A 115,343-nucleotide genomic window follows, 5' to 3' on the forward strand; every position below is an offset into this window, starting at 1 on the left:
AGGAATTCTCTGGATATATTACACAAATAGAGTATGCTTTAGAACGTATAGAAGATGCACTAAAAAAAGTTTATCTACTTGCTCAAGGAGGAACAGCAGTCGGTACAGGTATTAACTCAAAAATAGGCTTTGATATAAAATTTGCCGAGAAAGTGGCAGAGTTTACTAAACAACCTTTTAAGACGGCTCCTAATAAATTTGAAAGCCTAGCTGCCCACGACGCCTTAGTAGAATTTTCAGGAACTCTTAATACTATAGCAGTTAGCTTAATGAAAATAGCAAATGATATAAGACTGCTCGGCTCCGGTCCAAGATGCGGTCTTGGTGAGCTGTATTTACCTGAGAATGAACCTGGTTCTTCGATTATGCCCGGTAAAGTAAACCCTACACAAGTCGAAGCTTTAACAATGGTGTGCAGTCAGGTGATGGGAAATCATGTTACAGTTACTATTGCCGGCTCAAACGGGCATCTTGAACTTAACGTATTTAAACCCGTAATAATATACAATATCCTACAATCTATAGAGCTGTTATCCGATAGCGTAAATAGCTTTGTTACTCACTGTGTTAAAGGATTAGAACCTAATATAGCACGCATTAATGATTTACGTGATAAATCTCTAATGTTAGTTACAGCCCTTAATCCACATATCGGCTATGATAATGCCGCAAAAATTGCTAAAGAAGCATATAAGCACGGGATCACTTTAAAAGAAGCCGCAAAAAAACTCAATCTTTTATCAGAAGAAGAGTTTGATAAAATAGTAGTACCTGAAAAAATGGTTAGTCAATCCTAGATTTTGTATAAAGATATTAGTTTAAATTATTAATATTATTGTACAAAATCTTATAAATAGGATAATATTAAATTAGTCTATTTATTATATGTACCTATGTGAAACAAAATTTATCTAATCAAATTAACCTACCCGAAGCAAAAACTCATTTTTCCGATCTAATACAGTGTATACAAGACGGCGAACAAATTACTATCTGTAAGCATAATACGCCGGTTGCAAAAATTATACCTATAACTCAAAAGCCTAAAATGGATAATATAGTAGAGCAAATAAGAGAATTCAGCCAAGGTAAAACATTAGCTCCTTATACTATTAAAGAGCTTAGAGATGAAGGTAGAAAATGGTGAATTCTAAACCGTTTATAGCCGATTGCTCCATAACTGTCTCATAGTTCTTTTATGATGAACATGGGGGTTGCTAACTAAATATAGATATCGTCATGAGCTACGCAGTCTTCGACTGCGTAGCAATCCAGAAAATAATAAAAAAAAATTCTGTAAATTAGAATTTTTTTTTGGATTGCTTTGTCAAAATTTTCAATTTTTCCTCGCAATGACGTTAAATTATTAACTAATCTGCAATACCAGATAGATTAATTAAATTTTTCTTCACACAGTCTAAATCTTTTATTATACTTAGACACAAATTATATAAATAAAAGATTATCATGGTTTTAAATATAAAAGCTCCTGAAAATATAGTATTAAAGCCGACCATTACGGTTTTCGGCGTCGGGGGTGCAGGTAGTAATGCAGTAAATAATATGATTAGTGCTAATCTGCAAGGTACTAATTTTGTAGTAGCTAATACTGATGCACAATCGCTTGAACATTCTTTATGCACCAACAAAATACAACTCGGTGTTTCTACGACTAGAGGTCTTGGGGCAGGAGCTTCTCCTGAGGTTGGAGCACTTGCTGCTCAAGAATCAGAAAGCGAAATTCGTAGTTACCTAGAAAATAGCAATATGGTATTTATTACGGCAGGTATGGGTGGTGGTACAGGTACCGGTTCTGCACCGGTTATTGCATGCATTGCTAAAGAATTAGGCATCCTTACGGTTGGAGTAGTAACTAAACCTTTCCATTTTGAAGGCGGTCATCGTATGAAAACTGCCGATAAAGGACTTATTGAATTACAGCAATTCGTTGATACTTTAATTGTAATACCGAACCAAAATCTATTCCGTATTGCTAATGAACAAACGACATTTGCCGATGCTTTCAAAATGGCAGATGACGTATTACATGCAGGCGTTAGAGGAGTAACGGATTTAATGATTATGCCAGGACTTATTAATCTTGATTTTGCCGATATTAAAGCAGTAATGAGCGAAATGGGTAAAGCAATGATGGGTACGGGTGAAGCTAGTGGCGAAGATAGAGCCATTAAAGCGGCAGAATCTGCAATTTCAAATCCGCTGCTAGATCATAGCTCAATGTGCGGTGCAAGAGGGGTATTAATTAATATTACCGGTGGTTCCGACATGACCTTATTTGAAGTTGACAACGCTGCTAATAGAATTAGAGAAGAAGTAGATAACCTTGATGCTAATATTATTTTCGGTTCAACATTTAATCCGGAACTAAAAGGAATTATCAGAGTATCGGTTGTTGCTACCGGTATTGATGCCGATAAAGTACCGACATATAAACCCGCAATAGCTGAAACTACCAATACAGTTCCTGCAGAAACTTATAATGAAGCTATAGCACAACCTATACAAATAGAAGAAATTCCTGATTTTAACAGCTACAGTACCGAAAATATTGAAATTACTGACTCTCCAATGAATCAAAATTTTATCGGAAATGAAAAAGAGCTGGGGTTACATGTAAATACTTTCAACCAATCTGAAGATGACTCACCAAAACCATCATTTTTAGGAAAAATATGGGGTTCTCTACGTGCTTCAAATAATCAAACTTTAGAACGCAAAAACGTTGTTATTAATACTCTAGATCAAGATAATAAAGAGTCTGATATTCATGACATACCGGCTTTTTTAAGAAAGAAACGGGATTAGATTAGAATATGAATATAATTTCAGAACAGCATAAAAAAGAATTATTAGAAATAACTGAAAATTTTCCTGCAGATATTGCATCACTAATAAATTATGTAGATAAAACATTTAAATGTCACATTCATGATTTATCTTTATCGGATCAAAAAGATTTAAAGTTTTTTATAGCAAAAAGCTTTGCAAATCAAATTGATACTTGTAAAACTAAAGAACATGCTCAAAATTTTTTACAAGAGTTACAAGAGCTATGGGAAGATTTATTTGAAGAGATATTGGAAGATAAGCTTGTATATAGTTTAGACATTGACGGAGCAACACACTATGCTGAATTAGATTTTACCGAATTAAATCAAAATAATTTTGCAAATTATATATTTGGAAAAACAGCAATATCACTCTCAAAGTATTCTTATTTCAAATATACAAAATAATCACAATAATTACATATTATTTCCTAAAATTATAAACCTTGAAGAACAAGTGACCATAGATGTATTAAATAATTTATTATTATTAGGTGCTTATAATAATATGTAATTTTTTTGAATCCAATAACGGATCAGAAATATATTTTAGATTACCTAATAATGAAAGGCTTGCCATGAAAGTTTTTAGTTTAAATAATCAGCCTATATTAAAAGAAAATAAATTTGAAAATGCTATATTATTTTTAAGTAAAAAAATAAATGAAAATGGTGATGTTGACTATAGTGAAGGTTTTAGTGCTGATATAGCCGATGGCAAAATAAATTCTTCTTATAAACTCCTTTAGGCGAGATAATGGATTTTAATTAAAAAAATAATCATATGCCAAATAAAATTATAATATTTCTTATATCATGTTTTTTAAATACTTATTTATTAGCTAATACCGATAAGCCGTTAAAAGATATTGCACCCTACGCTACTTGAAAATCAAAAGCGTTATGTAATTCATTTACCTACAGAGTCCAATGAAGAAAAGCTAAAAGTAGAATTACAAGCAACAAAAAATGCAATGAAAGATTGTAATCGTGTTTGGTTTGGCGGTAAGCTGGAAACAAAAACTTTAGAAGGATGGGGATATAATTATTATGTAATCGATCAAGTTAGCGATCACCCTGCTAGTACAATGATGGCATGCCCAAACGTAAAAGCAACCATACAACCGGTTAGTGTATTTTTAGGCGATGAAACATTTTTAAGATATAATAGCAAACTACCTATCGTAGTATATGCTCCAAAAGATGTTGAACTGCATTACGTTATTTGGCATCAAAATGATATAATCAATTCTGCAAAGGAAGAATAGCACCATACTATTCTTCAAAAAAATTTAATATCTTATATGACATTTAACGTCATTGCGAGTAGTCGTAGACTGCGTGGCAATCCAGAAAAAATAATAAAAAAATTCTGTAAATCAGAATTTTTTACTAGATTGCTTCGTCGAAACTTGCAGTTTCTTCTCGCAATGACGAAGACTAACCTACACAACAAGGTCCTTAGTCGCTTGCAGTTAGCATACTAAATTATTCAAAATCTTCCTCTACAGCTTCAACTTCTTGCACTTCCGGTACAAAATGTTTAAGCATGGACTCAATGCCGTTTTTTAAGGTAATAATGGAACTAGGACATCCAAGGCATGCACCACGAAGTGCTAATTTAACTATACCGTTTTCAAAGCCTTTATATATTATATCACCGCCGTCTTGTGCAACAGATGGACGCACCCTAGTTTCAATAATCTCTACGATTTGCTTCTCTATTTCCGAAAGCCCGTCAAAACTATGATTTACATTATCTTCTTTGGTGTTTTCTTCAAATACAGGAAATCCTGAAACAAAATGATCCATAATAACCATTAAAATTTCAGGCTTTATAACTTGCCAATTACCTTCAGCTTGTTTAGTTACTGTTATAAAATCACTACCGAAAAATACTGATTTCACATTATTAATATGAAATAGTGATTCTGCAAGTTTGCTTCTTCCTTTTACTTCAGCAAGCTCACTAAAAAATACCGGCTGATCACTACTTATTTTCTGCCCTGGGAAAAATTTTATTGCATCAGGGTTGGGAGTATCTTCAGTTTGAATAAACATAATTAAAGCACATTAATAAATTTTTTAACTATTATAAATTGATAGAGCCATTTTTACAATATATTTGTATTTATCTTGGATGTTATTGCATAGATCCATGTCATTTCACTGATCGCAGGAATCTAGAAAAAAGAGAAATAATTTAATTGTCCGTACGCAACAGCCTAAAAGCTAATAACATTTATGCCTTTTGCTCAATGGATTCCTGCTTTCGCAGGAATGACATAAGGCGGTAAATATCTAATTAATATATAAGCCGGTATAAAACAAAACCCTGCTACAATAAAAAAATAAGTCCAACCTAAATAAGTAGCTGCATAGCCTGAAATACTACCAAACAATATGGTACTAATATAAGCAATAGAAGTAATTAAAGCAATTTGGGTTATACAATATTTAGAACTACAGCATCTTAATTGGTAAGAAAAAAACGGCGACATAGTTAAGCCCTTGGTAAATTCTTGAAAAAAGACCGCTATATATAGACTTGTAATATCTCGATTATAAAAATAGAGAAATAAAAAAGATAGGCTAGATAAAGCATGATATATTAATGCTTTTTTAAGCAAATAAGAATATTCATATTTTCGGCACAAAAACCCGCCTATAAAACCTCCAAGGATTGCAGCACACATACCGAAAGCTTTATATCCAAGAGCTAAATCTTTCTTCGTATACCCGATATCGAGATAAAACATATTCGGCATAATTGAAAGAAAATTATCTTGAAGACGATATAGAAGCATGAAACTAACAATTATTAGCCATTTAGGTTTCTTGATAAAGTCATAAAAAGCATGCCAAAATCTATCAAAATCATTAATAATTATCTTATCTTTAAATTTAAGCGGATAGATTATAATTAATAGTAATGATGGTATACATAAAATTGCCATAGCACGATAAACATCTCGCCAAAATATGATAGTTGATAAATATAACGCTCCTGAACCTGCTATAAGTATACCAATTCTAAAACCTGTAGTACAAGCTGCCTCACTTATGCCCCAATTTTTATTTGTAATCAGTAACATCTGTGATGATTGAAGTAACATATCATAAATGGAAGAAAAAAATGCCACAGCTACTAAGCATAAAGCAAATGGTATAAAATGAGTATTAGGGTTAAAATTTGTTAGAACATATATACAAAAAATACAACTAACCAAAGCAAGGATTAAACAATATTTATATCCTCGCTTACTTAAAGGAGTAAAACTTACTTTTTCAAGTAAAGGACCCCATAAAAATTTAAATATATGAATAAAATTAACTAAACTAAAAAGCCCGATAGTGATTTTATCAAAACCAGATTCTCGAAGCCAAAAAGAAAGCGTTGAACCGGTAAGTAAATAAATTAAACCTCCGGGAAAAGAAATTATTAATATAAAGAAAATATTAGATATATATTGAAATCGTGAAAAATTTAAACTTATGAGCTTATTCTCCTTTTTTATATTTGTTATCCTAGCTAACTTGATCGTCATTGCGAGCGATCTTTGATCGCGTGGCAATCCAGAAAAATAATAAAAAAATTCTGATTTACAGAATTTTTTACTGGATTGCTTCGTCAATTACTTATGTAATTTCCTCGCAATGACGTAAATCTAAACTACGAGACTTTCTTTCTTTTATTACTGTAACTGTTACCGTCAAAAGTTTTTTTGTGATTATTATCAAAAGAATTAAACTTTTTACCGTCACCGCCGGCTCTTTTACCGAATGATCTTTTACGGTTATTTTTATCACTTCTAAACTCACTGCGTGGCGTAGATTCTCCTTTATTTATTAGACGATCAATTGCACGCCATCTAATAACATCATCAGGAGAAATAAAAGACAACGCATGTCCGGTAGCCCCTGCTCTACCCGTTCTACCTATTCTATGTAAATAATCTTCAGGACACATAGGTAAATCATAATTAATAACATGCTGTGTATGAGGAATATCAAGCCCACGAGCCGCTACATCAGTTGCTACCATTATTCTATGGTTTGACTTATGAAATGATAAAATTACTCTTTCACGTTGACGCTGACTTAAATCACCGTGTATAGCTTCTGCTTTATGATTTTCATATTTTAACATTTTAGCTAATTGATCGGCAGAGCGTTTAGTCTTCACAAAAATAATTACCGATCCTTCCCTATTACCAAGTTGTTTAGTTAATTCACTAAATTTTTCTTTATCAGAAATATGTAGGGATTCCTGTTTTATTTCTGCAGCTGCTTTATTAGTAGCACCTACCGTAATACGTACCGGATTGTTTAGATATTTTTGAGAAAGAGCAATAATATGTTTTGGCATAGTAGCGGAAAACATTAAAACTTGTCTTTTTTCCGGTAAAAATTTATTGATTTCGTCTAACTGTTCTTTCATCCCCATATCAAGCATTCTATCCATTTCGTCAAGTACGGTTATGCCTATGCGATCAATTGTTAGACTTCCCCTATTTAAGTGATCGATAATACGCCCCGGCGTACCGATAATCACTTTCGGATTCTTTTTTAATTGCATAAATTGTTTAGGCATCGGTTCACCGCCTATCAAAACTGCACTATTAATTTTATAGGATGTAGTTACTTTATTTAAAGTACTGTGTATTTGCATTGCTAGTTCTCTAGTCGGAACAAGAATTAAAGCAGTAGTTTTATTTTTAATAAATGAATCAATTAACGGCAATAAATAAGCAAGAGTTTTTCCTGAACCTGTTTGGCTAGAAGCGAGTATGTCCGACCCCGCCATTGCAACCGGAATCGATTGCTTTTGTATTTCAGTCGGCTCAGTTATATTCATTGTCTCAAGAGCAATAATTAATTCTTCAGATAAATTAAAATTTTTCATTATATAATCCAATATAGTTTTAAATCAAAATATGCACATTATTGATTAGACCTCTTACATAACCCATTTCTAAAGATAATTAAGACATCGACTCTATCCTCTCATCCCCACGCACTTAACTATAGTACGCTTGCTTAGAGTAGAAGTTCTTATTCCCTTTATAAGGTCAAGTTATGCAAGAGGTCTATTGTTAAAAAATAAGTTATAGTAAATTAAAATAACAACTTATATAATTATCCTGAATCAAAAAATATGCTTAACTAGATTACAAAAAACCAACTAAATATATAAGACGATAATGAATAATGAAACTATTTTAGAATCTTATTCAAGCCAGAATAATATTATTATATTTAGGGCATTTTCATGCCCTTTAGTAAAAATAATTTATTATACTTAAAATTATATAGGTTATTATAAGACAAAAACAAAGCATTTACTATTTTGATAAAGATGACTAGGCTACCCTAAATTATAAACAATTTTGGATAGCTGCTTTTGGTATTATAAATATACTTATTTAATTCTGAGGTTAACAGCATAGGCTTTTCCTTGCTTTTCTTCAAGATCAAAAATTACATCTTGTCCTTCTTCAAGGCTATGTAAACCTGCAGCGTCTACGGCTGATTTGTGTACAAACACATCTTTGCCGCCATTTTCCTGTTCAATAAATCCAAAATTCTTCGTAGAATTATACCACTTAACTTTACCTACTATATTTGTAGCCATAAAAACCTTTATTAGATAGAAATTACTTATTTGAACTTAACACACGCTTATAATAACTAAAACTTAAATTTTACTTTAAGCCTCACTTAAATATAAGAGCTGATAAAAATTCATTATGCAAAACTACCTTACCTTGCGGCATTTGTCAATAAACATGTCAATAACATGCAAGAGAAAGTATTACTTTCTGAAACTAATCTATCATATTATTACTATTTTGTCACTATTTAAGTTAATTATCTAATAAATTAATGAGTAAACTAACTATTTTAAAGGGGTTTAATAACTTTTTCATATCAGACTAATATATTAACGATAAAAGTGCTTGCTTTTTTATATTTTTTTTATTAATCTTTCACCGCGAATTAAATAGTATATAATATACTGTACACTGATCTTGCCCGCGTGATGGAATGGTAGACATAACGGACTTAAAATCCGTGGAGCGTAAGCTCTTGCCGGTTCAAGTCCGGCCGCGGGTACCATTCGCCATTTTTGGGCAAATTCACGAGTGTATCAAACGGCGGATGCAGCATAAAGTCAAGCTTTTCAGGTTTCAATATTAAGTGATATTAATTGCCTGGTTCAGCTCTATCATATATTGATTCAAATCTTTTCTATTCATCAAATCCATATTTTTCAGCAAAAATCGTAGCTTTAGCTATAAAATCATGCTCTTCATTATTTAAATGCCCTAGTACTATGCCGTTTTTTATCACCGAATAAGTACTAATTTTAATAAACTCGGATGCTTCAAATACACCAAGTACTGCCAATAATATTTTGTTAATAGCTTACACCGTGATAAGATATTTGGTGATGTTCACAAATTTACAAAGCCATTCCACACATCTTTAATAATAGCAGAAATTGGTAGGATAGAAGATAAAGAACAAACATTAAAGTAGAGTTTGCTGATAAATATAAACATAGCTCTGCTGTTTATAGCAAAGCTCACTTTGCAAGTATTCAAGAAGAAGGAGGCACAAAAAGACCTTATTCTATTTACAGAGAGTTTTAACCATGCATTAGACACGGCTAAATAACATAAAAGGTACTTGCTAGCCTTTTAACAGCGGGTAACGCCTACCCCATACCTCCCCTAGCGATAGGAATTTTTAATGCATTTCTCTTCGTTTTGAGAATTGAAAGCATAAAAAGCTTATAAATATAGGAGTTTTGAGTTGATCAATAAGAGCAGAAAGCGAAATATGACATCTTGCCATTTCATAAATCATTAGTTACTTTTTACTATAGATATTTTTATTTCTAATATTAGTTGTAAAATTTATTTAGAATATATATAATTCATAAAAATTAATATAAGACCGTAATTATAATGAATAATAGCCACGAACTAAATAAGCTAGTAACTTTTAAAAATAAAGATATCAGAAGAATTTTTCATAATAACGAATGGTGGTTTTCAGTAGTTGATGTAGTAGGAGCGTTAACTGATAGTACTACCCCACGTCGATATTGGTCGGATTTAAAGAGATAATTGTCAGAAAATGAAGGATTTATTGAGTTGTACGAAAAAATCGTACAGCTGAAACTTCTAAGTAGCGATGGCAAGCGTTATCAAACAGACTGTGCAAATACGGAATCCTTACTGCGTATTATTCAGTCTGTCCCTTCCCTGAAAGCAGAACCGTTTAAATAATGGCTTGCTAAAGTCGGTTATGAGAGAATCAAGGAAGTTTCTGACCCGGAAAAATCCATTGATAGAGCATGAGAAAACTGGAAACGACACGGTCGTAGCGAGAAATGGATTCAACAACGTATTATGGGACAAGAAACACGAAATAAGCTAACTGACTATTGGAAAAATCATGAAGTAACAAAAGAAATGACTTTACCATATTAACTAATATTATTCATCAAGAGTGGGCAGGGGGGTTAAGCATTAAAGAGCATAAAAATATAAAAGGTTTGAAAAATCAAAATTTACGTGATCACATGAACGAAGCAGAATTGATATTCACTGCTCTTGCTGAATTATCTACTCGTCAAGTAGTAGAAACTAATAATGCAACAGGAATAGAAGAAAATAAAATTGCCGGTAAAATAGGAGGAGGAATAGCTAAAAAAGCTAGAGTAGCGTTGGAAAGCGAAATCGGTAAAAAAGTCATTTCTACCGAAAACTACTTATTACCTAAAAACAAAAAAGTTAAAAAATTACTAAAATAGTGAACATTACCAATCACAAACTATCCAACATAGCTAAAGCATTAGGATTAACTACTCGTAGGATTCAGCAATTAGTAAAAAACGATATATTACCAAAACCGATAGCCGGCAATTATGATTTAGCGGGATATATTAGAGCTTATGAGAAGTATTTACAACAGCAGAATCTAGGCAAAAACAATAATCTACATACTCAAAAGCTTCATCTATTAAAAGCTCAAGCAGATAAGGCAGAGCTTGAAGTAGAGAGCTACAATAAAAATACAACGGACTTTTGGATAGGTACAAGGGACTTCTTGCTAAACATAACGAACTTGGTGCTAAACACAATGGGTTTGCTGATCAATACGACGGACTCGTCGATAAATACAATGCACTCGACACTAAACACGAAGAGCTATCAATAAATATAACAGCCTCGTCGGTGAACATCACAAACTTATCGCTACACACAATAAGCTTGGCGATAAATACACCGATCTTGGTGCTAAATACAGCGACCTCGGCGATAAGCTTACTCAATCTCTAGAAAAAAATAAAATGTTAGAGGATGCTACACAAAAAATTGAGGTACGCCAATTAGAAAATGTTCAACTTAAGAAAGATCTTGCAGAGGCACAAAAGCTAAAAGAACCATCTTTTGATGAATTTCTAGCTTAATTCTCCAAATTTAGCCTAGAACGGCAAGCAGCGGCGATTGAGTTTATTAAAAAACAGCAAGAAGCCACTAATCTTTAAAAAGCTTCTGAACAACCATCTTCTGATCTTGGTAATCAACATCTCACTCGTACCGAAAAAGAAAACATCACACATTTTGTGCCTCAAGAAGAGCTAAACGAAAAGGGAAAATACAATTTAAATGATCATCTTGCTGCTGTAAACGATAACCAAGAGCTGCTCAGCAAGCTTGATAGAGAAGCAGCGATTACAGCAAATATAGATATCAAAGCAATCGATGCTAAAAAATCTGTAGAAGCTGAAAAAATCGGTACTGTAAAGGTTAGAGCAGAGCACGATCATTCAACAGAACATGGAAGCAATAATCAGACTTTGATTACAGAAATTCAAGCAGGAAAGATTGACAAAAATACAGTAATAGCTATTGAGTGTAAGCAGTATGGTGAAAATCAGGGGATGAAAGATATAATTAAGATAGCAAATATATTAGAGCATAACGAGAAAAATCCTAATAATCCTTTAAAACTTCCTGAAAAGCTAGAAAATACCCTGACATTTCAAGATGCACTTTTATATAAAGCCGCCAAAGAAAATGGAATTAAAGTGATTAGTTTAGAAGGTAGGAATTTAGAGCATACAAAAGATTCTGCTTTATATAATGAAAATCGTGAACAATACATGACTGACGTGATTAATGAAGTTCGCAGTAAAAGGATATAATGTAATTGCAACCGTTGGCTCTAGCCACAAGGTTAACTTAGAGAAAGCTTTAGAAAACCAGCAGAAACACGAGGCAGGATTTAGCCATATACCTGAGTGATACAGCAAAAACTTTCAAAAAACAATCAAAAAGAAAATACTGGCTTTAGCAACCTACTCAAAGAAACATTACAAAAAGCTTCAGCTACTGCAAAAACAATTCCAGTAGGAATGGTAAGTACTAGATTAACAAATAAAAAGGATATTTTACAATAACAATCCTTGAAAAATACACAGCTTAAAAAATTAGGACAAAGCAGAGTTTAAGGTTCTCTGTATTATATATTCAATGCTATTCAAAACAATTAGCTAATTCTGATAAATTTTATTGCATAATAAAAGTATTGCTTATTTGTGTTCTATGGCTTGTTGCGGTTAGCAAATCGTACATTAACCTTTCAAGGTTTTAAATTATAATTTGCTAAGCAGATAATAATAACACGCATTTTATAATTTTGTCTAAAATCATCTGCTAGGGAGTACCATTAAAATTAAAACGCATAAGTCTCGACTTTCAACTGCAGCCCTAGAGTATTTAATAAAGAACCGATATTGTCGAAACTTGGATTACCTTTACTAGATAGCATTTTATATATATGTTGTCTGTTTATATGGGCTTCTTTAGATATTTTGGCTACCCCTCCTCTTGCTATCACACCATCCCTAGCTATATAGGGATTTGAAGTTAACCAGTAGCAACAAAAAGCGAAATATAATAGTTTCACATTTCGTATTAGTAGTTCCATAATACTTTCTTTTTAATAATTAGTTTATATAGTATAATTAACATTTTAATAAATTGTAAATGTTAATATGTATTATAAGCTACTGATTAGTTTGCTTATTCTTATTGTTCTAGTTATATGCTTTCGTAATTATTTACCTAAAATATCATTTTTTAATAATAAACCTCAAACTCTTGAGAGTAATATCAATAATTACGAAAAAGAGCTTGCAAAATATGATGAAGCAATAAAATTAAACCCTAACGATGCATTAGCATATTTTGCTCGAGGTATAATATTATATCAGTTAGGAAAATATGAGTTATCACTCCTTTCTTACGAGAAAGCTATAGAATTAGATCCAAAAAATTTTGAATTTTATATTAATCAAGGGACGTCATTTTAGGCACTTAACAAATATGAATCAGCACTTGAAGCATATAATATAGCTATAAAACTTAACCCTGATTATTATAATGCATATTAGAATAAAGGTCTTACCTTGCATCAACTAGGAAAATATGAGCTAGCAGTTGAAGCGTATAATAAAGCCATAGAACTAAAGCCTGATTATTTTACTGCGTATTTTTATAAGGGAGTTATTTTTTATGTACTAGGCTACCATACGTTAGCGGTTGAATTATTTAATAAAGTACTTGACGGAGATATTGACGATTCCGAAATTTATAATAATTACGGTACTATACTAATATCTTTAGAAGAATATGAACTTGCTCTTAAAGCATTTAATAAGGAAATTGAATTAAATCCAAATGAATTTGGAGGTTATATTAACCAAGGAGCAATGTTAAAAAAGCTTGGGAAATATGAGTTAACACTGAAAGCATACGATAAAGCAATAGAGTCAAACTCTAATTATTTGGAGCTTTTTATGATAAAAAGGTAATCTTCTATTAGAATTAGGAGAATATAATTTAGCTTTAGAAGCTTTTTCGAAAGCTATAAAATTGAATCCTACATACCCTAATATATATTTTAATTACGCTACTATATTAGAAAAATTAGGTAAATTCGATTTAGCATTGAGTTCATACAATAAGGTATTAGAATTAAATCCTGATGACTTAGAAGCAAAAGAAAAAAAGCAAGAAATATTAGATATGCAAAAATCTAATTCAAAGTGAACTATATCTGCCATAAAATAACAGACGTAAGGCTTAACTACTCACAAGATTCAGCAATTAGTTAAGAGTGATATATTACCCTCACCTGTTAATGGTAGTTATGATTTAGTCGGTTGTACTCGGACTTATGAACAATATTTACAATTATAATGATAGCCAAATTTTATTTGAACTATCTTATACATATTTATTTTTTCTTTATTATCTTTATAATATTTGGTAGATCATTCCATGCATAGCTTACTTGATTTGGGGGTTTTATATTGATTTCTTTTAATTTCTCTGTAGCTGCTTATATACTATTTGTGAATCCATAATCTAATTATTTCTTCAATGGTTTGATTGGTTTACAATAAATTTTTGCAGCATCTACAGAGACTAATTCTTTTTCCGGATAACGAAGTGCAGTAAGTTTACCTCCAAATACACATCCTGTATCAATATTTATAGTATTATTAAGCCACTGTGCTTCACAAACAGGGGTATGCCCATAAACAATCAGCGTATTTCCTTGATATTCTTGGTCCCACGGATAACGAAGCGGTAAACTAAACTCATCAATTTCACCGTTGGTTGCACCATACATACAAAATTTACTTATTCGCTCAGAACTACGCCCTAGATCTTTTTCTTTAATGCCGGCATGTGCTACTGCTAATTTTTTATCGTCTAATATGTAATAGCTACCTCAACTTTCTAAAAATTCAAGAACAGATGCTTTAAATTCTGCCGGCTCGTTTTCTAATTGCTCAAGTGTTTCCTGAAGTCCATGAGCAATAACAACATTTCATCCCTGAAGTTTTCATTTTAGTTTGTCATCATGGTTACCGTTAACGCAAAAGGCAATAGATGAGGAAACACTATCCATTACTAAGCATAATACCTCCGGTGAGTTTGGACCTCGATCTACTAAATCCCCTACGAAAATAATTTGTCTTCCTTGAGGATGAGTAATAATATATTTATTACCTTTTTTAATTCTATAACCGAGCTTTTCTAATAAGTTTTTTAACTCATCAAAACAACCATGTACATCACCAATAATATCAAATGGTCCCTTTTCTTGCTGCTTATTTATTTGTATTAATGGATGTTCAACTTCTTTATTTTCCTATATTTTAATATATTTTTAAGCAAAAATTAATAAGATTTTGAAAATTTATTTTTTAATAACTTTCTTGTCATAGATATGAAAATCGATTAGTTGAGTTGAAAGTTAATTTATATAAATCTCATGTTCTATTAGTGGCATAATAAATATGTGATAAATAAACTAATTGAAAGAAAAAAATAAGTAATATACAACAATGGTTCATTTTTAGATTGAAAAGCAAAAAATACTATACTATCGTTGGTAGTTATAATTAAATATATTAAAAATATGCTTTTTCAATCACTAAATTTATACTCTATCTTAGTTGCAGGCCTTACAGCTACTGTTATCGTTTTTATACGCCAGTTATCTTATTACAAACAGCAAATTATTAATAAGGATTTAAAAATAATACCTGCATATTTTAATAAAAAAATGTTATATAAAATTCTTAATAATAACTGCGATAGATATTCTGCTCTTGAAATGATTAAATCATATTTTAAGTTGAAAACCGCAAGATCGTTATCACATGAAGAACTTGAAAATGATGAGCAATTAAGCAAATTATTTAGAGATTCTTTAAACTATTTTATTGATGATTTTATGTCAAAATCCGATAAATCAGTTGTAGTAAATAAAGCGTTTAGTATACAAGATGAACATAACAATACTCATAAATTATATGCGTTTTTAGAGAAAAATAAAATATCGGACAAAACACATCAAATGCTTATATGTACCTTATATAATGACCAAAGACGATGAAGAAAGCTTAAACACTTTCATACACTTGGCTAAGATAATGTAGATTTCCCAAAAACAAAATCAGAAACTCAAGAAAGAAGAATAACTAATTTCAGAATTTATAAATAATATCTTAGTTAAAAATTTTGAATTTTAAAACTGTCTATTAGAAAATTATTTTAAAAAGCACTAGTCATTTATATTAAATCACAACTAATGATTAAAAATTGTTGACTTATTTTAAGTATCTTTTCATAATTTACTTAAATGATATTTAAACTCTATCATTAATTTTTAATAAATTTAAGATATGGTAACGCATGGAAAATAAAGAAGAAGCATCAAATATATTACCTGAGTTTATAATTGATGAAGAGGAGGAAAAGCGATTCAAAGCTGAAAACTCTAAAAAAGAACTTAAGTTAATATTAATAACGTTTGCAATCATTTTAACTAGCTTTTTGACATTTTGTTATTTCTTTTTTAACTATATAGAAGAAAAAGCAACAGAATATAAACTACAGCACGAAGCAGAAGCAAAAAAGTTAGATAAAGCTGCATGATGCAAGCTTATAATATTTCAGCAATTCTCAAATAATCTTGAGGAGTAAGATTTTCAGCACGATAATTATCATTGATTTTCAACTGAGTCAATACTTCATGTAGATTAGGTACAAGGTTTTTCAGTGATGATGTGATCATTTTCCGTCGTCCTGCAAAAGCAAGCTTTGTTATTTGCTCAACTTTATTTATCAGAGTAATAGATGGCGGATTTTCTAAAGGTATTAGTTTAACTATCGCAGAATATACTTTAGGAGGTGGATAGAAAGCAGTCGGTGCTACATCAAAGCATTTTTCCACTTTAGCTATTAACTGACATATTACTGATAACCTGCCATATGCTTTAGTTGACGGCATAGCACAAATACGTTCTACTACTTCCTTTTGTAACATTAGCGTCATATTAGTAATTAGTCGTGCTTCTTTCAGCCATCTAATCACTAACTCAGTACCTATGTGATACGGTAAATTAGAAATTATAGTTACTTTGTAGTCAATTGATTTGGACTCGCCTATATCGTTACTCGTCGCTCTCCTATTAGGTATAGGCTTCGCTCCTCGCTTCTTGTATGCAAATCCAACTGAAGTGACTATATCATAGCTTAAATCGGTTAAATTTATTTTAAGAGCATCTTGTTTAATAATATTTAGATTAGGATAATATTCTTTAATATCATTAAGTAATGGAATACATCTCTCATCTGTTTCTATAACAGTTAAGGATTCAGGTTTTTTTTGCAATATTGACCTAGTTAACCCTCCTGTGCCGGGTCCTATTTCTAATACTCGGCTATTTTCTGCAAGATTACTCGCACGCACAATTTTATCACATAAACTACTGTCAAAAATAAAATTTTGTCCGTGCTTTTTAAGAGGATTAATTTGATGAGATGCTGCATGTTTTGCAATTGAAGGGAGCATGAGAATATGGGGTTTTAAGCTTTGATATTGGTAAAAGCCGATTTTGTCATCCCGCGACTTGATCGCGGGATCCAGTCTTTTTTAATTTTTTGCTGGATACCGTGGTCAAGCCACGGTATGACAGACCTTATAATTAAGATGGCAACATTATCTTTATAGCTGCCTTTTTACGCATATTTTCAAACATTTTTTGTGCTTTTTGCGAAATCTTTTTATTAGTTAGGAAGTTTACTACATAATTATTTTCATCTTCATTAACATTTAAGATTTTTTTGCTGCACACTAATATTATTTCAAATTTGTTATTTACTTCAAATACATTACTTGCTTTATCAGGAGTTAAGTCCTTTACAATAGTTTGTTTTACACCTTCTATCTTGCTAAGCTTATCGGTAATAATTTGCATAGTAGCAAAATTACCATAAAGCGATTTTTTGACGTCGGTGCATTTTTTTAATCGATTTTTCAAATTATTCATCTGCGTAAACGCTTTATTGCCACTATCTTTAGATGTAAATACTTGCATTGAAATTTCTACGTCTTTTTGATCGCTAGATAAAATTGCGACATCTATTTCTTTATTACTTACTTGTACCGATCTTGATAGACTTGATAAAATATTCATTTTAATCAACTCGGATTTAATTTGGGAAATAAAACTATCAGGATTAACTGATCTGCTTTTCAGATACTGAAGAAGAGAACCGTGAGGCATTTTATTACGATCTTCAATAGATTTAATGGCGTTATCTATCTCTTCTTGCGGAATTTCTCTATCTCCGGCATATTGAAAAAGCAAAGATTCGTCAATTAAGCTCTTGATTGCTAAGTCACTTAGCTGCTTATCTTGAGCAGGCGTTAGACTTTCAAAATTATTTAGTGCCATAATCATTTTTTTTCTAGCACGGAACTCATTAAGAGTAATAGGTTCATCATTTACGGATGCTACTATATTCGGTAATGATGCTTGTGCTACATTAAAAGTAAAAAAAACGGTAATGATTAATAATAATTTTCTCATATGATACTCTGAATAAGTGAACAGTAAGTAGATGAAGTTTAATTTGGAAAAGAGTAATCGGTCTATAAGGCGAGGAGCGAAGCGTACATTTAGTACGTGAGCACCACAGATCTTATAAGACGACGTAGCCAATTTTTCAAATTAAACGAGTATACTCACATGTTTAAAACTTTTAAACCAATAGAAATAGTCGGTGAAGAAGTAGTTTTTTTGATTCCTCTACTTCCGTCGGCTAGATAATCGGAATAAATCTTTGCAGTAATTCTAACACAATCTTTAGCATATGTCACCCTAATAGTTCGAGTAAGTAAATTTGGAGATCGTCTAGAGAGATCAATGCGTGCACCAAAACCTATAGTCCAATTTTCCGCTAGCTGATAATTTATGTCTCCATAAAATTGTCGCACTCTATTATTTGAAACCTTTATACTTTCTACGGAATAATATTTTTTAAGATTGGTAAGCTGAATAAAACTACCTAAAAAGTTAATTTTATCATAGTTAAGATTTCCTCCTACTTCATCTCTAATAGGTCTGAAATATCTATCTTTTCGAAAGCTATAAAACACTTCTAAATTATTAGAAAGATTACCTAGGATCTGCCCTACATTTTCCGTATCATCAGCCGGCAAATCTATACTATATCTTGTATTACGCGACTGTCCTAAAAATAATTTTAAATAATTTGCTTCTTTAGCAATACTAGTATTTAAGCCGTAACTTAATCTATTACCGAAATCATGGCAATCAATACCGCTATAACGATTTGATAAAAAGATATTTTTTTCGGATAATTCATATTTAGCAGGATCAATTATAACAAATTTTTTATCTTTCTTAGATAGTTTACGTCCCATAGTAAAAGAAACTACCGGCTCAATAAGTAAATTTATCGTTTTTGTTATATTACCTACTAACGGATAACGCCATAAAGTTTGCAATTCCGGTATATTCCTTTGAAATGATTTACTTTCTTTCGGCTTATCTAAATAAGCCCGTCTAGCAAGATAAAAATCGCCTCTATCTTTTGCTACAAAATCAAAAATTTGCCCTGAAGAAGTCAGCACATTATGCATAAAGGATAATTGCAAAGAGGTTCTAGCAAGTTGTTTTCCTATTCTTTCTTTGTACATTAACGTATTATTTTCAACAACGATATGGCTGTTGTCGTTATCATTCAAATTTATCACATTTTTTGTATTGATTTTCGGTAATACTAACGGATCGGTATACTTACTATCATTACTACCTAAGCCTTGAAAACTTAATCCTTCCGCCGAAAAATAATCAGCCTCATGAATTTTATTTAAGAATATTTTAGAAGTTAAATATGAAGCGTAGTTATTATAATAATTTTTTAAATAAGCTTTATCCGATGTACGTTCCACCCTGAAACCGTAATCATAAACTTTATTGGTACTAATAAAATTACCGCTTGCTATATAATGATAAGAAGAAACTTTTTTATTTTTCACTACACTTCCGTCTTTTTCTAGAAAATACGGTAATTTACCGTCACTACCTTGAAAATTCATATTATCGGTATCATTAGGGCGATAACGTGCTTCTAGCTTATAAGTTTGATATTTACTAAAAATTCTTGGAGTGAGAGTAAAATCCATATTAGGTTTTGCACGTAAATATAGAGGTATACCAAACCCTTTGTTTTTTACGTCTGGCACTAATAATCCGGAAGTTGCAGGAGCCGTAGGAGTCGGATGGAAAAAATACGGTAAGTAAAAAATCGGTACGCCATATACTTCAAAAAACACGTTTTTATAAACTACTCTATGCTCTTCGGAATGAATATAAGTATCCTTAGCAGCAATTTGCCAAATAGGGTTTCTATTACAAGCAACATCGCAAGGGGTAAATTCGGCATGGTGCAGCTTAAGATTATTTTCATCTATTCTTTCGGCAAGTTTAGCAATTAAAAGATTATTATCACCGGAAAGTAAAATGAATTCCGATATGATCCCTTTCTTAAATTCGTCTTTTAAAACTGCTTTATCACCCTCTATTATTCTGTTTTGTTTATCCTTAATTCGGATATTACCTTCTGCCCATAAAATATCGTTTTCTATATCATAAAGTAAATTATCTGCCGTTAATAAATACTCATCCGTGATAATTTTTATATTGCCTTTAGCATATATCAAATCCTGACTTTCGTTATACTCTACAAAATCAGCAATTAGATTATTTATTTTAATGCTTTGATTTTGTTTAAACGGTTGAGTAAAACTAGCTAGAGGAAATACTACGATAATAATTAGGTATATTAGTCGCATTTATTATGTTATCTAAAATTCAATAGTAAAAAATAATAGCAAGCTATTAATAATATATCAAATAATAAAAAATTTTGCTTGCTCTTTTGCAGTGCAAGGTTATTCTCTATGGAGATGATAATCGTCATTGCGAGGAGATGCATAGCATCGACGTGGCAATCTCATGAAGTAGGATAAACTCCTGAGATTGCTTCATCGAAACTTATAGTTTCTCCTCGCAATGACAAATAATGTGCTACTCTCAGCTTAAAAAACCAAGTACTAATAAAATGCTAGACAATTTCATTGTGAATCAAGCAATCAAAGAGTTTTCAGTTAGCGAGATTTCTAATAAAATTAAAGAATTATTAGAAAATAATTTTGGCTATATTAAGGTAAAAGGAGAAATTTCAGGTTTAAAAATAGCAAGCTCAGGTCATGCTTATTTTAACTTAAAAGAAAATACTGCTATTTTAGCTTGTACTTGCTGGCGTTCTATTCTTGCTAAAATCAAATTTCCTTTAAATGAAGGCATGGAAGTAGTAATTAGCGGTAAACTCTCAAGTTATGCAGGTAATTCACGTTATCAATTATCAGTAGATAATTTACAGCCCGCAGGGCTTGGAGCTATGCTGCAAATTCTAAACGAGCGTAAAGCTCGTTTAGAAAAAGAAGGTTTATTTAATAAAATACGTATTCCTATACCTTTTTTACCTGATAAAATAGGCGTTATCACTTCAATAACCGGTGCTGTTATTAAAGATATTATTCATCGTATTCGCGAACGTTTTCCGACTCGGATAATAATATGGCCGGTTAGCGTACAAGGCGAAAATTCCGGCAATGAAATTGCTGAAGCAATTGAAGGATTTAATAATTTAGAAGAGGCAAATAAACCAAATGTCATAATTGTTGCTAGAGGCGGCGGTTCTATAGAAGATCTTTGGTCATTTAACGATGAGATATTAGTACATGCCGCTTATAACTCAAAAATTCCTATTATTTCCGCAGTAGGTCATGAAGTGGATTATACTTTAATAGATTTAGCAGCCGATAAAAGGGCTCCAACACCTACTGCTGCCGCAGAATTTGCCGTACCGGTACGATCTATTTTAAATAATACTCTACAATCTTATGAAAAAGTATTATTGAATAATACTAGCCGGTTAATTAAGTATCATGAACAAAATATAGTAAATTACGATAAAATACACAGATATCTCTCTCACTATATAAATAATAGGCAGCAATTACTGGACGAAACCGGTTTTAATTTATTAGATGCTTTACCGTGCTTTATTGAACTACAAGAAACAAAGCTTAAATCTTTTTCTAAAGAAAGAGTTAACCCTGCTAAAATAATCAATTACAAAACATTAGAATTAACACATCAAACAGCTTATCTATCAAAATCGGCAAATAATACTTTGAAAAACTTTGAGTATAAATTAGAATTAAATAGCACGTTACTTGCAAGCCTTGATTATCATAACGTATTAAAACGAGGTTTTGCTATAGTTAAAGGAGAAACGGGTAATTTTTTATCTTCTAAAATTGCTGCTGCAAATGAAAAAATTTTTAATATTAAATTTTCTGATGGCGAAATTAAAGTAGTTCGTGATTAGGGGCTTTGTTGCGTGGATCGGTTTTTTCGTCATTGCGAGGAAATTACATAGCAATTGACAAAGCAATCTCAGGAGTTTGTTATTATTTCATGAGATTGCCACGCAGTCTACGACTGCTCGCAATGACGGGGTGGTATCCACGTAACAACGTCTTCTTGCAATGACGATAAAATATTGCCACGGAATGACATTTTAATTCTAAAAAAATACAGACCATGAAAATTTTAAAACTTTTTATTTTTATACTCCTCATTTTTAAAAATTTTTATGCTTTAAGCATAGATACAAACAAGCAACAAACAACTTTAGAATGTGAAGGAGTAGCTGATAAAAAGACTTTAACAAATGCATGGTATACAAATGAGCCTTATCAATATTTAGTTACTACTTCAAATAATCATACTAACGTTTCCGGTATGGATATAGAATTCATTAATGCTATTGCTAAAAAAATAGGTATCAATATTGAGTACAATCAAGATAGTTGGTATCACGATCAATTAGATATTCAAAACGGTGCTGCCGATATGGCAGCAGGAGCTACTTATACCGCTGAGAGAAGTAACTATGCTCACTTTTCAAAACCGTATCGTCTAGAAGAACTATCATTATTTATTATTGAGCCGCTTGCTAAGAAATTAAATTTTCAAAATGTTAACGAACTAATGGCACAAATACGTCTATTGAATCTTCAATTAGGGATAGTGAAAGGTACCGTATACGGAGATCCTAAATTTACGGCGTTTTTATATAATGAGAAAAATGAGGATATAATTAAAATATATCAAAATGATATGGAATTAGTAAACGGAATAGTCAAGAAAGAAATTGACGGTTTTATTAGTAATAGAATAGTCGGTTCCGTTAATATACTCGGAAGAGCAATAGACAGAAGAATAGTAGAAGTTCCTTTAAATATCAAAACTTCTATATATTTGATGTTCAGCAAAAAAACCGTATCTTTAAACATAGTTGAACAATTCAATTTTGCGATAGATGATTTTCTTGCAAGTAACGAATATAAAAAAATTATTAAGACATATATATATCATATTCTATTACCTAAATCTATAGATTCTCGTTGGTGTCATATTATAGGCTTACTTGGTTGCCTTGCTTTTGCTTTTTCGGGAATTATTTTGAGTAGCAGAAAAAACAGTACTTTATTCGGTACATTTTTATTTGCGATATTACCGTCCGTCAGTAGCTGTATAATACTCGACTTAATAGTAAACCATGATACCGGACATTTAAACTTTAATTTTACTCCTTCTTATTTCTATTACGTATTTATAGTAGTTTTGCTTAGTTTTACCGTTATTAAATTATTCAGCTATTATAATAAACAGATTGCCGAAGATAATTATTTAGAACAATCATTAAATAATATAGTAGCAATTTGTGATTCATTCGGACAGGCAACTTTTATAATCATAGGAGTTGCAATGGTTATTATTCATAAAATTGAACCTCTAGGTTTTTGGGGCCCGTTTTTTGCTTTTATTACGGCTAACGGCGGAGCAATAGTTAGAGATTTTATTGTGAAAGAAAATTCAATTAAAAGAATACCGAGAGGGCTTAGTATAGAAATAACTATATTATGGGGCGTAGCCTTTAGCGTATTATTAGATATGTACGGTGCTAATCCGGATTATAACACAATAAAATATTCGATGATTATAGTAATTTCCGGAGCATTCATCACTAATCTCTTGGTTTATCATTTTGGTTTTCTTGAATGGCGATTCCGTAATGAAAACACAAACATAGAACAACAAACATGAAGATAGCTACTTGGAACATTAATTCCATAAAAACAAGACTTAATTTATTGCGTAATTTTTTATCTAATGCAAATCCGGATATTTTATTATTGCAAGAAATAAAATGCGAAATCGATAAATTTCCTTTTGATGAATTATCCGATCTACCTTATAATTTTTATGTCCACGGACAAAAATCATATAACGGCGTGGCTATAATTTCAAAATTTCCCGTTGATGAAATAATTAAGGATTTTCCGAATAATTACTGTAGCGATCAAGCGAGATTCTTAGAAATAAAATTATCGTTACCTATCGGGTTTTGTAATATAATCTCGCTCTATGCTCCTAATGGTTCATTTGTCGGTAGCGATAAATTTGCTACAAAACTAGCATTTTATGATAGCTTTATCAATTATCTATCAACTAAAAAATCTTTTGACGAAAAAACTATTATCGGCGGTGATTTCAATATTGCACCGTTTGATATCGACGTATATTCGCCTAAAGCATTAGCTGAGACTACTTGTTTTACTGAGGTTGAACAAAAAAAATTACGAACTATCTTAAATTCCGGATTTGAGGATTTATACAGATTGATGCATCCGAGTAAACAAGAATTTTCATGGTGGGATTATAGAGCCGGATGTTTTGAACAAAATAAAGGTATGAGGATTGATATGATCCTTGGTTGTAATAATACTATTGACTATTTAGAAAATTGCTATATGGATTATAATTTAAGGACTCGAGAAAAACCTTCGGATCATATACCGGTAATTGCTAACCTCTGTCACCCCGTGACTTGATCACGGGGTCCAGTAAAAATACTAAAATTATTAGTGTTTTAAGTTGTTTTTCTGGATACCGTGGTCAAGCCACGGTATGACACCGAACGCGTTTTTTGATCCATGTGAACAATACCTACGAGAATGACCTAAACCGCTTTTTAAGAACAAAAATAAATATATGTCTCCAAAATTCATGAAATTTTACGAAAAATATATGACGATTGTCGGTACAATCGGCAACTTTATGTTTTATGTACAGGCTCATAAGATGTTCACCTGCAAATCTTCGGCTTCCGTTTCTATGCCCGCCTTTACTATAAGTGCTATTGCTCTTTGTAGTTGGCTTATATACGGCATATTAATAAAAAATACACCTATTATAATAGCAAATATAGTAGGTTTTATCGGGGCATTATTAGTTCTCTTAACCATAATAATATATTAATAATGACTAAGAAAATCATTACTTTAGTTGGTCGTCCGAATGTAGGTAAATCAACGCTTTTCAATAGATTAAGCATACGTAAAAAAGCTATCGTTCACGATTTGCCAGGCGTCACTAGGGATAGAAAATATACAGATGGCAAAATCAGCTCTTTTGAATTTTTGTTAATTGATACCCCAGGACTTGAAGAGAATCCTGATAGTATGGGAGAGAGGTTAATGGAACAGACTACTAAAGCAATTTTAGAGGCAGATTTAATTTGCTTTATGGTTGACGGTAGAAGCGGAATATTACCTGATGATAAGCTACTTGGTAGCTTTGTTAGAAAATATAATAAGCCTGCTATATTGGTAGTTAATAAATGCGAGAAAGCTTTTGATTTTGATAAAGAGTACTACAAATTAGGGTTTGATAGTATGGTGGCTATCTCTGCCGAGCATGGCACAGGCTTAATTGATTTATATGACGAGATTATTGCCAAGTTACCTGAAGAAGAATCAATCGAGACAAATATAGCCGATCCAATTAAAGGAGATTGTTTGCAGATAGTAGTTAGCGGCAGACCTAATGCCGGAAAATCTACTTTTATAAACGCTCTTATTAATGATGAAAGATTATTAACCGGTCCTGAAGCAGGTATTACTCGTGAATCAATTGAAATTGATTGGCAATATAAAAATAATCATATTAAATTAATCGATACAGCAGGACTCCGTAAAAAATCTACTATTACAGAGTCTTTAGAAAAATTATCGGCATCAGATGCTATTAACAGTATTAAATTTGCTAATACCGTAATCTTAATGATTGATGCTTTAGCCCCTTTAAAACAGCAAGATTTAAATATTGCAAGCCATGTGGTAAATGAGGGAAGAAGTATAGTTATAGTAGTGAATAAATGGGATTTAGTTAAAGAATCCGAAAAAGAAGCATTTCAGGAAGAATTTTATTATCAGATAAATACTCATCTGCCTCAGGTTAAAGGTGTCCCCGTTCTATTCATTTCAGCGATAAATAAACAAAATATTGAACAAGTGCTAGATGCTTGCCTAAAAATTTATAAAATTTGGAATAAGAAAATAACTACTAGCAAATTAAATAAATGGCTTAATTTTACTACGGAAGCACATCCCTTGCCTCTACAAAAAGGCGGTAGACGAGTGCGTGTAAAATATATGACTCAAACCAAAACTCGCCCGCCTACTTTCAAATTATTCTCTAATAATCCGGAAAAAATTACCGATAGCTATACTCGCTATCTAGTAAATAATATGCGTGAGGCGTTTGACATGCCGGGCGTTCCTATTAGATTCACTTACGTGAAAACTAAAAATCCTTATGTGTAGTTTAAAATTAAATTTCACTTGCTCCCCTTTTGGGATCATGGTATGATTATTTTTCATGAGAATTATTTCAATTAAAAAACTTAAAGATTTTTGGGAACAGGGATATGCTAATTCCGAACAACCTTTAAAAGTTTGGTATCAAATTTTTAAAAAAGAAAATTTTACAACTCCAAACGAAATAAAATTATTGTTTCCAAGCTGTAGCATAATTAATAACAATAGAATTATATTTAATATATCAGGAAATAAATATAGGCTTATTACACATATAAGATACGACCTTCAAATTGTATATATAAGGTTTGTGGGAACTCATGCAGAGTATGATAAAATTAATGTTAAGGAGATTTAAGTGGAATTACATATAATAAAAACAGCAGAAGAATATAATGATGTTTTGAAAGAAATTGATAAGCTATTATATGTACCTATAAATTCAGCAGAAGCAGAGAAACTAGAAATATTATCTTTATTAGTAGAAGATTATGAAAATAAGCATTATAAAATAGATATTCCTGATCCTATTGAAGCTATAAACTTTAGATTAGAGCAATTAGGGCTTTCTCGTAAGGATTTAGAAAAAAGCATAGGATCTCGAAGTAGAGTATCAGAAATTCTTAATAAAAAAAGAACTTTAACTTTATCTATGATTAGAAAGTTACACAAAGAATTACATATACCGGCTGATATTTTAATCCAAGAATTTGGAAAAAAACGGGTTTAAATAACTTGTAAACTAGATTCTCTATGCCCCTTACAGTTATTTTCTTGTTTTTTTATATGTATTATTCCCGGCATTATGGTGCTTCATCCTTGTAATTTCATAATGATACTTTGAATTTACAATATAATTTTAATCAAATAATAGCAAGATTTTTCTATGCTCCTCTAATGGATTTTCCTATCTCTCTTTGTCTTTCTTCTAATACCTTACTTGTATGCGGTCCTACCGCTTCTTTATCTTTACTAAATTTACTTTTTCCTAAATTAACTATAGTTTCTGCTACTACTCCTAGAACTTTTGGATCTGATAATAATTTTAACGCCGGCACTATAATTTTACCGTATTCATGTTTGCTAAATTTATCGGCAATTTTAATTAATTCAGGTGCATGTTTACCGGCTATCTTTACTAATTTTTCACCGTCTAATTTTAATTTTTGACCCTTAGGGTGTTTTGTTTAAAAACTCATCTACAACAGGTCCTAAACTACTTGCATGTTTTGTTAATAGTTCAGGAAGATCTTTTTCAATTATTTTGCTTATTTCCGGATTATGGTTTTTAATTTGTATCAAAGTACTAATCAATTCCTTTACCTCTTTTACCTTTTCTTCTTTTGATTGCTCTTCCTTTGGAAGTGACTTAATTAACTGAAATTTTTGTATTATATCGGCAACTTTATCGCTATCGGAAAGAGCATGGCTAGCAAGTTTAGTAATTGACGGCAGAGCATCTTTTAAAAAAGGCGTAGATGCATCTAGTACCTTATTGTATAAACTCCGGATCTTTCCTTTTGATTCTATTCTTTCCGTTACTTTAGGATGTTTTAAAACATCTAATATACCCTGTTTATTACCATCTAAATATTGTGGTAATTCTTTTTCTAAAACAGGAGATAAATTATCAATAATTTTTTTAGCATTTTCAACTAACTCTACTATTTGAGGTTTTTTGCCTTTTAATAACTCTTTTTTAGTTTCAATATCTAATCTTTCCATATTTAGGTTAATTTTAGCCCAACGCTGATTTTCTTTAAGCTGACTATAAGCTTTTATAGCTGAAGGAGTACTTTCAATTAATTTTTCGCTAGAATTTGCAAGTAGTGCTACTGTATTTGCAATTAATTCAGGTTTAGCGATTTTTTGTGCTTTATTATTTATTATATTTTCTGTAATCTGAACTAATCCCTTTTGATTATCAGGATTTTTTAAAAATTGTACTAAACGTGATTAAGAAGGGGTTTTACTTTGTCTGAAGTAATAATGTCATGTATATTTTTTAATATAACACCTTGAGATGACTCGTTTTTTTGTTTAATATTCTTATATATTTCTTGTACTTTTGGGTTTAAATCGCTTTCTAGTGCTTTAGATATTAAATCTACTCCTAGTGTAGATAATTCTCTGATACATTTAGGACTTATTTTATCTAATACATTTATTTTTTCTGTTTCGGAAGTTTGAAAGTTTTTTGTTATTTTGCTAAGCCTCTTATTTAAAATAGGCGTGAGAAGATATGGGATAACTTTAGATTGTAAAAGTGTTTCTTTTAAGCTATTGGATATAGTTTCGGAATGTAAAACAGAAGCACATTTTTTTATAAGCGATTCTGCATCTGCTATCATCTTGCAACCGGCTTCAATAGAACCTACACTTAGTGGTAGCACTTCTCGCTTTTCTGAGGTTATTAAGCTCCAGTGCAAGATCAGGTAAAACTTGAGAAGCCTCCCATGTAAATTGCAATGCACTAGGAGCATTCCCGACTGCTTGTATAACACTTTGTATTATACCTAAATTATCTTTATTAAGATCCAGATATCGTTTATTTAACTCATCATATTTTTTGTTACCTGTTTCAGCCCCAAGAGCTAAATATCCAACTTGAACCCACAAAAGGTTTTTATATTCTTCATCAAGTTGTTGCCTTATTATTATCAATGGATTCCTGCTATTGCTATTGCTCTTGGCTTTTAGACATTTTAAATACCTTTATATAATTTAATATTATTTTACTATAATTATTTAAAGGTTTATAAAATTTTACTTTTTAGTGTTTGTTAATTTTTAAAGTCATGGTTATCTTGCAATATTAAATTATCATATAATTCTTCCAAGTAATGCTTTACCAGTCGTAACAACTTCGCTTCAGGGCTTAGATTTTTCGCTGCCCATTTTTTAATCCAAGGTTCGGCGAGCTGCCACATATTAACATTATCGTCTAACTGTCTGCCTATCCCTTCCACCATTATTAAAGTCTTTTGCAATAGCAATAACTCCGGTTGTACTTCCATGCCGAAATCTTCCGTGATTTTAAATAAATGTGCAAGCAGCTTACCTATGGAAATATTTTTTGTGGGCGTCCCTACTATAGGCTCGGTAACTGCTCTACAACTTTGAGCGAATAAATCTAAATCGGTATTTGATGGGATGTAGCTAGCTCTTAAATGTACTTTAGCAACTAATTTATAATCACGTTTTAAAAAGCCAAATAAACTTTCGGCAACAGCTAAACGATCTTTTTCTTTAAGTCTGCCCATAATACCGAAATCGAGTAAAATTATCTTACCTTGCTTGTTTACCAAAATATTTCCTGCATGTAAATCAGCATGAAAAAATCCGTCTCTATAGGCTTGATTGAAAAACATTACGGCAAAATCCTTAGATATTTTTGCAGGCTCTAACCCCATTTCCTTTAGTAGCGAAGTATCATATATAGAAGTTCCGTCTAACCACTCGGTAGTTAGTATATTTTCTGATGTTAAATCCCAATATATTTTAGGGATTATCACGTTAATATCATTTCGCATATTATCTGTAAGCTCAGAAGCTGCTGCTGCCTCTAAACGTAAATCAAGCTCAAATTTCATAGTTTCATGAAATTTATCGACTACTTTAATCGGTTTGAGCCTTTTTGCTTTAGAAAATTTTGAGATAATTTTTGCAAGAAAATATAGTAGCTTAATATCTCTGTTATATTTTGTATGAATATCCGGACGCAAAATTTTTACCGCAACATATTCACCGGTTACTAGCCGTGCTTTATATACTTGCGAGATTGAAGCAGCAGCGATGGGGGTGTCGTCGAAGTATGAGAAAAGGAGGGCGTCATTGCGAGCAGTCGTAGACTGCGTGGCAATCTTTTGTTTGCTTGCTGAGATTGCTTCGTCGACATAAATGTCTCCTCGCAATGACGCTATCAACTTTCTAGCCACTCTACTCTCAAACGGAGGTAGCTTATCTTGCAGTAACCTTAAATAATCTGCTATCTCTGCTCCCACTAAATCGGCTCTTGTCGAAAGTGTTTGTCCGAATTTTATATAAACAGGTCCAAGATTGCTTAAACAATCTATTAAACGTTTGCCGTAATCTTCCCGTGATTTTTTTATTAACGAGACCGGAGCAAAAAATAAAGCTAATATATAACCGATAAACCTGAAATATTTAGGGCTTCTTGAATCAATTAGGATTTGTTTTTTACTGATGATACGAAAAATACGTATTAAATTAAAAAAATTACTTATCATATTTTATATGCACTGTGAATAGCAACTATTCCGCCGCTCAAATTTTCATAACCGACTTCCTCAAAACCGGCTTCTTTAATCATTATTCTAAACTCGTCTTGTGAGGGGAACAAGTCGATACTTTCGACCAAATATTCATATGCCTCTTTATTACCCACTATCATTTGACCAATACTCGGTATAATATTAAATGAGTAGAATTTATAGAAATCTTTTAAGTACCCTTCCTTTACTTTTGAAAACTCTAGGCATATAAACTTACCCATCGGTTTTAGAATTCTATAAGCTTCTTTTAAAGCTTTATTAATGTCAGGTACGTTTCTAATGCCGAATGCTATAGTATAATAATCGAAACTATTATCCGAGAACGGTAATTCTTCGGCACTGGCTACAGTAAATTTAAGGTTCTGAAATAAATTAAGATCGATTGCTTTTTTCTTAGCATTCTTTAGCATCTCTTCATTTATGTCACTTAAAGTTAGAGAAATATTATTGCCTCTATCTCTTGCTTTTTTAGCAAGTTTTAAAGCAATATCACCGCTACCGCTAGCAACGTCTAATATATGAGAGTTAAGATTTGGAATTTGCCTAATAAATTCATCTTTCCATAAGCGATGTAATCCAAAACTCATTAAGTCATTCATTAAATCATACTTATCAGCAACATTAGAAAAAACGTTATTTACTAACCCTTGTTTTTTAGTGTAATCTACTTTTTTAAAGCCAAAATTTGTTTGGTTCATAGTTTTTTATTATAAATATTAGTATCAAATGCCGGAACTTCCTGAAGTAGAAACTCTTAAAAACTCCCTAAAAGATAAGCTAATCAGGCTTATTATAGAAAATGTAGAGTTAAAAAGAGATAATTTACGTTATAAGCTATCCCCACTTTTAGCTACAGAAATCTCAAATACTAATATACGGGATGTTAGGCGTCGTGCAAAATATTTAATTATAGATTTTAATAATGATTATTCTTTAATAGTCCATCTAGGCATGAGCGGTAGATTTACTCTGCAATCTGCTAATTATAAAACTCAAAAACACGATCATGTGATTTTTGATTTAAATAACTGCGAAAAGTTAATTTTCAATGATACTAGACGATTCGGAATGGTTTATAGCTTTAAAACTAATTTCTTAGAAAAAGAATTTTTTAATGATTTAGGAATAGAACCCCTTTCTGATTTATTAACACTCGGATATTTAAAAAGCAAATTAATTACTCGAAAAATACCGATAAAAAACTTGATTATGGATAATAGAGTTATAGTTGGAGTCGGTAATATTTATGCTTCTGAAAGTCTTCATTTAGCTAGAATTCATCCGGATAAATTAGGTAGCGATTTAAGGGACGATGAAATAGAAAATTTAATTAAATCGATTAGAGAGGTGTTAACTAAAGCTATAACTGCCGGCGGTACTACTCTTAAAGATTTTGTAAACGGCGATAACAAACCTGGCTATTTTACCCAGCAACTTACGGTGTACGGTAGAGAGGGACAAAGTTGTTTAAGCTGCTCTAGCACTATTATCAAGACAAAACATTCAGGCAGAAGTACTTTTTATTGTAAAACTTGTCAATATAGTGAATTCACTTGACATATTTTTAAAACTATTTATAAAGCTCTCTATTGCTTATTCAATTAATAGTTGTAAAATATATGAGAATAAAGCCGGTGATTATGGCAGGAGGCAACGGTAAAAGACTATGGCCTTTGTCATCTAAGGATAAACCGAAACAATTTAAAAAAATATTGAGTAATCTAACTTTACTTCAGCAAACATTAAACCGAAATAAATTTTTAGGACAACCTACTATTATTACTTCCAAAAAATATGAATCAATCACTAAAGAACAAGCAGCAGAAATAGATGTAGAAATAGAATTAATTACTGAGCCTTTACAAAAAAATACTGCCGTTTGTGCCATTATTACGGTATTATCGGCTAAAGCACAAGGGTTTGATATTTTAGTGTTACTACCTTCAGACCATCATATAGCAGATAATATAAATTACCTTAATACTATAAATAAAGCTTTACATTATGTTAATGAATTCGGTATTTGCACTATAGGTATTCCTATAAATGTTATAAGTGCCGAGTATGGCTATATAAACACAGGATTATCAATTGCAGAAAATGTTTATCTAGTTGATCATTTCATTAAAAAACCTATATTAGAGCAAACACAAAAACATTTTCAAAGTAATGAATATTTTTGGAATTCAGGAATTTTTGTATACGATATTAACTTCTTCTTAAACTTAGCAATGAACCTTCAGCCTGATTTATTTTGTATTGCAGAAAAAGCATTTAATACTGCCGTAAAAAATGAGAATAGTTTAGCAATAGATGATGAGGCTTATAATGAAATCAAAGAATTAGTAATGAAAATAGAGCAAAATTACAATGAATCAATATGATAATAATTCTAAGAAGAATAATATAGATAGGACTTTAATTCTGGCAAAAACTCTCATGAAAGCAGAAGATTTAAAGCACTTATAGAAGAACTGGGAAGATAATAAAAAGATCTTTTTACCACTACCTCTTTCTATAGCAGGAGTAAGCAAAATAATTGAAAGCTTTAAATCAGATATTATACAACAAAGAGACGGTGAAGCGTGCCGCGTTCTTGCTGAAAGATACAAAAAACTGGTTACTCAAAGGTTATTGGTTCATACATTAAAAAAGATGAATATACTGCAAATTTATTAACATTAATTGGAAAGAATCTAGGAAATGAAAATTGTATAAAAATTTTTAATTTATCTCCTACAAAATACGAAATTCTTGAGTCCACCGCTAATAATTTTATTCAAAATTATATAGGACGATCTGATATCACTTTTGATGATGCTATATTGTCAGCTGCTTGCCCCGATCCTTTAAATACTTCAATATTAGGAGACCTAAATTATAATAATTATATTATAACCTTGGTTGAACACATATTATTACATAATTTACCGCTAATATTCAAGGCTATTGACATAGCATTATTGCTTATATATCCTATTTTTATGAGGTTTAAACCTCATCATTAAAATATAGCTAATCTTATAAACTTCAAAAATCTGTAAGTTATAGGAACAACTTAGTAATCAAGAGGTTCATTTTAGTTGAGTTACAACATGGAAAATACTACAGAAGAACAAATAATAATATCTGAGTTCAAAAATGATGAAGACACAGATGAAGAGGAGAAAAGATTAAAAGCAGAAGATTCACGGACGCAACTTAAAGCAATACTAATAATATTTGGCATTATTTTGACTGGTTTTTTAACTTTTACTTATTTCTTTTTTAATTACATAGAAGAAAAAGCGGAAGAATACAAACAACAGCAACAACAAGAAACTCAAAGCACTAATAAGAGTTGAATATTAGATTACCACACTTCTCCTTTAATTATGGTCTTATTGCATGGCTGCTATATCATTCCAGCAACGGCGGGAATGACATTAAGGGCATTTTCCGAGCCATGCAACAATACTGATCAAATTAGCTAGGATGACAGACTGATCCGCACAACAAGGTCCGCTCGCAATGACTATTTTTATACTGCCTTAAGTTTAGATTGCTTGAAATTAGTTTTATCAAAATCATAGATAAAATCTTTGATAATAGGCACTATAAACTGTTTAAATTTACTTCCGCTAAATACCCCGTAATGCCCTGCCCCTTTTTATAAATGGTATCTTTTCATTGATTCAGGTATATTTGAACAAAGTTTTAAAGCAGCTTTTGTTTGCCCTACCGCTGCAATATCATCTAATTCCCCTTCAATACCAAGTAAAGCACATTTAGTAATATGTTTTAAATCAATCGGATGCTTCTCAGAAACTAATTTACCTCTTGCTAACGAAAATTGTTGGAATACTTCATCTATAGTTTGTAAGTAAAACTCTACCGGCATATCCATATCTGCTAAATACTCATCATAAAATTTAATAGTATGATCGGCTTTTTTATAATCAGAATTTAATAAACTTTGCCATAATTCTAAATGTGAATCTATATGACGGAATAAGTTTAAACTCATAAAGCCGGCAAGTTGGAGGAATCCAGGATATACTTTTCTTCCATGTCCGGGATAGTTTGGCGGCACTTGCATTGTAACCATTTTGCAGAACCATTCTAAACTTTTACTTTGAGCGAATTCATTAACTGCCGTGGGATTTTTTCTAGCATCTATAGGACCGCTCATCAAAATCATCGAACTCAGCACATTTGGACTATTACTCTCCGACATTAAGCTAATGGTGGCAAGCAGTGGAACGGTAGGTTGGCAAACTGCCATAGTGTGAACATTTGATCCTATAAAATTGATAAACTCCATTACGTAATCAATATAATCATCCATATCAAAATGCCCTGCTTCAAGCGACACATAACTAGCTTCCGTCCAATCTGTAATATATAAATATCGGTATACGGTAATAATGCTTGTACGGTTGATCGAAGTAGTGTAGCGTGATGTCCCACCATGGGTGCTACTATTAATAATTTAGGTAGTTCTTTTTTAAAACCTATTTTCTGAAAATGCCTTAGTTCACAAAAAGGCTTTTTTAGTATAACTTTTTCATTAATGTTATAGGTTTTATCATCAATAATTGTTTCAAGAATATTAAATTCAGGTTTTTCATATGCTTCTTCTTCAGTTATATCATTTTCTTTGCTTACTTTATTTTTAAGGTTTGTTACTTGTTCATTATTAATTTGATAATCAGGATTTTGATTATAGTACAACCTTACTTGAGGTTCTGACTCTATTCTAATATTAGGCTTTGATTTCCACTCATTAAACCTACCTCTACTAATTTCACCTGCATAAGCCTTTATAACTTCCTTAATTTTTTCTTCTTGAGTTCTTGCTGCTATTATCCTCTTATTTCTACTTGCCGCCGCTTTACATCTGGCTTCTTCAGGATAATTTTCGACAAGCCATTCTGCTATTTTGTAGGGAGTAAATTTCTGATCTTCATGTTCTTTTAAAAAACCAATGATGGCATTTTTGCGATTAAATTCCATATCAAATATACTAATAATTGAAATACTATAAAATATACATATTATTTTAAAAATTTCAACTTTAAATTATCAAACTTGATGTTTTTATAAAGTATTATTTATATATTTTTCAAATTTAGAAAATAACGTGTTAAAGTTATGAGTAGTCACATTTGCTACTTCTTTAGAGGTAATATTTTTGAGTTCGGCAACTTTTTCGGCGACATACCTAACAAATGCCGGTTCGTTTTGTTTGCCTCGCATAGGAGTAGGAGCTAAGTAAGGAGTGTCGGTTTCTATTAATAACCTATCAAGCGGTATATATTTAACTATTTCCTGCAAATCGGTTGCATTCTTGAAAGTAATAATACCGGAAATTGAAATATATAAGCCGATATCTAGCATTTTTGCCGCTAGATTTTTTGAAGAGGTAAAGCAATGTATTAAACCTAGAAATTTGCTGTTACGCATTTCTGAGGTTAAAATGTCAATAGTATCTTCGTCTGCTTCTCTTGTATGAACAATAACAGGCAGGCATGTACTAGACGCTGCATGTATATGTGCTACTAGTGAATCTTTTTGTAATTTTTTATCGTAAGGCTGATGATAATAATCAAGCCCCGTTTCACCGATTCCGATAATTTTCGGATGCTGGGTTAGCATAATAATTGCCTCAGCGTCATTGCGAGGAAAAACGTAGTCTTGACGTGGCAATCTTGTCCAAGCTTCCTGAGATTGCCACAGCACTTGCAGTGCTTCGCAATGACTAATAGAAGAATTCACTTCACAAGGATGCACCCCAACACTCGCAAAAACATTTTCATATTTTTCGGCTATTTCTAAAACAATCGGGACATCTTCAAGCTTAGTGCAGATAGTTTGCATATACTGCACATTATTTTCTAACGCTCTTTGAATGATAGAATCTAAAAGCACTGTGTCATACCATGGCTTGACCACGGTATCCAGAAAACAACTAATATTAGTTGTTTTAATATTTTTACTGGATCCCACGATCGAGTCGCGAGATGACAAGTTACTAAGTAAATTAAGATGACAATGTGAATCTATCAAAATATTATTATTCATATTTTTAGTATTTGTGCCTAAGTTAAGCGTATTCTATGTCATTCCCGCGAAAGGCTTGCTTGCGTGGATCGGTAAAACCTACTCTGTCATCCCGCGACTTGATCGCGGGATGACAGAACACTAAGCATCTTCTGCTCTTGGAAATATTATGGTAGGTTCTAAAATATTGCTACCCGCCGTTAAAGTATAATCACGTATTAAATGCTTAAATAGACGTTCTTCTTTATTTACCCCTAACTGATCTAGCATTTTGTTTGCTGAACTCGGCACAAAAGGTTGAAGCATTATAGCAATATAGCGTAAAACCTCTAGTAAAGCGTATAACACCTCTAACATCTTATCAGGATCGGTTTTTTTCAAATTCCAAGGTGCTTCGCTATCAATATAGATATTTGCCTCTTCGGCCAAATTAATAATATTTTCAAGAATTTTATTAATCTCTATTTTTTCCATCAACAAAATATTCTGCTCGGTAAATTTAATTGCGGTTTTTAAAATCGGTAGCTCATATATTTTATCTATGATATCTTGCATAAGTAGCGGCACTTTGCCGTCATTATTTTTATAAATAAAAGATGTAGTACGCTGTAATAAATTACCTATCTTGTTTGATAGCTCGCTATTAATACGAGTAATTAAATTACTACGAGCAAAATTACCGTCCGCACCAAAAGTTACTTCACGCATCAGAAAATACCTAACTTGATCAACGCCGAATTCATTAATTAACTTAATCGGATCAATGGTATTACCAAGAGATTTAGAGATTTTCTGCCCCTCATTCGTCCACCAACCATGAGCCATAATTGTCTTCGGCAATGGAATTTCAGCAGCCATTAAGAAAGCAGGCCAATAAACGGCATGAAAACGTAAGATATCTTTACCTACTACATGTAAATCAGCTGGCCAAAACTTACCGTAATTACTTTGTTCATCATGATAACCGAGTGCCGAAATATAATTAGCCAGTGCATCAAGCCAAACATAAATCACATGTTTTGCATCATTTGGAACTTTTATTCCCCAGTTAAAAGTAGTACGCGATACCGATAAATCTTTTAGACCTGATTTAACAAAGCTAATTACTTCGTTACGCCTTGATATAGGTCTAATAAAATCAGGGTTTGCTTCATAAAACTCAAGTAATTTATCTTGCCATTTTGAAAGATTAAAGAAATAGCTTGGTTCTTTAACCCATTCAACAGGTGCTCCCGTCGGTGCTAAACCGTCACTCGTAAGTTCCGACTCATCAAAAAAAGCCTCATCTCGCACTGCATACCATCCTTCATAAAAACCCTCATAAATAGTGCCGTTATCTAGTAATTTCTGCCAAAAAACAGCTACAGCTTCTTTATGCCTGTTCTCCGTTGTTCTGATAAAATCATCATTGGAAATATGTATAGCAGTCATCAGATGACGAAAACTTTCCGATGTCTGATCGGTAAATTTTTGTGGGTCAATATTTTTATTCATAGCTGCTTTTTCTACTTTCTGCCCATGTTCGTCAGTACCTGTTAAAAACATTACATCGAAACCGCTAAGACGCATGAAACGGGCGATTACGTCACTTGCAACGCTAGTATAAGCATGACCGATATGAGGAACATCGTTAACGTAATATATAGGGGTTGTGATATAGTAAGTATTCTTCATAAATGCTTTTTTATTAACTCATGTACTTCAAGCGGATTTAAATCTGAAGCTTTAATTGTTTTTATTCTCTCAGGAAATCTATTACTTAATTCTTTAAAGCAATCATAGATTTTTATAAAAAAATCTATACCTCTTATGTCAAATTTATTGCTCATATTTCGTAAATTTACTCTCTTAATAGCAGTATTCAGCCCTACGTCAATAAAGAACGTAATATCCGGCATAAGAGGAGGCATTAAAGTTTTGTGCAGATTATAAACTAAATCTATGCCGTTTTCTAGCTCTAATCCTTGATAACATGCCGTTGAGTCAATAAACCTATCACATATTACAATATGTCCCTCTTGCAGAGCCGGTATAATTTTCCGTGCCATATGATCATAACGTGCTGCCATAGCTTGTAAAAGCTCGGACATGGGTAGTAATTCTTCATGTACTAGAATTTCACGCATTTTTTCGGCGACTAAGGTACCGCCGACTTCACGAGTTAAAATAACGGGAGTATTTTGAGATTTTAAATATTCATAGAGCATTTGAGATTGGGTAGATTTGCCGATTCCCTCTCCTCCCTCAAATGTAATAAACTTTCCTTGTTTCAAATTATTCATTAATTATAATTACTTTAAGCTATAACTTTATAATCATATCTCTTAAAAAAATATTTACAAGGAAGATTACATACTTATAATCCATTATAAATTTTAAATTATTAATATATGAATAATTCGTTAAGCAAAAGGGATATTTCTATCCTAATTGGTAATGCGATGGATCATTTTGATACCGCACTTTATGGGTTTCTAGCCCCTCTACTTGCAAGCATATTCTTTCCAAATCATGATAAAGTCGTCGCCTTAATACTTACTTATAGTGTTCTTGCTACCTCTTTATTTACACGTCCAATCGGTTCTTATTTTTTCGGTGTTATTGCTAAAAGATACGGCGGGGTTTTTGCTTTATCTCACTCTTTGATTGGAGTTGCTTTAACAACTAGCCTAATCGGTCTAATACCTTCTCATACCCAAATAGGTTGGCTTGCACCGCTATTATTAGTTGTGCTTAGAACATTGCAAGGAGTATATTCCGAGGGTGAATGTGCTATTGCTAAATTATATATTCTAGAGAATAAAACCGAAACAAAAGCATTTAAAGTTTCTTACCTTTATCAAACTTCTACTATGGTCGGTATTATTCTTGCTTCATTTATCAGCACTATAATTTTAAATGTAGAGTATAATGAATATTGGCGGTTATGTTTTATATTCAGCGGTTTTACGTCTCTTGTAGGTTATTTTTTAAGGAAGAGCGAGGATATTATATGCCATGCCTCCACTCCTCTATGTCATTCCCACTTTCGCGGGAATCCAGTAATTAAAAAAATGACATTTTTACATGATCTCGTTACAATTTGGAACAGTAAACTAAGTATCTTACGTATTAGTTTTGCCGTAGGTTTCTCATATATGACCTACATTGTACCTTTTGTATTTATGAACAGCTTTATTCCGCTTATCACTGATATATCACTCGAAACAATGATGAAATTTAATACCGAGTTTCTGATTTTTGATATGGTGATAATTCCGATAATTGGCCATCTAACAAAAAAATTCCATTACCTTAAAATATTAAAGGGTACTCTTATTATAATGAGCTTAAGCATAATTCCTTTATGGCTGTTCTTGAATAATTCGTCTATATGGTATGTTAATTTTATGCGTATTTGGATTATAATACTTGGTGTCGGCTTCTTAGCACCTTTAAATTGCTGGTTAAATGATCTATTCAAAACTGCCGATAAATATATGTTAGTAGGTATCGGCAGTAGTATAGGCTCTTCATTAATCGGACGTCTTACCCCGTCAATCTGCCTAATACTATGGCATGTAACAGGTAACTCTTTATCAATTGCAGTTTATATAACTGCAATCTCGATGGTAACACTATGGGCTGTGAGAGTAAAAACTTAACAAAATGCTAAGCCTAAAAGTACCCCGACATAATTATTTGCTCTGAACCTTGTCATGCAATCAACAGGGTTCTCAATATCAAGAGTTGCTACTTGCAATACCAACAGAATTAAAGCAGTTACAATAGGTAGGTAGTCGATATTATGATTAGCTATCTTTATTGATAAAATAAATAACAATATAAAACCTATATAACATATATAAAGCCAAAACTTAGGATGCTTGTTCTCTAAATATATGCTTAAAGATTTCACTCCTATTTTCTTATCATCTTTTATATCCATATATCCGTAAATCGTATCATAGCCGGTTGCCCAAAAGCAGCATGCTAAATACATAATAATCGCTGCCATATCAAGTTTATCCTGAACTGCCGCATATGCTATTAATGCCCCTAGCTTAAAAGTAAATCCCATCAATATTTGCGGGAAATAAGTAATACGTTTCATTAACGGGTATAGGCTAATCATTATTACAGTAAAAAAACCCGTATATATGGCTGTTTTACTTAAAAGTAGCAAAATATAAAGTGAGATAACGCTAAGAATAAAGAGTATAAAAATAGCATAAAAGACAGGTAAAGCACCGCTTGCTAAAGGTCGATCTTTAGTTCTTACGACATGCTTATCAAATTTCCGATCAAATATATCGTTAATAATACATCCGCTACTCCTTGTCGTTATGCTACCTAAAATAAATAACGGTAATAAATGAGCTAATTCCGTGTTAGAAGGATTTGCAAGCAATAATCCAAATGAAGCAGGGAAAAAAACCAGCAAATAAGCTACCGGCTTATCTGCACGCATTAATTTTAAAGTAAGTAACAGTTTGTTTAGCATTTCTATTTTCTTATTAATTCTTTAGCGAGTTCTGCTTCTAATTCCTCAATGGTTGGGAGTTCATTTTTTATCTCTTTAGGTAAATTTTCAGTTATTTTGTACTCTGCAAGTCCAATAGGTTTACTTATATCACGTAATGCATATTCAGCAAGTACATTATTCTTTGATTTGCATAAAATTAACCCTATAGAAGGATTATCGTTTGGATGCTTTAAAGATCATCTACAACCGATAAATAAAAATTCATTTTACCGGCATATTCCGGTTTAAAATCCTTATCTTTAAGCTCAATTACTACAAAACAACGAAGTTTTAAATGATAGAATTAATACATCAATATAGAAGTCTTGCTCTCCCACTTCTAAATGATATTGTCTGCCAACAAAAGCAAAACCTGCTCTAAGTTCAATTAAAAATTTTTCTATATGTTCAGTTAATCCTTTTTCTACTTCCCTTTCCTGTGCTTCATTCCCTACACTTAAAAAATCAAAAATATAAGGGTCTTTAAGTGTATAATGAGCTAAATCAGATTAAGGAGAAGCTAGTTTACTTTGAAAGTTTGTTATTGCTTGTCCTTGCCTTTTATGTAACTCAAGTTCGATTTGCATAGTTTAAGTACACTACGTGACCAACCATGTTCAACAGTTTTTTTCATATAAAAGATTTGGTGTTTTCTATCTTTTACTTTATCTAGTAACAGAACTATATGAAACCATGGCAATTGTGCAGCAACCTGCTGCACAATTTCTAAATCCCTATACTCTTCAGCAAAACGTCTCATATATTTAAGATTTCTGTTGCTAAATCCTTTCATTTTAGGAAATGCAAAATGTAGATCACGGCTTAAATTATCTATTACTTTAGCACCCCAGCCATATTTTTCTTGTCGTTTAAGAATTTCATTACCTATATGATGATAGAGCTTTATTAGCTCGTTATTTACTGACCTTGCAGCTTTATAACGACTTTCAGATACTCGAATTTTTAATTGCTCTACAAATTCTAAATATTCAGAGGTAATAATATGTGTATTCATAGAATTTTTATTAAATAAGATTTAATTATAGGACTGTTAATAAAGTTAATTTTTAATTAATGGTTAAAATTTTTTCTAATAGATACTATATAATTTATAAAATACGCTACGAGATAAAGCTACTAAATATTTTATGGTCAAAAAATTAAAACATGATTCATTAGTAAAAATAATAATGACTGATCTGGTAGCAGCTGAGGAGTTTTTAGAATATTATTTGCCTAGCGATTTTAAGAAGCTAGTAGATTTATCAAAAATAACGGTAGAACAAGAAAGCTACATAGAAGAATCTTTAAACAAGAAATATAGTGATTATAGTATATAAAATTAGCACCAAGAGTAAAGAAGTGGCATTTGTTTATATATTAATAGAGGCCCAATCAACAATTGATTATTGGATGGCTTTGCGGCTATGGAAATATACGCTATTATTATGTGAAAGACATAAGAAAGAAATAAATTGCCGCTAGTTTATAATTTAGTTATTTACAACTGTAAAGAAATTTATAATGCTCCAAGAAATCTGTGGAGTTTATTTACTGATAGTGTGATGGCAAAGAAATTAATGACGGAAGATTATCAGTTAGTAGATTTGCAAGCTATGTCAAATGATGAAATCGTCAAGAAAAAGGTTATATTTACCTTAGGTCATTCTTGTGGTACACTGACGCAAAATTATCAGAACAAAAACAACCGGAATTAGTACAAGTATTTACTAAGCATTTATCATCTAAAGATAAGGATAATATTATGAGAACAGTAGCTGAAAAATATATAGATGAAGGAATGGAAAAAGGCATCGCAATAGGCAAAGCTAAAGGTGAACATAATAAGGCAGTAATTATAGCAAAAGAAATGTTCACTCAGGACTTTAAAATTCCTGTTATTGCCAAAATTACAGGTCTTCAAGAAACTTTTGTTCGCTCAATTGTAAAAAGTAATTAATCGTGCAAGCACCACTTGCACAAATCCTAAATATCCATATCCTCCTAAAGAAAAGCATATATTGTCATAATCACATATAACCTTTATAATAACATTCTTGAATCAACTACAAAATCTATGAAAGAATTTCCAAAAAATTATAATTTTACCGAAAATGAAAAAAAATGGCAGCAAATTTGGCAAGAGCAGCAAATTTATGCGTATGATCCAAATATTTCAAAAGAAGAAACATTTATAGTAGATACACCGCCTCCGACTGTTTCAGGACAACTACATATCGGGCATGTTTACAGCTATACACAAACAGATTTTATTGTACGCTTCCAGCGTATGATCGGTAAAAATATCTTTTACCCTATGGGTTTTGACGATAACGGGCTACCGACCGAGAGACTTGTTGAAAAGCAGAAACAGATCAAAGCTTATAATACGGGAAGAGACGAGTTTATAAAAATTTGCGAAGAGGTAGTAGCAAGTGAAGAAGAAAAATTTAGAAGTCTATTTAACCAAATAGCTTTATCGGTTGATTGGAGTTTAGAGTACCAAACTATCAGTCCGTTATCACGAAAAATATCGCAAATGTCTTTTCTTGATTTAGTACAAAAAGAGGAAGTTTATCGTGCTAATCAACCGATTTTATGGGATCCAGTAGATGGTACAGCTCTTGCCCAAGCCGATATTGAGGATAAGGAAAAAACCTCTTTCATGAATTATATTACGTTTAAAACCAAGCAAGGAGAACCGCTTACTATAGCAACTACAAGACCTGAATTATTACCGGCTTGCGTAGCCGTATTTTATCACCCTGACGATAGACGTTATAAGCATCTAGCAGGTAAATCAGCTATAATCCCGCTTTTTAATGAGAAAGTTCCAATGCTTGCTGATCCTTTAGTACAACAAGATAAAGGTACGGGGCTGGTAATGTGCTGTACGTTTGGCGATCAAACGGATATTACTTGGTGGAAGACACATAATCTACCTTTAAAAACAATTATCACTAAAAAAGGTACAATAGACTTCCAACATGCAACTTCTATAGACGGATTGAAAATTAAAGAAGCTCGAACAAAAATAATAGATATTTTAAAAGAACAAGAGTTGCTTATTAAACAAGAAGAAATAACTCATACCGTTAAATGTGCCGAGAGGTCAGGTTCACCGCTTGAAATTTTAACCGTCCCGCAATGGTTCGTTAAAACGATATCACATAAAGAAGCATTACTTAACAGAGCAAACGAGTTAAACTGGCGTCCTAACAATATGAAAATTCGCTTAGAGAATTGGATTAATGCCATTAGCTGGGATTGGTGCATAAGTAGGCAACGTTATTTCGGTGTACCATTTCCTGTTTGGTACTCTAAAAGAGTCGGTGAGGAAGGTAAGATTTTATATGCCGATATTTCGCAGCTACCTGTCGATCCGTTAAAAGATTTACCTATAGGTTATAGTAAGGAAGAAGTAGAACCTGATTTGGACGTTATGGATACTTGGGCAACAAGTTCCGTTTCACCTCAACTTTCTACTCATGGCATTTCTGATGATTTCGCTGTGAATAAAGATAGACACGATAAATTATTTCCGATGGATTTAAGACCTCAAGCACACGAAATTATCAGAACTTGGGCATTTTATACTATCTTAAAAGCTCATTTACACCAAAATACTCTACCGTGGAAAAACATCATGGTAAGCGGTTGGTGTTTAGCTGAAGATCGAAGTAAAATGTCAAAATCTAAGGACAATGTTTTAGTTCCTGAAACACTGCTAGAACAATACGGTTCCGACGTAATACGTTATTGGTCAGCAAATTCAAAGCTAGGTGCTGATACCGCCTATTCTGAAGACGTTATGAAAAACGGCAAAAGGCTTGTTAACAAGCTATGGAATGCTGCTAAATTTGTTTCTATACATTTTGATAAACTGAAAGGTGAAGATAAAAAAACAAAGCTTTTAGATATTAAAGAAAAAATCACTAACGAATTTGATCAGTGGATGATTAATAAACTAGTGGAATTAGTTAATACGGCAAAAAATGAGTTACAAAACTATGAATATGCAAATGCTATGCATCTGACGGAAAAGTTTTTTTGGGCGGTATTTTGTGATAATTATTTAGAAATAAGCAAAACAAGAAGCTATGACGAGAAAAACAAAAATCCACAAGGACAATATAGTAGCATATTAACTTTATATCATGTTATGCAAACGTTACTAAAACTATTTGCACCTTTCATGCCGCATATTACCGAAGAATTATACCAAATATTATATAGTGAAAATTCTATTCACGTTAAAGGTAACTGGATTAATTATGGTGACTTAAACTATGAAATCGATGCAAAAGGAGCAGAAGGGCTGCTTGAAATACTAGATATCGTCAGAAAATTCAAAGCTGAGAAGAATCTATCTATAAAAGCTCCAATAAAATTGCTTGAAGTTAGCGGCATAGTATTATCTGCAGAATTAGCAGAAGATTTAAAAAACGTCACATCGGCAGAAGCAATACAATTTGAGATGAAAGATGATAAAATTAAAGTCAATGTTATTCTTTAAAAATATTACAGGTTTAATATTACTTATATTTGCCGGTATATTTTTTTATGCTTATATATTAGAACATGACTGGCGATATGTAACCTTAAGTGATGAACAAGTAAAAAAATACAGGATTAGCGAGAAAAAAGCTATGGCCCTTTATCAGCTAATGAAAGACACTCATGAGCTACTTGGTAAGAATAATATTAATTATTGGATAGAAGGCGGCACTCTGCTTGGAGCCGTTAGACATCAAGGCATAATTCCTTTTGACGATGATTTAGATATTGGTATTATGCATGAAGACGAAATCTTTCTGCAGCAAATATTACCACAATTTGAACAACTAGGTTATACTGTTTCCTACGAGAGAGCTTATAATATATGCAAAAAAGCTTGTTTAGATATTTTCATTTTTCATAAAGAACAAAACAAATTTATATATACTAATTTAGCGGCTCGCGATAAGTATCCAAAGAGTTCATTTTATGATAATGAATTATATCCTTTAAAAAAATATAAATTCGGTAGTATAGAGGTTTACGGTCCCGCTGATCCTATAGGAAATCTAAATAGGCAATATCCGGAATGGGATAAGTATGCAGTGATAGAGCATTCCCATAGCTTACATTTACCTTTTTTATCGAATATCGAGAAAAAAACCAAATTTATATTAACGCCGGAATTGTTAAAACCGGCTCAGCCTTTTAGTCCTTTAGAGGATAGAATAAGTTTTTAAACAAATTGAGATAAAGAAGTAATAGCCGGTTGTTTTAAACAAATTAAAAAAAATATTATATCAGCAGGGAAAATGTAATTTAAGGTTCAAGGTGATAAAATTAAAGTCGATATTATCCTTTAAAAATATTTTACGCTTAATTCTTACTATTTTCGTCGGTATATTGTGTTATGCTTATCTACTAGAACATAATTGGCGATATGTATTCTTAAGCGATGAACAAGTAAAGAGATATAGAATTAGTGAGAAAACAGCACTTAGCCTTTATCAGCTAATGAAAGATACTCATGAGCTACTTGGTAAGAATAATATTAATTATTGGATAGAAGGCGGCACTCTGCTTGGAGCCGTTAGACATCAAGGCATAATTCCTTTTGACGATGATTTAGATATTGGTATTATGCATGAAGACGAAATACGCCTACAGCAAATATTGCCGCAATTTGAACAATTAGGATATTGTGTTAAACATAATAAAATTTATGTAATTTGTGGAGGAAGATGCTTAGATATTTTCGTATTTCATAAAGAAAATGATAAATTTGTTCATTTTAATCACAGTATGCGTAATAAATATCCAAATGATTTTTTTTATGATTATGAGCTATACCCTTTAAAAAAATATAAATTTGGTAGTATAGAAGTATATGGCCCATCTGAATATAAAGAGCATTTGAATAGACAATATCTAGAATGGGATAAATATGCAATAATATACAGCCCTCATAGCTTACATTTACCTTTTTTATCGAATATCGAGAAAAAAACCAAATTTATATTAACGCCGGAATTGTTAAAACCGGCTCAGCCACTCGGACCGCTAGAAGATAAAGTGAATATAATCAATTCAGCTACATTTATTGGTATGTGCGAGGATACAGCTTATAATTAAATGTCGAATTGGTAATGACTCTTTCGATATAAGCAACGAAATAGTCATATGATTTACATATGTAAACAAAGACAATTTCTTTATACGTTTAACCAGATTACCTTTTTTACAAAAATTCGTATTAAATAAGTTGAGATCAGAAAGTAATAGCCGGTACTATCCATAAACCCGATTTATCAAAGCAAGAGGTAGAAATAGCTTGTTTATTTTGAATTACTTGAAAACTAAACTCAGGTTTAAGTAATTCATGGAAATATTTTAAGTTTGAAGAAACGGCTGAGTCACTTACTTGTGCTTCCACTAAAATCCAAGGTTGGTTATCTTTTGTTATTACTAAATCGACTTCACGTTTTTGTTTATCACGAAGATAGTATAAACCAAAATCACCAAGCCCTGTTTCGTTCCAAAAATATACGGCTTTTAAAAGGTGAGAAGCTATAAGATTTTCAAACCTCGCTCCTATATCTTTTATTTGCGACCAATCCCAAAGGTAATATTTAGGCTCTTTTATTAAGCTTTTTACAACATTTTTAGACCAAGGTTTGATCGCAAAACAATAATAATGTTTTTCTAGCAAAGAGAGCCATCTTCTTATTGTTTGGTCTGAAACCCTAACTTTGTTAGCAAGATTTGTATAGCTTATTAATGAACCGGCTTGTTCGTTTATAATGCTAGCAAGCAATTCTAATGCATAAATATTATTGATATCTTCAGTATTTCTTATATCTTCTCTAAATAATTGCTCGAATCTTTGATTACTCCATATTCTATGAAATTGAGCAGTTGCTTTTAAATAGCTTTCTGCAAATCCTCCAAAATTTATTAGAGCTTCAAATTCATCTATAGTGATATTTTTTGGGCTTTTTATATAATCAATGTTATTATCAAAATTTTTAGCTATTTCAGATACCGATAACGGATGCACGGTTAAATTTATATAACGCCCCATTAGGCTATCGCCGCCTTTTTTGTATATATTTAATTTGGCACTACCTGTTATAATAAATTCAATATTTTCTCCGAATTTATCATAAAATCCTTTTACAAGATTTTTCCAATCTTTATATTTATGAATTTCATCTAATATTAAGCACGGTTTCTTATCGGGTATAGTAGAAAGTAGATTTTCAAAAAGTTCTGTGTGTTTATTTAAGATTTTATTTCTATCTTCTAGATAATCCCAATTTAGGTAAATTGAATTAGGATTAGGCTTAATTACTTGTTTTGATATTGTAGTTTTTCCTACTTGTCTTGCTCCGCTTATAAATACAAGCCTTACCGTAATTTGTTAGATATTCTTCAACTTGCTTTTTATATAACCTATCCATTATAATATCTCTATAAATTTATAAAAATATTATAAGCAAATATTGAAATGGTCTTATTGGTAGCATTGAAATTGAACAGCTATACTTTATTATGACTGATCACCTATTAGATGAATTGCATTTATATACTCATTAATATCTGGACATAAAATATTACTACTCTCCTGATGAGGCTCAATACTAACATCAAACGGCGATTGTAAATGCTTAGATATTATTTCAATAACCTCAAGCTCACCTGTGCTATTTGCTATTTCCATATACTCGCTTTTTTTAGGCATATATGGAGTAAGCTTTTCAATATATTTTAAATAGCCTTGTTCAAGAGCCTTACTAAAAAGACTTTCCTTTGCTTCCTTAACAGAGGAACGCATAAATACTTTATCAATAGTCTCTGAATCCCCATTGTCAAGCACCATTCTTAAATAAAATTCGTTTTCTACATTTTTAGGATGACTAAGTACTTTATTGAGAATATCCTTGTTCCATTTTTTCCATGGCTCATAAAAACTAAATCCAAAATGATCCCTCATGCTTATCTTGTCTAGTCTCTCAAGACACATATCAACAATCTCTGGGTCTCCTATATTACAAATAGGACCTAAAGAATTAGCACTAATCTTCAATGTTGAATCATTAAGTATTACCTTAATCAATTCCTTATCGTTAGCTTTTAGAGCATGAGAGAAAGCGTTAGTACCTAACATAATTGAAGGATATTTAAAAATCATTTCATTAAGTTTATGGCTTTGGATAGAAGATAACTTCTTATCTCCATTTGCAAAATTACTAATACTTATTTCTGCTATATTTTCATTGAATAATTCATCAAGGATAGCTAATTTATTATCATCCATAGCTATAGCTGTTTTAAAAAGAATATCAGTTTTTAATAAATCTTTCATAGAAGGTTGCTTAAAAAGCATTCTTAGAGTTTCTAACTTCTTACCTTCATATATTTCAGGATAGTAACTTTTTTTTAGTTTAGACAAGAGTTCTTCAAACTCAATTTCAGAGGTAGAATTTTTCCACCTAAACCAACCTTCGGAATAACTATTTCTATGTTCTTCATATTCTTTTCCACCCTTAATTTGGTAGTCTTCAAAACGCCAATTTGCTACCTCTTTGCTTTCTTCTAAGATATCTTGATAATTTTCTGAAGTGTTTATTTGTTTCAATATTTCCTTTATAGCTTCTGGCTTGGATTGCATAAATTCTACAATTAGTTTTCGTGTATTATGAGTAGTAAGAAATTCAGCTTTTTCCGTATTATCGGCATATTCATCTGCATTTTCATATTTTCTATACTCCATACTTTGTACTTCAGTATTTACAGCATTTCCTAACTCAAATAAAATGCTATGAAAAACTTTGGTTACATCACTCATGTCTGCATCAATAATTTTTTTTGCTAGCAATCTACAACAAGCACCAAATTGTTTAGTACTAAGATATTGCGGCTCATCACCTACATCACCTGCAAATTCTATAGTATTAATTCCTGCTTTTGCCGCATCCGTAATAAGCTGGAGTATAGGAGTAAAATCTCCAATCACATTTTCTATACAATCTATAATTTCTTTTAACTCTTCTTTTCTTTCTTTAGCAACTTTAGTAAAAACAAAATTGTAATTTTTAGATAGCATATTATCCCCTTTATTTATTAAAAAATTTACTAAGATTTTGTTAATTTTCTTGAAGTTGTTATAATACAGTATTATTAACAAAATGTCAATTAATTATTAATATTTTAATGTATTTAAAATAATTAGTGCAAATTATGAGGTACTTTAGTATTATTTAACATTAGTCCTCTTGCATAACGCAGCTAATAAAGAGGAATTTGAAGGAAACACGGAACGCAGAACCGCAGCGTACATTTTAGTACGTGAGGATTCGAGCACCGGATTGACGTATAAATTACCTTTAGAAGCAAGTTATGCAAGAGGACTATTTTAAAAAACTCAAACTTATTTTATGCCTTATCTATTATCAGTTACCGCAGCTACGCTACTTATTTTATTAGCTTTAATAATTTGGTTTTATGTAAAAACTAAAACCTTAAAAATGCAGCTACAATTCTTATCAGAGCAGAATCTAGAAATTAGCAATAATAATCAATTATTGAACCAAGAAAAAATAGAATATTTACAGAAAATTGAGCAATTGAAGTGTAAAGTAGAATATCAAGAGCAGACTATTAAGGATTCGGAAAAAATAAGAGAAGAGTCGTTTTCATCAGCGAAAACTGCTTTATTTGATCTTGGAAAAGATTTGTCCAAGCAATTAATAGAGATACATAAAATAGAAAATACGGCGGCAAGAGAGCTAGCTGAGAAAAATATTGCTACTGCTTCAGGAAAATTTAATAGTGAGTTTGAGCGGTTGATTACTATGGTAGGGGCATTAAATAAAGATATAGAACAATCAAAAGGCACGGTTGATTTGATAAAACAGTCGCTGCTTTCTCCGATCGGGGCGGGGCTGCTTGCCGAAATTACGCTTGAGAATATCCTAAAATCTTCGGGCTTACGTCCTAATTTAGATTTTATCATGCAATACGGTCTAACTACGCTAGATAGCGGAAAGCTAAGACCCGATGCCCTTATTTTTCTTCCTTCCGGTAATTTAATGGTTATTGATTCCAAAGCTTCAAAGTTTCTAGTTGATGAGCAGGATAATAGCGGGAATCTTAGCAAAACTATGAATTACCATTTAAAATCTCTAGCTAATAAAGACTATGCCGAAAATATTTTAACTAATCTAAACAAAAAGGATCAGAGCTTTAACAATGTTATTACTTTGATGTTTTTGCCGACTGAACAAGCCGTTGAGAAAGTTATTGCTGCTGATTCTGAATTTTTACAAAAAGCTTGGAGTTGTAATATTTTTCCAGTAGGTCCTAGCGGACTTATGAATATGCTATCATTTGCAAGATTTCAAATTACTGATCATCGCCGTTCGGAAAATTATAAGGTAATTATTGAAGAAGTGAGAAAGCTGTTAAGTTCTATCGGTACTATGACTGATTATTCTCAAAAGATCGGTAATAACCTGCAAAATATGGTTACTAATTATGATAAATTTGCTGCCTCGTTTAATCGTAATTTTATGTCAAGAGTGAAGAATATTCAAAAACTCGGTATTGATTCAGGAAATAAAGCCATGCTGGCTACCTTAGAGCGTTATCAAATCGTTTCCTCTAAATCTGAAATTATTGAAGTGGAGGCAGAAAATCCGCCACAAATAGAAGAAAAATTATAAATAAATTTTTCTCGTAATAGGTAATTTAAATGTTAAAAAAACTTTCCATAATTTGTATAGCCATATTGTTACTATATGTGTAAGCATATATAAGATTAAAGCTCCTGGCAAAAAAAATGAAATATTATAAGAGTGAGCTTTATTAATATGTGGCCGGGCTTTACAATAGATGAGCTACCAATGATAAAAGAAATCATTGAAGAAAGCAGACAAACAATTGTTATAGATCATAACAATTATGACCTTATTATTGATAGTGTTTTTGGTCAAAGAAATATTAGTACTAAAGATAGTATAAAGATATTTTTTACCGGTGAATCCGTTAGACCAAAGCTAGAAAATTATAATATATCTATAGGTTTTGATTATATAGATCATCCAAATTATATAAGAATACCTTTATATTATATGTATTTTACTAATGAAGTCAGTACGAATATAAACGATCAAAATGCAATCCAAACAAACCGTATTTCGCTTGTTTCTTAGTCTCTAACGGTATAGAAGATCCTGAACACGACAGCTGCATAGCAAGAAATCGATTTTTTCATAAATTGTCGCTGTATAAAAAAGTAGTAAGCAGCGGTAAATATTTAAATACTGAATCTACAATTATACCAAAAGAAAAAACTCGTGAATGGTTATCTAAATGTAAATTTGTTATTGCTTTTGAAAATAAAACATATGTGGGGTATGTTACTGAAAAACCTTTTCAAGCTTATTTAGCAAGGAGCAGTACCTATATATTATGCAGATAAAAGTTATATCAAAGATATAAACCCTAATGCAGTAATATTTGCTAAAGATTATTCAGAAGAAGATTTATATAATTATATTATTTCTGTTGATAAAGATGATGAAAAATATTGTAAGATATATAACAATCAGATTGTACCGACTTCAGAAAATAATTACATCGCAGTAAAAGAAAAATTAAGAAAAAATTATTACCTTTATTAAATAATCTATAATGTGACAAATTAAAAAATATTTTTTTATAATATCAATTATAATTATTTATTTATCATTGATTTTCATATTTTTAAAAACTTATCAAATAGGCTCTGCTCCACTTGAAGAAAAAGATATTAAAATTTTTATAGTAAACCTAGATCACAGCACTGATAGATATAACAATATTAGTAAACAATTTGATAATAATAATTTACCCTATGAAAGGTTTAATACAAGACGGTTATAATTTATCTATAACAGATGCAGCGGGAAAAAGGTTTACCGGCTTAGATGTAAAAAATAACCCTCTCTTTTATCCCTTGATAACGGTTATACTGTACTTTGTCCTTCAGAAAATATAAATTATTGTTCCGATAGCAAAATATTAAATCATACTTTAACGGCAGAAGAACTAGGTTGTTATTGTAGCCATAGAGAAATTTGGCTTAAAATGGTTAAAGAAAATATACCTTATGCCCTAATAATAGAAGATGATGCTATACTCAATGACGATTTCCGTAACAAATTTTTAACAATGCTGAAGCATTTACCTACCGACTGGGATTTAATTTATTTGTCCTTGTCACATTCTAAAAACAAAATATTTTATAATATTTACAATAATCCGTATTTAAAGAAGATAGGTCATAATGGTTACTTAATACAACTACAGGTTATTTGATACACTTAAAAGCTGCTCAAAAACTTCTTGAATATAGCAAAAACTTTACTTTAGAGATTGATAATGTAATGCACCAAGCTTTTATGCATAACGAAGTGCAAGCCTATGTCACTTCGCCTTTTTTAATACATGCAACATTTAATTCTGAAGATTCAATTTATATTTAAAATGGGAAGAGCACATTAAATAACGTAAACTTTATAACCTTAACCTAAGCATGGTACTTCTTCTATAGGATCAATATCAATAACTGTATCATCGGTTGTGCCTGAGGCAACCTTATTAAGCCAAGTAAGGGTAGTAGCGGTTTTCTCGGCAATATTCTTGCCTACACTACTAATTGCCTTGCCAACATTTAAATCCGATATAGCAGTTGTTAAAACATCTATTAAAGTTGCAAGACTTAAGAATTTTAAATCTTTAATAGACTCAAAAATTATTAAAGGTACTATCACTACAGTCAGTCTTGCCGCATCATTATAGTAAAACTTTTGAAAAAACACATCATTAGTTATATTTGTCGCCGGTGATATTTTCTATAACTTTATTGCCACAATATGTTGATACTAATAAAGATGCATTAATTTAATAGATGTTGATGCATAAAACATTGGATCTTCATAAAATTCTAATTCTGGATTACGAAAGTAAAAACAGATATAATCCAAAATCAGTGTGGCTATTGCCGAACACATAGCAGTACTCTTCCATCCATGATAGGTACTAATGTCTGATTCAATATTGTTAAAATCTATATCTTGATTGGTAAGTTTATTATATATTGCCTAAAGTGTTATTTGCGTATTCTTATCTTTTGTGGAATGTTTATATAGTAACTGAAAATATGGTTTAATTTCTTCAGCTGTAAATTTCTTATTCTCAATTAAAGCCGGTATAATTTTATCATGCAAAAATTTAATTAATTTATTTTGCATAAAATTTGTAACTTTACTTTGTTCTTCTACTACTCCTGCAGCTGCAGTAAAGCCGTATATACAATTATATGATTAATAATATCATTATTTAATAAATCAATAGGCTGCAACCCTAAATTAGCAGCATATCTAAAACAAAGCGCAGTTGTATTTACGGCATCATTAGCAAAGCTTGGAGTGTGATCAAATAAAAATTTAATATCTTTAGCATTCGAGTTCTTCCCAAACTCTACTTCTAGAGGTAATTTGTACGTTGATCCTCGCATCCTCACGTACGTTTATGTACGCTGCGGTGCTGCGATTCCGTGTCTCCTTCAAATTCCTTTCTATAAGCGTCTTTGGGAAGAACTCGATTTCTAGTGTTATTTTCTAATACTTGAAACATATTATTATTAATCTCTTTAGTTTGTCTATTTGATAAGACCATACCGGGAAAAGATAATAAAATTTGTAGCATCGCAAGGCTAGTGGTCGGTAAAGCACATAATTCATACCAAGGATCCTTTTCGTCAATTACATATGAACATAAAGCAATTACACCCACTATAAGAGAAGCATAAGTAATTGCTATTTTACCTGAATGATTACTAACTAAATCTGATTTTTTGGTTAACCAAGAAGCAATTTTGTGATCTTCATTATACTTATCAGTAGCTTTTTCTATTCTAGTAAGACTTTGCTCTAATGAATTAAGATAATTTGCAAAATTTAAATGAGCTTTTTTTACCATATTAAACTCGATTTCATAAGAGGAAGATACACTTAAAGTATTTGAAGTAATATTGCTTTAGCTATATAGCGATATAAAAAATACTCGCTCGTCAGAGGGTATGCTATAGCATCGATTTTTTTGGCTGCTTTAATCAATTTTTCAGATTGATCTAAATTATTTTTTAAAATACTTGGGCTTTAGTAACCAGGGTACTAAACTCTAGTGAATTTATATCCCCTATTCATCTAGCATAGAATCAATAATATTCTTGTTTTCTATTCCTATTAGCTCCTGTAGCTTTATACATAAAAAATGATCTTGATTATTTATCTCTTCAAAACAATTGCTCCATTGAGAATGATCAATATTCTTATCTTGATACTTTCCTGTAGTAGCTACTTTACTTAGCATTGTTTCTAAATATTGAGTATAAATAAAACTTTGATCTAGTGTCGTTAAATCTTTAAAATTTTTATCACAGAATCATATTTTCAATACCTCACCTAAATTAAAACTAGCAAGTGCTTTAGTAGTTTTCCATAATCTTACGCCTAAATTTGATATATCATTATAATATTTTATTATTACTTCTAGTTTATTACTCATAATTTTAATTAAATAAATATTAAAGTTAAAATAAAAAATATAGAAACCTCTTAATATTTATTTAAATCTTTTATTACGTAATCATTGATAATCTTTAATTATTTTATTATGAGATAACATTAAAACCACACACGGTCAACGCCAGTTTATGATAAGAGAGAAGAGTGCTGGGTTACAAAAGTTTTTAACCAAAAAAACAATAGTTGTGGACATAACATACCCTTTTTTATCTTCTATTTGCAACAGGACCTGATTAATGATATAAAAAATGTCAGTACCTGAATCGTTTATATTATAATGAGAATACTAGTAACAGGAGCTAACGGCTTTATTGGATCATATATTACAGCTGAATTATTAAAGAATAATTATGAAGTAATATGCTGTGTTAGAGATGTTGAATCTACCAGGAAAAAATTCCCTACTGCAGAAGTTATACACTGTGATTTTAATATAGACCTAAAACCACAAAGCTGGATAAATAGACTAAATAAAATAGATATAGTTATTAATGTATCAGGTGTATTAACGTCTAGTCATGCTATAATAATATTGAAAATGTTCATGTCAATGGTCCAAAGGCTCTATTTAAGGCTTGCACCCTTACTAACGTAAAAAGAATTATTCATATTTCAGCTCTTGGAATAGATGATGAAAAAAACACTGCTTATGCTTTAACTAAAAAAGCAACTGAAGAATATTTAAAAAAATTAGAAAATATAGATTGGGTAATTTTACAGCCATCTCTTGTTTACGCAAGCGGTTGTTACAGTGGTACCTCGCTATTTAGGGCTCTTGCAACATTACCGTATTTTATTCCTTTAATAGGTGATGGTTTACAATAATTTCAACCTATTCATATTGATGATTTAACGAAAGTAATTATTCACTGTATAGAAAGGGAAGGAAAAATCCACAAATTATTAAAAATAGTTGGACTAGACATAGTTACCATGAAGGATATCTTGCTTGGATTTAGAAGATGGCTTGGAGTTAATCCTGGAAGACTAATAAAAGTTCCTCTAATATTCATTAAAATAGCAGCTAAATTAGGGGATTTTCTAAAAATAGGACCCATTAATTCTACTGCGTATAATATGTTGCTTCAACCTAATATTGCTGATAAAAAAGATTTTATCGATTTTACTTCTATAATCCCTAGAAACTTGCAACAAGGTTTTGCAATCGAACCTTTAACCGTACAATCCATATGGCACGCTAGGCTTTATTTTTTAAAACCTATAATAAAAATTGTCTTAGGGCTATTTTGGATAATGACAGGAATTATTTCAAGCATTTTTGCTTATGATGCTAGTATGCAAATTATAATACCACTAGGATTTGATAAACAAATAGCACCTTACATATTATATGGAAGCTGCTTTACAGATATTATTCTTGGAATTCTACTAATTATCAAAAATAAAATAAGTAGGATATGTAGTTTACAAATTTTATTAATACTAGCTTATACTCTACTATTAACATATCCTAAGCCAATATTGTGGCTAGATCCGCTTGGTCCGATATTTAAAAATATTCCAATAATATTACTTACTTTAGTATTAATGGCTATAGAACGAGATAAATAATGGATTATCTTTTTATAAAAACTATTCATATTATTAGTTCTACCATTTTATTTGGTACTGGAATTGGTACTGCTTTTTTTATGTGGTGGGCAAATAAAACTGGTGATTTGAAGGCAAAGGCCTATGCAGCTCGCACTACAGTTATACTGATCTTCTTTTTACTACTCCAACTGTGATAATTCAACCGGTTAGCGGCATAATATTAGTAAATATGCTTGGCTATAATTATTCTGATTTATGGCTTACCTTAACTTATATCGGATACATAACCGCCGGTAGTTGTTGGCTTCCAGTGGTATGGATTCAAATTCAACTACGAAATATGGCACTTGAAGCATTAAAACAGTGAACTCCCCTACCGGAAAAATATTATAAATTATTTAAATTATGGTTCTACCTAGGCTGGCCAGCATTTATCAGTTTGATTATCATTTTTTTCTTAATGGTATTTAAACCATTATAACACTAGTTTAGGATAAATTTTATTCTAAATTAGTGTTGTCCCGTGGTCAAGCCGGCGTTGTTGCGTGGATACTACCCCGTCATTGCGAGCAGTCGTAGACTGCGTGGCAATCTCATGAAATAATAACAAACTCCTGAGATTGCTTAGTCAATTGCTATGCAATTTCCTCGCAATGACGAAAAAACCGATCCACGCAACAAAGCCTCGCGGGAATGACATAGAGAAGAAATAATATTTACGCCGGTATATCTTCAATAACCGGTTGTTTTTTGTTTGATCTTGTAGAAATGAGAGAGGTCATTATCGGTTCTACTAAGCCGTTAACTACCTCTTTTGCAATAGTAACACGCTGTTTTTTTAGCTCGGCAACTTTATACATACTATCAAGCAAAAGATGCTCAAGTATTGAACGAAGTCCCCTTGCTCCCGTCTTTTTAGCTAGAGCTTTTTCGGCAATAGCTTCTAGGGCTGAATCATCAATTACAAGCTCAGCATCATCAAGCTCGAATTGTTTCTGATATTGCTTTACTATAGCATTCTTAGGCTTAGTTAGAATTGTAATTAAAGCTTCTTTGTCTAGCTCATCTAAAGTAGTAATGATGGGTAACCTACCGATAAATTCAGGAATTAAACCGAATTTAGTTAAATCTTCAATCTCTAGGGATTTAAGAATCTCACTATTATTTTTCTCTTTATCTATATTTACGTTAGCTGCAAAGCCTATAGAACTATGATTAGTTCTTGAGGTTATAATGCTATCAATCCCCATAAAAGCACCACCGCAAATAAATAAGATATTTGAAGTATCTAACTGTAAGAAATCTTGTTGTGGGTGTTTCCTACCGCCTTGAGGAGGCACGGAAGCAACTGTTCCTTCCATAATTTTAAGTAATGCCTGCTGTACTCCTTCACCCGATACATCCCGTGTAATAGAAGGATTCTCCGATTTACGGGCAATTTTATCAACCTCGTCAATATAAATTATACCTTTTTGTGCTTTTGCTATATTAAACTCAGCTGCTATCAATAAGCGTAGTAATATATTCTCAACATCTTCACCGACATAACCGGCTTCCGTTAAAGAAGTAGCATCCGCCATAGTAAAAGGCACGTCTAAAATTTTAGCAAGCGTTTGAGCAAGTAAAGTTTTTCCTGAACCGGTAGGACCGATCAATAAAATATTCGACTTATTAAGCTCAACGTCATTATTGCCGGATTGTACATATTCAAGTCTCTTATAATGGTTATAAACCGCTACTGCTAAAATCTTTTTAGCTTGATCTTGCCCAATTACGTAATCGTTTAGAATTGCACATATTTTTTGCGGGGTTGGAATTGAAGAAGTAATTTGCTTTAAGGCAATTTTACTTTCTTCTTTCATAATATCCGCGCATAAATCTATACATTCATCACAAATAAATACTGCAGGCCCTGCTATCAGTTTTTTCACTTCATGCTGTTTTTTACCGCAAAACGAGCAAACTAATTCTTTTTTATTAACTTCTACTACCATTAATTTTCTTTATTTATGTTTATACTTGTTGTCATCCCGCGACTTGATCGCGGGATCTTGTGTTATAAGATTGCATCCTGAGATCCCGCGATCAAGTCGCGGGATGACAATATAATTCATAATACTCTTGCGTACATATAATAATCTTTATGCTCATTTGCAACTATTTCGTATTTTTTAAGGATTCCCTCCTTAGCGAAACCGCATCTCTCAAGAAGATTAATCGAACGCAAATTATCTGTAATAACTGTTGCTTGGACTCTTACAATGCCTATATAATCAGCAAATTTCAATATATTTTTTATAGATTTTGACATTATACCTTGACCCCAAAAATTAGGATCTAGATCATAACTTATTTCTGCTCTATGATGCTCTAGATTTATTATATTAAAACCGGCAGTACCTATTAATTTATTATCGTCTTTAAGGGCAATTCCCCAATAAAAGCTTCTATGATTTTTATATAAACTAGACCAATAACGTATTTCTTCTCTAGCTTCTTCTAAGTCTTTAGGTCTATTACTATCAGTTATATAAATAGCCACTTCCGACTTACTCATATAATTAAAATAATCTTGTGCATCATCTTCGACTAACGCACGTAAAACTATATCGTTTAAATCAAGTACGGGAAAAGGAACATATAAATATTCTCTATTTATCATACATATTCTTCTTTTCTTTGAAAAGTAGTATTTTTAAAGAAGAGTTAAAATAATGAGTAATACGAAGAGCAACTTCAAAAAGAGCAAGGAATCCACAAGATGAGGAACGAAAGCCGTTACTTAATACGTGAGTACCGCAGACTTGTAGGATGACATAGCCAATTTTTGAAGTTCTATCTAAGTATTAACATATTTAATCGGGTCTTGTATATTATTCTTTTTAAAAGCATCAAGCCTTATCATACAAGCAAGGCAATTACCGCAAGATAAATCATCTTCAGTAGGTTCATAACATGATATAGTATTTTTGTAATCTACACCAAGCTTAAGACCAGTTCTAATTATTTGCTCTTTAGTCATATCAATTAAAGGCGTATGAATAGTAATTTTTTTACCTTGTATTCCCATACTGGTTGCTAAATTCGCCATTTCTTCAAAAGATTTAATATATTCAGGACGACAATCAGGATAATTTGCCGAATCGCTTGTATGCACACCTATAAAAATGTCTTTTGCTCCTATTACTTCTGCAAAACCGAGTGCATAACTTAGAAACATCGTATTACGGGCAGGCACGTAAGTAACCGGCACATCTTCAGGTAGTTCGTTTACACCGTGATAATGCGGAACATCTATATTATCATCGGTTAAAGCAGAACCACCGAAAACTCGTAAATCTATATCAACAATCTTATGCTCCTTGACGTTATATTCTTTTATAAGCTCCTTAACTTTCCGAAGTTCTGCATTATTACGTTGTCCGTAATTAAAACTCATAGCATGAATTTCATAACCCATTTCCCTAGCTATTGCAAGAACCGTAGCAGAGTCCGCCCCGCCGCTAACCAAATTAACTGATTTTTTCATTGTTTACCGATAAAGTTAATTTTTGGGATACTAAAGCATTTAAACTAATTTTTGCTCTAAGTGCTTCAAGTGCTAAAGCTCGATGCACACGTTTAGCTACTCTAACATTAAACTGCCCACTATACTCTTTCCTAGACGGTGCTAAGGGAATAGATTGATTATGACTTATATAACTTTCTTTCATTAAAGTCCAAGCTTGTTGTAATTCTTGCAGTGCTTCCCCCGGTGATCTTCCAAAAGCCGATACATTTGGTAGCTCTTCAAATCTTGCTATCCAATCTCCATCCGTATCTTTAAAAAGCTCTATAGTAAAACCGTCAAATTCATCATTTGTTTTCATCTTCATTTCCTTTTTCAAAGTTTAAAAATTGTCGAGCTTGATATTCTTTTGCCATATTTCCAAAAGTTTGAATAGACAACCTATCTCCTTTTGGTGAGTACCAAATCTGATGACTACCTTTTTGCCTATCTTTAACCCAACCGCACTTGGTCATTAAAGTATGAAATTCAGAGAAACTTAATCCTTTAGGATTTTGTTTAGCTTTATTTATAAGTTTTATATACTGATTCATATTGTAACTATATATAGTTATAATATATAAGTCAAATATATATGTTAATACAATAAATATTCTTGACTAAATCTTTCTGATAATCTAAATTTACGTTGTTAATTTATGGCGGGTGTAGCTCAGTTGGTTAGAGCATCAGGTTGTGGTTCTGAGGGTCGCGGGTTCGAATCCCGTCACTCGCCCCATATTTTAGGGTTCCATACAACAAACTCCTCATTTTTTTCTTATGGATATCAAACTTTTATATAGACTGGCTAAATATTTAAGGTTCTATAAAAAAGACTTGATCATCGTTATGATCTCTTTACTTAGCGTATCAGCTTCATTATTACTAATCGGTAGTGTGTTTAGAAATTTAGTTGATAAAGGCTTGAGCAAAGACCATATTTTATCGGTTGATAAATCTATATTATATATTTGTTTATTAATTATCATCTTAAGTATTGCCAGCTTTTTCCGTTCATATTTTATCAATAATATTGCTGAAAAGGCAGTTAATCAAATAAGAAAAGAAGCTTATAGTAATTTAATTAATTATGAAATTGAAGAGTTTGAAGAATTAAAAATCGGCGATATAATTTCACGTTTAACAAATGATATAGATCAAATATCTACCCTAATTATTAATTTCTTATCTTTTTTTATTCGCAATTCAGTGATGCTAATCGGCGGTATTACATTAATGTTTTTTGAAAGCTTTAAACTCGCTTCCATAGTAATTATTACCATTCCTATCTTATTAATTCCTTTAATTAAATTCGGCAAGCATGTTAAGTCTTTATCTAAAAAAGCCTTGGAATCTAAGTCACTTTTAGCATCGGATATTGATGAAACTTTCAATAATATTAGAGCTATTTATGCTTTTAACCATCAAATAAACAAAATTGCCGATTTTGATACTAAATTACAAAACTATTTAATATACTGCAAAACCCGTTTAAAAATTCGTGCTTTATTCTTTGCGATTTCAATAGCCGTTATATTTCTTGCAATTACTTTAGTTGTGTGGATCGGAGCTTCGGATATAGTTAAAGGGAATTTATCCGCAGGTCAAATTATCTCGTTTATTTATTATGCAATCATTGCCGGAGTTAGCTGCGGCGGTATTTTTGAGCTGCTAAGCGAAATGCATTTACCTGTTACAGCCCTTGAGAGAATAATTACAATTATAGATAAGACACCTATAGCACATAATAATTATTTAGAATTAAATAATTCCGATCCGATCTCGATAGAATTTAAAAATGTCGATTTTACCTATCATTCAAGACCTAATTTAAGAATTATCAATAATATGTCTTTAAAGATAAATGCCAATAAGTTTATTGGTATTATAGGTAGATCAGGTGCAGGAAAAAGTACTTTGATGCAGTTACTGCTGCGTTTTTACCGGCAAGAAAGCGGCACTATCCTTATTAACAATCAAGATATAACTCTTTTAAATCCTGCCGAAATTCGTAAATTAATTGCCTATGTTCCTCAAGAGGCTAGCATTTTTTCCGGAACTATAAGATCAAATATTGTATTCGGTAATAATGAAGCAAGTGACGACGAGATAAATGAGATAATAAAAATTACGGGAATAGAAGAATTTGCTGCTAAACTTCATGACGGGATAAATGCTAAAATCGGTGAAAGAGGGGTTAGATTATCAGGAGGACAGAAACAAAGAATAGCTATTGCTAGAGCATTACTACGCATGCCGCAAATTTTGCTTCTTGATGAGGCAATGAGTGCTTTAGATACGATGAGCGAACAGAAATTATTAAATGCTATAAAAAAAATAATGAAAGGGGAAATTATTATATCAATTGCCCATCGAATTAGTAGTATAGAATCAGCTGATTGTATTTTAGTAATAGATAAAGGAGGAGTAGTCGCTGAAGGATCACATAATGATTTATCTAAAAACTCAGAAATCTATCGCAATATTTGCAGAGAGCAGTTAACAATATAAAATATATAGATATATGAAGATCAATTTCAAAAAAGAGCAAGGAGTCCACAAGACGAGGAACGGAGCGTATACTTGATACGTGAGTACCGGAGTACTTGTAGGACGGACGTAGCCAATTTTTGAAATTGATCGAGTAGATAATTGATATATTTGTTACAATAAAAGTTCCTTAGTATAAAAAAATTTAAAGGTTTAATATAATTTAGCTTGAAAGCTGCCGTGGCTTTGTTATAATTGTAATTACAAAACAAAAAAGGTTTACAAAATGAAAAATTTATTAAAGATTTTATTAATTCTAGCTTTCGCAAGCCCAGTATTTGCTTCATCAATGCAAATGCCTGACCCAGCTTCAGTTACAACAACCCAAATACAAGCTATGAGTACTGACGATCAACAAGCTTGGGTTGCTAGTTTAACAGCAGAGCAGTATAATATGTTAAGTCCTGATGTTCAAAAGTGGGTAATGGAGAATACTACCGATGCTCAAAAACAAGCTTTAGGAATTAATCAGTAATATTTTAATTAATTTTTAAATTGATATGACACTGTTAGTAAAATAGCTTTAATTGATAATTAAAGAGATTTTTTAGCGAAAATTAATAAGATTTTTGCAGGAATAGTGTTCCTATTTCAAAAAAATCTTGTAATTTTGCAGCAAAAAAGAATTTAATTAGCTTTAAAATTATTTTGTTAACAGTGTCATATGTTAGGAATAATTATTCTTAATATATCGCTAGAAGTTTCTGCTTCACTTCCTTTCAGTCTTCCTGTTATCGTGTCATGTATATACTCCTGATAAATAAAAATTGCTAGACGAGTATAAATATTCATTTATTCTTTCTTTAGTAAAACAATATACTAATTATTGTAAGCTATAAGAATATAGAAAGCTAATTTGTTGTGTGGCTTTGCTGTCATTCCCGCGTCCTTATTTATGTCATTCCTGTAAAGGTGTTGTTGCGTGGATCAGTTTTTTCGTCATTGCGAGGAAATTTACAATAATAAATTGACGAAGCAATCTTGAGAAGAATTCCTGAGATTGCCACGTTCACTAATGTTCGCTTGCAATGACGACTTGGTATCCATGCAATAATGCCTAGCAGGGATGACATCGAGCAGGCTTTCGGATTCAACAATACTTTGCTAAAACAACCTAAAACTAACAATTACTTATGAAATTACTTATTACCGTAATCATCATGGAAATACTCGCTGGAGCGGAAATAGATTTATTTGTTCCAAGTTTCCCTGAAATACAAGATACATTTAACCTTTCAACTTTTATGACGGAACTACTACTTGGTGTAAATCTAACCGCTTATTGTATTACTTCGCTTATAGTCGGTAATTTAGGAGATAGGTACGGACGCAGACCGATTATTATACTCGGTTTACTGATTTTTAATCTTGGTAGTTTATTTTGTGTATTTGCAAATAATTATGAAGCTATATTATTTGGAAGATTTTTGCAAGGATGTGGGATATCATCGGTTGCAGTGCTAGTATATGTTGTTCTTGCCGATATTTATTCAGTACAAGAACAGCAAAGATTAATGGGCATTTTAAACGGCACTATTGCCCTTTCTATGGCAATAGCACCGGTTATAGGTAGCTACGTCAATTTATTTTGGGGCTGGCGTGGCAATTTTGTTTTGTTGCTTATAGTAGGCTTGATCAGTCTAATTCTTGGTATATTATTTATTCCAAAAAGAAAAGTTAATAAAAAAATACGTATTTCTTTAAAAGAATATATACCTATCTTCAAATCGCCAAAAGCTATATATTATATACTTACAATGATATTTCTTGCACAAGGATATTGGATATTTATCGGGATTGCTCCTATTTTATATATGCAAGATTTAGGTGTAACTTTAGAATATTTCGGATTTTATCAAGGAGCAATGGCAGCTCTATTCTCAATTATGAGCTTTTCAAGCGGTTATTGCTTTAAAAAATTCGGTATTAGAAATTGCTTCTATTTTGGAGTTATGTTTATAATACTATTCTTACTAGGAAATAGCATATTAGTTGTATATAATATTAATAATCCTTTAACCATAACAATAGTTACTTTATTATTATCTCTTGGTGTGATATATCCGATTAACATATTATGGCCGTTGCTTTTAGAAGCTATTCCGGACGGTAAAGCTCGTATGACGGCTATTTTCACTGCGGCTAGATTGATTTTAACAGCATTTGGGCTGCAATTAGTAGGATTTTTATATAACGGTACTTTTACCCCTCTTGGCATTACTATATCCATTGTTACGCTATTTGGGTTAGTAACATTACCTAAATTATTTAAGTACGATAAAGTCTTTGAGATTTCTAGTAACGTGTAGATGTCTTTATGTCATTCCTGCGAAAGCATTGTTGGGTGGATACCAAATCGTCATTGCGAGCAGCCATAGGCTGCGTGGCAATCTCATAAAATAATAACAAACTCCTGAGATTGCTTCGTCAATTACTTTGTAATTTCCTCGCAATGACGAAAAAACTGATCCACGCGGGAATAATATAGAAACGGATGTAAGAAAAAAATGATCAATAACAATTTTATCTTCAAGATAGCTTTCAGATATTTTAGAGCTAAGAAAAACGAAAAGTTTGTTTCTATTATTTCTGCCTTTTCTTTAGTAGGCGTAATGATTGGCGTTGCAGCACTGATAGTCGTAATGTCCGTTATGAACGGTTTTCATATAGAGCTTACTAAAAATATTATCGGGTTAAATGGGGATATAGTGATAAATCGGCAAGGTGGTAGTATTGATAACTATGAAGAGATTAAAGCCAAACTCCTAAAACAAGATTATGTAAAGCATGTAACATTCATTGCTCACGGTCAAGCTTTAGCTCTTGGTAAAAGTAATAATAGCGGTGTGCTTGTTAAAGGTATGAAATTAAAGGATCTAAGTTTAAGAAATGAAATTTTTAAAAATGTGAATTTCGGTAGTTTTGATAATTTTCATGGCAAAAACGTAATAGCACTCGGAGAACAATTAGCAAGCAATTTAGGCGTAACCGTTGGGGATAAGATTAGATTAATTTCACCGAATTCAGTTTCTACCGCCTTTGGCAGTATGCCAAGATCAAAAGAATTTAAAGTTATCGCAATTTTCAATAGCGGTATGTATGATTATGATTTGACAACGATATTAATGCCGCTTACCGCAGCACAAAATTTCTTATCTCTTGGCGACGATATTAATTTAATCGAAATTAATAGTCTAGATCCCGATAAAGCTCTCGCATATTCATATAAAATACAATCATTATTAGGTCCAAACCTATACGTATTTAATTGGCAAACCTTAAATTCACAATTTTTAAGTGCCCTTGCTGTTGAGCGTACGGCTATGTTTACTATTCTATCTTTAATTATTACAGTTGCCGCATTTAATATTATTTCGAGCTTATTTATGCTTGTTAAAGATAAAACTTCAGATATTGCAATTCTTAGAACTATGGGAGCAAGCACTAAGCAAATAATGCTTATTTTTATCTATAACGGAATGTTTATAGGATTGCTTGGCACAACACTAGGTGTAATCCTTGGTGTTACCTTTTCTTATAATATTCAAACTATCAAGAATTATTTGGAGCGTATAACCGGTACTAAAATTTTCGAGGCAGCTATTTATTTTCTTTATAGTTTACCTTCACAAGTAAGAGCTGAGGATATTATTTTAATTACCTCTTTATCTATAATATTGTGTTTTCTTGCGACAATTTATCCTTCTTATAGAGCCTCAAAATTAAATCCCGTGGATGCCCTAAGATATGAATAATACAGTCCTCATTCTAAAAAATATCTCAAAACATTACAGCCAAGGCAAAACTATTGTTAGAGTACTCGATGATCTTAATTTAACGGTTAATGAAGGTGAATTAATCGCTATAATAGGTTCTTCAGGTAGCGGCAAATCAACTTTACTACATATTGCCGGCTTGCTTGATAAACCTACAAACGGTCAAGTCATCATACCAAATAGCAAGTATCAGAAATATCATCTCATTCGTCTTCATTATTTAGGTTTTATCTATCAACAACATCACTTACTTAAAGATTTTACCGCTCTTGAAAATGTTATTATGCCAAGGCTTATTAGCGGTCTTGATCAAAAAGAAGCAATAGAAGATGCAACAAAGATATTAGATGATCTAGGGCTTGGGACAAAACTCTATAATATGCTCGGAGAATTATCGGGAGGAGAACAACAACGGGTCGCTATAGCTCGAAGCTTAATTAATAAGCCGAAAATTATTTTAGCAGATGAGCCGACAGGTAATTTAGACCCCAAAACTACAAATGAAGTATTTAATTTATTTTTAAAAGTAGCAAGAGAACAAAATACCGCCGTTATTATGGTAACACATAACCATGAGTTAGCACATAAAATGGATAAATTATATAAGCTAAAGCACGGATTATTAAATATAGCTTGATTTTAAGCTCGAAAATTCTAATAATTATATTTAATATTCTTTAATAAAGGTTAGTAATGGCTGAGCCTATTATATTTACTCTTTTACTTGGCAATAAAGATCAGATATTAGAGAGCATAAACAATCAGGAAGCTCAAAATAAACTGCCTATTCCTGCTACAAGTTAATAAAGAATCGTATATATCCGATAAAGAACGTATTTTTTCGGAGATCTTAGAAAAATCTCGCCAAGAGGATAAAACACCGATTTTTAACATTCAACTTAACAATAATAATGTAAAACCAATTTTTCGGGTACAAGATTTAATTAATTTACAAAATTTAAATATCAAAACTACTATTACTTTTGATCAATATAATTCATTAACCCAAAATCCTGAACTAGAAGCTTACTGGAAGCAAATTATGGAAAAAGTTGATCATGGTTTTTTTACAAATGAAGCAGATCAAAATTTAGCTATAGCCGATGGTATAGTACCAAAAGATAAAACCACTACAATTACGGATATAAGTTTAGTAACATCTGTTTTTAATAATCTTGTATATGATCGTGAAATTGACTAGTTGCTCTTCGGTATATGATACCTGACAAAGCAAAATTAGACAAACTAATAAAAACAGCTAAAAATCAAGGTGGTAGAGTAATTATAGAAACTTGGCCTATCTCCACGGATGAAGCAACAAATCTTATAACTGCTAAATTCGGTATTAACTCTGAAGATCAAATTTACGGATTGAAACTCGAAATTCATGAAATCTTAAAAGATCCAAATAATACTGCTGAAAATTTAAAAAAATATGTATCACAAATATCCAGGCAATTTCAAAAAGATTTAGGTAAAGCTGAGGTAAATCCTATTGACTTTAATTTTAATACAAAGAAAGCTATGAAGGATAGACCTGAGGATATACAAAAAGAACAAGCAACGTCATATGAACCTCCAAAAGAAAACTAACCACAACCGCAAGGTTTTTTTAGAAGAGTTTTTAACTATTTTAAAGATATAGTAACTAGTTTTCTTGGCACAAAAGAAGAACCTAAAACTCTAGTAACCCCAACCACGGAAGCAAAGCCGACAATAACAGAAGAATCACTAACTACTGTTGCATCTTCTATAAATCCACCGCAACAGCATGCTTCTAAAAGCTCTCCGGTTATAGGTTCAAGCTCAAGTCAAAAAAAGCAAAGCAAGATAAGCCATTTGGTATGACAGAGCAAGACTATAAAGCGATGAGGGCTGCTAGTACTACTTTGCACCATGATAATCCAAGTAATGATATTAATATTAATGATTTTAAATATGATCTTTCACAAGAAGATCTCAATAACATAAAAAAACCTAAATATTGGTATACTGAGAATGATATTGTAAATATCTTGACAGCAGCGTTAAATGACAAAAAAGTTTCAATACAACCAGCTATAACTTTAGCAAATACAGTAGTTAAGGAAGAAATGTTTAGAGATCTTACCATAAAAGGTGAAGAGAAAGAGAGAGTCTTAACAGAAATTCAAGAGACCAAAGCAATGTTTAAAGATGCCTCCGGAAGTAGAACGAAACAACGTTTTAAAAGACCTTGAGGCTAGAGAAAAAATAATTACTCTACCGGGGGGGGGATGAGGAACGTGAAAAACAGAGTAATGCACTATTAAAAGAAGCAGAATCTAAACAAAAAATTAACACGGATGTTTTAAAAATAGAGCTGCTAAAGATATACAAGAAAATAGGAAAGAATGTGCAGTGATACCGGTAGAGATGGGTACCAGACATTGGTGTAATTTATTTATGACTCATAGTAAAGAAGATAATCAAACTGTTATAACTTTTAATGATTCTTTCGGACATCCTATAGGTAGTAATAATAATATATTACCTGATACAATAAATAAAGCATTTGAAAATAAAAGACCTCCGCTTTTTATTGATAAACAAATCAAGCAGCAAAATAATAATTTTGATTGTGTTCCTTATTCCGTGGAAACTATGATTAGAAAAGCTAACGGTCAGCCAATTCTTACTGAAAGCGATCGGAGTTAAGAGAAAAGCATGCACAGATCGTTATCGATAAACAGCAAGCTAGGGAAGCGGCGAGTCAAGCAAAGGCAAATCCTTTACATAATCGAGTGATAAATTTCAGAATATGGTTAGTCAAAGAAAAAATGATCCATCGATAAGACGCTAATATACTCGTGTGAGAAGAGATAATATACGAAGATCAACTTCAAAAAGAGCAAGGAGTTCAAAGTCCTCGGAACGCAGCGTATACTTAATACGTGAGAACCGAAGCTCTTGTAGAACGACATAGCCAATTTTTGAAGTTCATCGAGTATATTAAAAAAACATTAGGCAAAATCTATAATTACTAATATAATTATTTATAGTTAATTTATATTTTAACAAAGAATGACTACCATACTTGTGATCGTTATTATAATAATGATCGCCTTATCTGCTTTGTTCGCCGCTACTGAAACTGCTATTACCGCTTCTTCCCCAGGGAAGATTCATAAGCTTAAAATCGCCGGTAATAAGCGTGCTAAAACAGTTTTAGAGGTTCTTAAGAAAAAAGAAAAGGTCATAGGAACTTTACTAATAGGTAATAGTTTAATCAATACTGTTTGTACCACTATTGCTACTACTCTCTTTATTAGCTTTCTTGGAGATAATGGGCCCATTGTTGCTTCCGGCGTTATGGCTTTTATAATTATTGTTTTTGCCGAAGTAGTACCGAAAGCAATAGCCGTTGCTAAACCTGAACAATTAGCATTAAAAATGGCTTCAACTATCGTAATATTTTTAAAGCTTTTCAAACCTATTAATATTGCTCTTGATTACATTACAAAAATATTTTGCTTCATATTTCGTATTAATTTAAATCCTCAAATATCAGGAACGGAAGAAGTAAGAGGCGTGATTGAGCATTACCATCAAGAAGGCGGGGTTTATAAATCCGATCGTAATATGCTCGGCGGGATATTAGATATACGTAATATGACGGTATCGGAAATTATGACTCACAGAAGTAGTATTATAGCCCTTAATATCGATCTACCTCATGAAGTAATAATTAAAACTTTATTATCGGGTACTCATACACGTATACCTTTGTGGCAAGATAATAGAGATAATATAATAGGGATTCTCAATCTAAAAGATTTGCTTAAAGCATTATACGAAAATAATAATGATGCAAAAAAAGTTGATATTAATAAACTTCTAACCCCACCTTGGTTTATCCCTGAGAATGCACTTGTAGTAGACCAGTTACATGCATTTAGAGAACGCAATAATCATTTTGCTTGTGTTGTAGATGAGTATGGTACTCTACTAGGTATTATTACTCTTGAAGATGTTATAGAAGAAATCGTAGGACCCATTACTGATGAACATGATAGGCTTAATAATGAAATTATCAAGAAGTCTAATACCGAGTTCATTATAAAAGGAACTACGACTATTAGAGATATTAACCGAGAACTTGATTGGAATTTATCGGATGAGGATGCAAACACTATAGCAGGATTAATAATCCATAAAATTGCTAGAATTCCAAATCAAGGAGAAGTAATTGAAATATTTAATTTAAAGGTAATTATTTTAAAGAAAATTGCCAATAAGATTGATAGCGTAAAAATTACCGTATTACCTACTACCGAGGAAACAATAAGCAGTGAGTGAAATCGGTAATTTTTTACTGCTAACAACGATGTGTTTAAGTGGGATATTGGTTGTTGTTAGTTTATCAAAACGTCATTGCGAGCGACTAAAAGGAGCGTGGCAATCCAGGAAAAATAACTTTACTGGATTGCTTCGTCAAAACTTACAGTTTTTCCTCGCAATGACGGATGCGAATAATCTCTGCTACCCTTTCTACATGGCTGCCTCATGTGCTATACTTGCCTTTTTTACCCTAGTCTATGCTTTTATTATCTCTGACTTTTCACTACAAAATGTTTTCTTAAATTCCAGTACTTTAAAACCTTTAATATATAAAATAGCCGGTAGTTGGTCGAGCCACGAAGGCTCAATGTTATTATGGTTTTGTTTATTACAAATCGTTAGTTGCTGTTATATATTTTTACTTGAAGATAACCGGCTTAAATTTTTATCTATTATTATTCTATCAGCCATACAATTATTTTTTAGTAGTTTTATTTACTTTACCTCCAATCCTTTTAACGTGTTTTCTTTCGTGCCTAAAGAAGGGTTAGGCTTAAACCCGATGCTACAAGATATTGCTTTGAGCATCCACCCTCCTCTGCTTTATTTAGGCTATGTTAGCTATGTAGTACCGTTTACTATTGTTTGTGCCTCTATGTTATTACGTCTCTCTATGTCATTCCGCTTTCCTATATCATTCCCGCGTAGGCGGGAATCCAGCTCTTCTTTTATAAAATTTTTACTGGATTCCCGCCTACGCGGGAATGATATAGGACTTCTCAAAACATTTTCCAATATCGGCATCTTATTTACTACTATCGGAATTAGTCTCGGTTCTTGGTGGGCATATAGAGAACTCGGCTGGGGTGGATTTTGGTTTTTCGATCCGGTAGAGAATATTTCGCTATTTCCTTGGTTATCCGGAATTATGCTTCATCATTCTATAATGGTTACTACCAAAACAAACTGTATAGACTGCTTGCAGAATGAAGCTAATAAAGAGGAATTTGAAGGAGACACGGAACGCAGCACCGCAGCGTACAAAAAAGTATGTGAGGATGCGAGTACCGGATCGACGTACAAATTACCTTTAGAAGCGAGTTATGCAAGGGGGCTAATGCAAAGTTGGATGATAATTTTATCTATCGTTACTTTCCTATTGGTAATATTTAGTACTTTTTTAGTACGATCCGGTTTTATTACCTCAATTCACTCTTTTGCATTCTCACCTGAGAGAGGAATATACTTGCTTGGAATATTTTTGATTATGGGAATTGGTAGTATTGGGCTATATACTACAACGTCATTGCGAGGAAATGCATTAGCATTAACGAAGCAATCTCAGGAAATTAGCCGAGATTGCTACAGCCACTTTCGTGGCTTCGCAATGACGGATTGTGGAAACGGCATACTCCTCGGCAATATATTTTTCCTACTTAGCCTTATTGTGCTAATAGCTGCCACGCTTTATCCGCCAATTTACTCTTTATTCGACGATAAACCTATTATTATTAGTGAAACATTTTTTGTTAATAATTTTATTATATTCGTTATCCCTATTCTTTGTACCATAGGATTATTTACTACCAGAAGCTCTATTAAAAAACATATTATAATTCTAATATTATCTCTAATAATTACTTATTTAATATCATTAAAAGTAATATTTAGTGTTATATCGATTTTAACTATAATCGCATCTATATTTCTTATGCTTCATAATGTTCATTATCTTTTGGTCAAAACTAATTATTTTAGAAATAGACTTAAAGCAAGTAACTCTAGTATGATACTTGGGCATTTCGGTTTTGCACTGATTAGCTTTAGTATCACTATGAATGCATTATTACAAAGCGAAATGGATTTTACCGGCAGAGTAGGAACAAGTAAAACATTTAACGAATTTAAAGTAACATTGCAAAATGTTAAGTTTGCTCAAGGTAAAAATTATTATAGACAAATCGCTGAATTTTGGCTTGAGGATCATAGCCGTAATGTAACTATATTAAAACCGGAAAATAGGCTTTATATAGTTGAAAAGAGTTTATCGCAAGAAAGCGATATATACTCTTACTTATTATATGATCTTTACGCAGTTTTAAGTAATATAGACGGCGATATAATCCATGCTAAAATATATTATAAGCCAATGATGAGCTTTATTTGGCTTGGAATTATTCTTACCGCTTCCGGCTTTTTTATTGCACTAATCAGAAAAAATTCTAGCTAATGTGATATTTTGTTGCATGGATTGGTTTTTCCGTCATTGCGAGGAAATTACATAGTAATTGACAAAGCAATCCAGTAAAAAATTCTGATTTACAGAATTTTTTTATTATTTTTTATGGATTGCCACGCTCCTTACAGTCGCTCGCAATGACGACTTGGGTATCTACACAACAACATTAATAATTCGAGTCATCACATTTAAGGTTTAAAATTTTTATACTATTTGGATGATCAGCTCCGAATTTTTCTATTTGATTATTACGGAATTTTTCATACCAAAATTTCTTAGGTAAAGTGCAACTAGCTTTAGCAGCTGCAAGATACATATTACTTATTTCATATACATTTTTCATATTTTCTTTATAGTTATTCCAATATATATTTTCAGCAGTAGCATAAGCATCTACCGCCTCCTCATTTTGATTAAGTAACACTAGTGCATCCCCGCAACAAACGTTTTTGCTAAATCTATATCCGGTGATATAATAACCTCTTTATTAGGTCTAGTTGGATCATTAAAGAAAATTGCTTTAGCTTTTTTGGCGTATTCTAGAGCTTCGGTAACATCACCTAAACCTAGTTTTGCTCTTGATTTTTGAGTAAAAATGTGTCCAAATACTTGGTTTTCTTCTTTTTTACTTAGTTTATTCATGTCATATACTTGTTCTAATAAGGAAAGAACTTCCTGATATTTCTTAAGATTATTTAATATATCTACTTTAATGAGATATGAACCGGTAAGAAATAAATCTTGAGGTTTCATCCCGTTTTCGATACAAACATTTATAGTATCGTCAATTCTTCTTAATGCTTCATAATTTTTACCTTGGATATTAAATAATTTAGCTTTTGCATAATATATAGTTGCTATGTCAGTTTGATCTACTAGATTTTGATTGAATATATCTTCCATCATTTGGATATTTTTTTCTGCCTCCTCTAGATTTCCTAGCTGAATATTGGATATAGCCGAGCCGAAAACTACATTACATTTTATGGAATCATATCCTTTCACTTCATCAAACACTTGCTTAGCTTTCGTGTCATATTCAATTGCTTTTTTAGGATCTGATCAAGTTCTATAATACCACCCTATGCGTCCTAAATATGCAGCATAAGCAAATTTTTCTTCATTATTCATTATCCATAATTTAAATTTACCTTTTTGATCGTTTTTATCAAACCAATTTACTAATTTTTTTGAGTTATATAAATCGGAAGAATGAGCATATTGTATTAATAAATTTAATTTTAACTCTAAAATTTTATATATCGATATATCGTATTTTTCTGCATTTTTTGTAATTATCTCAATATTATCCGATATAGTTTTAGCATTTCTAAAAATACGCCCCTTTACTAAACTTTTAGGTATAGAATTTAAAAGATTAGTAACACTACGTTCAAGATATTCTTTATTTCCTTTATCTCCATTTATTTGTAATATTTTTTTAGCTATAACATCATGCATTTCAAATATCGGATTAACTTCATTAGGCTCAATATTAGAGATCAAAGCAAATTTAGAAAGCTGATAAATATCATCATCTAGACTATTCTTATCTTCAGTAATAGAATTTAATAATTCTTTTGAAAAACTTTGATTATTAAGCAATGCTATCCCATCTAATAATCTCTTGGCACTAGGCTTTAATTCATTGCTAACAAGTTTTATATTTAGCTCAATTTTATCCTTAGAGGATTTTATCTTTTTCTTGTATTCCTCTAAGTTTAAACCTTGTATTTGATTTAATATTTGCGCTCCTTGAACTACGAGAATCGGATAACCTCCAAATTCTTGAGTCAAAACATTTATTAATTCCGGATTTTTATTGTCCAATATATTTTTTGCAAGTAATGCAGCTTCCGGCTTAGTGAAAGCGTTTGCTTTGATTATGTTAGACAATAATTCAGCGTCCTGGGAGCAAACTATAATATTATCATTATACTCCCAATTAATAAAATCCTCTATTTTCTTATTCTCACCTATTTTTAAATTATCAAACACCAATAACCATTTATCTTTATTTGCTAGATAAACCATTAAATCTTTCCTCATCACTGCTATATCTTCTGAAATCACCGGTGATTTTACCCCGGTATTAATAGCTTTAGATAATTTGAGCAATTGCTGCTCTATATTTAGATTACAATTTACAGAATTTTTTTATTATTTTTTCTAGATTGCCACGCAGTCTAAGACTGCTCGCAATGACGACTCGGTATCCACACAACAATGCCTCGCGGGGATGACATATAAGCCGTCGTCGGAATGTCTACGAAAATAAACAAAAATTGGGATATAGAATAGAAAAAAGCCCTCTTTTTTCAAAGAGGGCTTTTTTCTTGAGGAACTTATAAACTTGCTAATCGGGAGCGATTAGAAGTTTACACGGACTTTTAGAGTACCTTGATATGCAGTATATTTACTTGCAATCTGAGCATCGTAACCGATTCCGTATTCCATCTTAGCATCAGGTCTTATGCTTGCACTTAAACCTAAATTATAAGATGTTTTAGCAGTTCTGTCAGGCTGGCTGATGAACGGAGTAACTTGTCCGTCTAACACAGACTGAGTTTTAGATAATCTACCGTTTACTTTGTGAACCACAAAAGCGTGAGCTTCCGGATATACTGCAAGGTCAGTTATGTTCATAGTACCACCAGCTACTTTAGCACCTACTATTAAATCGGTTCTATCGCTAAACTTGCTGTTAACTTGCTTGTTTGCAACTGTTGTACCGGTTTCTTTGTAGTTTTCGTCAGAAGACTTTAAGTAGCTAAGTCCTGCCATTGGAGTTACTAACACACCTTGCATTGCATTGTAATCATAACCGACCATTAAGTTACCGCCGAATGTCATGTTATCGTAATTACCGGCAGCAATTTGCTTGCTCATATTACCGTTAGCATCGAAGAAGTAACGCTGACTTTTATTCTTCACTTGGTTTAAGCTAAATATTGCACTACCTTGAGCAAAGAAGTTCTTAACAAGCTGCTGGGCACCGTATAGAGAGAATGAGAAACCGTTAACGTCGGTTTTATCACCTTTCTTATAATCTTGGTGTTTTATATCAGTTTTAGTGATACCGATAGCAGCACCGATCATTAAGTTATCGTTAGCTAGCATATCTAAACCGATTACGACACCGGTGGTTTTAGCTTTATAACCAGCTAAACCGCCTTTCTTACTTTGATGTGCATCAGTATAGAAAGGTTTTGCCCATATACCGTAAGCTACATTGTCAACAGCTTCGTCACCTGCAGCAACCGCAGCCGGTACTGCTCCAACTTCAGGCCCAGCCATTTCAGCAGTTTCAGGAGTACCTAAATATCTAAGAGCACTTAATCTGTTACCAAGTTGAGCTTGGATATCTTTAGCTACATCTAATTGTGCATTAGTTACGGCTGCACTTGTATCGGTAGTAATAGCTCCGACAAAGTTAGCGGAATCAGCACTATTTTTAGCTAAAAGAAGATTATTATATGCTGTGGTATTAGTTGCATTTACAAATGTTGTAACGTTCTGACCTACACCCGGTGCACCTCCAAACGGACTATTTGCGATATCATTAGTAACTACGTTTGCTGCATCGTTAGTACGGGTTACCACATAATCTTGATTAGCAGCACGTATTAAACCGTAATTTATGAAACGATTACTTCCGGTTACAGCAAAGTTAGGACCTCTTAAAGTACCGTTGAAACGAGCACCGCCTTCAATTAAGGTATAGTATTTTGTACCGCTGAAATTTGCACTGGCATTATCTTGTACGTTAATGGTTGTGGTTCCTATAGTTGTGACATTAACTTGAGCACCTTCCGCAATAACGATATGACCTATATTACCGTTTGATACTGTTAACGTTGTGCTAAGAGAAGTATTACTTCCCCATGTTGAAGTACCGCTTTCAAATGTTAAGGTATTTGTTACAAGGTTAATATTACCATTAATAGCAGTTGTGTCGCCACCTAAAATTATATTCGACCCAGCAACATTTAAGTTAACATTACCAAAATTGGTGGCTGTAGAATATATATTTCCTTGTAATTTTTCTAATGAACCGGCAGGACCCGTAAATTTTACAGAAGCTACAAGAGCATTAGAGCTACTGATATTACCTACAGCTGCACTACCTAAATAAGTTACAGTACCGTTATTAGCTTTAGCTGTAGCAACCATACTTGTAGCAGTAGAGTTTGTACCGTCAACAAAAATTACATTAGAGTTACCATTAGCACTTCCAAGGGTAATTTTACCGTCGAAATCTTTTCCGGCTATACCGCCTGTAGTAACAGTTAAACCGTCATTAATTGTTGCATTGGTTGCAATAATACTACCTAAGTTGTTATAGTTTGTAGTAAACGTTACTTGCTTTAACTTTGGTGTACCGTTACCAATACCTAAACCGTAAATTGTACCAGGGGTATTAGGAACACCGCCGCTAAGAGTCACAGTACCTTGATTATCGTTTACAGTACCGATACCTGCATATAATGTAGTAGCATTAACGATTATGCCGTTATCACTTCCAAGACCTAGACCTATGATATTATCTTGATCACCGATTACTTGACCGTCAGCGATTACACTATCAATACCTGAAACAATCACTCTAGGAACATTAAAGTCACCTTCCGGACCATTACCTACTGTACTTTTAATTGTTAAAGGAATTGTGTTGCCTGCGTCGTTAAATGGAAGACCGCTAGGTAAGAATAAACTTGCACCTAAACTTGCATTTGCAAAAGCAATTGTATCAGTCACCGCACCAGGATTAGCTGCATTACCGGTTTGATTAATCACTACATTACCGGAACCAGATACTGTTATTTGCTTTAATGCATCAACAACCCTAGCTTGTTTTTGTACTGTTACGGTAATAAGATCAGCGTTAACGAACTTTACTATACCGGTATTATCGGCAGATGTGACAAAATCTGTAGTATAATTACCACCGATTTGTAAGGTAGAATTAGCTTTAATTGTAGTTTCACCGTTAAATATTGCGTTACCTAAGAAGTAAGCCGTAGTACCGTTATCTAATTCTACAGTATTAAACTTATTACCTTGCTGCCCACCGACTGTACCGCTTACTATATTTGTTCCACCGGCATTAAAGACGAAAGAACCTGTGTTAGCATCGGTAGTAGTAATATTAGTAGCATATAAATTTACACCTTTACCAACATTTAATAGAGTATCAGCATTAGCTCCTTTAGATCCAAAATTAATTTCAGAAAGTGGGTTTGCAGCACTACCTAAATTTGTACCGTCTGCAAGAGTTGTATTATTAGCTACAATAGGATTAAATGTTATTTTACCTTGACCGGCAGCATTTGTAGTTTTTGTTATTAAATAAGTGTTGTGAGCGAATTGTACTGAACCGTTATTTCCAATAACTAACTCATTAATAGCAACATTACCGCTATTTAAAGCTGTTTTACTTGAACCAATCTTTAATTGACCAAGAGCCACATTTTGAGCCGGATTATTTATAATATCAACAATACCGATTTTACCTGCGATAGTTAAAGTTTGATCATTTGTTAATGCACTTCCGTCAATTATACCTTGCTTATCGGTAGTTATAATATCAGAAGCAATTAATATAGGATCTGTAGTATTAGTTAAAGATAACGTCTCATTAGCTGCAAAATTAATACCGTTATTAGGAGCACTTTGAACCTTAATAGTGTTTCCGCCGTAAGATAAATCCTTACCGCCTAAATTAATATTTTTGATAGTTTTACCAAGATTACCACCAGCAGCAATATCAACACCTATACCGCCGTTAACAGTTGCATTACCAGTTAAAACGATTGTACCATTACCATTTCCCTTTGTATTTACGATATCACCGGTTATGGTTGTACCTTCTTCTAAGGTGAGAGTATTATCTTGTATATCAGCTAAAGATATATTTTGAGCCTTAATTGAGCTACCTTGCTTTAAAGTGAAGTTTGTAGCAGCACCATTATCGTCATCTGCTAAATTAACAAGTTTTAAAGCATTATTAGCACCGATATTACCGTTAATAGCGTAATTTGTACCATGTAATTTTAATGTACCGGTATTAGCTGTAGCAGTATTGACATTTTGAACAAAAAGAGCGTTTGTAGCATTTACAGCTGCTTTATGTACTATTAAACTATCATCGGTTTCAAAATTAATTGTAGCTAAACTATTACCGTCAGCACCGATATTACCGGTAACTGTTACATCACCGCCATTAACACTGAAACCGCCTTGGTTATTAGTCCCGCTAGTATTAAGTATATTACCTGTTACAGCATGATCTTGTGCTGTAAATTTAATTAAGGAACCAGCACTAGTTAAATTAATAGCTTGAGCAGTAAAAGTACCGCCACCGCCATTGTTTCCACCTTGGAACGTTAACTCTCCAGCAACATTAACCGCAGCTATAGCATTATTAACACCTATATCTGTACTAACCGCGGAATCACCTAAGAAATTTACCGTACCGTTATTAGCAGCTTTACCGTCAATAGATATATTATTAACTGCAGTAATACCGGTTATATTAACTCCATCTGCAACATTTAATATAGAACCGTTGTCCAAACTTACACTACCAGCTCCAACAGTACCATCAAACTTAGTATTTGCATTCAAAGTAGCCTGTGCATTTCCAGTTAGGGTAAGACCCTGTATACCGTTATTATTACCGATTGTACCGTTAAATATAGCTATATTTCCGTTATCAATATTAATTATACCTTTACCTGCAGCAGTACCATTAAAAGTAGCAGTATTACCGAAAATAGCTGTTTTAGTACCGTCTGCACCGTTAGCAGCAAGGCTAACTTTGAATACAGCAGCAGCATCTACAAAATTAACAGGTCCGAGGTTAGTGTAAGTATTTACAGGAAAAGCTGCAACTCCAGGAGCACCATTTAAAGTTAAGGTATTTCCTGAAACAATATTAACTGTTAATAATTGACCTGCAGTACCGGAAACAGAACCAATAGCTATATCTGCACCGTTAACTGCAAAAACACCGTTTTGTAACATGTTAATCGAACCGAAAAGTACTGTAGCATTACCACCGTTATCATTTCCTCCGGTAGCCGTAGCAGTGTAAGGACCGCCTGCTTGTACAATATAAGTTAAAGAATCACCTGTTACTATCCCAGGAATACCAGCAGCATCTAGATTAACGTTTGCGTTAATATCGCGATTAGCAGCACCCATAGCTGAGCCTGCAAAGCCGGCTACTATGGTAGCTGTGGAAGCAGTTACCAATCCTGCAGAAATTAATTTTTTTAGAAAATTTGGTGTTTGAGCCATATTTTTTTCCTATATTTAAGTTAAAAATTTAGTACCTAGTATTATACAATATAACCGGCTACAGGCAAAAATTACCCGCACCGAACAAGAAAATAACCTAATATTTTGTTTCAATAGTTTCTAAACTATGGGCTGAGCATACTATATATTGTATATAATTACAAGCATCGCCATAGTTTTTTTATAAAGTTTTAATAAATGTTATATTTTTATCACAATTATGTCATTCCGTGGTCTCGGGGTTGTCATTGCGAGGAAATTGCATAGCAATTGACGAAGCAATTCAGTAAAAAATTCTGTAAATTAGCATTTTTTATTATTTTTATGGATTGCCACGCTCCTTGCAGTCGCTCGCAATGACGGGTTGGGTATCCACATTGGCAATGCTTGCTCGCAATGACGAGAAAACTACTCTTCGTTAAATATTAGCACTTCAGCAGTATTTTCCCATTTTAGCATTTCGTCGTATTTAGTATCCCAAATACGCATAATTTCTTTTTCATATTCTACAATTTGCTCTTCTAATCCTTCAAATTGTTTCACCATTTGACATGCTTTAGAAAGTATCATGTCATTAGTAACGTCAAAAACTTTTTTCAAATGACGGTCTTGTTCTGCTTTGTAATTTAAATGAGCTGCTCTACCAAGCTCGGCATCTTTATGCATATCTTCACTTCTTATCTGTATTTCAAAATTACGTTTAGAGTGTAAAAGCTGCATTATATTATGAAGAGACTGATAGCCGTTGCTTTTTGGTCTATTGATATAATCTTTGGTGTATAACCAATCTAAATGCGGAGAACTCTTAACTACGTCCAAAGCATTATAGCATAGAGCTTTAGATTTAACTATAATCCTACATGCAATTAAGTCTTTCAATGCATCAATCGGCACTTCTTTCCTTTGCATCTTTTTTAAAACAGAATAAGGTTCTTTAAGACGCAGATATATCTCATTTGCTATATCTGCTTTATTTAAATCTTCTTTAAGCAAATTAGTAATATCATACATCAAATCCCCTCCTGCTACCTAAAATTCTATATATCTCTATTCTTAGTAAATATTACCTATAGCTTTTAGAACTTAAATCCACAAAACTGTTCATTGAATACTATTCAAGTGATTTATAAAATAAATTCTTTAACTAAAAATTAAAAAACAGATTAATAGTAAAAATAACTTTTTTCAATATAATTGTTTAATTAATTTTAACTTAGATTAATTGAATAAGTATAGCCATTTTACGGCTAAATACCTGCCGTTGTGCAGTTCCGTTGTCATCCCGTGACTTGATCACGGGATCTTGCATCACAGACTATGTCCTAAGATACCGCGGTTCGACCGCGGTATGACATTAAATGAATAATAGCATTAAGCAATAAACAAGTCAGAAAATTTATCTATAGAATCTTCCAAAACACTACCTAAAACTTCAGACATTTTATTAAATTCTCCGGTACATTCAAGTACTATATCTACGCCTGCATCTAAAACTCCTTTAGTAATATCTTTCATATTACCGCTTAAAGCTTTCATATCTATTGCATCGGCAATAATAAGCCCTTTAAAACCAATATTACTTTTAATATAATCAATAACTATTTTGGATAGAGTCGCGGGGTTGTTTGGATCAAGAGCTTTGTAAATTATATGTGCCGTCATAGCGAGCTTAATATTATCGTGCTTCGCTAACTCTTTAAATACTTTAAAATCTGTTTTTTCTAACTCTTCTATACTAGCATCGACAATCGGTAATTTTTTATGGCTATCCACCGTAGCTCTACCATGACCAGGAATATGCTTGATGCAAGCCCTGACTTTCTCTTCTTGTAATCCGTCTATAGCAGCTAAACATAAAGGTACGACTACTTCCGGCTCTGAGCCAAAACTTCTATCTCCGACTATCTTGTCTGCTCCTTCATGGATCAAATCCGCTACCGGTGCAAAATCTAAATTAATTCCTACTTCTCTTAGCTCTTTGCCTATATTGCTATAGTTTTGTTTGCACTCTTGCACATCAACGAAAGTTTGAGCAGCCGGAGCGTCATAAAAAGTCGGTGCTATGAGCCTTTTTACCCTACCGCCCTCTTGATCTATAGAGATGATAGTATTTTCCCCTAATACTGCTTTTATATCTGCAATAAGCTTAATAAGGGCTTCTTTATCCTGCTCACCGTTATCATTCTTTCTAATATTACGACGGAATAAAATTACACCTAAAGGATTATGCTCTTCAAATAATTCTCTTTCGGCATCGGTTAATTCAGGACCTGATATACCTATAATTACCGGCTTTACCATTTGTCTTATTGTCATAATATGCTCCTTTCTTTTCTTTAAAACGTGATATGACAAGTACTATACGCAAGTCATCGAAGCATCGGCAAGAATTTTTTTATTTGAAGAGATAAATTATGGAAGTTGGTAAGTAATACATCGATTCTAGCTGTAGGAAGAGATGTAATATCTTTATTTAAAGATTTTTGAAGTAGATCAATATCATTAGCAGTATAATATTTTCTATTATTTATTTTATAATTAGATAAATCAGGGCTTTTTGTCTCTAGATATCTTAATTGATGTAAAGTAATATTTAAATGCTTAATCACTTCACTAGCAGAATAATATTTTTTTGTTAATTTATTGCTTGTCATATTCGTTAATTAAAGCTTTTAATTTAGAAGAAGGGACAAAATATAAATTCTTTTTTGATTCTATAATTACCGGTGATTTAGTATGAAAATTTATTCCGGGACGTGGATTTTTTTGTTTAACCTCAAAGCTACCGAAATTCTTTAAAGTTAATTTTTGTTTCTTTGCTATTTCTAAAACGTTAGAAAAAACCATATTAACTATTTCTTCACATAAATTATTTGAAAAACCCAATTTGGAGCTTAACATAGCTGCAATTTTTTCTTTGGTAATAGTCATAAATAATACCGATTTTTTAATGGTATATTATCATACCGTGGCTTGACCACGGTATCTTGTATTACAGTTTGTATTCTGAGATCCCGCGATCAAGTCGCGGGATGACAAGCTAAATAAAATTACGAATTTGCTTTTTCTTTATCGTTATTATATTCATTAATATTTTTATTTAGCTCTTCTAATTTATCAACAAGGTGCTGATGTATTTTTTCTTGCTTCTTGCTTCCCGCTTTTTTATAATCTTCCATCTTTACTTTTATATCATCTATAGACTTTTGCAGTTCTTCACTTTTTTTATCTTTCTGATCTTTCATGTTTTCTTTTATCTCTGTAATACTTTGTGCTATCTGATCATACCGTTTGGGCTAGGTTTGTTAAATTGTCTTTTAATTCCTGTAAGTTTTCGGTAATTGTTTTTGTACTGCTTGTAGCTACTTCTTCAGTTTGCACTTCATTTGCTTTTGTTTCGTCCTTGGTAGGCGAATCTGCAAAAATGCTAGGTGTTAATAATAAAGTAGCGGTAGCACCTAATGTTATTAAAAATTTTTTCATTATATTCTCCTAATTAATTTTTGTGTTTATTATTATACTGTTCAACTTTCTTACTTAAATCATCAAGTTTTTTCACAAGAGTTTGTCTATATTCTTCTACTTTATCATCTTTAATTTTTTGATAATCCTGCAACTCTTTCATTAAATTTTTATATTGCTCTTTTATAGTTTCTAAAGAATGATCTTTACTACTCCTTAGCATATTTCTCTAAATCATTAATTTTGACAGATAATTTATCCGCCACTTCATGACATTTTTTATTAAAATTGGCAGTAATAATTTTAGCAGAACCTTTAAGATTATTATGTAATTCTTCAAGTGCTTCCCCTATAGTTCTCATAAAACCTCTTTTTGAAAATAGTTAATAAAAATTAAACTTAGTATTATATATCAGAATCATAAATATATATAACTTTAAAAACAATTTTAAAAAATACATATTTAATATATAGTTATTTGTATCAAATAAATTTGAGGATGTTATGACATTAGAAGTAGGAAAAAAAGCTCCTGATTTATCTTTACACATAGGTAAAGATAAAGTAATTAAACTATCGGATTTAAAAGGAAAATTCGTAGTATTATATTTTTATCCGAAAGATGATACACCTGGATGTACTATTGAAGCACAAGATTTTAACAAGCTAAAACCGGAATTTGATAAACTTAATACGGTAATTATCGGAGTATCCAAAGATAAGCTTGACTCTCATGATAAATTTAAAGAAAAATATAGTTTAGGATTTGATTTAGCCTCTGATGCAAATTCAAATTTATGTGAACAATTAGGGGTATGGATAGAAAAATCAATGTTCGGTAAAAAATATATGGGCATTGATAGAGTTACATTTTTACTTGATAAAGAAGGCGTTGTTAAGCATATTTGGCGATCGGTAAATGCTAAAAATCACGCTCAAGAAGTACTTGAAAAATTAAGGAATATGTTTTCTTAAGTATTATTACGTGGTTCAGTTTTTTTCGTCATTGCGAGGAAAAATTGAAAATTTTGACGAAGCAATATAGTAAATAATTAAAAAAATGCTAATTTTTAGCATTTTTTACTGGATTGCCACGCTCCTTGCGGTCGCTCGCAATGACGTTTCATTTCTTCCATCTATTGTGAAACCAAAACCATTGAGAAGGATTTTGCTTAACCCATTCTCCTAGCATTTGATTAATATTAAGCATAATATTATAGCAATCGGCTTTATTATCACCGGTTTGCTCAAACTTTAATTGCGGGTGAACTATTACTTTAAAATAACTGCCTTTAGTTCTAATGATTTGACAAGGTATAATTGGATATTTATACTGCAAAGCAATTTTAGCAATAGCGTTTGCAGTCATAGCAGGATGCCCTAAAAAAGGCACTTCAATTCCATCATTCATTTTTTGATCAACAAGCATAACAATAGATTCGCTCTCCTTGATAGCCCTAACTAAAGCTCTACTACCTTCAGGACCTTTCGGTATAAGTCTTAATTTATCACCGGCACGGCTTTCATTAACCAACTTGTTAACATACGGGTTATTTGCTTTACGATAAATTACGGCAACTTTCGGATAAGATTTATGAAGAATCTTAAGACTAATATCCCAATTGGCAAAGTGACCGCTAAATAATAAAAAGGGTTGTCCTTCAAGTTTTTTAATATTTTCTATACCGATTATTTCGATTCTACGCTCTAACTCGGCTTCATCCATCTTGTCGACATATGTAAATTCACCGATAAACCTACCGAAATTATCCCAAGTCTGATCTATGATTTTTTCAATATCACACATATCGCCGAATACTGCTTTAATATTTCGTCTAGCAATTTTATTAACGGCAAATAATATACCGACTTTTCTTGCTATAAAACTACAAATATCTGCCGCTTTATCTATACCGAATATTCCTACTACTTTAAGGAATATAACGACGATAAAATACTCAATTAAATATCTGAGCTTTTTTAAAAATTTTTTCATTTAATAAATCAGAGTTGTTTATAGATAGTTCTACATCTAGACAGACAATATTATTATTTAAATCATTAAACTTAACATGATCTTTTCTTGTAGTAATTAAGATAGTATTATGCTCTTTAGCTAATGAATATAAATTTTCTAAATCTGCTTGTAAATAATTATAATGATCAGGAAAAATTTTGTAACCGGTTATATTTAATCCGTAATTTTTTAAAGTAGAAAAGAAATGCTCAGGATTACCGATGCCGCTAAAAGCAAAATAATTTTTAGTTTTATCTATATTATTTGAAGGAACTATTTGAGCATTTATTAACTTATTGACATAAGGAGTTAAAATATTTGGTATTTTATCATTGGTGCTACTGACTAAAAAAATTAAATCAGCTGCATCAAGGGCTTTATTTGGATATTGTCTTAAAGGACCGGCAGGAATTAGAAAGCCGTTGCCGAAAAGCCTTTGGCTATCTACTGAAACTATAGTAAAATCTTTATGAAAATGAGGATTTTGTAGGAAATCATCAACTATTATTACATCAGGTTTAAACTTGCTAATTAACGGTAAAATCTCTTTGATATTTTTAGTAGCAATAACTGTTCCATGCTTTGCAAGTATTACTCCCTCATCTCCTACCTCTGTAGCAGTATGTCTTGCATTTACAATAGCTGAGTTTTTAAGCTTGCTACCATAACCCTTAGTAATTATTATAAAACTTACATTTCTAGCTTTTAGTAATTTGGCTAGATACATTACTATCTGCGTCTTACCCGTACCTCCTACGCTACAATTACCGACACAAATAACTTTAGCAGGCAACATAATAGGACGGGCTAAACTAGCTCGTAAATAGCCTAAAAATTGATATATCAAGCTTATAGGCAAAAGCAAATAAGCTATAATATTTCGCCTCTGCCAAAATTTAGGATATAAAAGTTTGATCATAGTTTAACATTTACAGCAGTTAAAAATAAAGTCAAACGGATTGATTGCTTTATTGTCTAGTAGAATTTCAAAATGCAAATGTTCACCCGTTGCATTACCGGTTCTGCCTTGTATACCGATAAATTGACCACGCTTAATTTTGTTTCCTTCTTTAACTTGTATTTCTTTTAAATGAGCATATTTCGTAACAAATTTGCGTCCGTGTTTAATCTCAACAAAATTCCCGTAATCAGGTGCTCTAGCGGCTTTTATAACAATTCCGCTTGCTGCTGCATATACCTGTGCTGCTTTTTTAGCTTGTAAATCAATACCGCTATGGAAACATTTCTTTTTTCTTTTCTTTTTATGAGGACTTTTCCTAGTTCCGTAATGGCTAGTAATTTTCGGTTCATATTCCGGCATCATAAGCGGTATTGTACTAATTATTTTATCAAGCTTGGTTAATTCCGAGATATTATTCCTATGAGTTTGTTTTTTTGTAAAATAGCTAGCTTCCGGTTTAGAGAGAAACTTATATTTTGAATTTAGTTTTGTTACAACTGCCTTTATATCAGCTATTTTTACTTCGGCTGCTTTATTAAATTCTGCTGGGTTTTTATTATGGAATTTTTGTAAAAAAATCTTATTTTGTTTAGGGTTATTAATTATTAGACCTAAGTTTTTTGCATATATACATTTGCTATTTTTATTTGTTAAATCATACTGTACTACTAAATCCGCATGGCTGATTTTATATTTTTGCTTTAATTGAGATGAAGTAGTAGAAAGTAATGTAGTATCACTAGATTCTTTAATACTGCTACAACCTTGAACAAGAAAAACTATAAACAGTAAAAAGATATATTTTTTAAAAGACATTAAAGATAAATATACGTAAATTTCAAATTAAGAATATTGCCTAAATATTCCGTTAATTTTTCTAATTCTCCTCTAATATTTGGAGGATTAATTAACATTAACCCACACTTTACCACATTTTTATCACTATTTAAAAGCTCATATTCAATAATCATAGTTTCTTTAAATTCGATATTTTTATAATTGTGGTAAAAATCACGGACTCAAGATAAATCTTTTATAGGATACCAAATTAAGACGGTATTATTAAGAATCCGTAGCTTAATTTTTTTAAGTGCTTCGAGCAGTTTTTGAAACTCATTTTTTACTTCAAAAGGCGGATCAAGAAAAATTAATCCTCTATTCTCTTTAAAGGGTAAAAAAGCTTTTATAGCATTATAAGCATCTATATTATGTATACTCGATGAACTTGAAAAATTGGCTGCGTCGTCTTTATAAGTCCTCGGATGCTCACGTATTAATATACGCTCCGCTCCTCGGCTTATAGACTCCTTACTCTTTTTCAAGTTGATCTTCGTATCCCAGCTCTTTCATTTCACAACCTTTAAATTCATCTTGTCTGAAGCCTTCTGAATGATGCTGTATATTGTTGGAAAATAGTTTTGTTAGGCTTAGATAATCGCTTGGATGAAGTTCGCAGGCAATTAGGCGATCATTTAGTCTTAATAATTGTTTAATTATTAAAGGTGAGCCGGGATAATGATTTTGTCCAGCTAGGTTTACTATATTCAAGAAAGTTTGTAAAAGCTGAGGAATAGGATCGGTAAGTTTCAGTAGTTTATTAATGCCCGTATCGCTTTCTAAAGTTTTAGAAGCCGCCTCCGAGTTTAAATCGTAAAGACCTAGACCTGCAAAAGCATCTAAAACTGCAAAAGTTTTTCTTTTTTCTTGAGCTGTTCTAAAATTGCAATAAGTACTAAATGTTTGACTATATCGGCAAAATTGCCTGCATGATAAATATGACGATAGTTCAAAATTATAATCCTTTCTTCTTTTTTAAAAATGCTGCTGCTTCTTCTGAAGTAAGGAGTTTGTCACTATTGTTATTTTTCCTTGCTAAAGCGATTTCCGCATCTTCTCTATCTTCTTTTAATTCACATAAGTAATTCTTAATTGCCACTCGTACTAATTGCGCTTTACTAACCATAAAACTAATCATTTATTAAATTCATAATTAAGTTAATCATTAATTCTTTTTGTATAGGATCGCTTTCTGCAATAAGTAATGCTAATGATGTCATAGCACTTACTCCAATATTTTTTAATCCAATTTTTGCTTTGGTAAGATAAAGTAAATAACCTATTCTTTTATTACCGTCACTAAACGGCTGATCTTTTATTATGCAATATAACAAATGAGCCGCTTTTTCTTCTGCCGAGTTATATAAAGATTTGCCGTCAAAAGTTTGATCAATATTACATAAAATTCCTTTAAAACTATTGTCTCTTTCAGCTCCAAATAAATTACTTATTTCCACATCCTCTTGCTTGCCTAATTCTTGTTTTAACTTTTTAATTGCTTCTATAGATTCTTGATAGCTTATAATTCATTAGTTTCTGACTGTAATTTTGTCGGTGGATTTAATTTGTCTTCATCATATTTAACTAATATCTCCCATGTTTTAGAGTAATTCCTTATAAGATTCATTAATTCTTGTCCTGTACTATTTACCAAATTTTGATTTATCAAAGTATTAGTTAATAGTTCTACTGTTTGTTGTAGATTATTTAATTTCTTTTGAGTAATTTTATCTTGATTAATACTATAACCTTTAATGAGATATTCTTTAAGTAAGTTAGTAGCCCACTTTCTAAAAGCGATCCCTCTCTTAGAATTTACTCTATATCCTACTGATATTATTGCATCTAAATTATAGTATTCTACTTGTCTTTCGACACTCCGCTCTCCTTCTATTTGAACTGTTGCAAAAAATGCAACAGTTGTGTTTTCTTCTAATTCTCCTTCTTTAAATGCCTTGAAATTGCTGATTTATCTCGGGCAAATAGTTCTGCTATTTGATTTAAAGATAGCCAAACAGTTTCGTCTATTATTTTAACCTCAACATTAACTTCCCCATTTTCGTCTTGATAATTACTACCTGACTTTCTATTTCTTTATTCATTAGTTCTTATTCCTATAGATATGCTTTACCGTCAGCGGCAACATGTGCAAAATTTGCATATACTATATTGTCTAGCTCTCTTTCATTCAGAATTTTATTAATATGTTTTGTAATAACTGTTCTATCTCTGTCAAAAAGTTTAGCATTGCCTAGAAAAAGTTGTTTTATGGTGTAGTTTAGCCTCCCGATGTCATTCCCGCAGAAGCGGGAATGACATCGGGTTTTTTATTTAGTTAGCAATGCCTTGTTTTAAACATTTTGTATAAGCGTAAGCCATTCTTCTTCATCAATAATTTTAATTCCCAGCTCTTTAGCTTTTTTAAGTTTACTACCTGCATCAACACCAGCTATTACTAAATCCGTGTTAGATGATACGCTAGCTGCAACTTTAGCTCCAAGCTTTTCAGCCATTGCTTTAGCTTCCGCTCTAGATATCGTCGGTAAACTACCGGTAAATACTACTATCTTGCCTGTTAAACTACTTTGTTCTCTAGTCTCTTTATAATCTTTAATATTTAATATTTCACCAAGTTTTTTGATAAGCTCAATATTTTCTTTAACATCAAAAAAATCAATAATATCTACTAGAATCTTATCGCCGATCCCCTCTAAATCGTTTAGTTTTTGATAGATATCAGGGTCATTTTTGCTAAGCAATTCCATTTGAGTTATAAAATTATTATAGCTGCCAAATTCTCTAGCAAGCAATTTAGCGTTTTGCTCACCGATATGCCTTATACCTAATGCATATATAAATCTTGGCAAGCTAACGTTCTTTGATTTTTCTATATTTTTAAAAAGATTTTCTACTGATTTTTTACCCCACCCATCCATATTTTCAAGTTTTGTTAAACTAGCTTCATTTTTTTCTTTTAAAAAGAAAATATCGAATGGATTGCTAATTAATCCCTTATCTATTAAAAACTCAACTTGCTTACGTCCAAGTCCTTTAATATCCATAGCATTTTTCGAGACAAAATGACGGATACGCTCATAATTCTGAGCAGGACAATTAAGACCGTTATCACAGCGTATAATAATATCTTCAGGAACATAATGCAACTTAGAATTGCATGATGGGCAAAATAAAGGAGTATACAATGCTGTTGTATCATTGGAACGCTTTCCTATATCAACTCCTGTGATTTGAGGAATAACGTCACCTGCCCGCTGCAAGAATATATAATCGCCAATACGCACATCTTTTCGTATAATTTCTTGGAAATTATGCAAAGTTGCTCTGCTAACGGTTACCCCGCCTATTTCTATGGGTTCAAGCTCGGCTACAGGAGTTAACGTGCCGGTTCTACTGACCTGCACAGTAATAGAAAGTAACTTTGTTTGTCCTATTATAGCCGGAAACTTATGAGCAGTAGCAAAGCGTGGACTTCGTGTAATAAAGCCCATTCTATTTTGTAGTGCAAAATCATTTAGCTTATATACTACCCCATCAATTTCATAAGGTAAATTTTCTCTATTTGTTTTGAGATATTCATAAAAGATAAATATTTCTTCTTCAGAACTCGCACGTTTAGATATTTCATTAACGTTAAAGCCGAGTTCTTTTAATTTTGTAAGTAATTGATCTTGTGAAGAAGCGAGATTCTGTTCAGTTATCCCTCCTGAATAAACAAAATATTTTAGCGGTCTTTTAGCGGTAATAGAAGAATCAAGCTGACGAAGTGATCCGGCAGCAGCATTACGGGGATTAGCAAATTTATCTCTGCCCTGCTCTTCTTGTTCTTTATTTAGGTTTAAGAAATCTTGTTTTTCAATATAAATTTCCCCTCGTACTTCTAAAAACTCCGGAGCATTATCTATTTTATAAGGAAAATTTTTGATTGTTTTAATATTTGCCGTTATATCCTCACCGACATATCCATCACCTCTTGTAGCTCCCGTTGTAAGCAGCCCGTTTTTATAAATAGCAGAAAAAGACAAACCGTCTATTTTAGGCTCGCAAAAGATAGGAGCAAACTCATCAAGACGTAAGAAGTTTTTTATACGATCTACAAAATCTTTAACGTCTTCTTCATCAAAGACATTACTAAGAGATAGCATTGGTGCTTGATGCGTAACTTTTGCAAATTTATTTGCTATTTTAGCCCCTACTTTTTTGCTAGGACTATTTTCTAAAATTAAATGAGGAAATTTTTGTTCTAACTTGAGATGGGTATTAAATATCTGATCATATTCAGCATCTGAAACTAAAGTATTATCTTCTATATAATAAGCATGATTATAGCGTTCTATTTTATCAGCTAACTCTTCTAGTAATTTTTTTGCTTCTTCTTCAGATATTAAATCAATATTTTGCATTAGTAGTTCATACTTTTATTTAAAATTCGGATTTAATAATGATATTTACATTGTAATATATAAACGGTTTTACCTTTAATAGTATATATTAGCCTATGTTCGTGATTAATCCGGCGAGACCAATAGCCTGATAAATTGTACTTTAAGCCTTCAGGCTTACCGATTCCCGTAAAGGGAGAACGTGTAATATCTTTAATTAGCTCATTTATTTTTTCTAGAATTTTTATATCATTTTTTTGAAAGTACAAATAATCTGCCCATGCATCAATGTGAAATGATATTTCCATTATAAAGACATTGTTTTAAAGTTTTTATTTGCTTCAAAATCATTAATTGCTCGTTTTAGTCTTTCAGCATTTTTAGGGCTTTTTAATAAATATAAAGTTTCCTCCATAGCATTATAGTCTTCAAGAGACATAATAACCACCGGTTTTTGTTTTTGTCTAGTTACAACCACTGAAGTGTGATCTGCACAAACTCTTTCCATAATATCTGCAAAATTATTTCTTGCTTTAGTGTAAGATATTGCTTCCATAATATGACATATTTAAGTACATGTACATATAATAAGACATATTGTATAATTAGTCAACTAAGAGCGTGTTAAGAACTAAAATCAAAATCTTTACCTAGTTTAATATATTCTCTAATACGGCTCATGAGGTTTTGAAAATATGTTAGATTATGCCACGTCATTAACATTGCTCCAAGTATTTCACCGATTCTAACTAAGTGATGTATATAAGCTTTACTATAGTTTTTACAAGCAGGACATAGGCAATCATGTTCAAGCGGCTCGTTATCATCGGCATATTTGCTATTGCGGATATTTACCGTGCCGTATTTGGTAAAAGCCTGACCATTACGACCTGAGCGTGTCGGGATTACGCAGTCAAACATATCTATACCTCTACTAACCGCACTGATAATATCAGCAGGCTTACCAACTCCCATTAAATAGCGTGGCTTATTTTGCGGCAGAAAATCAGGAGCATAATCAAGTACTTTAAACATAAGCTCCTGCCCCTCACCTACTGCAAGCCCACCTATAGCATAGCCCTCAAAATCGAGTTCTACTAGATCCATAGCCGATTGCTCACGTAATTCTTCATAAACACTACCTTGCATAATGCCGAATTGTGCATAGCCTTCCCTCTTAATAAAAGCTTTTCTTGATCTATTCGCCCATCTAGTCGTAAGCTGCATAGAAGTTTTAGCTTCTTCAAAGGTTGCAGGGTAAGGCGTACATTCATCAAAAGCCATAGTGATCGTGCTACCGAGCAGATATTGTATTTCAGTAGAACGCTCAGGAGTTAACATATATTTATCGCCGTTAATATGAGAGCTAAAGCTTACTCCCTCTTCAGTTATCTTGCGTAACTTCGATAACGACATTACCTGAAAACCGCCGGAATCGGTTAATATCGGCTTATCCCAATTCATGAATTTATGCAGACCGCCAGGGCGTGCTATACGCTCGGCAGTCGGCTGAAGCATTAAGTGATACGTATTACCAAGCAGTATATCCGCCCCCGTTTCGGCTACCGATTCAGGTAGCATTGCCTTAACCGTTCCTCTAGTTCCGACCGGCATAAAGGCGGGAGTACGAATCTCACCGTGTGCAGTTGCAATAATACCGCTTCTAGCTTTTTTATGCTGATGATGAATATTAAAAGAAAATTTTGACACTGATAATCACTTATTTTTAAAAGCAATATCTTAACACACTATGGGACTGTTAACAAAATAATTTTAAAGCTGTTTTGTTAACAGCCCCATAATTTATCCTGGAATATAAAAATTAAGATTAAAGGTCGCAATACTTAAAAAATCGTCAAGTATTGATCCAAAAAGTTTTAACTCAGTATAAGATTTATTATATATTTCCGTTTTAATCAGTCCAAGTAAATATATAAGTCCCAATTACTGAAAAGAGAACTATACTATTTGGAGTGTTTAATAATTTATCTTCAATAAAAGCAGTAATGGTTCCTTTAGGCTCGTATACGATTTGATCAACTAGCCCTCTTAAAATACCATGATCAAATGAGCTTTATTCTAGGATTTTTAATATAGTGAAATTATTTTGCCGACAATATGAATTAAGGAGTTCTCTACGACGCTTACGATTTTCAGAATTTGAGAGTGGTGTTAGAAAGATTATTATTTTTTTGGTGTCAAGCATATTGGTTCTACCCCGTTTAGTTAAACTTAGATTTTTAAGTTTTAACCACCACAAAATATTTTATGGTGGTTGGGGAGTTAGAAAAACTGCTACTAACAGTTCACAATAGATTTTAAGCTCAAAGTAACCCTTAAGCTCTGGACATGTCTATCATCATCCCCAACCATAAATGCTGAGGATTACACCATATAACGGCTGATGCATCACCATAATAGCAAGAGGTTTCTAAGCCCCAAAATAGCATTTTGCCATTTCGGTTATGATTCTATATAACTTCCAAAAAGTCAATTAACATTATTGTTTTGACAGTATTGCCTAAAAAGAATTGCTTTGTATTGGAGCTTAACGCTTTGATGTCATTCCTAGCTAAAAGCGGCTTTGTTGCACGGATCGTATGTCATTCCCGCGGAAACAATGATGATCTTTTCAACTCTAAATAATTATATTTATAGGTGAATTAAATTTATAAAACTATAATTATTACAATCAATAATTATAGTCATTGACTTATTTTAATTACTTCTATAGATTACTTCTCTTAAATGATAATTAAACTCTGTCATTCATAATATAATTTAATTTTTAAGAGTTAAAATATGGAAAATAAAGAAGAAGAAATTTTAACCTCTGAGTTAATAGTAGATGAAGAGGAGGAAAAGCGTTTAAAAGCTCAAAATACAAGGAAAAAGCTTAAGTTAATATTAATAACATTTGCTATTATTCTTACTAGTTTTTTAACTTTTTGTTATTTCTTTTTTAACTATATAGAAGAAAAAGCAGCAGAGTATAAATTACAGCAAGAACAAGAAGCAAAAGTAAATAATAAAACAGAATGAAGTTGTTTAAATATAATGTAACCAAAAGTTATTAATCTATTTAAAGTTAAAAAATTATTTGTTATTACAATTTTTTAACTTTTGCTTTAATTGTAATCAACTATTATTAATATAAATAAAATAACTTTTATGGAAGATATAAGCTCTTGGAAAGAAAAGTTTGAAATTTGCGTTTACGCTAAAAAGCTAATTGATAAACTCGAATATTTAAACACTAAAGTAAAAAATCCTGTTGATATAGAGGAAGTCAAAAAAGGTATCTACTACGCCCGTAAATATCACGGCTCGCAAATGCGTCAATCAGGCGATCCTTACTACTCTCACCCAATTGAGGTAGCGATTATGCTTGCGGAGTTTGTAGCAAGACGCAGAGCCCCTAAACTTTATACTTCTAACATGATAAATGCTGCTCTACTTCACGATACTATTGAGGATAATGAAGATCATTTGGAAGAATTGTTGAAGCAAGAAATTTCTTTAGCAATGCAGAAGAATGGTTTAAGAGTTAAGCTATTGCACAAAAAAGATATTAGAACACAAAAGCTTGATGATTTTAGTATCTCGTTTCCATAGCTCCTATAAATAATGCTTATACTACTTATATATACGCCTTTATTATGGCCTGAAGAAAAAGCTTTCTCAATTACTCAAAATATAGGTGAGCCTGCTGTAATTTTAGGAGAAAAAACAGGAGCTGATATATTTGTATTACTTAATTATGTACAAATGATTAAAACTAACGGAGCTCGTACACGTGACTTTTTAATGAGTGCTTTTGGTTGTTCAGTAAGTAATGCAGATAATATATTTATGTCTATAGGAATAGTAGAAGCCAAAAGCGGTAGAATATTATGGACTAATGCAACACCCCAAGCACAACCATTTAGTAGCTCTATTTTCTCTTCTCATGATAAGTCGGAAATTGGAAATTTTCATGCAGTAATAAATATGCTTTTATCTCCATTATACACTGAATTTTTTGTAGTTGTGAGCGTTCAGGAGTGGTTGGTGTGGCTTATTATTTCTCTCTGTCATCCCGTGATTTATTCACGGGCTCCAGTAAAACATATAGTGTGGGTAACAAAACACATCTAATGCAAGTTAATACACTATAAATCGTTTTTATCAAATAGAAAAAACTCACCTATTTCAGGAATAATAAATTTATTTTCATCAATATTATGTTTTTTCATAGCTTGCTGGAGTTCCAAAGGAACCGTATTAAAGGCCTCATCAGCTAATTGAAAGACATCAAAATGACTAGCTATAGAGTATTTAGAACTTAATCCAAATGAGTAAATATGGCTTCTTCAGGATTCATATGCACCGGTTTCATAAACCATCTTGGTTCATAAGCCCCTATAGGAATAAGGCTTATTAAAATATTATGTTTTTTTCCGATCTCTTGGGTCTGTCAGATTCTTTGTGTAAGTATGATTTCTCCATTTGCCCAATTTTGTAAAGTAGTATCACAAAGGATTGCAAATTGATTTAAAGCCATCGCCCAATTCTTAATAGGCATTGTCCATTTTTTAGAGGCATTTGTCAACGCCAAAAAGATTATTTTCTGAATCGATTTGTCATCTGGAAACACTCCTTTATTTTTAATAATTTTATGAATTTGACGGTTAGTGGATTCAATAGCATTAGTAGTGTAAATCGCTTTTCTAATGTCTTCCGGAAAGCTAAAAAATGGAGCTATGCCAGACCAATTTCGTTGCCATATGTCAAAAATAACTGGATATTTTTCATCCCATTTTTTGGCAAAATTTTGTAATTCTCTTAATCCCTCTGCTTCATTTATTGCAGAATAAACTGCTTTTAAATCAGCTGTTACCGCTTTTAAATCTTTGTATGATACGTATTTTACAGAATTTCTTACCATATGAACAATACACAACTGCACTATGGTTTTTGGAAAAATGTTATTTATCGCCTCTGGAAAACCCTTAAGACCATCAACACATGCAACATATATTTGTTCAACTCCTCGATTCTTAAGTTCTGTTACTACCTGCATCCAAAATTTAGACCCTTCATCTTGCCTATCCAAATTCCTAATAGCTCTTTCTTGCCCTCCATATTCACTCCAATAGCTATATAAACTGCTTTATTTATTATTACATGATTATCTCTTGCCTTAACATGAATACAATCTAAGTACATTATAGGATATACATTATCAAGTGCTCTATTCTGCCAGGCAGTTACTTCCTCTAAAATACCATCAGTTACCTTTGATATTAACTCAGATGATACCTTGGTGGCATATAGTTCTTCTAAGTGCCATTGTATTTCCCTAATGGTCATTCCCCGAGCATATAAGGATATTACTTTATCATCAAATCCTTCAAATTTACGCACTCCTTTTGGAATTAGTTGAGGTTCAAATTCTCCGTCCCGATCCCTTGGCACTTCTACTTTCAATTTACGACCTTCTGGATCTATTAGAGTCTTTTCATAATTGCCATTATGTCTGTTATCTGAGTCTTTCTCATTTTTAGAATGTTTCTCATAACCTATATGAGATTCCATTTCTTTCTCTAAAATCTTATTTACTATCTGCTTTTTAATTTCCTGAAATATCCCTTCTTTGCCAAATATCTCAGATGGATCACTTTGTGATAGTATTTCTGATACTACTTTTTCTATAGTTGGATTTGATACTTTGCTCTTATTTTTCATATTAGCCTCATGTAAGTTGTTTTAATTAATTTTATTCTTAACTATTTTTATAACTTACATAAACTTTCTGACACCCTCGATCTCTTTAAAAAGAGTATCGTTATAACCCGAATCACCTATAAAACAAATATCTCCTATCTTAGTTTTAATGATAAAAGTTCCCCATAATGCTTTATTTTTATCAAATATTCCTCTAGCCGACCAATGCTGTGCCGGTTCTAAATAAAATTCTACATCGCCTTTAAATTCATCTTCTCAGAAACTTTTTGAATTTAGCTGTATTTCTTGTTCTTGATATGACTCTCCCCCACCCTAAGGTAATAATTTCTGCATCGGTAATATGTTTTTTGATTATTAATGTCATTCATTAGCGGTGTAATAATCTTAGGCTTATCTCGTACCCATAAATCTTTAATTGTTCTGATGTCTAAATGGTCATAGTGATTATGGTTTATTAATATAACATCTATTTTAGGTAAATCGATAAAATTAATACCAGGTTTTACCACTCTCTTTGGTCCTGCAAAAGTAAAAGGACTAACCCGCTCCGACCATACCGGATCAGTTAGGATATTTAAACCGTCTATTTGAATTAAAAAGGTTACATGCCCTACATAACTTACTCGTATATAGTCAATTGATTTGGACTTGCCTACATTGTCGCTCGTCGCTCTCCTATTAGTTATAGGCTTCGCTCCTTGCTCCTTGTATGCAAATCCAACTGAATTGACTATACTCTTTCCGCCTGAAAAATTAGCAGCGTCGTCTTTGTAAGTCCTCGGATGCTCACGTATTTCTGTACGCTCCACTCCTCGGCTTACAGACCGATTACTCTTTTCCAAGTTGATCTTCGTATACCAACTCTGTATTTCACAGAAGTATATATTTTCGTTGCTAGTTATTTTTTATGGTGGAATACCAGTGAAAGTAAGCGGCAGTGCTGTTGGCCATTTTAGTCGTTTTGAAGTTATTTTCCATTTTAGAATATCAAGTAAGGTTTTATATTAGGATCAATATTGAAAAACATATTTTTATTTAGATAGACCTTCCTTTCGGTTTATTAGAGCTTTTAACTTGTTCAGCAAAAGATTTTGTCTCTTTAGTTGTCGGTTTATGCATAAATCCTCTAGTTTTTTCTCCTATCAACATGGCTTCTTGAAGTATGTCTTTTGGTAGTTTAGTTATAGATGCCGATATTTCCGGAGTTTGTTTTATTTCTACCGTTGTCTTTTTTTCTTTATTTATATCTCTGCCTATTACTTCATCTAGTGGAACATTTTTATAATCGGCAAGAGCAACAATTGCTCCCATATCAGGCATTTTTGTACGACCATCTAGAAAATTTTTCCATGCTGTTTCATGGGTACCTGTTTTTTCACTTAACTTATATGGGGTTATATTGTCTGTTTCTAATATATTCAGTACAAATTTTTTAAAATTATTTCTAATTTCTTCTGGACCATCTTTATTTGTTTCTGATATATAGTTAATCCGATTAAATCTTTCTTTTGACCTTATATCTTCGCTCATTATTTTTTCCTGTAAAATTTACTCCTAAAAATTGAGAGTTAAAATAATTTTTTTAAATGATAAGAATTTATGATTTGTAAGACTTATTTATTAATATATAACTAATAAACAGTAAATAGAAGATAATTAATGAAAATAATAAATTTAAGCTATTTAATTAAGTATTGAGGTCTTATATATGAAATTTAAATTAATCTATTTTAACTTTTTTTGTCACAAATTATAAAATTTTTCTGAAATAGAAGCCATGTCTTTTCAAAATCTTATAATTTTAACATAAAATAACTTAAGAGATAAATTAAATTTCAGATACAGAATCTAAGATATTTTAAAAAGATTATATAAATTAAAAATTGTTTTTTCTGCATCTTGATCATTTATTAATAAGGTAATTTTAACTTCTGATAATTGTATCATGTTAACATTTATATTATCTTTCGTTAACTTTGATAATATCGTTTCAAGTAATTTACAATCATTTTTAATCCCATAACCAATAAGAGAGATTGTAGCAATTTCGGTATCAAAAGTAAAATCTTGTATCTGCTTATCATCTTTTAAATTAGTAAGTAAAGTTTGTAAATTATTTTTATCAGTTAAATTTGTAATAAAACTATATTCTTCATTATTTTTTATCTCTTGCATAAACTCAATATGATTATTGTTTTTCGTAATCATATTTGCAACTTGCAAAAAACTTAAAGAAATGCTCTTTACAGATATTTTTAATAAATTTTTATTAGAAGTAATGCCGTTAATAATTCCATTCTCCATATTAGATCTCTTTTGAAATTCTACTTCTAGGGGTAATTTGTACGTCGATCCTACCCCCTTATCCTCACGTACTTTTTGTATGCTGCGGTGCTGCGTTTCGTGTCTCCTTCAAATATTCCTCCCTATAAGCGAATTTCAAAAGAGATCTTGTATCTCTTGAAGTAATTAACGTACCTTCTGTATTCGGTGAAAATGTTGAAAGAACACGCATATCTATTTTATACCGCATTACTAACTCTACGGCTCTAGGGTGTAATACTTTTGCTCCACTTGATGCTAGTTCTAACATTTCTAAAAAATCTATTTCTTTTATCTTCTTGGCATTTGGAATAATTCTTGGATCAGCAGTAAATATTCCCTCTATATCGGTATAAATATCACATCTATCGGCTTTCATAGCTGCAGCGATTAAGGCGGCAGTAATATCAGATCCTCCTCTGCCCAAAGTGGTTAACCTATTGGATTTGTTAATTCCTTGAAAACCGGCTATTATAGGGACGGTATTTAACTGTAAATATTTTTCTAGTAAATCTGTAGTAATTGATTCTACTAAAGCTTTACTATGATTATTATCGGTGAGAATCGGTAATTGCCAAGCTAGAAATGATCGTGCCTTTATGTCTTCTTCTTGAAGAGCTAATGCAAGTAATGAAGCAGTGACTATTTCACCACTAGAAAGTGCTACATCATATTCTGCAAATTGAGAAGTGTTGTTAAGGCTTGATACTTCATTACACAATGTGACAAGTTGATTAGTAACACCTGCCATAGCCGAAACTACTACAATTACTTGGTTATTTTTAGCTACTTCGGCTTTTATGATAGGAACGATTTTTTTTATTCTATCAATATTTGCAACGGAAGTGCCACCGAACTTTTGAATTATTAAGGCCATAGATTATATAGGAAGCCGTATACTCGGTCAATTTCAAAAATTGGCGTCGTCGCCTAGCAAGTTCTGTGGTACTCGCGTATTAATATACGCTCTGTTCCTCGTCTTGCAGACTCCTTGCTCTTTTCGAAATTGACCTTCGTATACCTACTCTTCATTTACTTGAAGTATATCTGCATTGTTGTGTGGCTCGATTTTCCGTTGTCATCCCGCGACTTGATCGCAGGATCCAGCTTAAAATACTAATATTATTAGTATTTTAAATTGTTTTTATGGACCCCGTGGCTTGACCACGGGGTGACACAGTGGATTTTACCAGTCCACGCGACAATGCCATAAAAAACATTTTTCGTTCCATGTAACACTAATAGATCAAACCGCAATACTTAAGCACTTGCAATTTCTTTAACATTCACGACTTTATGATTTCGCTTAGTTAAAAACTCTACTCTACCTTCTATCAAAGCAAATATTGTATGATCTTTACCAAGCCCTACATTTGTTCCAGGATGAATTTTTGTGCCGCGTTGCCTAACTATAATATTACCGGGTATTACATATTGTCCATCGGCTTTTTTAACTCCCAGCCTTCGACCGGCCGAGTCTCTTCCGTTCCTAGAACTACCACCGGCTTTTTTGGTTGCCATTTTATAATTCCTTTTAAGTTATTATTATTGTTTGATAATATCTAATATTTTTAATTCTGTCAATTCTTGACGATGACCGGCTTTACGACGATAATTTTTTCTACGTTTTTTCTTGAAAACTATAATTTTATTATCCTTAAGCTGGTTAGTAATTTCAGCCGTAACGACAGCCCCTTTAACTATTGGAGTACCAATAAAAGAAGGCTTCGAGTATTCGCCAATCATTAAAATTTGATCAAACTGAATTTTAGAGCCAAGTTCTCCATCAATTTTTTCGACTTTAATAACACTATTTCTGTCTACTTTATATTGTTTTCCACCTGCTTTTATAACTGCGAACATGAAAACTATCTCTTTAAAAATTTATAAATATTTGTCGTATCATATTATTATATTAGAAATTAGTCAATGATCTTTTTTAATAGCAAATCTATTGTCGAATATCTATTAACACAAATATAATTGCGTATTGAGTTACCGCAGCAAATATTGCGGCTAGCAAATCATCAAGCATAATGCCGATACTGCCCTTAATATTTTTGTCAAACCAATTAATAGGCCAGGGCTTTACTATATCAAAAAATCGGAATAGACAAAAAGGTAATATGAAAAGTAATATAATATTTATTGTTAGCGGACTAAAATATTTAATTAAATGCGATTCATTAGCAAATAAAGCGGAAAAAAATACTAAAACGATAGTTAGCATTTGCCCTACTACTTCATCAATTACCATTTCTTTAGGGTCTTCTGAATTTGTATAATTTAAATATATTTTAGTAAAATAAGTGCCGAGTATTAAGAGTATCAAACATATGCTAAAGCTTATAATAAATATACTGACAAGTTGAGCTTCACCGAGAGTAAGACTTGAGAAAGGAATGATTATTTTGTTATTAACAATAAAATATATTAAGAAGTAAGTTAGAGGGAAAGCAGCAATCGACCCAAAAGTGCCTGGGCAGTATTTTATTTTTCCGATATAAAAAAAAGTAGCAAAAAATTCTGAAAATTGTTTTTTAGTAAACATTTCTTTAATTATTTTATCCTAGATTAGAGCTATAATATCTTATATAATAAAATTTTAACTTATACAGCAAAAATATCATGGGAATGAGCTTTAGCCATTTATTAATAGTTTTATTAATTATTTTTGTATTATTCGGTGCCGGCAAATTACCGCAAGTCATGTCCGATCTTGCTAAAGGTCTTAAAGCTTTTAAAGATGGTATGAAAGACGACGGTAGTGATAATGATAAAAACAAATAATTAACTCGATGTCATTCCTGCGTGGATCGGTTTTTCCGTCATTGCGAGGAGGCATTGTTGCGTGGATACCTGAACCGTCATTGCAAGCAGCCGTAGGCTGCGTGGCAATCTTGTCAAATATCCTGAGATTGCTTCGTCAATTACTACGTAATTTCCTCGCAATGACGACTCAGGCATCTACGCAGGCAACGCCCTAATTCCCTGAAACAGTAGAATATATACCATTCTCTTTCCTAATAATATCATATCGTCTCTGAGCTACTCCATCGATGAAATGAATATTACCGGATAAACCTATATAAGGTTGTCTACTGTTCATTCTATTTAAAAACCTTTCAGATGCAAATTCATTGCCTATATAGTTTGCAGTCATACGTCCTAAATCATAAGAAAGAAGATGCATGAAACCCATATGGTTAATACCTAAGTCTTTTGCCCTATCTGGAACATTGCTATTGAGTAAATTTAAAGGACTGGTAAAGCTAATATCGATATTTTCAGGGTAATCGATATCAATACGATTATCACCGATTAAAATAGCTTTTTTATCTAAATTATATTTACGAATACTATCAGCGAGTAGGTTTAAATTTTTTGGATCATCTGATAGATAAATAACCGGTTTTGTCGTGTCGCTACGTTCATTTATAATATCGGTATTGTCTGAAATATTTCTTGCGGCTTTTGCTATAGATTCAGGATTATCCTCATAGAATTCAGTGCGTGATAATGATGCATTTTTCTGAATCAATATATTTTGCATTACTTGACTAATAGTTTGCGAATGCTTCCCTTTAGGTAATAATGCCATAAAATCTTTATGGTCGTTACTTGCGTAATAATTAATGATGCGTATCAGTTGTTTTAAAGGTGCATGACCGAATACAAATAACTTATCTTCTGCAAGAGCCGGATTATTTGACATAGTTATTATAATAATATCATTAGCTTTTGCTTTTTCGGCTATTAGAGAAGTAAAGTTAGAATATAGAGGACCTAAAATAATCTTAGTTTTACGTGCTACTATTTTATCCATAGCAGCTAAAACGTTTTTTTCGTCTGAACCGTCGTAAGAAGTAACATGTATGTAAGATTTAATCCCGTCGTTAAGTCCCATTTTAATTAAATCTTTATATTGTTTTCCGACGATACTATCAGGACCCTGATTTGGCATTAAAATTGCAATCTCAATTTCTTTTTGTTCTTTTTTAGGAAAACTTATAGGTTCTTCTTTAGGAGTTTGACAGGACGTTAAATATATCAAGCAAAAAAATGATAGAACGATTCGTAGTTTATGTTTTATACTAGCCATAATGTTACTTAAAATTTAAAAATTATGATTTTAAAACCAGGGTTATATATTGTTTCAACACCGATCGGTAATTTTGAAGATATAACGCTTCGTGCTATATCGACTCTAAAAAACTCAGATATTATTTTATGTGAAGATACTAGAATATCACAAAAATTGCTAGCAAAACATGACATTCATACAAAATTACAAATTTATAATGATCATAGTGACGAGAAAGATAGAGAAAATATTATAAGTTTAATAAAATCGGGCAATATAGTAAGTTTAATTTCTGATGCAGGGACTCCTTTAATTTCCGATCCTGGCTATAAGTTAGTTAGAGATATACGCAATCTTAATTGTCATATAGACGTAGTACCAGGGGTATCTGCACCGGTTACTGCCCTAACTTTATCAGCTCTTCCTACTGATCGATTTTTATTTCACGGGTTTTTACCTAAAACGATAGAAAGTAAAAAAAAGATTTTTTCTGAACTAGTAAATCTTAAGGTTACTTTGATTTTCTTTGAAACAGCCCCTCGCTTGATAAACACCTTATCGGTAGCTAAAGAAATACTAGGAAATCGAGAAATATGCGTAGCTCGTGAGTTAACTAAACTGTATCAAGAAATAAAAACAGGGGATATAGATGAAATAATAAAGTTTTATCAAAATAATATTTTAAAAGGTGAGATAGTATTATTGATTTCAAGGAATATACAAGAAAGAGAAGAAAGATTAGAACTTGATTTAAAAGAATTTATAGAATTTTGTTTAAATAGAAATTTAAGTAGTAAAACCACTACCGAACTTGCTTATGAGAAATTTAAAAATGTTTATAGTAAGAAAGAGATATATAAATTGGTGAATGAGAGTAAGTAGAGTAACTTGCTTACGTTATTGTTGCGTGGACCGGTTTTCTATTGTCATCCCGCGAGCTTATAGCGGCATCCAGTTAAAAATACTAACATTGTTAATATTTTTAGTTGTTTTTATGGATACCGTGGTCAAGCCATGGTATGACACCGAGTGCGTTTTTCGATCCATGCAACAATGCCCCGTTTTCGCGGGAATGACATTATACGGCAAGTATATTAATTACAACAGCAACCTTTTTTAGGTTTATTTTTTTCTGCCGAATCCTCAAGCTTTTTACCCGCTGCCTGCATATCTTGACCAGCTCCTTGCATTGTATTACAAGCACTTGTTAAGAAAGCTACAGCTACTAATATAGAAGTTATAAGTGCTGAACGCATAAATTTTACCTTTATCAAATTGAGCTTAGATATTATGAATTAAGTAAAAAATTGTCAACTTGAAAATAATATACTCGATGAACTTCGTATACCTGTTTCATTTACTGTGAGTATATTAATATAATACTCACAATACTCTTTAATAGGACAAATATCGCAATCAGGTTTTCTAGCTTTGCATATATATCTGCCGTGTAATATTAGCCAGTGATGGGCATGCATTAGCCATGTCTCATCGATAATTTGCAGTAGCTCCGTTTCAACTATTTCAGGACTACTACCTTTAGCAAGCCCTATTCTTTTAGCTACTCTAAATACATGTGTATCAACTGCCATTGTGGGCATGCCGAATAAGCAATTTAGTACAACATTAGCGGTTTTTCTTCCGACGCCAGGCAGTTTAACTAATTCCTTAAAATCATTTGGTACTGAAGCTTGATAATTGCTTATCAATATTTTACATAATGCGATAATATTTTTTGCTTTGCTGTTAAATAGTCCTATAGATTTTATATATTTTTTAAGCTCTTCTTCACCGAGTCCTAGAATTTTTTCCGGTGTATCATAAGTTTCAAATAAAGATTTAGTCGCTAAATTTACTGATATATCGGTGGCTTGAGCAGATAATATTACCGCCACTAATAAGGTAAAATCATTCTTATATATTAATTCGGTTTTCGGATTTGGATTATTCTTGCTAAAAGTCTCAAAAATTTTATTAACTATTTGTGCTTGCATACATTGTTATAGAAAGTGTATTTTAGAAGATAAATTATTGAGTCTTAAAATGCTAGAAAATAAAAATTTTGAATTTATAGAAAATGAAATAAAAAATAATAAAGTGGTATTGTTCATGAAAGGTACTAAAGAGTCGCCTACATGCGGATTTTCAGGAACTGTAGTAGCTATCTTGAATAAATTAGGTGTAGAATTTCGTGATATCAATGTGCTTTTTGATACTGAATTACGTGAAGATTTAAAAAAGTTTAGCGACTGGCCGACATTCCCGCAATTATACATTAATGGGGAATTAGTAGGCGGTTGTGATATTACTAAAGAGTTATACCAAAGCGGCGAACTTGAGAAGATGTTGAAGAATTGATGTCATTCTTAACGTCATTGCGAGGAAAGGCGAAGCCTTGACGTGGCAATCTCATGAAACAGTACTAAATTCCTGAGATTACCGCACTCGCTTTGTTCGTTCACAATGACGGAAAAACAGCAAATTTATGAAAAAACATGATTAAACATTTAGAATACCCTGAAGTAGAAAGTAAAGAGCAGCCGGCAAAGAAGCTAGTAGTATTACTGCACGGTGTCGGTTCGGATGGTCACGATTTAATAGAGTTAGTCCCTTACATTAAGAATGATTTACCCAATTGTCATTTTATTTCCCCGCATGGAATCCAGCCTTACGATATGGCACCGTACGGTAGGCAATGGTTTAGTTTACAAGATCGTAACCCGCATATTATGGCAAAGCTAATTGCGAATAATATTTCTAAACTTGAGGATATAATAAAACAAAAACAAGAAGAGCTAAATCTAACTAACAAAGATACTATCATTATTGGCTTTTCTCAAGGTACAGTGATTGGTCTATATTTAACTCTGATTCAGCAAGAGCCATTTTTTTGTACTATAGGTTTTTCGGGTGCATTAATTCCACCTATGGAAGTTAATAATAAACTTACTCCTATATGCTTGATCCATGGGGAATTAGATGAGGTGGTCGGTGTTAGCGAGATGTATAATGCTTCAAATTATTTATCTAAGCTTCATATAGATCCTAGAGGACATAAATTAACGTCTCTTGCTCATTCAATAGACGGACGGGGACTTGAGATTGCGATTAATTTTATAAATAACTGTCATTGCGAGCAGCCGTAGGCTGCGTGGCAATCTCAGGATTTTGGCACGAGATTGCTTCGTCAAAATTTTCAATTTTTCCTCGCAATGACGATTAGATATCCACACAACAAAACCAAACCATATGAGGATAAATGAATATTTTTAATAATAATTTACACGAAACGGATAAAGAAATTGATGAAATAATAAAGCATGAAAAGCTACGTCAAAGTAGCGTAATTGAGCTTATTGCTTCAGAAAATTTTGTAAGTCCTGCTGTGCTTGAAGCTCAGGGGTCGATTCTGACTAATAAATATGCGGAAGGGTATTCAGGCAAGCGATTCTATAACGGTTGTGAGGAAGTCGATAAAGCTGAAAACTTAGCTATAGAGCGAGCAAAAAAATTATTTAATTGCAAATACGCAAACGTGCAACCTCATTCAGGCTCACAAGCAAACCAAGCCGTGTATCTTGCTTTATTACAGCCTGGTGATACAATTCTTGGTATGTCTTTAGATAGCGGCGGACATCTAACGCACGGTGCAGCCCCTAATATGTCCGGTAAATGGTTTAACGCCGTTTCTTATAGCGTAAATAAAGAGACTTATTTAATCGATTATGATGAAATTGAGAGGCTAGTAGTTTTACATAAGCCAAAATTACTTATAGCCGGTTTTTCTGCCTATCCTCGTAATATTGATTTTGCAAAATTTAGAGAAATTGCGGATAAAGTTGGAGCGTATTTCATGGCAGATATTGCTCATATTGCAGGACTTGTTGCCACAGGTGAGCATCAAAGCCCTATTCCTTACGCTCATATTGTTACCTCTACCACTCACAAAACGCTTAGAGGACCAAGGGGCGGTTTAATCTTATCTAACGATGAAGAGATAGGCAAAAAGATAAATTCTGCATTATTTCCAGGACTACAAGGTGGTCCGTTAATGCATGTAATCACTGCAAAAGCCGTAGCTTTTTTAGAAAACCTGCAGCCTGAATATAAAAGTTATATTCAGCAGGTAATAAGTAACGCTAAAGCTTTAGCAAGTAGCTTGCAAGAAAGAGGATATGATATATTAACAGGTGGTATTGATAATCATATTGTTTTAGTGGATTTGCGTAAAGACGGGATTACTGGAAAGCTTGCTGCTAATTCTTTAGATAGAGCAGGTATTACTTGCAATAAAAATGCTATTCCGTTTGATGAAACTTCGCCTTTTATCACTTCAGGTATTCGCCTTGGTACTCCCGCATGCACTACTAGAGGCTTTAAAGAAAAGGATTTTGTATTAGTCGGTCATATGGTAGCAGATATTTTAGACGGCTTAAAAAATAATGAAGATAATAGCGAGCTTGAGCAGAAAGTATTAAATGAAGTGACAAAATTAATTAAATTATTTCCGTTTTATGACTAATTTAAACAAACGACCTGATTGGATAAAAGTAAAAGCTCCTAATTCTGCAGAGTACTATAATACAAAAGATTTAATAAAGAATCTGAGATTAAATACTGTGTGCGAGGAAGCTGCTTGTCCTAATATCGGTGAATGCTGGTCAAAAAGACATGCAACCGTGATGATTTTAGGTTCGGTTTGTACTAGAGCTTGTAGGTTTTGTAATGTCAAAACGGGTAGACCGGATTTACTTGATCCGCATGAGCCGCAAAGGTTAGCGGAGGCGATACAAAAGCTAAATCTTAAGCATGTAGTAATTACTTCCGTCGATCGTGATGATCTTGAGGACGGCGGAGCTTCGCATTTTGCACAGTGTATTAGCGAAATCCGAAAATCATCACCAAATACTACTATCGAGATTCTAACACCAGATTTTTTAAGAAAAGAAGGAGCAGCTGAAATAATAGCAAATGCAAAACCTGACGTTTTTAACCATAATGTCGAAACAGTACCGTCTTTATATAAAACGATTAGACCTGGAGCTAGATATTATAACTCTTTAAGCTTACTTCATAATATCAAAAAATTATCTCCTGAAATTTTTACAAAATCCGGTATGATGGTAGGGCTTGGGGAGGAAATAAGTGAAGTAATACAAGTTATGGATGATTTAAGAGAAGCAAAGGTTGATTTTCTAACTATTGGGCAGTATCTACAACCTACCAGAGATCATGCTGAGGTCGCAAAATATATTACTCCGGAAGAGTTTAAATATCTAGAGCGAGTAGCAAAAACAAAAGGATTCTTAATGGTTTCGGCAAGCCCGCTAACCCGTTCTTCATACCATGCCGATGAGGATTTTCAAAAATTAAAAGAGAATTACCGGCAGCGTCATTGCGAGGAGATGCGTAGCATCGACGTGGCAATCTCATAAAGCAAGTAGTACAGGATTCCTGAGATTGCCACGCTCCTTTTAGTCGCTCGCAATGACGAAAAAACCAAACCATGCAACAAAGCTTAAAAAATAAGAAAATGATAAACATAGAAATTGTAAGAAATTATAATAAATGGCGTGAGCATAAGCAGATAAATAAGACTTTGATCAAAAAAATTGTTCAAAATGTTTTATTGCGATTTGATAATTTGAGTAAAATAAAACAATTTGAATTATCAATTTTACTAACAAATACTGCAGAAATATTGACCTTAAACAAACAATTTCGTAATATAGAAAAAGCTACTAACGTTCTTTCTTTTCCAAGCAACGAATTAAATTGGCAGGATTTATATTCTAAACTTGAATTTTTAGGTGACTCTGATTATATGCATTTAGGTGATATAGCATTTTGTTATGAGGTAATATATAATGAATCGTGTGAGCAACAAAAAACTTTTGAGAATCATTTTATTCATCTTTTAATACATAGTATTTTACACTTAATCGGGTTTGATCATCAAAATGACACAGAAGCAAATATTATGGAAAATCTAGAAATTGAAATATTATCATGTTTCGGTATTGCTTCCCCTTATTAACTAAATAAAAAAATTTATGTTAAAATCTTCAAAAAAAGAAGATTCTAGTAAAAAAAATCAAAATAATAAGTTAATTTTTACTGTACGAAAATTATTCTCTCCGATAAAAAATTTTTTTAGAAAAACAAAAACGCCCGATAATTTTTTTGGTGTCATAAAACGCCTTAAAATTAATAGCCAAAAAATGACTTTAGACGAGCATAATATTTTAGCTAATTTATTGAAGCTAGAAGATAAAACTATTGAAGATATAATGGTACCGCGTTCCGATATTACGGCAATAAAATTAACTACGAATCTAGAAGAATTAAGTGAGTCTATTAAGTTAGAAGTCCCACATACACGAACTCTTATATATGACGGTACTTTGGACAATATAGTAGGGTTCATTCATATCAAGGATTTATTTAAAGCATTGGCTACAAAGCAAAATGGTCGTTTAAAAAAGCTTATACGTAAGCATATAATTGCAGCTCCTTCTATGAAATTATTAGATTTGCTAGCAAAAATGCGTCGTGAGAGAACGCATATTGCAATAGTTGTTGATGAGTATGGCGGTACTGACGGTTTAGTTACTATTGAAGATCTTATAGAAGAAATAGTAGGACGAATTGATGATGAGCATGATCAGCAATTAGATAGCGATAATTTCAAGGTTATTAATAACTCAACAATTATTTCAAATGCACGTGTTGAAGTAGAAGTGCTTGAAGAAATAATAGGAGAAAAGCTAAAAAATGATGATGATGAGTTTGATACGATAGGTGGATTAGTATTGACTAGAGTTGGTAGTGTTCCGGCTATCGGTACTAGAATAGATATTTCAGAAAATATTGAAATTGAAGTTACGGATGCAACTCCTCGTTCTTTAAAACAAGTCAAAATTAGACTAAAAAACGGTTTGAATAGTGATAAAATTTGATCTTAAATGATATGAACTTACAGGTAGCCTCTTAGAGGTACTTATCCTCTAAATTCATTAAAAATATTTTATTATTATATTTCAGTATTATATTCTACTTCCCTGATTAGTCCTTCTTGGGTATTTGTTTCCATATAATAATTATAACAGGCTTCTCCTACTTTAATTGCAGCCAATGTTCCCCATTATGCCGGCAGCACATGCCATAGCAATTTTCAAAGGTGGATCAATTACTACTACATAAATTCCAACAGCACATGCTCCTACTACTGCAAGCTTACCATACCAAGGGTTTGTATTATCGTTTACTATACATTGATTATTTCTTTAAGCATAAATATAAGTTTATTAATTAATATTAAATCCTAGAAGCATAATATATAACTAAACATTAATCAATTGTCAATAATAATTACCATGAAACATGGTAAAATATGACATTATTTTCATTTGACTTAGCAGAGAAATTTGAGTTAAATATCGAAGCTCAATACATAAAAAATGATCGTTATGAATGAATTACATATTAAACTACTAAATTACAGTAGTACATACCCTGAAGAAATTGTTACAAAAACAAAAATGCTTGAATTTTTAAATGAATATGAAAACCCTTTTAGCCGAGATTTACAAATAGGACATTTCACTGCTTCGGCTTTTTTACTTAATAATGATAAAACTAAATTTTTATTGATGCACCATAAAAAGCTTGATAAGTGGCTTCAACCAGGCGGTCATTGTGATGGAGATAGTAATATATTAAATGTAGCAGTTAAAGAAGCTATGGAAGGAATCCGGAATTAATGAGATCAAAACTATAAATAAGGAGATTTTTGATATAGACACCCATTATATTCCGCAAACTCATAAGGAGCCTGCTCATTATCACTATGATGTACGATTTTTACTAAAAACAGTAAATAATGATAATTTTATAAAAAATAACGAATCGAATGAACTTAAATGGTTTAACTTTTCTGATTATTCAAAATTAGATATTGAGCTAGAATGTTCCGTTACTAGAATGATAGAAAAGTTTATAAAAGGTTCTATGTATCATACCGTGGTCAAGCCACGGTATCTAGTAAAATAACTTAAAGTACTAATAATTTTAGTATTATAGACTGGATCCCGCGATCAAGTCGCGGGATGACAATAGAAAATCGATCCACGCAACCAATGCCCGCTCGCAATGGCGGCTTGGGATCCACGCGGGCAATGTCGATATCATTATGCTATTTTTTGATATTCAAAATATATTTTTCTTACTGTATAAATCCATGCTAAGCATACGAAAGTAAATACTACCATTAGAATTGGTGAGATTGAGGTAAAAGTAGCGGTTGGAACTAAAGTAAAAATAATAGATTGCACAAGACCGCTAGAGGATTTGCCGACTTTCGCACTTATCACGTCAACCGCAGCTTTGCCTTTGGTTTTAAGCTCCTCATCAAGAGGGATATATAACATTTCTCTTGAAGTATCCCATATAGAATATTTAGTACCTTTAGCTAAAATATTTTGAATACCGCCGATTGAAACGGCAAGAGCAAGAGGTGACATTAAAATTGCTCCATCAAATAATGATAAAATTTGTTGATCAAATACGATAAGTATAAAGAACAAAATGCCGGTTACCATTATTATAATCGGTGAAATTACCGCAGCAACAAACCAATTATGCATACGCATAACGTTATTACCGATGATGGTCATAACCATTATTGTGACACCGGTCCATAATATGTATAAGCTATTAAATTCAGCATAAGTATTAACTGTTGGGTATAACTCTTTTATTTTTGCTTTCCATACAGCTTCAACTAAGTTCATTGATAAGCCGAAAGCTGCTGAACAAATTAAAAGTAACCATAGATATTTTGATTTTGCAATATACTTCAAACTCTTAATTAATCCCATACGTTCTGTAGTTGATCTGCTGCTTTTTGCTTTAGCGTAAAATAACGGGTTAGTGAAAACGTGCTTGCTAATAAACCTAACTAACAAACAACAAATAATAGCAATAATCGCCACAATTGTCGTGGATACTTGAACTAAAGTGATTTTACTATCCGAAATACTCATAAACTTCTTAATAATAGTATTTTCCGATGATAGATTCATCATTAAAAAGCCGACTAATATTAAAGAAGAGTTGCCGAATAGCGAAAAGAGAGTATAAAATCTTTTTGCTTCTTCGGTAGTAGTAAGTTCATTAGCAAACTGCCAAAATAATAATACGTAAAAAATATTAGGCCAAAGCTCGGCAAAACTATAATATACTATATAACCCCAATTACCTACTAATGAGATATACCACTTAAAATGAGGATAGCGTTCCATCCAGTCAGCTAGATTATCAGGATGTACATGAAAAATATGAATATTAGGATAGATTACAAAGGCAAATAAAACAAAAAAACTGATGAAAAATGCACTTAAATAATAAAAGATCTTTTCAAAAGTAAGGTGATTAATCATTTTAGCATAAATAATCACGAATAAAGCAGCGGCAGGCGTAACACAATAAACTTTAGCAAAACCTGCTATTTCTGCACTAATCTCGGAGATTAAAATACTATCTTTTAAGATTCGTAAAACATTTTGATTAAATAAAATACAAAACATTAAGGCACTCATCGGAATAAACTTTCCGAGTTCGTAATTATGCACAGGCCAAAATGCCGCTCTGAATTTGCTTTTAAACGATCGTGATGAGGTACTTAGCATTATAAATCCCTAAGGACAAAAAAAAAACTTAAGCACTTCAAGATTTTATGAAAAGATATTTCCCCTAAAACTTTAGAGCCTATATACTGTTATTACATTCTAAAGGTGCTGAACTTATACAATATTATTTAGCCTTTTGTCAAGAATTACTAATATAAGATTAGATACTCTCAATGCTAGATAGTAATAAACTACAGGAATATTTTGATCTTTATAATAATTATACAAAGACACCTAATTTAGGTAATAAATATTTAAAATCCGGTAAAATGGTAATGCAAACAAAGCATTATAGAGTGTTGTATTACTCGGCGTCATCCCGTGGCTTGTCCACGGGATCCAGTAAAAATAAATTAAAAATGGATTCCCGCTTTCGCGGGAATGACAAAGGGGGAGCCGGGAATGACATAGAAAGAAGTTAGGATGACATCAAAACTTTCCTAATCATCCCCTCTATCTTCAACTCACCGGAAATATTTTTTTTAGCTCGTGACAAAAGTTTTATTGAAAATTTGAGAAGTTACGGTGAAGTTTATTTAATAGATTGG

117 protein-coding genes, 2 tRNA genes and 24 pseudogenes (2 of these 143 cut by a window edge) are annotated in these 115,343 nt (G+C 32.1%); 68 read left to right on the top strand and 75 right to left on the bottom strand.

What is annotated here, in order from left to right; translation table 11 throughout:
* The 5 genes and pseudogenes from fumC to eco form a co-directional block, all read left to right on the top strand.
* On the top strand, positions 1-797 hold the 3' portion of the coding sequence (gene fumC / locus RAS_RS06015; RefSeq protein ID WP_147143217.1) for a class II fumarate hydratase. It extends 595 nt beyond the left edge of the window; 797 of the gene's 1,392 nt are visible here — the last part of the coding sequence; the start codon falls outside the window, past its left edge; it ends in the stop codon at positions 795-797.
* 98 nt (positions 798-895) lie between these two features.
* Positions 896-1,147 (top strand): type II toxin-antitoxin system Phd/YefM family antitoxin, encoded by a 252-nt coding sequence (locus tag RAS_RS06020; protein WP_147143220.1) that lies wholly within the window; start codon positions 896-898, stop codon positions 1,145-1,147.
* 320 nt (positions 1,148-1,467) lie between these two features.
* A complete protein-coding gene (gene ftsZ, locus RAS_RS06025; RefSeq protein ID WP_147143222.1) occupies positions 1,468-2,826 on the top strand; it encodes a cell division protein FtsZ in 1,359 nt (452 codons plus the stop codon).
* A 272-nt stretch (positions 2,827-3,098) separates the two neighbouring features.
* Positions 3,099-3,621: pseudogene (locus tag RAS_RS06035) on the top strand (hypothetical protein).
* Between the two features lie 97 nt (positions 3,622-3,718).
* On the top strand, positions 3,719-4,117 hold the full coding sequence (gene eco, locus RAS_RS06040; protein WP_232049182.1) for a serine protease inhibitor ecotin: 399 nt from the start codon (positions 3,719-3,721) through the stop codon (positions 4,115-4,117).
* 220 nt (positions 4,118-4,337) lie between these two features.
* Here eco and RAS_RS06045 read toward each other — a convergent pair whose 3' ends face one another.
* The 4 genes from RAS_RS06045 to RAS_RS06060 form a co-directional block, all read right to left on the bottom strand.
* Positions 4,338-4,910 (bottom strand): NifU family protein, encoded by a 573-nt coding sequence (locus RAS_RS06045; RefSeq protein WP_147143226.1) that lies wholly within the window; start codon positions 4,908-4,910, stop codon positions 4,338-4,340.
* Between the two features lie 194 nt (positions 4,911-5,104).
* Positions 5,105-6,397 carry an MFS transporter gene (locus tag RAS_RS06050; protein ID WP_172616144.1) on the bottom strand — a complete coding sequence of 431 codons (1,293 nt, stop codon included), beginning with the start codon at positions 6,395-6,397 and terminating at the stop codon, positions 5,105-5,107.
* 125 nt (positions 6,398-6,522) lie between these two features.
* Positions 6,523-7,755, bottom strand: a complete 1,233-nt coding sequence (locus RAS_RS06055; protein ID WP_147143229.1) for a DEAD/DEAH box helicase — start codon at positions 7,753-7,755, stop codon at positions 6,523-6,525.
* A 516-nt stretch (positions 7,756-8,271) separates the two neighbouring features.
* Positions 8,272-8,484 (bottom strand): cold-shock protein, encoded by a 213-nt coding sequence (locus tag RAS_RS06060; RefSeq protein ID WP_008579233.1) that lies wholly within the window; start codon positions 8,482-8,484, stop codon positions 8,272-8,274.
* A 399-nt stretch (positions 8,485-8,883) separates the two neighbouring features.
* Between RAS_RS06060 and RAS_RS06070 the strand changes: the two genes are divergently transcribed.
* A tRNA-Leu gene (locus RAS_RS06070) sits at positions 8,884-8,969 on the top strand.
* A 132-nt stretch (positions 8,970-9,101) separates the two neighbouring features.
* Here the strand turns inward: RAS_RS06070 and RAS_RS08695 are convergent.
* Positions 9,102-9,260, bottom strand: a complete 159-nt coding sequence (locus tag RAS_RS08695) for a hypothetical protein (protein ID WP_172616145.1) — start codon at positions 9,258-9,260, stop codon at positions 9,102-9,104.
* Positions 9,261-9,823: 563 nt separating this feature from the next.
* Between RAS_RS08695 and RAS_RS08700 the strand changes: the two genes are divergently transcribed.
* From RAS_RS08700 to RAS_RS08705, 5 genes are all read left to right on the top strand, one after another.
* Entirely contained in the window at positions 9,824-9,985 is a 162-nt protein-coding gene (locus RAS_RS08700) for a BRO-N domain-containing protein (protein ID WP_172616146.1), read from the top strand.
* A gap of 431 nt (positions 9,986-10,416) precedes the next feature.
* Positions 10,417-10,674 (top strand): hypothetical protein, encoded by a 258-nt coding sequence (locus RAS_RS06085; protein WP_147143232.1) that lies wholly within the window; start codon positions 10,417-10,419, stop codon positions 10,672-10,674.
* Positions 10,674-11,081 (top strand): hypothetical protein, encoded by a 408-nt coding sequence (locus tag RAS_RS06090; protein WP_147143234.1) that lies wholly within the window; start codon positions 10,674-10,676, stop codon positions 11,079-11,081. Before RAS_RS06085 ends, RAS_RS06090 begins: the two co-directional genes overlap by 1 nt.
* A gap of 409 nt (positions 11,082-11,490) precedes the next feature.
* On the top strand, positions 11,491-12,072 hold the full coding sequence (locus tag RAS_RS09050; RefSeq protein WP_197734669.1) for a hypothetical protein: 582 nt from the start codon (positions 11,491-11,493) through the stop codon (positions 12,070-12,072).
* A 96-nt stretch (positions 12,073-12,168) separates the two neighbouring features.
* Positions 12,169-12,327 carry a hypothetical protein gene (locus tag RAS_RS08705; RefSeq protein WP_172616147.1) on the top strand — a complete coding sequence of 53 codons (159 nt, stop codon included), beginning with the start codon at positions 12,169-12,171 and terminating at the stop codon, positions 12,325-12,327.
* A gap of 275 nt (positions 12,328-12,602) precedes the next feature.
* On the opposite strand, the gene RAS_RS06100 is transcribed toward RAS_RS08705, so the two are convergent.
* Complete coding sequence (locus tag RAS_RS06100; protein WP_232049183.1) at positions 12,603-12,857, bottom strand: helix-turn-helix domain-containing transcriptional regulator; 255 nt, start codon at positions 12,855-12,857, stop codon at positions 12,603-12,605.
* A gap of 91 nt (positions 12,858-12,948) precedes the next feature.
* Here RAS_RS06100 and RAS_RS10010 point away from each other — a divergent pair, with 91 nt between their 5' ends.
* From RAS_RS10010 to RAS_RS06110, 4 genes and pseudogenes are all read left to right on the top strand, one after another.
* Positions 12,949-13,242: a tetratricopeptide repeat protein gene (locus tag RAS_RS10010; RefSeq protein ID WP_232049184.1), complete on the top strand. Its 294-nt coding sequence runs from the start codon at positions 12,949-12,951 to the stop codon at positions 13,240-13,242.
* A 12-nt stretch (positions 13,243-13,254) separates the two neighbouring features.
* Positions 13,255-13,323 (top strand): annotated as a pseudogene (locus RAS_RS10780) (tetratricopeptide repeat protein); the annotation flags it as partial.
* Between the two features lie 12 nt (positions 13,324-13,335).
* A pseudogene (locus RAS_RS11145) lies at positions 13,336-13,743 on the top strand (tetratricopeptide repeat protein); the annotation flags it as partial.
* A gap of 16 nt (positions 13,744-13,759) precedes the next feature.
* Positions 13,760-13,981: pseudogene (locus tag RAS_RS06110) on the top strand (tetratricopeptide repeat protein); the annotation flags it as partial.
* 322 nt (positions 13,982-14,303) lie between these two features.
* Here the strand turns inward: RAS_RS06110 and RAS_RS09055 are convergent.
* Entirely contained in the window at positions 14,304-14,567 is a 264-nt protein-coding gene (locus RAS_RS09055) for a bis(5'-nucleosyl)-tetraphosphatase PrpE (RefSeq protein ID WP_197734670.1), read from the bottom strand.
* A 216-nt stretch (positions 14,568-14,783) separates the two neighbouring features.
* A complete protein-coding gene (locus tag RAS_RS11150) occupies positions 14,784-15,065 on the bottom strand; it encodes a metallophosphoesterase (protein WP_197734687.1) in 282 nt (93 codons plus the stop codon).
* Between the two features lie 267 nt (positions 15,066-15,332).
* On the opposite strand from RAS_RS11150, the pseudogene RAS_RS06120 reads away from it, so the two are divergent.
* Together RAS_RS06120 and RAS_RS06125 are read left to right on the top strand one after the other, a co-directional pair.
* Positions 15,333-15,885: pseudogene (locus RAS_RS06120) on the top strand (hypothetical protein).
* 256 nt (positions 15,886-16,141) lie between these two features.
* Positions 16,142-16,384, top strand: coding sequence for an RP671a family tick cell line-upregulated protein (locus RAS_RS06125; protein WP_147143240.1), 243 nt, complete (start codon positions 16,142-16,144; stop codon positions 16,382-16,384).
* A gap of 7 nt (positions 16,385-16,391) precedes the next feature.
* On the opposite strand, the gene rsmA is transcribed toward RAS_RS06125, so the two are convergent.
* From rsmA to RAS_RS06145, 3 genes are all read right to left on the bottom strand, one after another.
* Complete coding sequence (gene rsmA / locus RAS_RS06130) at positions 16,392-17,303, bottom strand: 16S rRNA (adenine(1518)-N(6)/adenine(1519)-N(6))-dimethyltransferase RsmA (protein ID WP_147143244.1); 912 nt, start codon at positions 17,301-17,303, stop codon at positions 16,392-16,394.
* Positions 17,304-17,436: 133 nt separating this feature from the next.
* Positions 17,437-18,324, bottom strand: a complete 888-nt coding sequence (locus RAS_RS06140) for a SurA N-terminal domain-containing protein (protein ID WP_147144112.1) — start codon at positions 18,322-18,324, stop codon at positions 17,437-17,439.
* Positions 18,325-18,479: 155 nt separating this feature from the next.
* Positions 18,480-20,615, bottom strand: coding sequence for an LPS-assembly protein LptD (locus RAS_RS06145; RefSeq protein WP_147143246.1), 2,136 nt, complete (start codon positions 20,613-20,615; stop codon positions 18,480-18,482).
* A 269-nt stretch (positions 20,616-20,884) separates the two neighbouring features.
* Here RAS_RS06145 and xseA point away from each other — a divergent pair, with 269 nt between their 5' ends.
* The 7 genes from xseA to RAS_RS06195 all read left to right on the top strand — a co-directional run bounded on the left by xseA (position 20,885) and on the right by RAS_RS06195 (position 27,288).
* Positions 20,885-22,219 carry an exodeoxyribonuclease VII large subunit gene (gene xseA, locus RAS_RS06155; RefSeq protein WP_147143249.1) on the top strand — a complete coding sequence of 445 codons (1,335 nt, stop codon included), beginning with the start codon at positions 20,885-20,887 and terminating at the stop codon, positions 22,217-22,219.
* Between the two features lie 215 nt (positions 22,220-22,434).
* Entirely contained in the window at positions 22,435-24,003 is a 1,569-nt protein-coding gene (locus tag RAS_RS06165; protein WP_147143254.1) for a transporter substrate-binding domain-containing protein, read from the top strand.
* Positions 24,000-24,791, top strand: a complete 792-nt coding sequence (gene xth / locus RAS_RS06170) for an exodeoxyribonuclease III (RefSeq protein WP_147143256.1) — start codon at positions 24,000-24,002, stop codon at positions 24,789-24,791. The genes RAS_RS06165 and xth overlap by 4 nt, the downstream gene beginning before the upstream one ends.
* A gap of 160 nt (positions 24,792-24,951) precedes the next feature.
* Positions 24,952-25,218 (top strand): SemiSWEET family sugar transporter, encoded by a 267-nt coding sequence (locus RAS_RS06180; RefSeq protein WP_010421579.1) that lies wholly within the window; start codon positions 24,952-24,954, stop codon positions 25,216-25,218.
* Positions 25,219-25,220: 2 nt separating this feature from the next.
* Positions 25,221-26,564 (top strand): ribosome biogenesis GTPase Der, encoded by a 1,344-nt coding sequence (der, locus tag RAS_RS06185; RefSeq protein ID WP_147143258.1) that lies wholly within the window; start codon positions 25,221-25,223, stop codon positions 26,562-26,564.
* A gap of 55 nt (positions 26,565-26,619) precedes the next feature.
* Positions 26,620-26,916, top strand: a complete 297-nt coding sequence (locus tag RAS_RS06190; protein ID WP_147143263.1) for a type II toxin-antitoxin system HigB family toxin — start codon at positions 26,620-26,622, stop codon at positions 26,914-26,916.
* Positions 26,917-27,288, top strand: coding sequence for a helix-turn-helix domain-containing protein (locus RAS_RS06195; protein WP_147143266.1), 372 nt, complete (start codon positions 26,917-26,919; stop codon positions 27,286-27,288).
* Positions 27,289-27,442: 154 nt separating this feature from the next.
* Here RAS_RS06195 and RAS_RS08710 read toward each other — a convergent pair whose 3' ends face one another.
* The 6 genes from RAS_RS08710 to ubiE all read right to left on the bottom strand — a co-directional run bounded on the left by RAS_RS08710 (position 27,443) and on the right by ubiE (position 31,551).
* Positions 27,443-27,616: a hypothetical protein gene (locus RAS_RS08710; RefSeq protein WP_172616148.1), complete on the bottom strand. Its 174-nt coding sequence runs from the start codon at positions 27,614-27,616 to the stop codon at positions 27,443-27,445.
* Positions 27,617-27,731: 115 nt separating this feature from the next.
* Positions 27,732-28,283, bottom strand: coding sequence for a hypothetical protein (locus RAS_RS10020; RefSeq protein ID WP_232049187.1), 552 nt, complete (start codon positions 28,281-28,283; stop codon positions 27,732-27,734).
* A gap of 221 nt (positions 28,284-28,504) precedes the next feature.
* Positions 28,505-28,951: a hypothetical protein gene (locus RAS_RS10025; RefSeq protein WP_232049188.1), complete on the bottom strand. Its 447-nt coding sequence runs from the start codon at positions 28,949-28,951 to the stop codon at positions 28,505-28,507.
* Complete coding sequence (locus RAS_RS10030; protein WP_232049189.1) at positions 28,923-29,222, bottom strand: hypothetical protein; 300 nt, start codon at positions 29,220-29,222, stop codon at positions 28,923-28,925. Before RAS_RS10030 ends, RAS_RS10025 begins: the two co-directional genes overlap by 29 nt.
* 119 nt (positions 29,223-29,341) lie before the next feature.
* Positions 29,342-30,808 (bottom strand): 2-polyprenylphenol 6-hydroxylase, encoded by a 1,467-nt coding sequence (ubiB, locus tag RAS_RS06215; protein ID WP_147143269.1) that lies wholly within the window; start codon positions 30,806-30,808, stop codon positions 29,342-29,344.
* Positions 30,805-31,551 (bottom strand): bifunctional demethylmenaquinone methyltransferase/2-methoxy-6-polyprenyl-1,4-benzoquinol methylase UbiE, encoded by a 747-nt coding sequence (ubiE, locus tag RAS_RS06220; protein ID WP_147143272.1) that lies wholly within the window; start codon positions 31,549-31,551, stop codon positions 30,805-30,807. Before ubiE ends, ubiB begins: the two co-directional genes overlap by 4 nt.
* A 28-nt stretch (positions 31,552-31,579) precedes the next feature.
* On the opposite strand from ubiE, the gene mutM reads away from it, so the two are divergent.
* The 3 genes and pseudogenes from mutM to RAS_RS06235 all read left to right on the top strand — a co-directional run bounded on the left by mutM (position 31,580) and on the right by RAS_RS06235 (position 34,197).
* Positions 31,580-32,410, top strand: a complete 831-nt coding sequence (gene mutM / locus RAS_RS06225; protein ID WP_147143276.1) for a bifunctional DNA-formamidopyrimidine glycosylase/DNA-(apurinic or apyrimidinic site) lyase — start codon at positions 31,580-31,582, stop codon at positions 32,408-32,410.
* A 68-nt stretch (positions 32,411-32,478) separates the two neighbouring features.
* Positions 32,479-33,237: pseudogene (locus RAS_RS10035) on the top strand (sugar phosphate nucleotidyltransferase); the annotation flags it as partial.
* 711 nt (positions 33,238-33,948) lie between these two features.
* Positions 33,949-34,197 (top strand): RP671a family tick cell line-upregulated protein, encoded by a 249-nt coding sequence (locus RAS_RS06235; RefSeq protein WP_147143280.1) that lies wholly within the window; start codon positions 33,949-33,951, stop codon positions 34,195-34,197.
* A gap of 176 nt (positions 34,198-34,373) precedes the next feature.
* Here the strand turns inward: RAS_RS06235 and phaZ are convergent.
* The 4 genes and pseudogenes from phaZ to tmk form a co-directional block, all read right to left on the bottom strand.
* Positions 34,374-35,464 (bottom strand): annotated as a pseudogene (gene phaZ, locus RAS_RS06240) (polyhydroxyalkanoate depolymerase); the annotation flags it as partial.
* A gap of 468 nt (positions 35,465-35,932) precedes the next feature.
* On the bottom strand, positions 35,933-36,904 hold the full coding sequence (locus RAS_RS06250; RefSeq protein WP_147144120.1) for a TatD family hydrolase: 972 nt from the start codon (positions 36,902-36,904) through the stop codon (positions 35,933-35,935).
* 132 nt (positions 36,905-37,036) lie between these two features.
* Positions 37,037-38,569: a methionine--tRNA ligase gene (gene metG / locus RAS_RS06255; RefSeq protein WP_147143283.1), complete on the bottom strand. Its 1,533-nt coding sequence runs from the start codon at positions 38,567-38,569 to the stop codon at positions 37,037-37,039.
* Positions 38,566-39,177, bottom strand: a complete 612-nt coding sequence (gene tmk, locus RAS_RS06260) for a dTMP kinase (RefSeq protein ID WP_147143286.1) — start codon at positions 39,175-39,177, stop codon at positions 38,566-38,568. Before tmk ends, metG begins: the two co-directional genes overlap by 4 nt.
* Positions 39,178-39,285: 108 nt before the next feature.
* Here tmk and RAS_RS06265 point away from each other — a divergent pair, with 108 nt between their 5' ends.
* Complete coding sequence (locus RAS_RS06265) at positions 39,286-40,539, top strand: MFS transporter (RefSeq protein WP_147143289.1); 1,254 nt, start codon at positions 39,286-39,288, stop codon at positions 40,537-40,539.
* Here RAS_RS06265 and ubiA read toward each other — a convergent pair.
* Positions 40,536-41,378 (bottom strand): 4-hydroxybenzoate octaprenyltransferase, encoded by an 843-nt coding sequence (gene ubiA / locus RAS_RS06270; RefSeq protein WP_010421541.1) that lies wholly within the window; start codon positions 41,376-41,378, stop codon positions 40,536-40,538. The two genes, RAS_RS06265 and ubiA, sit on opposite strands and share 4 nt — an antisense overlap.
* A 2-nt stretch (positions 41,379-41,380) precedes the next feature.
* A pseudogene (locus RAS_RS10795) lies at positions 41,381-42,414 on the bottom strand (PDDEXK nuclease domain-containing protein).
* Between the two features lie 133 nt (positions 42,415-42,547).
* Here RAS_RS10795 and RAS_RS06280 point away from each other — a divergent pair.
* From RAS_RS06280 to RAS_RS06295, 4 genes and pseudogenes are all read left to right on the top strand, one after another.
* A pseudogene (locus RAS_RS06280) lies at positions 42,548-43,359 on the top strand (Rpn family recombination-promoting nuclease/putative transposase).
* Between the two features lie 117 nt (positions 43,360-43,476).
* A complete protein-coding gene (locus RAS_RS06285; protein WP_147143292.1) occupies positions 43,477-45,915 on the top strand; it encodes a valine--tRNA ligase in 2,439 nt (812 codons plus the stop codon).
* Entirely contained in the window at positions 45,884-46,636 is a 753-nt protein-coding gene (locus RAS_RS06290) for a LicD family protein (RefSeq protein WP_147143294.1), read from the top strand. The genes RAS_RS06285 and RAS_RS06290 overlap by 32 nt, the downstream gene beginning before the upstream one ends.
* A 91-nt stretch (positions 46,637-46,727) precedes the next feature.
* Positions 46,728-47,528: a LicD family protein gene (locus tag RAS_RS06295; protein ID WP_147143297.1), complete on the top strand. Its 801-nt coding sequence runs from the start codon at positions 46,728-46,730 to the stop codon at positions 47,526-47,528.
* A gap of 136 nt (positions 47,529-47,664) precedes the next feature.
* On the opposite strand, the gene RAS_RS06300 is transcribed toward RAS_RS06295, so the two are convergent.
* The 3 genes and pseudogenes from RAS_RS06300 to RAS_RS06305 form a co-directional block, all read right to left on the bottom strand.
* On the bottom strand, positions 47,665-48,477 hold the full coding sequence (locus RAS_RS06300) for an ATP-binding protein (protein ID WP_232049192.1): 813 nt from the start codon (positions 48,475-48,477) through the stop codon (positions 47,665-47,667).
* A 9-nt stretch (positions 48,478-48,486) separates the two neighbouring features.
* Positions 48,487-48,813, bottom strand: a pseudogene (locus tag RAS_RS10050) (ATP-binding protein); the annotation flags it as partial.
* A gap of 132 nt (positions 48,814-48,945) precedes the next feature.
* The gene (locus RAS_RS06305) at positions 48,946-50,502 is read right to left on the bottom strand and encodes a hypothetical protein (protein ID WP_147143300.1); all 1,557 of its coding nucleotides are present in this window, start codon (positions 50,500-50,502) and stop codon (positions 48,946-48,948) included.
* A gap of 169 nt (positions 50,503-50,671) precedes the next feature.
* On the opposite strand from RAS_RS06305, the gene RAS_RS06310 reads away from it, so the two are divergent.
* The 6 genes from RAS_RS06310 (at position 50,672) to RAS_RS10505 (ending at position 53,923) form a co-directional block, all read left to right on the top strand.
* A complete protein-coding gene (locus RAS_RS06310; RefSeq protein WP_010421530.1) occupies positions 50,672-50,815 on the top strand; it encodes a palindromic element RPE1 domain-containing protein in 144 nt (47 codons plus the stop codon).
* 18 nt (positions 50,816-50,833) lie between these two features.
* Entirely contained in the window at positions 50,834-52,120 is a 1,287-nt protein-coding gene (locus RAS_RS06315; RefSeq protein ID WP_147143303.1) for a DNA recombination protein RmuC, read from the top strand.
* Between the two features lie 147 nt (positions 52,121-52,267).
* Positions 52,268-52,609 (top strand): alpha-1,3-fucosyltransferase, encoded by a 342-nt coding sequence (locus RAS_RS08720; RefSeq protein WP_172616149.1) that lies wholly within the window; start codon positions 52,268-52,270, stop codon positions 52,607-52,609.
* An 11-nt stretch (positions 52,610-52,620) separates the two neighbouring features.
* Positions 52,621-52,878, top strand: coding sequence for a glycosyltransferase family 10 domain-containing protein (locus RAS_RS10055; protein WP_232049368.1), 258 nt, complete (start codon positions 52,621-52,623; stop codon positions 52,876-52,878).
* A gap of 578 nt (positions 52,879-53,456) precedes the next feature.
* Positions 53,457-53,756, top strand: a complete 300-nt coding sequence (locus RAS_RS10500) for a glycosyltransferase family 25 protein (RefSeq protein WP_269473024.1) — start codon at positions 53,457-53,459, stop codon at positions 53,754-53,756.
* Positions 53,753-53,923: a hypothetical protein gene (locus RAS_RS10505; protein ID WP_269472987.1), complete on the top strand. Its 171-nt coding sequence runs from the start codon at positions 53,753-53,755 to the stop codon at positions 53,921-53,923. The genes RAS_RS10500 and RAS_RS10505 overlap by 4 nt, the downstream gene beginning before the upstream one ends.
* A gap of 39 nt (positions 53,924-53,962) precedes the next feature.
* Here the strand turns inward: RAS_RS10505 and RAS_RS06330 are convergent, their stop codons facing one another.
* The 6 genes from RAS_RS06330 to RAS_RS10510 all read right to left on the bottom strand — a co-directional run bounded on the left by RAS_RS06330 (position 53,963) and on the right by RAS_RS10510 (position 56,009).
* Complete coding sequence (locus tag RAS_RS06330; RefSeq protein ID WP_232049193.1) at positions 53,963-54,259, bottom strand: hypothetical protein; 297 nt, start codon at positions 54,257-54,259, stop codon at positions 53,963-53,965.
* Positions 54,260-54,541: 282 nt separating this feature from the next.
* On the bottom strand, positions 54,542-54,691 hold the full coding sequence (locus tag RAS_RS10065; protein ID WP_232049194.1) for a hypothetical protein: 150 nt from the start codon (positions 54,689-54,691) through the stop codon (positions 54,542-54,544).
* Between the two features lie 29 nt (positions 54,692-54,720).
* Positions 54,721-54,957 carry a hypothetical protein gene (locus RAS_RS08735; protein WP_172616091.1) on the bottom strand — a complete coding sequence of 79 codons (237 nt, stop codon included), beginning with the start codon at positions 54,955-54,957 and terminating at the stop codon, positions 54,721-54,723.
* 2 nt (positions 54,958-54,959) lie between these two features.
* Entirely contained in the window at positions 54,960-55,421 is a 462-nt protein-coding gene (locus RAS_RS10070) for a hypothetical protein (protein ID WP_232049195.1), read from the bottom strand.
* 219 nt (positions 55,422-55,640) lie between these two features.
* Positions 55,641-55,814, bottom strand: coding sequence for a hypothetical protein (locus RAS_RS08740; protein ID WP_172616092.1), 174 nt, complete (start codon positions 55,812-55,814; stop codon positions 55,641-55,643).
* 72 nt (positions 55,815-55,886) lie between these two features.
* On the bottom strand, positions 55,887-56,009 hold the full coding sequence (locus tag RAS_RS10510; protein WP_269472988.1) for a hypothetical protein: 123 nt from the start codon (positions 56,007-56,009) through the stop codon (positions 55,887-55,889).
* A gap of 297 nt (positions 56,010-56,306) precedes the next feature.
* On the opposite strand from RAS_RS10510, the gene RAS_RS10515 reads away from it, so the two are divergent.
* The 4 genes and pseudogenes from RAS_RS10515 (at position 56,307) to RAS_RS10080 (ending at position 58,064) form a co-directional block, all read left to right on the top strand.
* Positions 56,307-56,624: an NAD-dependent epimerase/dehydratase family protein gene (locus RAS_RS10515; RefSeq protein ID WP_172616150.1), complete on the top strand. Its 318-nt coding sequence runs from the start codon at positions 56,307-56,309 to the stop codon at positions 56,622-56,624.
* Between the two features lie 14 nt (positions 56,625-56,638).
* Positions 56,639-56,854 carry a Rossmann-fold NAD(P)-binding domain-containing protein gene (locus tag RAS_RS10520; RefSeq protein WP_269473025.1) on the top strand — a complete coding sequence of 72 codons (216 nt, stop codon included), beginning with the start codon at positions 56,639-56,641 and terminating at the stop codon, positions 56,852-56,854.
* 108 nt (positions 56,855-56,962) lie between these two features.
* Positions 56,963-57,601 carry a DoxX-like family protein gene (locus tag RAS_RS06350; RefSeq protein WP_197734671.1) on the top strand — a complete coding sequence of 213 codons (639 nt, stop codon included), beginning with the start codon at positions 56,963-56,965 and terminating at the stop codon, positions 57,599-57,601.
* Positions 57,601-58,064, top strand: a pseudogene (locus RAS_RS10080) (DUF2269 family protein). Before RAS_RS06350 ends, RAS_RS10080 begins: the two are co-directional and overlap by 1 nt.
* Before the next feature lie 235 nt (positions 58,065-58,299).
* Here the strand turns inward: RAS_RS10080 and clpX are convergent.
* The 5 genes from clpX to RAS_RS06385 form a co-directional block, all read right to left on the bottom strand.
* Entirely contained in the window at positions 58,300-59,577 is a 1,278-nt protein-coding gene (clpX, locus tag RAS_RS06365) for an ATP-dependent Clp protease ATP-binding subunit ClpX (protein WP_147143307.1), read from the bottom strand.
* Positions 59,578-59,693: 116 nt separating this feature from the next.
* Positions 59,694-60,245 (bottom strand): GNAT family N-acetyltransferase, encoded by a 552-nt coding sequence (locus tag RAS_RS06370; RefSeq protein WP_147143309.1) that lies wholly within the window; start codon positions 60,243-60,245, stop codon positions 59,694-59,696.
* A gap of 177 nt (positions 60,246-60,422) precedes the next feature.
* The gene (queC, locus tag RAS_RS06375) at positions 60,423-61,112 is read right to left on the bottom strand and encodes a 7-cyano-7-deazaguanine synthase QueC (RefSeq protein WP_147143312.1); all 690 of its coding nucleotides are present in this window, start codon (positions 61,110-61,112) and stop codon (positions 60,423-60,425) included.
* Complete coding sequence (locus tag RAS_RS06380) at positions 61,096-61,452, bottom strand: type II toxin-antitoxin system HicB family antitoxin (RefSeq protein WP_147143315.1); 357 nt, start codon at positions 61,450-61,452, stop codon at positions 61,096-61,098. Before RAS_RS06380 ends, queC begins: the two co-directional genes overlap by 17 nt.
* Entirely contained in the window at positions 61,439-61,606 is a 168-nt protein-coding gene (locus RAS_RS06385; RefSeq protein ID WP_408634826.1) for a type II toxin-antitoxin system HicA family toxin, read from the bottom strand. Before RAS_RS06385 ends, RAS_RS06380 begins: the two co-directional genes overlap by 14 nt.
* 186 nt (positions 61,607-61,792) lie before the next feature.
* Here RAS_RS06385 and RAS_RS06390 point away from each other — a divergent pair.
* The 3 genes from RAS_RS06390 to RAS_RS06400 all read left to right on the top strand — a co-directional run bounded on the left by RAS_RS06390 (position 61,793) and on the right by RAS_RS06400 (position 64,155).
* Positions 61,793-61,869: transfer RNA gene (locus tag RAS_RS06390), tRNA-His, on the top strand.
* A 41-nt stretch (positions 61,870-61,910) separates the two neighbouring features.
* Positions 61,911-63,641: an ABC transporter ATP-binding protein gene (locus RAS_RS06395; protein WP_147143321.1), complete on the top strand. Its 1,731-nt coding sequence runs from the start codon at positions 61,911-61,913 to the stop codon at positions 63,639-63,641.
* A gap of 265 nt (positions 63,642-63,906) precedes the next feature.
* Entirely contained in the window at positions 63,907-64,155 is a 249-nt protein-coding gene (locus RAS_RS06400) for a DUF2673 domain-containing protein (RefSeq protein WP_147143324.1), read from the top strand.
* Positions 64,156-64,340: 185 nt separating this feature from the next.
* Here the strand turns inward: RAS_RS06400 and RAS_RS10525 are convergent, their stop codons facing one another.
* Positions 64,341-64,472 (bottom strand): hypothetical protein, encoded by a 132-nt coding sequence (locus tag RAS_RS10525; protein WP_269472989.1) that lies wholly within the window; start codon positions 64,470-64,472, stop codon positions 64,341-64,343.
* A gap of 341 nt (positions 64,473-64,813) precedes the next feature.
* Between RAS_RS10525 and RAS_RS06405 the strand changes: the two genes are divergently transcribed.
* The 8 genes and pseudogenes from RAS_RS06405 to RAS_RS06440 all read left to right on the top strand — a co-directional run bounded on the left by RAS_RS06405 (position 64,814) and on the right by RAS_RS06440 (position 73,985).
* The gene (locus tag RAS_RS06405; RefSeq protein WP_147143327.1) at positions 64,814-65,989 is read left to right on the top strand and encodes a multidrug effflux MFS transporter; all 1,176 of its coding nucleotides are present in this window, start codon (positions 64,814-64,816) and stop codon (positions 65,987-65,989) included.
* Between the two features lie 198 nt (positions 65,990-66,187).
* Complete coding sequence (locus tag RAS_RS06410; protein ID WP_147143330.1) at positions 66,188-67,435, top strand: lipoprotein-releasing ABC transporter permease subunit; 1,248 nt, start codon at positions 66,188-66,190, stop codon at positions 67,433-67,435.
* Positions 67,428-68,093: an ABC transporter ATP-binding protein gene (locus tag RAS_RS06415; RefSeq protein WP_147143333.1), complete on the top strand. Its 666-nt coding sequence runs from the start codon at positions 67,428-67,430 to the stop codon at positions 68,091-68,093. Before RAS_RS06410 ends, RAS_RS06415 begins: the two co-directional genes overlap by 8 nt.
* 56 nt (positions 68,094-68,149) lie before the next feature.
* Positions 68,150-69,233: pseudogene (locus tag RAS_RS06420) on the top strand (Ulp1 family isopeptidase); the annotation flags it as partial.
* Between the two features lie 67 nt (positions 69,234-69,300).
* A complete protein-coding gene (locus RAS_RS06425) occupies positions 69,301-69,675 on the top strand; it encodes a hypothetical protein (protein WP_147143337.1) in 375 nt (124 codons plus the stop codon).
* Positions 69,676-69,880: 205 nt separating this feature from the next.
* Positions 69,881-70,132, top strand: a complete 252-nt coding sequence (locus RAS_RS06430) for a hypothetical protein (protein ID WP_147143340.1) — start codon at positions 69,881-69,883, stop codon at positions 70,130-70,132.
* Between the two features lie 366 nt (positions 70,133-70,498).
* On the top strand, positions 70,499-71,773 hold the full coding sequence (locus RAS_RS06435) for an HlyC/CorC family transporter (RefSeq protein ID WP_147143343.1): 1,275 nt from the start codon (positions 70,499-70,501) through the stop codon (positions 71,771-71,773).
* 160 nt (positions 71,774-71,933) lie between these two features.
* Positions 71,934-73,985 (top strand): cytochrome c-type biogenesis CcmF C-terminal domain-containing protein, encoded by a 2,052-nt coding sequence (locus tag RAS_RS06440; RefSeq protein WP_408634827.1) that lies wholly within the window; start codon positions 71,934-71,936, stop codon positions 73,983-73,985.
* Between the two features lie 23 nt (positions 73,986-74,008).
* Here RAS_RS06440 and RAS_RS11160 read toward each other — a convergent pair.
* The 12 genes and pseudogenes from RAS_RS11160 to RAS_RS08765 all read right to left on the bottom strand — a co-directional run.
* Positions 74,009-74,101, bottom strand: a pseudogene (locus RAS_RS11160) (lytic transglycosylase domain-containing protein); the annotation flags it as partial.
* Between the two features lie 59 nt (positions 74,102-74,160).
* Complete coding sequence (locus tag RAS_RS06445; RefSeq protein ID WP_232049196.1) at positions 74,161-74,418, bottom strand: hypothetical protein; 258 nt, start codon at positions 74,416-74,418, stop codon at positions 74,161-74,163.
* Positions 74,418-75,011 (bottom strand): tetratricopeptide repeat protein, encoded by a 594-nt coding sequence (locus RAS_RS10085; protein WP_232049197.1) that lies wholly within the window; start codon positions 75,009-75,011, stop codon positions 74,418-74,420. The genes RAS_RS06445 and RAS_RS10085 overlap by 1 nt, the downstream gene beginning before the upstream one ends.
* Before the next feature lie 45 nt (positions 75,012-75,056).
* Entirely contained in the window at positions 75,057-76,112 is a 1,056-nt protein-coding gene (locus tag RAS_RS10090; RefSeq protein ID WP_232049198.1) for a hypothetical protein, read from the bottom strand.
* Between the two features lie 252 nt (positions 76,113-76,364).
* Positions 76,365-81,296, bottom strand: coding sequence for an outer membrane protein OmpB (gene ompB, locus RAS_RS06460; RefSeq protein ID WP_147143349.1), 4,932 nt, complete (start codon positions 81,294-81,296; stop codon positions 76,365-76,367).
* 408 nt (positions 81,297-81,704) lie between these two features.
* Complete coding sequence (locus RAS_RS06465; protein ID WP_029374748.1) at positions 81,705-82,310, bottom strand: guanosine polyphosphate pyrophosphohydrolase; 606 nt, start codon at positions 82,308-82,310, stop codon at positions 81,705-81,707.
* A 357-nt stretch (positions 82,311-82,667) separates the two neighbouring features.
* Positions 82,668-83,612 (bottom strand): beta-N-acetylhexosaminidase, encoded by a 945-nt coding sequence (nagZ, locus tag RAS_RS06470; RefSeq protein ID WP_147143352.1) that lies wholly within the window; start codon positions 83,610-83,612, stop codon positions 82,668-82,670.
* A gap of 42 nt (positions 83,613-83,654) precedes the next feature.
* A pseudogene (locus tag RAS_RS06475) lies at positions 83,655-83,950 on the bottom strand (MerR family transcriptional regulator).
* Positions 83,937-84,227, bottom strand: a complete 291-nt coding sequence (locus RAS_RS06480; RefSeq protein ID WP_147143358.1) for an HU family DNA-binding protein — start codon at positions 84,225-84,227, stop codon at positions 83,937-83,939. Before RAS_RS06480 ends, RAS_RS06475 begins: the two are co-directional and overlap by 14 nt.
* A gap of 119 nt (positions 84,228-84,346) precedes the next feature.
* A pseudogene (locus RAS_RS06485) lies at positions 84,347-84,779 on the bottom strand (hypothetical protein).
* A 13-nt stretch (positions 84,780-84,792) separates the two neighbouring features.
* The gene (locus RAS_RS08760; RefSeq protein WP_172616151.1) at positions 84,793-84,981 is read right to left on the bottom strand and encodes a hypothetical protein; all 189 of its coding nucleotides are present in this window, start codon (positions 84,979-84,981) and stop codon (positions 84,793-84,795) included.
* A complete protein-coding gene (locus RAS_RS08765) occupies positions 84,968-85,120 on the bottom strand; it encodes a hypothetical protein (protein ID WP_172616152.1) in 153 nt (50 codons plus the stop codon). Before RAS_RS08765 ends, RAS_RS08760 begins: the two co-directional genes overlap by 14 nt.
* A 142-nt stretch (positions 85,121-85,262) precedes the next feature.
* Here RAS_RS08765 and bcp point away from each other — a divergent pair, with 142 nt between their 5' ends.
* Positions 85,263-85,733, top strand: a complete 471-nt coding sequence (gene bcp, locus RAS_RS06495; RefSeq protein WP_147143361.1) for a thioredoxin-dependent thiol peroxidase — start codon at positions 85,263-85,265, stop codon at positions 85,731-85,733.
* A 148-nt stretch (positions 85,734-85,881) separates the two neighbouring features.
* Here bcp and RAS_RS06500 read toward each other — a convergent pair whose 3' ends face one another.
* The 12 genes and pseudogenes from RAS_RS06500 to tgt all read right to left on the bottom strand — a co-directional run bounded on the left by RAS_RS06500 (position 85,882) and on the right by tgt (position 94,683).
* Positions 85,882-86,754, bottom strand: coding sequence for a lipid A biosynthesis lauroyl acyltransferase (locus RAS_RS06500; RefSeq protein ID WP_147143364.1), 873 nt, complete (start codon positions 86,752-86,754; stop codon positions 85,882-85,884).
* Positions 86,717-87,694: a tetraacyldisaccharide 4'-kinase gene (lpxK, locus tag RAS_RS06505; RefSeq protein WP_147143367.1), complete on the bottom strand. Its 978-nt coding sequence runs from the start codon at positions 87,692-87,694 to the stop codon at positions 86,717-86,719. The genes RAS_RS06500 and lpxK overlap by 38 nt, the downstream gene beginning before the upstream one ends.
* Before the next feature lie 3 nt (positions 87,695-87,697).
* Positions 87,698-88,552, bottom strand: coding sequence for a M23 family metallopeptidase (locus tag RAS_RS06510; RefSeq protein ID WP_147143370.1), 855 nt, complete (start codon positions 88,550-88,552; stop codon positions 87,698-87,700).
* Positions 88,552-89,526: pseudogene (rlmJ, locus tag RAS_RS11165) on the bottom strand (23S rRNA (adenine(2030)-N(6))-methyltransferase RlmJ). The gene RAS_RS06510 and the pseudogene rlmJ overlap by 1 nt, the downstream one beginning before the upstream one ends.
* Positions 89,527-89,528: 2 nt before the next feature.
* Positions 89,529-89,699 (bottom strand): hypothetical protein, encoded by a 171-nt coding sequence (locus tag RAS_RS08780; protein ID WP_172616155.1) that lies wholly within the window; start codon positions 89,697-89,699, stop codon positions 89,529-89,531.
* A gap of 4 nt (positions 89,700-89,703) precedes the next feature.
* Positions 89,704-90,099 carry a Fic family protein gene (locus RAS_RS06525; RefSeq protein ID WP_147143373.1) on the bottom strand — a complete coding sequence of 132 codons (396 nt, stop codon included), beginning with the start codon at positions 90,097-90,099 and terminating at the stop codon, positions 89,704-89,706.
* A complete protein-coding gene (locus RAS_RS10095) occupies positions 90,093-90,242 on the bottom strand; it encodes a hypothetical protein (protein WP_232049200.1) in 150 nt (49 codons plus the stop codon). The genes RAS_RS06525 and RAS_RS10095 overlap by 7 nt, the downstream gene beginning before the upstream one ends.
* A gap of 96 nt (positions 90,243-90,338) precedes the next feature.
* Positions 90,339-90,542 (bottom strand): annotated as a pseudogene (rhuM, locus tag RAS_RS10800) (RhuM family protein); the annotation flags it as partial.
* Positions 90,543-90,924: 382 nt separating this feature from the next.
* Positions 90,925-92,994 (bottom strand): NAD-dependent DNA ligase LigA, encoded by a 2,070-nt coding sequence (gene ligA / locus RAS_RS06540; protein ID WP_147143376.1) that lies wholly within the window; start codon positions 92,992-92,994, stop codon positions 90,925-90,927.
* 32 nt (positions 92,995-93,026) lie between these two features.
* Complete coding sequence (locus RAS_RS06545) at positions 93,027-93,281, bottom strand: Txe/YoeB family addiction module toxin (protein ID WP_010421450.1); 255 nt, start codon at positions 93,279-93,281, stop codon at positions 93,027-93,029.
* On the bottom strand, positions 93,281-93,529 hold the full coding sequence (locus tag RAS_RS06550) for a type II toxin-antitoxin system Phd/YefM family antitoxin (protein WP_010421447.1): 249 nt from the start codon (positions 93,527-93,529) through the stop codon (positions 93,281-93,283). The genes RAS_RS06545 and RAS_RS06550 overlap by 1 nt, the downstream gene beginning before the upstream one ends.
* A gap of 68 nt (positions 93,530-93,597) precedes the next feature.
* The gene (gene tgt, locus RAS_RS06555; RefSeq protein ID WP_010421444.1) at positions 93,598-94,683 is read right to left on the bottom strand and encodes a tRNA guanosine(34) transglycosylase Tgt; all 1,086 of its coding nucleotides are present in this window, start codon (positions 94,681-94,683) and stop codon (positions 93,598-93,600) included.
* A gap of 1,092 nt (positions 94,684-95,775) precedes the next feature.
* Between tgt and RAS_RS06565 the strand changes: the two genes are divergently transcribed.
* From RAS_RS06565 to RAS_RS10105, 3 genes and pseudogenes are all read left to right on the top strand, one after another.
* Complete coding sequence (locus RAS_RS06565; RefSeq protein ID WP_147143379.1) at positions 95,776-96,015, top strand: RP671a family tick cell line-upregulated protein; 240 nt, start codon at positions 95,776-95,778, stop codon at positions 96,013-96,015.
* Between the two features lie 129 nt (positions 96,016-96,144).
* A pseudogene (locus RAS_RS08785) lies at positions 96,145-96,492 on the top strand (HD domain-containing protein); the annotation flags it as partial.
* A gap of 108 nt (positions 96,493-96,600) precedes the next feature.
* Positions 96,601-97,110 carry a hypothetical protein gene (locus tag RAS_RS10105; RefSeq protein ID WP_232049202.1) on the top strand — a complete coding sequence of 170 codons (510 nt, stop codon included), beginning with the start codon at positions 96,601-96,603 and terminating at the stop codon, positions 97,108-97,110.
* A 319-nt stretch (positions 97,111-97,429) separates the two neighbouring features.
* On the opposite strand, the pseudogene RAS_RS06580 reads toward RAS_RS10105, so the two are convergent.
* The 8 genes and pseudogenes from RAS_RS06580 to RAS_RS06615 form a co-directional block, all read right to left on the bottom strand.
* Positions 97,430-98,700: pseudogene (locus tag RAS_RS06580) on the bottom strand (IS256 family transposase).
* Positions 98,701-98,972: 272 nt separating this feature from the next.
* Positions 98,973-99,542, bottom strand: coding sequence for a palindromic element RPE2 domain-containing protein (locus tag RAS_RS10805; RefSeq protein ID WP_147143382.1), 570 nt, complete (start codon positions 99,540-99,542; stop codon positions 98,973-98,975).
* A 66-nt stretch (positions 99,543-99,608) separates the two neighbouring features.
* A pseudogene (locus RAS_RS11330) lies at positions 99,609-99,727 on the bottom strand (palindromic element RPE3 domain-containing protein); the annotation flags it as partial.
* Positions 99,728-99,735: 8 nt separating this feature from the next.
* The gene (locus RAS_RS06590) at positions 99,736-100,230 is read right to left on the bottom strand and encodes an XRE family transcriptional regulator (RefSeq protein WP_147143385.1); all 495 of its coding nucleotides are present in this window, start codon (positions 100,228-100,230) and stop codon (positions 99,736-99,738) included.
* Between the two features lie 318 nt (positions 100,231-100,548).
* Positions 100,549-101,899: pseudogene (locus tag RAS_RS06595) on the bottom strand (aspartate kinase).
* 383 nt (positions 101,900-102,282) lie between these two features.
* Positions 102,283-102,543, bottom strand: a complete 261-nt coding sequence (gene rpmA, locus RAS_RS06605; protein ID WP_147143391.1) for a 50S ribosomal protein L27 — start codon at positions 102,541-102,543, stop codon at positions 102,283-102,285.
* Positions 102,544-102,567: 24 nt separating this feature from the next.
* Entirely contained in the window at positions 102,568-102,885 is a 318-nt protein-coding gene (rplU, locus tag RAS_RS06610; protein ID WP_010421302.1) for a 50S ribosomal protein L21, read from the bottom strand.
* Between the two features lie 88 nt (positions 102,886-102,973).
* Positions 102,974-103,573 (bottom strand): phosphatidylglycerophosphatase A family protein, encoded by a 600-nt coding sequence (locus tag RAS_RS06615; protein ID WP_010421305.1) that lies wholly within the window; start codon positions 103,571-103,573, stop codon positions 102,974-102,976.
* A gap of 77 nt (positions 103,574-103,650) precedes the next feature.
* Here RAS_RS06615 and tatA point away from each other — a divergent pair, with 77 nt between their 5' ends.
* Positions 103,651-103,812, top strand: coding sequence for a twin-arginine translocase TatA (gene tatA / locus RAS_RS06620; RefSeq protein WP_004997483.1), 162 nt, complete (start codon positions 103,651-103,653; stop codon positions 103,810-103,812).
* Between the two features lie 8 nt (positions 103,813-103,820).
* Positions 103,821-104,009: a hypothetical protein gene (locus RAS_RS08810; protein ID WP_172616156.1), complete on the top strand. Its 189-nt coding sequence runs from the start codon at positions 103,821-103,823 to the stop codon at positions 104,007-104,009.
* Here the strand turns inward: RAS_RS08810 and RAS_RS06625 are convergent.
* Positions 104,006-105,124 (bottom strand): penicillin-binding protein activator, encoded by a 1,119-nt coding sequence (locus tag RAS_RS06625; protein WP_147143394.1) that lies wholly within the window; start codon positions 105,122-105,124, stop codon positions 104,006-104,008. The genes RAS_RS08810 and RAS_RS06625 overlap by 4 nt on opposite strands.
* A gap of 24 nt (positions 105,125-105,148) precedes the next feature.
* Between RAS_RS06625 and rsmI the strand changes: the two genes are divergently transcribed.
* A complete protein-coding gene (gene rsmI, locus RAS_RS06630) occupies positions 105,149-105,988 on the top strand; it encodes a 16S rRNA (cytidine(1402)-2'-O)-methyltransferase (protein WP_147143398.1) in 840 nt (279 codons plus the stop codon).
* Between the two features lie 212 nt (positions 105,989-106,200).
* Here the strand turns inward: rsmI and RAS_RS06635 are convergent, their stop codons facing one another.
* Positions 106,201-106,362 (bottom strand): entericidin A/B family lipoprotein, encoded by a 162-nt coding sequence (locus RAS_RS06635; protein WP_147143402.1) that lies wholly within the window; start codon positions 106,360-106,362, stop codon positions 106,201-106,203.
* Between the two features lie 54 nt (positions 106,363-106,416).
* Complete coding sequence (gene nth, locus RAS_RS06640; RefSeq protein WP_147143405.1) at positions 106,417-107,100, bottom strand: endonuclease III; 684 nt, start codon at positions 107,098-107,100, stop codon at positions 106,417-106,419.
* A gap of 49 nt (positions 107,101-107,149) precedes the next feature.
* On the opposite strand from nth, the gene grxD reads away from it, so the two are divergent.
* Both grxD and RAS_RS06650 read left to right on the top strand, forming a co-directional pair.
* Complete coding sequence (gene grxD, locus RAS_RS06645) at positions 107,150-107,464, top strand: Grx4 family monothiol glutaredoxin (protein ID WP_147143408.1); 315 nt, start codon at positions 107,150-107,152, stop codon at positions 107,462-107,464.
* Between the two features lie 137 nt (positions 107,465-107,601).
* On the top strand, positions 107,602-108,252 hold the full coding sequence (locus tag RAS_RS06650; protein WP_147143411.1) for an alpha/beta hydrolase family protein: 651 nt from the start codon (positions 107,602-107,604) through the stop codon (positions 108,250-108,252).
* Here the strand turns inward: RAS_RS06650 and RAS_RS10810 are convergent.
* Positions 108,220-108,339 (bottom strand): annotated as a pseudogene (locus RAS_RS10810) (zinc ABC transporter substrate-binding protein); the annotation flags it as partial. The gene RAS_RS06650 and the pseudogene RAS_RS10810 sit on opposite strands and share 33 nt — an antisense overlap.
* Positions 108,340-108,365: 26 nt before the next feature.
* Here RAS_RS10810 and glyA point away from each other — a divergent pair.
* The 5 genes and pseudogenes from glyA to RAS_RS06680 all read left to right on the top strand — a co-directional run bounded on the left by glyA (position 108,366) and on the right by RAS_RS06680 (position 113,158).
* A complete protein-coding gene (gene glyA / locus RAS_RS06660; protein ID WP_147143415.1) occupies positions 108,366-109,628 on the top strand; it encodes a serine hydroxymethyltransferase in 1,263 nt (420 codons plus the stop codon).
* Positions 109,621-110,541, top strand: coding sequence for a lipoyl synthase (lipA, locus tag RAS_RS06665; RefSeq protein ID WP_147143418.1), 921 nt, complete (start codon positions 109,621-109,623; stop codon positions 110,539-110,541). The genes glyA and lipA overlap by 8 nt, the downstream gene beginning before the upstream one ends.
* Positions 110,542-110,639: 98 nt before the next feature.
* Positions 110,640-111,143 (top strand): rRNA maturation RNase YbeY, encoded by a 504-nt coding sequence (gene ybeY, locus RAS_RS06670; RefSeq protein WP_147144132.1) that lies wholly within the window; start codon positions 110,640-110,642, stop codon positions 111,141-111,143.
* Positions 111,144-111,159: 16 nt separating this feature from the next.
* Entirely contained in the window at positions 111,160-112,065 is a 906-nt protein-coding gene (gene tlyC / locus RAS_RS06675) for a hemolysin C (protein WP_147143421.1), read from the top strand.
* Positions 112,066-112,758: 693 nt separating this feature from the next.
* Positions 112,759-113,158 (top strand): annotated as a pseudogene (locus tag RAS_RS06680) (NUDIX hydrolase).
* 137 nt (positions 113,159-113,295) lie between these two features.
* On the opposite strand, the gene tlc5 reads toward RAS_RS06680, so the two are convergent.
* Complete coding sequence (gene tlc5 / locus RAS_RS06685; protein ID WP_147143424.1) at positions 113,296-114,795, bottom strand: GTP/GDP exchange transporter Tlc5; 1,500 nt, start codon at positions 114,793-114,795, stop codon at positions 113,296-113,298.
* A 173-nt stretch (positions 114,796-114,968) separates the two neighbouring features.
* Between tlc5 and RAS_RS06695 the strand changes: the two are divergent.
* Positions 114,969-115,343: pseudogene (locus RAS_RS06695) on the top strand (alpha/beta fold hydrolase); it runs 665 nt beyond the window's last position.

Origin of the sequence: Rickettsia asiatica (assembly GCF_007989425.1) — a bacterium.
Taxonomy (GTDB): Bacteria; Pseudomonadota; Alphaproteobacteria; order Rickettsiales; family Rickettsiaceae; genus Rickettsia; species Rickettsia helvetica.

Excerpts from the sequence above, each read along its gene's own strand:
- ftsZ (WP_147143222.1), top strand. The coding sequence starts at position 1,468 with ATGGTTTTAAATATAAAAGCTCCTGAAAATATAGTATTAAAGCCGACC.
- RAS_RS06045 (WP_147143226.1), bottom strand. The coding sequence starts at position 4,910 with ATGTTTATTCAAACTGAAGATACTCCCAACCCTGATGCAATAAAATTT.
- RAS_RS06050 (WP_172616144.1), bottom strand. The coding sequence starts at position 6,397 with ATGACGATCAAGTTAGCTAGGATAACAAATATAAAAAAGGAGAATAAG.
- RAS_RS06055 (WP_147143229.1), bottom strand. The coding sequence starts at position 7,755 with ATGAAAAATTTTAATTTATCTGAAGAATTAATTATTGCTCTTGAGACA.
- RAS_RS06060 (WP_008579233.1), bottom strand. The coding sequence starts at position 8,484 with ATGGCTACAAATATAGTAGGTAAAGTTAAGTGGTATAATTCTACGAAG.
- RAS_RS08700 (WP_172616146.1), top strand. The coding sequence starts at position 9,824 with ATGAATAATAGCCACGAACTAAATAAGCTAGTAACTTTTAAAAATAAA.
- RAS_RS06100 (WP_232049183.1), bottom strand. The coding sequence starts at position 12,857 with ATGGAACTACTAATACGAAATGTGAAACTATTATATTTCGCTTTTTGT.
- RAS_RS09055 (WP_197734670.1), bottom strand. The coding sequence starts at position 14,567 with ATGTATGGTGCAACCAACGGTGAAATTGATGAGTTTAGTTTACCGCTT.
- RAS_RS06125 (WP_147143240.1), top strand. The coding sequence starts at position 16,142 with ATGGAAAATAAAGAAGAAGCATCAAATATATTACCTGAGTTTATAATT.
- rsmA (WP_147143244.1), bottom strand. The coding sequence starts at position 17,303 with ATGCTCCCTTCAATTGCAAAACATGCAGCATCTCATCAAATTAATCCT.
- RAS_RS06140 (WP_147144112.1), bottom strand. The coding sequence starts at position 18,324 with ATGAGAAAATTATTATTAATCATTACCGTTTTTTTTACTTTTAATGTA.
- RAS_RS06145 (WP_147143246.1), bottom strand. The coding sequence starts at position 20,615 with ATGCGACTAATATACCTAATTATTATCGTAGTATTTCCTCTAGCTAGT.
- xseA (WP_147143249.1), top strand. The coding sequence starts at position 20,885 with ATGCTAGACAATTTCATTGTGAATCAAGCAATCAAAGAGTTTTCAGTT.
- RAS_RS06165 (WP_147143254.1), top strand. The coding sequence starts at position 22,435 with ATGAAAATTTTAAAACTTTTTATTTTTATACTCCTCATTTTTAAAAAT.
- xth (WP_147143256.1), top strand. The coding sequence starts at position 24,000 with ATGAAGATAGCTACTTGGAACATTAATTCCATAAAAACAAGACTTAAT.
- RAS_RS06180 (WP_010421579.1), top strand. The coding sequence starts at position 24,952 with ATGTCTCCAAAATTCATGAAATTTTACGAAAAATATATGACGATTGTC.
- der (WP_147143258.1), top strand. The coding sequence starts at position 25,221 with ATGACTAAGAAAATCATTACTTTAGTTGGTCGTCCGAATGTAGGTAAA.
- RAS_RS06190 (WP_147143263.1), top strand. The coding sequence starts at position 26,620 with ATGAGAATTATTTCAATTAAAAAACTTAAAGATTTTTGGGAACAGGGA.
- RAS_RS10020 (WP_232049187.1), bottom strand. The coding sequence starts at position 28,283 with ATGGAAAGATTAGATATTGAAACTAAAAAAGAGTTATTAAAAGGCAAA.
- ubiB (WP_147143269.1), bottom strand. The coding sequence starts at position 30,808 with ATGATAAGTAATTTTTTTAATTTAATACGTATTTTTCGTATCATCAGT.
- ubiE (WP_147143272.1), bottom strand. The coding sequence starts at position 31,551 with ATGAACCAAACAAATTTTGGCTTTAAAAAAGTAGATTACACTAAAAAA.
- mutM (WP_147143276.1), top strand. The coding sequence starts at position 31,580 with ATGCCGGAACTTCCTGAAGTAGAAACTCTTAAAAACTCCCTAAAAGAT.
- RAS_RS06235 (WP_147143280.1), top strand. The coding sequence starts at position 33,949 with ATGGAAAATACTACAGAAGAACAAATAATAATATCTGAGTTCAAAAAT.
- metG (WP_147143283.1), bottom strand. The coding sequence starts at position 38,569 with ATGAAGAATACTTACTATATCACAACCCCTATATATTACGTTAACGAT.
- tmk (WP_147143286.1), bottom strand. The coding sequence starts at position 39,177 with ATGAATAATTTGAAACAAGGAAAGTTTATTACATTTGAGGGAGGAGAG.
- RAS_RS06265 (WP_147143289.1), top strand. The coding sequence starts at position 39,286 with ATGAATAATTCGTTAAGCAAAAGGGATATTTCTATCCTAATTGGTAAT.
- ubiA (WP_010421541.1), bottom strand. The coding sequence starts at position 41,378 with ATGCTAAACAAACTGTTACTTACTTTAAAATTAATGCGTGCAGATAAG.
- RAS_RS06285 (WP_147143292.1), top strand. The coding sequence starts at position 43,477 with ATGAAAGAATTTCCAAAAAATTATAATTTTACCGAAAATGAAAAAAAA.
- RAS_RS06290 (WP_147143294.1), top strand. The coding sequence starts at position 45,884 with ATGATAAAATTAAAGTCAATGTTATTCTTTAAAAATATTACAGGTTTA.
- RAS_RS06300 (WP_232049192.1), bottom strand. The coding sequence starts at position 48,477 with ATGGGGCGTTATATAAATTTAACCGTGCATCCGTTATCGGTATCTGAA.
- RAS_RS06305 (WP_147143300.1), bottom strand. The coding sequence starts at position 50,502 with ATGCTATCTAAAAATTACAATTTTGTTTTTACTAAAGTTGCTAAAGAA.
- RAS_RS06315 (WP_147143303.1), top strand. The coding sequence starts at position 50,834 with ATGCCTTATCTATTATCAGTTACCGCAGCTACGCTACTTATTTTATTA.
- RAS_RS08720 (WP_172616149.1), top strand. The coding sequence starts at position 52,268 with ATGTGGCCGGGCTTTACAATAGATGAGCTACCAATGATAAAAGAAATC.
- RAS_RS10065 (WP_232049194.1), bottom strand. The coding sequence starts at position 54,691 with ATGCAAAATAAATTAATTAAATTTTTGCATGATAAAATTATACCGGCT.
- RAS_RS08735 (WP_172616091.1), bottom strand. The coding sequence starts at position 54,957 with ATGCGAGGATCAACGTACAAATTACCTCTAGAAGTAGAGTTTGGGAAG.
- RAS_RS10070 (WP_232049195.1), bottom strand. The coding sequence starts at position 55,421 with ATGGTAAAAAAAGCTCATTTAAATTTTGCAAATTATCTTAATTCATTA.
- RAS_RS08740 (WP_172616092.1), bottom strand. The coding sequence starts at position 55,814 with ATGCTAAGTAAAGTAGCTACTACAGGAAAGTATCAAGATAAGAATATT.
- RAS_RS10510 (WP_269472988.1), bottom strand. The coding sequence starts at position 56,009 with ATGAGTAATAAACTAGAAGTAATAATAAAATATTATAATGATATATCA.
- RAS_RS10515 (WP_172616150.1), top strand. The coding sequence starts at position 56,307 with ATGAGAATACTAGTAACAGGAGCTAACGGCTTTATTGGATCATATATT.
- RAS_RS06350 (WP_197734671.1), top strand. The coding sequence starts at position 56,963 with ATGAAGGATATCTTGCTTGGATTTAGAAGATGGCTTGGAGTTAATCCT.
- clpX (WP_147143307.1), bottom strand. The coding sequence starts at position 59,577 with ATGGTAGTAGAAGTTAATAAAAAAGAATTAGTTTGCTCGTTTTGCGGT.
- RAS_RS06370 (WP_147143309.1), bottom strand. The coding sequence starts at position 60,245 with ATGATAAATAGAGAATATTTATATGTTCCTTTTCCCGTACTTGATTTA.
- queC (WP_147143312.1), bottom strand. The coding sequence starts at position 61,112 with ATGAAAAAATCAGTTAATTTGGTTAGCGGCGGGGCGGACTCTGCTACG.
- RAS_RS06380 (WP_147143315.1), bottom strand. The coding sequence starts at position 61,452 with ATGAAAACAAATGATGAATTTGACGGTTTTACTATAGAGCTTTTTAAA.
- RAS_RS06385 (WP_408634826.1), bottom strand. The coding sequence starts at position 61,606 with ATGACCAAGTGCGGTTGGGTTAAAGATAGGCAAAAAGGTAGTCATCAG.
- RAS_RS06395 (WP_147143321.1), top strand. The coding sequence starts at position 61,911 with ATGGATATCAAACTTTTATATAGACTGGCTAAATATTTAAGGTTCTAT.
- RAS_RS06400 (WP_147143324.1), top strand. The coding sequence starts at position 63,907 with ATGAAAAATTTATTAAAGATTTTATTAATTCTAGCTTTCGCAAGCCCA.
- RAS_RS10525 (WP_269472989.1), bottom strand. The coding sequence starts at position 64,472 with ATGAATATTTATACTCGTCTAGCAATTTTTATTTATCAGGAGTATATA.
- RAS_RS06405 (WP_147143327.1), top strand. The coding sequence starts at position 64,814 with ATGAAATTACTTATTACCGTAATCATCATGGAAATACTCGCTGGAGCG.
- RAS_RS06410 (WP_147143330.1), top strand. The coding sequence starts at position 66,188 with ATGATCAATAACAATTTTATCTTCAAGATAGCTTTCAGATATTTTAGA.
- RAS_RS06415 (WP_147143333.1), top strand. The coding sequence starts at position 67,428 with ATGAATAATACAGTCCTCATTCTAAAAAATATCTCAAAACATTACAGC.
- RAS_RS06425 (WP_147143337.1), top strand. The coding sequence starts at position 69,301 with ATGACAGAGCAAGACTATAAAGCGATGAGGGCTGCTAGTACTACTTTG.
- RAS_RS06430 (WP_147143340.1), top strand. The coding sequence starts at position 69,881 with ATGACTCATAGTAAAGAAGATAATCAAACTGTTATAACTTTTAATGAT.
- RAS_RS06435 (WP_147143343.1), top strand. The coding sequence starts at position 70,499 with ATGACTACCATACTTGTGATCGTTATTATAATAATGATCGCCTTATCT.
- RAS_RS06440 (WP_408634827.1), top strand. The coding sequence starts at position 71,934 with ATGACGGATGCGAATAATCTCTGCTACCCTTTCTACATGGCTGCCTCA.
- ompB (WP_147143349.1), bottom strand. The coding sequence starts at position 81,296 with ATGGCTCAAACACCAAATTTTCTAAAAAAATTAATTTCTGCAGGATTG.
- nagZ (WP_147143352.1), bottom strand. The coding sequence starts at position 83,612 with ATGACAATAAGACAAATGGTAAAGCCGGTAATTATAGGTATATCAGGT.
- RAS_RS06480 (WP_147143358.1), bottom strand. The coding sequence starts at position 84,227 with ATGACTATTACCAAAGAAAAAATTGCAGCTATGTTAAGCTCCAAATTG.
- RAS_RS08760 (WP_172616151.1), bottom strand. The coding sequence starts at position 84,981 with ATGCTAAGGAGTAGTAAAGATCATTCTTTAGAAACTATAAAAGAGCAA.
- RAS_RS08765 (WP_172616152.1), bottom strand. The coding sequence starts at position 85,120 with ATGAGAACTATAGGGGAAGCACTTGAAGAATTACATAATAATCTTAAA.
- bcp (WP_147143361.1), top strand. The coding sequence starts at position 85,263 with ATGACATTAGAAGTAGGAAAAAAAGCTCCTGATTTATCTTTACACATA.
- RAS_RS06500 (WP_147143364.1), bottom strand. The coding sequence starts at position 86,754 with ATGAAAAAATTTTTAAAAAAGCTCAGATATTTAATTGAGTATTTTATC.
- lpxK (WP_147143367.1), bottom strand. The coding sequence starts at position 87,694 with ATGATCAAACTTTTATATCCTAAATTTTGGCAGAGGCGAAATATTATA.
- RAS_RS06510 (WP_147143370.1), bottom strand. The coding sequence starts at position 88,552 with ATGTCTTTTAAAAAATATATCTTTTTACTGTTTATAGTTTTTCTTGTT.
- RAS_RS08780 (WP_172616155.1), bottom strand. The coding sequence starts at position 89,699 with ATGGTTAGTAAAGCGCAATTAGTACGAGTGGCAATTAAGAATTACTTA.
- ligA (WP_147143376.1), bottom strand. The coding sequence starts at position 92,994 with ATGCAAAATATTGATTTAATATCTGAAGAAGAAGCAAAAAAATTACTA.
- RAS_RS06545 (WP_010421450.1), bottom strand. The coding sequence starts at position 93,281 with ATGGAAATATCATTTCACATTGATGCATGGGCAGATTATTTGTACTTT.
- RAS_RS06550 (WP_010421447.1), bottom strand. The coding sequence starts at position 93,529 with ATGGAAGCAATATCTTACACTAAAGCAAGAAATAATTTTGCAGATATT.
- RAS_RS06565 (WP_147143379.1), top strand. The coding sequence starts at position 95,776 with ATGGAAAATAAAGAAGAAGAAATTTTAACCTCTGAGTTAATAGTAGAT.
- RAS_RS10105 (WP_232049202.1), top strand. The coding sequence starts at position 96,601 with ATGCTTATACTACTTATATATACGCCTTTATTATGGCCTGAAGAAAAA.
- RAS_RS06590 (WP_147143385.1), bottom strand. The coding sequence starts at position 100,230 with ATGAGCGAAGATATAAGGTCAAAAGAAAGATTTAATCGGATTAACTAT.
- rpmA (WP_147143391.1), bottom strand. The coding sequence starts at position 102,543 with ATGGCAACCAAAAAAGCCGGTGGTAGTTCTAGGAACGGAAGAGACTCG.
- rplU (WP_010421302.1), bottom strand. The coding sequence starts at position 102,885 with ATGTTCGCAGTTATAAAAGCAGGTGGAAAACAATATAAAGTAGACAGA.
- RAS_RS06615 (WP_010421305.1), bottom strand. The coding sequence starts at position 103,573 with ATGTTTACTAAAAAACAATTTTCAGAATTTTTTGCTACTTTTTTTTAT.
- tatA (WP_004997483.1), top strand. The coding sequence starts at position 103,651 with ATGGGAATGAGCTTTAGCCATTTATTAATAGTTTTATTAATTATTTTT.
- RAS_RS08810 (WP_172616156.1), top strand. The coding sequence starts at position 103,821 with ATGTCATTCCTGCGTGGATCGGTTTTTCCGTCATTGCGAGGAGGCATT.
- RAS_RS06625 (WP_147143394.1), bottom strand. The coding sequence starts at position 105,124 with ATGGCTAGTATAAAACATAAACTACGAATCGTTCTATCATTTTTTTGC.
- rsmI (WP_147143398.1), top strand. The coding sequence starts at position 105,149 with ATGATTTTAAAACCAGGGTTATATATTGTTTCAACACCGATCGGTAAT.
- RAS_RS06635 (WP_147143402.1), bottom strand. The coding sequence starts at position 106,362 with ATGCGTTCAGCACTTATAACTTCTATATTAGTAGCTGTAGCTTTCTTA.
- nth (WP_147143405.1), bottom strand. The coding sequence starts at position 107,100 with ATGCAAGCACAAATAGTTAATAAAATTTTTGAGACTTTTAGCAAGAAT.
- grxD (WP_147143408.1), top strand. The coding sequence starts at position 107,150 with ATGCTAGAAAATAAAAATTTTGAATTTATAGAAAATGAAATAAAAAAT.
- RAS_RS06650 (WP_147143411.1), top strand. The coding sequence starts at position 107,602 with ATGATTAAACATTTAGAATACCCTGAAGTAGAAAGTAAAGAGCAGCCG.
- glyA (WP_147143415.1), top strand. The coding sequence starts at position 108,366 with ATGAATATTTTTAATAATAATTTACACGAAACGGATAAAGAAATTGAT.
- lipA (WP_147143418.1), top strand. The coding sequence starts at position 109,621 with ATGACTAATTTAAACAAACGACCTGATTGGATAAAAGTAAAAGCTCCT.
- ybeY (WP_147144132.1), top strand. The coding sequence starts at position 110,640 with ATGATAAACATAGAAATTGTAAGAAATTATAATAAATGGCGTGAGCAT.
- tlyC (WP_147143421.1), top strand. The coding sequence starts at position 111,160 with ATGTTAAAATCTTCAAAAAAAGAAGATTCTAGTAAAAAAAATCAAAAT.
- tlc5 (WP_147143424.1), bottom strand. The coding sequence starts at position 114,795 with ATGCTAAGTACCTCATCACGATCGTTTAAAAGCAAATTCAGAGCGGCA.